Source organism: Gymnodinialimonas ceratoperidinii (assembly GCF_019297855.1).
Taxonomy (GTDB): Bacteria; Pseudomonadota; Alphaproteobacteria; order Rhodobacterales; family Rhodobacteraceae; genus Gymnodinialimonas; species Gymnodinialimonas ceratoperidinii.
Genome location: NZ_CP079194.1, coordinates 165246 through 276580, shown reverse-complemented (window position 1 = coordinate 276580; position 111335 = coordinate 165246). Strand labels below are relative to the sequence as shown.

The 111335-nt window shown below is 64.1% G+C and carries 108 protein-coding genes (2 of these 108 cut by a window edge); 45 read left to right on the top strand and 63 right to left on the bottom strand.

Going from position 1 to position 111335, the window contains the following annotated elements:
- The 6 genes from KYE46_RS01425 to hslO form a co-directional block, all read right to left on the bottom strand.
- Positions 1 to 519, bottom strand: the 5' end (the start) of a protein-coding gene (locus KYE46_RS01425) for a class I SAM-dependent RNA methyltransferase (RefSeq protein WP_219002968.1). It extends 708 nt beyond the left edge of the window; 519 of the gene's 1227 nt are visible here — the first part of the coding sequence; the start codon lies at positions 517 to 519; the stop codon falls past the left edge of the window.
- A gap of 81 nt (positions 520 to 600) precedes the next feature.
- The gene (locus tag KYE46_RS01420; protein WP_219002966.1) at positions 601 to 2466 is read right to left on the bottom strand and encodes an ABC transporter ATP-binding protein; all 1866 of its coding nucleotides are present in this window, start codon (positions 2464 to 2466) and stop codon (positions 601 to 603) included.
- Complete coding sequence (locus KYE46_RS01415) at positions 2463 to 4316, bottom strand: ABC transporter ATP-binding protein (RefSeq protein ID WP_219002964.1); 1854 nt, start codon at positions 4314 to 4316, stop codon at positions 2463 to 2465. Before KYE46_RS01415 ends, KYE46_RS01420 begins: the two co-directional genes overlap by 4 nt.
- A 102-nt stretch (positions 4317 to 4418) precedes the next feature.
- On the bottom strand, positions 4419 to 5558 hold the full coding sequence (locus KYE46_RS01410) for a CCA tRNA nucleotidyltransferase (RefSeq protein ID WP_219002963.1): 1140 nt from the start codon (positions 5556 to 5558) through the stop codon (positions 4419 to 4421).
- The gene (locus tag KYE46_RS01405) at positions 5555 to 6154 is read right to left on the bottom strand and encodes an NUDIX hydrolase (RefSeq protein ID WP_219002962.1); all 600 of its coding nucleotides are present in this window, start codon (positions 6152 to 6154) and stop codon (positions 5555 to 5557) included. The genes KYE46_RS01410 and KYE46_RS01405 overlap by 4 nt, the downstream gene beginning before the upstream one ends.
- Positions 6138 to 7139, bottom strand: coding sequence for an Hsp33 family molecular chaperone HslO (gene hslO, locus KYE46_RS01400; protein ID WP_219002961.1), 1002 nt, complete (start codon positions 7137 to 7139; stop codon positions 6138 to 6140). Before hslO ends, KYE46_RS01405 begins: the two co-directional genes overlap by 17 nt.
- Before the next feature lie 181 nt (positions 7140 to 7320).
- Between hslO and KYE46_RS01395 the strand changes: the two genes are divergently transcribed.
- The 5 genes from KYE46_RS01395 (at position 7321) to KYE46_RS01375 (ending at position 12583) form a co-directional block, all read left to right on the top strand.
- The gene (locus tag KYE46_RS01395; RefSeq protein ID WP_219002960.1) at positions 7321 to 8571 is read left to right on the top strand and encodes a glycosyltransferase family 4 protein; all 1251 of its coding nucleotides are present in this window, start codon (positions 7321 to 7323) and stop codon (positions 8569 to 8571) included.
- 158 nt (positions 8572 to 8729) lie between these two features.
- A complete protein-coding gene (gene galE, locus KYE46_RS01390; protein WP_219002959.1) occupies positions 8730 to 9755 on the top strand; it encodes a UDP-glucose 4-epimerase GalE in 1026 nt (341 codons plus the stop codon).
- Entirely contained in the window at positions 9752 to 10750 is a 999-nt protein-coding gene (locus KYE46_RS01385; protein ID WP_219002958.1) for an SDR family NAD(P)-dependent oxidoreductase, read from the top strand. Before galE ends, KYE46_RS01385 begins: the two co-directional genes overlap by 4 nt.
- Before the next feature lie 12 nt (positions 10751 to 10762).
- Complete coding sequence (locus tag KYE46_RS01380) at positions 10763 to 12067, top strand: UDP-glucose dehydrogenase family protein (protein WP_219002956.1); 1305 nt, start codon at positions 10763 to 10765, stop codon at positions 12065 to 12067.
- A gap of 195 nt (positions 12068 to 12262) precedes the next feature.
- Positions 12263 to 12583 carry a hypothetical protein gene (locus KYE46_RS01375; protein ID WP_219002954.1) on the top strand — a complete coding sequence of 107 codons (321 nt, stop codon included), beginning with the start codon at positions 12263 to 12265 and terminating at the stop codon, positions 12581 to 12583.
- Between the two features lie 64 nt (positions 12584 to 12647).
- Here the strand turns inward: KYE46_RS01375 and KYE46_RS01370 are convergent, their stop codons facing one another.
- Positions 12648 to 13613, bottom strand: a complete 966-nt coding sequence (locus KYE46_RS01370; protein WP_219002952.1) for a KpsF/GutQ family sugar-phosphate isomerase — start codon at positions 13611 to 13613, stop codon at positions 12648 to 12650.
- Between the two features lie 81 nt (positions 13614 to 13694).
- On the opposite strand from KYE46_RS01370, the gene KYE46_RS01365 reads away from it, so the two are divergent.
- Complete coding sequence (locus KYE46_RS01365) at positions 13695 to 14138, top strand: NUDIX hydrolase (protein WP_219002950.1); 444 nt, start codon at positions 13695 to 13697, stop codon at positions 14136 to 14138.
- On the opposite strand, the gene KYE46_RS01360 is transcribed toward KYE46_RS01365, so the two are convergent.
- Positions 14135 to 15409 carry a PP2C family protein-serine/threonine phosphatase gene (locus KYE46_RS01360; RefSeq protein ID WP_247716882.1) on the bottom strand — a complete coding sequence of 425 codons (1275 nt, stop codon included), beginning with the start codon at positions 15407 to 15409 and terminating at the stop codon, positions 14135 to 14137. The two genes, KYE46_RS01365 and KYE46_RS01360, sit on opposite strands and share 4 nt — an antisense overlap.
- 172 nt (positions 15410 to 15581) lie before the next feature.
- Here KYE46_RS01360 and KYE46_RS01355 point away from each other — a divergent pair, with 172 nt between their 5' ends.
- Positions 15582 to 15908, top strand: coding sequence for an Hpt domain-containing protein (locus tag KYE46_RS01355; RefSeq protein WP_219002948.1), 327 nt, complete (start codon positions 15582 to 15584; stop codon positions 15906 to 15908).
- Between the two features lie 6 nt (positions 15909 to 15914).
- On the opposite strand, the gene ilvA is transcribed toward KYE46_RS01355, so the two are convergent.
- Positions 15915 to 17162, bottom strand: a complete 1248-nt coding sequence (gene ilvA, locus KYE46_RS01350; protein ID WP_219002946.1) for a threonine ammonia-lyase IlvA — start codon at positions 17160 to 17162, stop codon at positions 15915 to 15917.
- 52 nt (positions 17163 to 17214) lie between these two features.
- Entirely contained in the window at positions 17215 to 18030 is an 816-nt protein-coding gene (locus KYE46_RS01345) for a hypothetical protein (protein WP_219002944.1), read from the bottom strand.
- 81 nt (positions 18031 to 18111) lie between these two features.
- Between KYE46_RS01345 and KYE46_RS01340 the strand changes: the two genes are divergently transcribed.
- Positions 18112 to 19329 (top strand): argininosuccinate synthase, encoded by a 1218-nt coding sequence (locus KYE46_RS01340; protein ID WP_219002942.1) that lies wholly within the window; start codon positions 18112 to 18114, stop codon positions 19327 to 19329.
- Between the two features lie 144 nt (positions 19330 to 19473).
- Here the strand turns inward: KYE46_RS01340 and KYE46_RS01335 are convergent, their stop codons facing one another.
- The 6 genes from KYE46_RS01335 to KYE46_RS01310 form a co-directional block, all read right to left on the bottom strand.
- On the bottom strand, positions 19474 to 19887 hold the full coding sequence (locus KYE46_RS01335; protein WP_219002940.1) for a DUF7282 domain-containing protein: 414 nt from the start codon (positions 19885 to 19887) through the stop codon (positions 19474 to 19476).
- A gap of 125 nt (positions 19888 to 20012) precedes the next feature.
- A complete protein-coding gene (locus tag KYE46_RS01330; protein WP_219002938.1) occupies positions 20013 to 20384 on the bottom strand; it encodes a hypothetical protein in 372 nt (123 codons plus the stop codon).
- Positions 20385 to 20411: 27 nt separating this feature from the next.
- Positions 20412 to 21185 (bottom strand): DUF6478 family protein, encoded by a 774-nt coding sequence (locus KYE46_RS01325; protein ID WP_219002936.1) that lies wholly within the window; start codon positions 21183 to 21185, stop codon positions 20412 to 20414.
- A gap of 69 nt (positions 21186 to 21254) precedes the next feature.
- Positions 21255 to 21977 (bottom strand): hypothetical protein, encoded by a 723-nt coding sequence (locus KYE46_RS01320; RefSeq protein WP_219002934.1) that lies wholly within the window; start codon positions 21975 to 21977, stop codon positions 21255 to 21257.
- The gene (ilvD, locus tag KYE46_RS01315) at positions 21964 to 23727 is read right to left on the bottom strand and encodes a dihydroxy-acid dehydratase (protein ID WP_219002932.1); all 1764 of its coding nucleotides are present in this window, start codon (positions 23725 to 23727) and stop codon (positions 21964 to 21966) included. The genes KYE46_RS01320 and ilvD overlap by 14 nt, the downstream gene beginning before the upstream one ends.
- 123 nt (positions 23728 to 23850) lie before the next feature.
- Positions 23851 to 24150 carry a hypothetical protein gene (locus tag KYE46_RS01310; protein ID WP_219002930.1) on the bottom strand — a complete coding sequence of 100 codons (300 nt, stop codon included), beginning with the start codon at positions 24148 to 24150 and terminating at the stop codon, positions 23851 to 23853.
- A 160-nt stretch (positions 24151 to 24310) separates the two neighbouring features.
- Between KYE46_RS01310 and KYE46_RS01305 the strand changes: the two genes are divergently transcribed.
- The 5 genes from KYE46_RS01305 to KYE46_RS01285 all read left to right on the top strand — a co-directional run bounded on the left by KYE46_RS01305 (position 24311) and on the right by KYE46_RS01285 (position 28782).
- A complete protein-coding gene (locus KYE46_RS01305) occupies positions 24311 to 25192 on the top strand; it encodes a CPBP family intramembrane glutamic endopeptidase (protein WP_219002928.1) in 882 nt (293 codons plus the stop codon).
- 73 nt (positions 25193 to 25265) lie between these two features.
- A complete protein-coding gene (gene accD, locus KYE46_RS01300) occupies positions 25266 to 26228 on the top strand; it encodes an acetyl-CoA carboxylase, carboxyltransferase subunit beta (RefSeq protein ID WP_219002926.1) in 963 nt (320 codons plus the stop codon).
- Positions 26229 to 26317: 89 nt separating this feature from the next.
- Positions 26318 to 27583 carry a bifunctional folylpolyglutamate synthase/dihydrofolate synthase gene (locus KYE46_RS01295; protein ID WP_219002924.1) on the top strand — a complete coding sequence of 422 codons (1266 nt, stop codon included), beginning with the start codon at positions 26318 to 26320 and terminating at the stop codon, positions 27581 to 27583.
- Positions 27584 to 27639: 56 nt separating this feature from the next.
- Positions 27640 to 28146 carry a hypothetical protein gene (locus KYE46_RS01290; protein ID WP_219002922.1) on the top strand — a complete coding sequence of 169 codons (507 nt, stop codon included), beginning with the start codon at positions 27640 to 27642 and terminating at the stop codon, positions 28144 to 28146.
- Between the two features lie 9 nt (positions 28147 to 28155).
- Positions 28156 to 28782, top strand: a complete 627-nt coding sequence (locus KYE46_RS01285) for a chloramphenicol acetyltransferase (protein WP_219002920.1) — start codon at positions 28156 to 28158, stop codon at positions 28780 to 28782.
- A gap of 20 nt (positions 28783 to 28802) precedes the next feature.
- On the opposite strand, the gene zapE is transcribed toward KYE46_RS01285, so the two are convergent.
- Positions 28803 to 29888: a cell division protein ZapE gene (zapE, locus tag KYE46_RS01280; protein ID WP_219002918.1), complete on the bottom strand. Its 1086-nt coding sequence runs from the start codon at positions 29886 to 29888 to the stop codon at positions 28803 to 28805.
- 146 nt (positions 29889 to 30034) lie between these two features.
- Between zapE and KYE46_RS01275 the strand changes: the two genes are divergently transcribed.
- Positions 30035 to 31282, top strand: coding sequence for an MFS transporter (locus KYE46_RS01275; protein WP_219002915.1), 1248 nt, complete (start codon positions 30035 to 30037; stop codon positions 31280 to 31282).
- A gap of 142 nt (positions 31283 to 31424) precedes the next feature.
- Here KYE46_RS01275 and KYE46_RS01270 read toward each other — a convergent pair whose 3' ends face one another.
- The 4 genes from KYE46_RS01270 to KYE46_RS01255 all read right to left on the bottom strand — a co-directional run bounded on the left by KYE46_RS01270 (position 31425) and on the right by KYE46_RS01255 (position 34825).
- Entirely contained in the window at positions 31425 to 32333 is a 909-nt protein-coding gene (locus KYE46_RS01270; RefSeq protein ID WP_219002913.1) for an ornithine cyclodeaminase family protein, read from the bottom strand.
- On the bottom strand, positions 32330 to 32959 hold the full coding sequence (locus tag KYE46_RS01265; protein ID WP_219002911.1) for an HAD family hydrolase: 630 nt from the start codon (positions 32957 to 32959) through the stop codon (positions 32330 to 32332). The genes KYE46_RS01270 and KYE46_RS01265 overlap by 4 nt, the downstream gene beginning before the upstream one ends.
- Positions 32959 to 33792: an S-formylglutathione hydrolase gene (fghA, locus tag KYE46_RS01260; RefSeq protein WP_219002909.1), complete on the bottom strand. Its 834-nt coding sequence runs from the start codon at positions 33790 to 33792 to the stop codon at positions 32959 to 32961. Before fghA ends, KYE46_RS01265 begins: the two co-directional genes overlap by 1 nt.
- A 94-nt stretch (positions 33793 to 33886) precedes the next feature.
- Positions 33887 to 34825 (bottom strand): AEC family transporter, encoded by a 939-nt coding sequence (locus KYE46_RS01255; RefSeq protein ID WP_219002907.1) that lies wholly within the window; start codon positions 34823 to 34825, stop codon positions 33887 to 33889.
- 140 nt (positions 34826 to 34965) lie between these two features.
- On the opposite strand from KYE46_RS01255, the gene KYE46_RS01250 reads away from it, so the two are divergent.
- Positions 34966 to 35583, top strand: coding sequence for a TetR/AcrR family transcriptional regulator (locus KYE46_RS01250; RefSeq protein WP_219002905.1), 618 nt, complete (start codon positions 34966 to 34968; stop codon positions 35581 to 35583).
- Between the two features lie 18 nt (positions 35584 to 35601).
- On the opposite strand, the gene KYE46_RS01245 is transcribed toward KYE46_RS01250, so the two are convergent.
- The 3 genes from KYE46_RS01245 to KYE46_RS01235 form a co-directional block, all read right to left on the bottom strand.
- Positions 35602 to 36324, bottom strand: coding sequence for an NYN domain-containing protein (locus tag KYE46_RS01245; protein WP_219002903.1), 723 nt, complete (start codon positions 36322 to 36324; stop codon positions 35602 to 35604).
- 63 nt (positions 36325 to 36387) lie between these two features.
- A complete protein-coding gene (locus tag KYE46_RS01240) occupies positions 36388 to 37143 on the bottom strand; it encodes a SecDF P1 head subdomain-containing protein (protein ID WP_219002901.1) in 756 nt (251 codons plus the stop codon).
- Between the two features lie 69 nt (positions 37144 to 37212).
- Entirely contained in the window at positions 37213 to 37641 is a 429-nt protein-coding gene (locus KYE46_RS01235; protein WP_219002899.1) for a hypothetical protein, read from the bottom strand.
- Positions 37642 to 37852: 211 nt separating this feature from the next.
- Between KYE46_RS01235 and KYE46_RS01230 the strand changes: the two genes are divergently transcribed.
- Positions 37853 to 38125 carry an I78 family peptidase inhibitor gene (locus KYE46_RS01230; protein WP_219002898.1) on the top strand — a complete coding sequence of 91 codons (273 nt, stop codon included), beginning with the start codon at positions 37853 to 37855 and terminating at the stop codon, positions 38123 to 38125.
- 310 nt (positions 38126 to 38435) lie between these two features.
- Here KYE46_RS01230 and KYE46_RS01225 read toward each other — a convergent pair whose 3' ends face one another.
- A complete protein-coding gene (locus KYE46_RS01225) occupies positions 38436 to 39557 on the bottom strand; it encodes a THUMP domain-containing class I SAM-dependent RNA methyltransferase (RefSeq protein WP_219002897.1) in 1122 nt (373 codons plus the stop codon).
- A gap of 173 nt (positions 39558 to 39730) precedes the next feature.
- On the opposite strand from KYE46_RS01225, the gene KYE46_RS01220 reads away from it, so the two are divergent.
- From KYE46_RS01220 to KYE46_RS01210, 3 genes are all read left to right on the top strand, one after another.
- Positions 39731 to 40456 carry a flavodoxin family protein gene (locus KYE46_RS01220; protein WP_219002896.1) on the top strand — a complete coding sequence of 242 codons (726 nt, stop codon included), beginning with the start codon at positions 39731 to 39733 and terminating at the stop codon, positions 40454 to 40456.
- A gap of 62 nt (positions 40457 to 40518) precedes the next feature.
- Positions 40519 to 41811: a nicotinate phosphoribosyltransferase gene (pncB, locus tag KYE46_RS01215; protein ID WP_219002895.1), complete on the top strand. Its 1293-nt coding sequence runs from the start codon at positions 40519 to 40521 to the stop codon at positions 41809 to 41811.
- Between the two features lie 157 nt (positions 41812 to 41968).
- Positions 41969 to 42922 (top strand): Abi family protein, encoded by a 954-nt coding sequence (locus KYE46_RS01210; RefSeq protein WP_219002894.1) that lies wholly within the window; start codon positions 41969 to 41971, stop codon positions 42920 to 42922.
- A gap of 234 nt (positions 42923 to 43156) precedes the next feature.
- Here KYE46_RS01210 and arfB read toward each other — a convergent pair whose 3' ends face one another.
- From arfB to dapA, 7 genes are all read right to left on the bottom strand, one after another.
- Entirely contained in the window at positions 43157 to 43573 is a 417-nt protein-coding gene (gene arfB / locus KYE46_RS01205; protein ID WP_219002893.1) for an alternative ribosome rescue aminoacyl-tRNA hydrolase ArfB, read from the bottom strand.
- A 298-nt stretch (positions 43574 to 43871) separates the two neighbouring features.
- Positions 43872 to 44489, bottom strand: a complete 618-nt coding sequence (locus KYE46_RS01200; protein WP_219002892.1) for a queuosine precursor transporter — start codon at positions 44487 to 44489, stop codon at positions 43872 to 43874.
- 84 nt (positions 44490 to 44573) lie between these two features.
- Positions 44574 to 45758 carry an amino acid aminotransferase gene (locus tag KYE46_RS01195; RefSeq protein WP_219002890.1) on the bottom strand — a complete coding sequence of 395 codons (1185 nt, stop codon included), beginning with the start codon at positions 45756 to 45758 and terminating at the stop codon, positions 44574 to 44576.
- Entirely contained in the window at positions 45758 to 46315 is a 558-nt protein-coding gene (locus KYE46_RS01190; protein ID WP_219002888.1) for a GNAT family N-acetyltransferase, read from the bottom strand. The genes KYE46_RS01195 and KYE46_RS01190 overlap by 1 nt, the downstream gene beginning before the upstream one ends.
- The gene (sseA, locus tag KYE46_RS01185) at positions 46312 to 47175 is read right to left on the bottom strand and encodes a 3-mercaptopyruvate sulfurtransferase (protein ID WP_219002886.1); all 864 of its coding nucleotides are present in this window, start codon (positions 47173 to 47175) and stop codon (positions 46312 to 46314) included. Before sseA ends, KYE46_RS01190 begins: the two co-directional genes overlap by 4 nt.
- A 130-nt stretch (positions 47176 to 47305) precedes the next feature.
- Positions 47306 to 47782: an SsrA-binding protein SmpB gene (gene smpB / locus KYE46_RS01180; RefSeq protein WP_219002884.1), complete on the bottom strand. Its 477-nt coding sequence runs from the start codon at positions 47780 to 47782 to the stop codon at positions 47306 to 47308.
- A 48-nt stretch (positions 47783 to 47830) separates the two neighbouring features.
- Positions 47831 to 48703, bottom strand: coding sequence for a 4-hydroxy-tetrahydrodipicolinate synthase (gene dapA / locus KYE46_RS01175; RefSeq protein ID WP_219002882.1), 873 nt, complete (start codon positions 48701 to 48703; stop codon positions 47831 to 47833).
- Between the two features lie 147 nt (positions 48704 to 48850).
- Here dapA and KYE46_RS01170 point away from each other — a divergent pair, with 147 nt between their 5' ends.
- Complete coding sequence (locus tag KYE46_RS01170) at positions 48851 to 50800, top strand: lytic transglycosylase domain-containing protein (protein ID WP_219002880.1); 1950 nt, start codon at positions 48851 to 48853, stop codon at positions 50798 to 50800.
- Between the two features lie 373 nt (positions 50801 to 51173).
- Complete coding sequence (locus KYE46_RS01165) at positions 51174 to 51506, top strand: hypothetical protein (protein WP_219002878.1); 333 nt, start codon at positions 51174 to 51176, stop codon at positions 51504 to 51506.
- 132 nt (positions 51507 to 51638) lie between these two features.
- On the opposite strand, the gene infB is transcribed toward KYE46_RS01165, so the two are convergent.
- The 5 genes from infB to KYE46_RS01140 all read right to left on the bottom strand — a co-directional run bounded on the left by infB (position 51639) and on the right by KYE46_RS01140 (position 57472).
- On the bottom strand, positions 51639 to 54125 hold the full coding sequence (infB, locus tag KYE46_RS01160) for a translation initiation factor IF-2 (RefSeq protein ID WP_219002877.1): 2487 nt from the start codon (positions 54123 to 54125) through the stop codon (positions 51639 to 51641).
- Complete coding sequence (locus KYE46_RS01155; RefSeq protein ID WP_219002876.1) at positions 54122 to 54754, bottom strand: RNA-binding protein; 633 nt, start codon at positions 54752 to 54754, stop codon at positions 54122 to 54124. Before KYE46_RS01155 ends, infB begins: the two co-directional genes overlap by 4 nt.
- A 22-nt stretch (positions 54755 to 54776) precedes the next feature.
- On the bottom strand, positions 54777 to 56549 hold the full coding sequence (gene nusA, locus KYE46_RS01150; RefSeq protein WP_219002875.1) for a transcription termination factor NusA: 1773 nt from the start codon (positions 56547 to 56549) through the stop codon (positions 54777 to 54779).
- Positions 56550 to 56552: 3 nt separating this feature from the next.
- Entirely contained in the window at positions 56553 to 57152 is a 600-nt protein-coding gene (gene rimP / locus KYE46_RS01145) for a ribosome maturation factor RimP (protein ID WP_219002874.1), read from the bottom strand.
- 146 nt (positions 57153 to 57298) lie between these two features.
- Positions 57299 to 57472 (bottom strand): I78 family peptidase inhibitor, encoded by a 174-nt coding sequence (locus KYE46_RS01140; protein WP_219002873.1) that lies wholly within the window; start codon positions 57470 to 57472, stop codon positions 57299 to 57301.
- Positions 57473 to 57528: 56 nt separating this feature from the next.
- Here KYE46_RS01140 and KYE46_RS01135 point away from each other — a divergent pair, with 56 nt between their 5' ends.
- Positions 57529 to 58152, top strand: a complete 624-nt coding sequence (locus tag KYE46_RS01135) for a LysE family translocator (protein WP_346345217.1) — start codon at positions 57529 to 57531, stop codon at positions 58150 to 58152.
- A 28-nt stretch (positions 58153 to 58180) separates the two neighbouring features.
- Here the strand turns inward: KYE46_RS01135 and KYE46_RS01130 are convergent, their stop codons facing one another.
- On the bottom strand, positions 58181 to 58702 hold the full coding sequence (locus KYE46_RS01130) for a DUF421 domain-containing protein (protein WP_219002872.1): 522 nt from the start codon (positions 58700 to 58702) through the stop codon (positions 58181 to 58183).
- 131 nt (positions 58703 to 58833) lie between these two features.
- On the opposite strand from KYE46_RS01130, the gene KYE46_RS01125 reads away from it, so the two are divergent.
- On the top strand, positions 58834 to 59799 hold the full coding sequence (locus KYE46_RS01125; RefSeq protein ID WP_219002871.1) for a mechanosensitive ion channel family protein: 966 nt from the start codon (positions 58834 to 58836) through the stop codon (positions 59797 to 59799).
- A gap of 6 nt (positions 59800 to 59805) precedes the next feature.
- Here KYE46_RS01125 and KYE46_RS01120 read toward each other — a convergent pair whose 3' ends face one another.
- Positions 59806 to 60915, bottom strand: coding sequence for a serine/threonine protein kinase (locus KYE46_RS01120; protein ID WP_219002869.1), 1110 nt, complete (start codon positions 60913 to 60915; stop codon positions 59806 to 59808).
- 133 nt (positions 60916 to 61048) lie between these two features.
- Here KYE46_RS01120 and KYE46_RS01115 point away from each other — a divergent pair, with 133 nt between their 5' ends.
- Positions 61049 to 61915 (top strand): mechanosensitive ion channel family protein, encoded by an 867-nt coding sequence (locus tag KYE46_RS01115; protein WP_247716881.1) that lies wholly within the window; start codon positions 61049 to 61051, stop codon positions 61913 to 61915.
- A gap of 57 nt (positions 61916 to 61972) precedes the next feature.
- On the opposite strand, the gene pncA is transcribed toward KYE46_RS01115, so the two are convergent.
- Complete coding sequence (pncA, locus tag KYE46_RS01110) at positions 61973 to 62575, bottom strand: bifunctional nicotinamidase/pyrazinamidase (protein ID WP_219002865.1); 603 nt, start codon at positions 62573 to 62575, stop codon at positions 61973 to 61975.
- A gap of 79 nt (positions 62576 to 62654) precedes the next feature.
- Between pncA and trhO the strand changes: the two genes are divergently transcribed.
- Both trhO and KYE46_RS01100 read left to right on the top strand, forming a co-directional pair.
- Complete coding sequence (trhO, locus tag KYE46_RS01105) at positions 62655 to 63554, top strand: oxygen-dependent tRNA uridine(34) hydroxylase TrhO (RefSeq protein WP_219002863.1); 900 nt, start codon at positions 62655 to 62657, stop codon at positions 63552 to 63554.
- Positions 63555 to 63725: 171 nt separating this feature from the next.
- Positions 63726 to 64022: a PRC-barrel domain-containing protein gene (locus KYE46_RS01100; protein ID WP_219002862.1), complete on the top strand. Its 297-nt coding sequence runs from the start codon at positions 63726 to 63728 to the stop codon at positions 64020 to 64022.
- Positions 64023 to 64284: 262 nt separating this feature from the next.
- Here the strand turns inward: KYE46_RS01100 and KYE46_RS01095 are convergent, their stop codons facing one another.
- From KYE46_RS01095 to KYE46_RS01085, 3 genes are all read right to left on the bottom strand, one after another.
- Positions 64285 to 64650 (bottom strand): hypothetical protein, encoded by a 366-nt coding sequence (locus tag KYE46_RS01095; RefSeq protein WP_219002860.1) that lies wholly within the window; start codon positions 64648 to 64650, stop codon positions 64285 to 64287.
- A gap of 81 nt (positions 64651 to 64731) precedes the next feature.
- Entirely contained in the window at positions 64732 to 65142 is a 411-nt protein-coding gene (gene csgH / locus KYE46_RS01090; RefSeq protein ID WP_219002858.1) for a curli-like amyloid fiber formation chaperone CsgH, read from the bottom strand.
- A gap of 134 nt (positions 65143 to 65276) precedes the next feature.
- Complete coding sequence (locus tag KYE46_RS01085; RefSeq protein WP_219002856.1) at positions 65277 to 65711, bottom strand: hypothetical protein; 435 nt, start codon at positions 65709 to 65711, stop codon at positions 65277 to 65279.
- Positions 65712 to 66443: 732 nt separating this feature from the next.
- On the opposite strand from KYE46_RS01085, the gene KYE46_RS01080 reads away from it, so the two are divergent.
- Positions 66444 to 67529 carry an NAD(P)/FAD-dependent oxidoreductase gene (locus KYE46_RS01080; RefSeq protein ID WP_219002855.1) on the top strand — a complete coding sequence of 362 codons (1086 nt, stop codon included), beginning with the start codon at positions 66444 to 66446 and terminating at the stop codon, positions 67527 to 67529.
- Between the two features lie 81 nt (positions 67530 to 67610).
- Here KYE46_RS01080 and gyrB read toward each other — a convergent pair whose 3' ends face one another.
- The 8 genes from gyrB to KYE46_RS01040 form a co-directional block, all read right to left on the bottom strand.
- Positions 67611 to 70028 carry a DNA topoisomerase (ATP-hydrolyzing) subunit B gene (gene gyrB / locus KYE46_RS01075; protein WP_219002853.1) on the bottom strand — a complete coding sequence of 806 codons (2418 nt, stop codon included), beginning with the start codon at positions 70026 to 70028 and terminating at the stop codon, positions 67611 to 67613.
- Between the two features lie 73 nt (positions 70029 to 70101).
- A complete protein-coding gene (gene recF / locus KYE46_RS01070) occupies positions 70102 to 71199 on the bottom strand; it encodes a DNA replication/repair protein RecF (RefSeq protein WP_219002851.1) in 1098 nt (365 codons plus the stop codon).
- Positions 71200 to 71256: 57 nt separating this feature from the next.
- Complete coding sequence (gene dnaN / locus KYE46_RS01065) at positions 71257 to 72375, bottom strand: DNA polymerase III subunit beta (protein WP_219002849.1); 1119 nt, start codon at positions 72373 to 72375, stop codon at positions 71257 to 71259.
- Positions 72376 to 72502: 127 nt separating this feature from the next.
- On the bottom strand, positions 72503 to 73969 hold the full coding sequence (gene dnaA / locus KYE46_RS01060; RefSeq protein WP_219002848.1) for a chromosomal replication initiator protein DnaA: 1467 nt from the start codon (positions 73967 to 73969) through the stop codon (positions 72503 to 72505).
- 544 nt (positions 73970 to 74513) lie between these two features.
- A complete protein-coding gene (gene rpsT / locus KYE46_RS01055) occupies positions 74514 to 74780 on the bottom strand; it encodes a 30S ribosomal protein S20 (RefSeq protein WP_219002845.1) in 267 nt (88 codons plus the stop codon).
- Between the two features lie 186 nt (positions 74781 to 74966).
- Positions 74967 to 75743 carry an enoyl-CoA hydratase gene (locus KYE46_RS01050; protein ID WP_219002843.1) on the bottom strand — a complete coding sequence of 259 codons (777 nt, stop codon included), beginning with the start codon at positions 75741 to 75743 and terminating at the stop codon, positions 74967 to 74969.
- A gap of 64 nt (positions 75744 to 75807) precedes the next feature.
- A complete protein-coding gene (mutM, locus tag KYE46_RS01045; RefSeq protein WP_219002841.1) occupies positions 75808 to 76659 on the bottom strand; it encodes a bifunctional DNA-formamidopyrimidine glycosylase/DNA-(apurinic or apyrimidinic site) lyase in 852 nt (283 codons plus the stop codon).
- Positions 76637 to 77287, bottom strand: a complete 651-nt coding sequence (locus KYE46_RS01040) for a hypothetical protein (protein WP_219002839.1) — start codon at positions 77285 to 77287, stop codon at positions 76637 to 76639. The genes mutM and KYE46_RS01040 overlap by 23 nt, the downstream gene beginning before the upstream one ends.
- 144 nt (positions 77288 to 77431) lie before the next feature.
- On the opposite strand from KYE46_RS01040, the gene ubiE reads away from it, so the two are divergent.
- A complete protein-coding gene (ubiE, locus tag KYE46_RS01035) occupies positions 77432 to 78181 on the top strand; it encodes a bifunctional demethylmenaquinone methyltransferase/2-methoxy-6-polyprenyl-1,4-benzoquinol methylase UbiE (RefSeq protein ID WP_219002837.1) in 750 nt (249 codons plus the stop codon).
- Positions 78182 to 79711 carry a 2-polyprenylphenol 6-hydroxylase gene (gene ubiB, locus KYE46_RS01030; RefSeq protein WP_219002835.1) on the top strand — a complete coding sequence of 510 codons (1530 nt, stop codon included), beginning with the start codon at positions 78182 to 78184 and terminating at the stop codon, positions 79709 to 79711.
- 4 nt (positions 79712 to 79715) lie between these two features.
- Here the strand turns inward: ubiB and KYE46_RS01025 are convergent, their stop codons facing one another.
- Together KYE46_RS01025 and KYE46_RS01020 are read right to left on the bottom strand one after the other, a co-directional pair.
- A complete protein-coding gene (locus KYE46_RS01025; protein WP_219002833.1) occupies positions 79716 to 80381 on the bottom strand; it encodes a flagellar hook capping FlgD N-terminal domain-containing protein in 666 nt (221 codons plus the stop codon).
- 10 nt (positions 80382 to 80391) lie between these two features.
- A complete protein-coding gene (locus KYE46_RS01020) occupies positions 80392 to 81129 on the bottom strand; it encodes a flagellar hook-length control protein FliK (protein WP_219002831.1) in 738 nt (245 codons plus the stop codon).
- A gap of 1464 nt (positions 81130 to 82593) precedes the next feature.
- On the opposite strand from KYE46_RS01020, the gene KYE46_RS01015 reads away from it, so the two are divergent.
- Together KYE46_RS01015 and KYE46_RS01010 are read left to right on the top strand one after the other, a co-directional pair.
- On the top strand, positions 82594 to 82809 hold the full coding sequence (locus tag KYE46_RS01015) for a rod-binding protein (protein WP_219002829.1): 216 nt from the start codon (positions 82594 to 82596) through the stop codon (positions 82807 to 82809).
- Positions 82806 to 83150, top strand: a complete 345-nt coding sequence (locus KYE46_RS01010; RefSeq protein ID WP_219002827.1) for a recombinase family protein — start codon at positions 82806 to 82808, stop codon at positions 83148 to 83150. The genes KYE46_RS01015 and KYE46_RS01010 overlap by 4 nt, the downstream gene beginning before the upstream one ends.
- 365 nt (positions 83151 to 83515) lie before the next feature.
- Here the strand turns inward: KYE46_RS01010 and KYE46_RS01000 are convergent, their stop codons facing one another.
- From KYE46_RS01000 to KYE46_RS00975, 6 genes are all read right to left on the bottom strand, one after another.
- Complete coding sequence (locus KYE46_RS01000) at positions 83516 to 84448, bottom strand: Crp/Fnr family transcriptional regulator (protein WP_219002825.1); 933 nt, start codon at positions 84446 to 84448, stop codon at positions 83516 to 83518.
- A 78-nt stretch (positions 84449 to 84526) separates the two neighbouring features.
- Positions 84527 to 86767 (bottom strand): xanthine dehydrogenase family protein molybdopterin-binding subunit, encoded by a 2241-nt coding sequence (locus tag KYE46_RS00995; RefSeq protein WP_219002824.1) that lies wholly within the window; start codon positions 86765 to 86767, stop codon positions 84527 to 84529.
- Positions 86768 to 86770: 3 nt separating this feature from the next.
- Entirely contained in the window at positions 86771 to 87229 is a 459-nt protein-coding gene (locus KYE46_RS00990) for a (2Fe-2S)-binding protein (RefSeq protein ID WP_219002822.1), read from the bottom strand.
- A gap of 73 nt (positions 87230 to 87302) precedes the next feature.
- Complete coding sequence (locus KYE46_RS00985) at positions 87303 to 87869, bottom strand: TetR/AcrR family transcriptional regulator (RefSeq protein ID WP_219002821.1); 567 nt, start codon at positions 87867 to 87869, stop codon at positions 87303 to 87305.
- A 69-nt stretch (positions 87870 to 87938) separates the two neighbouring features.
- Positions 87939 to 88286, bottom strand: coding sequence for a Lin0512 family protein (locus KYE46_RS00980; RefSeq protein ID WP_219002819.1), 348 nt, complete (start codon positions 88284 to 88286; stop codon positions 87939 to 87941).
- The gene (locus KYE46_RS00975; RefSeq protein WP_219002818.1) at positions 88283 to 88633 is read right to left on the bottom strand and encodes a Lin0512 family protein; all 351 of its coding nucleotides are present in this window, start codon (positions 88631 to 88633) and stop codon (positions 88283 to 88285) included. The genes KYE46_RS00980 and KYE46_RS00975 overlap by 4 nt, the downstream gene beginning before the upstream one ends.
- 132 nt (positions 88634 to 88765) lie before the next feature.
- Between KYE46_RS00975 and KYE46_RS00970 the strand changes: the two genes are divergently transcribed.
- The 3 genes from KYE46_RS00970 to KYE46_RS00960 all read left to right on the top strand — a co-directional run bounded on the left by KYE46_RS00970 (position 88766) and on the right by KYE46_RS00960 (position 91403).
- A complete protein-coding gene (locus KYE46_RS00970; RefSeq protein ID WP_219002817.1) occupies positions 88766 to 89413 on the top strand; it encodes a cupin domain-containing protein in 648 nt (215 codons plus the stop codon).
- Positions 89414 to 89724: 311 nt separating this feature from the next.
- Positions 89725 to 90390, top strand: a complete 666-nt coding sequence (locus KYE46_RS00965) for a substrate-binding periplasmic protein (RefSeq protein WP_219002816.1) — start codon at positions 89725 to 89727, stop codon at positions 90388 to 90390.
- A complete protein-coding gene (locus KYE46_RS00960; protein WP_219002815.1) occupies positions 90387 to 91403 on the top strand; it encodes a cation efflux transmembrane domain-containing protein in 1017 nt (338 codons plus the stop codon). Before KYE46_RS00965 ends, KYE46_RS00960 begins: the two co-directional genes overlap by 4 nt.
- A gap of 72 nt (positions 91404 to 91475) precedes the next feature.
- Here KYE46_RS00960 and KYE46_RS00955 read toward each other — a convergent pair whose 3' ends face one another.
- On the bottom strand, positions 91476 to 93143 hold the full coding sequence (locus tag KYE46_RS00955) for a hydantoinase B/oxoprolinase family protein (protein WP_247716987.1): 1668 nt from the start codon (positions 93141 to 93143) through the stop codon (positions 91476 to 91478).
- A gap of 28 nt (positions 93144 to 93171) precedes the next feature.
- Positions 93172 to 95211, bottom strand: coding sequence for a hydantoinase/oxoprolinase family protein (locus tag KYE46_RS00950; protein WP_219002813.1), 2040 nt, complete (start codon positions 95209 to 95211; stop codon positions 93172 to 93174).
- Positions 95212 to 95563: 352 nt separating this feature from the next.
- Here KYE46_RS00950 and KYE46_RS00945 point away from each other — a divergent pair, with 352 nt between their 5' ends.
- The 8 genes from KYE46_RS00945 to drt2 all read left to right on the top strand — a co-directional run bounded on the left by KYE46_RS00945 (position 95564) and on the right by drt2 (position 105384).
- On the top strand, positions 95564 to 97150 hold the full coding sequence (locus KYE46_RS00945) for an ABC transporter substrate-binding protein (RefSeq protein ID WP_219002812.1): 1587 nt from the start codon (positions 95564 to 95566) through the stop codon (positions 97148 to 97150).
- A gap of 58 nt (positions 97151 to 97208) precedes the next feature.
- Positions 97209 to 98144: a nickel ABC transporter permease gene (gene nikB / locus KYE46_RS00940; protein WP_219002810.1), complete on the top strand. Its 936-nt coding sequence runs from the start codon at positions 97209 to 97211 to the stop codon at positions 98142 to 98144.
- A gap of 19 nt (positions 98145 to 98163) precedes the next feature.
- On the top strand, positions 98164 to 99009 hold the full coding sequence (locus KYE46_RS00935; protein ID WP_219002808.1) for an ABC transporter permease: 846 nt from the start codon (positions 98164 to 98166) through the stop codon (positions 99007 to 99009).
- Complete coding sequence (locus tag KYE46_RS00930; protein ID WP_219002806.1) at positions 99009 to 99983, top strand: ABC transporter ATP-binding protein; 975 nt, start codon at positions 99009 to 99011, stop codon at positions 99981 to 99983. Before KYE46_RS00935 ends, KYE46_RS00930 begins: the two co-directional genes overlap by 1 nt.
- Entirely contained in the window at positions 99980 to 100945 is a 966-nt protein-coding gene (locus KYE46_RS00925; RefSeq protein WP_219002804.1) for an ABC transporter ATP-binding protein, read from the top strand. Before KYE46_RS00930 ends, KYE46_RS00925 begins: the two co-directional genes overlap by 4 nt.
- Before the next feature lie 391 nt (positions 100946 to 101336).
- Positions 101337 to 102509 carry a lytic murein transglycosylase gene (locus tag KYE46_RS00920; protein ID WP_219002801.1) on the top strand — a complete coding sequence of 391 codons (1173 nt, stop codon included), beginning with the start codon at positions 101337 to 101339 and terminating at the stop codon, positions 102507 to 102509.
- Between the two features lie 87 nt (positions 102510 to 102596).
- Positions 102597 to 103442 (top strand): ParB/RepB/Spo0J family partition protein, encoded by an 846-nt coding sequence (locus tag KYE46_RS00915; protein ID WP_219002799.1) that lies wholly within the window; start codon positions 102597 to 102599, stop codon positions 103440 to 103442.
- Between the two features lie 574 nt (positions 103443 to 104016).
- The gene (gene drt2 / locus KYE46_RS00910) at positions 104017 to 105384 is read left to right on the top strand and encodes an antiviral reverse transcriptase Drt2 (protein WP_219002797.1); all 1368 of its coding nucleotides are present in this window, start codon (positions 104017 to 104019) and stop codon (positions 105382 to 105384) included.
- A 143-nt stretch (positions 105385 to 105527) separates the two neighbouring features.
- On the opposite strand, the gene KYE46_RS00905 is transcribed toward drt2, so the two are convergent.
- Complete coding sequence (locus tag KYE46_RS00905; RefSeq protein WP_219002795.1) at positions 105528 to 108983, bottom strand: chromosome segregation SMC family protein; 3456 nt, start codon at positions 108981 to 108983, stop codon at positions 105528 to 105530.
- A 318-nt stretch (positions 108984 to 109301) separates the two neighbouring features.
- Here KYE46_RS00905 and rsfS point away from each other — a divergent pair, with 318 nt between their 5' ends.
- Together rsfS and rlmH are read left to right on the top strand one after the other, a co-directional pair.
- Entirely contained in the window at positions 109302 to 109760 is a 459-nt protein-coding gene (gene rsfS / locus KYE46_RS00900) for a ribosome silencing factor (RefSeq protein WP_219002792.1), read from the top strand.
- Positions 109757 to 110224, top strand: a complete 468-nt coding sequence (rlmH, locus tag KYE46_RS00895) for a 23S rRNA (pseudouridine(1915)-N(3))-methyltransferase RlmH (protein WP_219004965.1) — start codon at positions 109757 to 109759, stop codon at positions 110222 to 110224. Before rsfS ends, rlmH begins: the two co-directional genes overlap by 4 nt.
- A gap of 21 nt (positions 110225 to 110245) precedes the next feature.
- On the opposite strand, the gene KYE46_RS00890 is transcribed toward rlmH, so the two are convergent.
- Positions 110246 to 111094 carry an ABC transporter permease gene (locus tag KYE46_RS00890; RefSeq protein WP_219002790.1) on the bottom strand — a complete coding sequence of 283 codons (849 nt, stop codon included), beginning with the start codon at positions 111092 to 111094 and terminating at the stop codon, positions 110246 to 110248.
- A gap of 99 nt (positions 111095 to 111193) precedes the next feature.
- Between KYE46_RS00890 and KYE46_RS00885 the strand changes: the two genes are divergently transcribed.
- Positions 111194 to 111335, top strand: partial view of a KpsE/RkpR family capsule polysaccharide export protein gene (locus KYE46_RS00885; RefSeq protein ID WP_247716880.1) — the start only. It continues 1058 nt past the right edge of the window; the window shows 142 of its 1200 coding nt (coding positions 1-142); it begins with the start codon at positions 111194 to 111196; its stop codon lies off the right edge, out of view.

Genomic DNA, 111335 nt, shown 5'->3' with positions numbered 1-111335 from the left:
GAGCGTCGCCGAGCGGGAGGCGCCGACCTTCACGATCTCTTCCAGCGCCGGCAGCACCTCCAGCAGGGCCGGCTCCAGCAGCAAACAGTCTCTGATCGGCACGATGGTGCCTGATTTCCGAGCGTGGAAGCCGACCAATGCGCCCTTCTTGGTGCGCGTTCCGGCCAGCGTCGCGCGGCGGCGTGACCGCGGCGGCGAGGTCACGATCGGACGCAGGGGCGCGGGCAGGTCGTGGGCCTGCAGGGCCTTGGCGATCACCTCTTCCTTCCAGCCCGCGACAAAGCCATCAGCGGCGTGCATCAAGCTGCAGCCGCCGCAGGCCTTATAGTGGGGGCAGGGGGCCTTCACCCGCTCGGTCGAGGGGGTGAGGATTGCCGGGGCGGCAAGGCGGTCGCCCTCGATTTCGCCGGACACGCGCTCTCCTGGCAGGGTGAGCGGCACGAAGACCGGCGCGCCCGAGGCGTCCTCGGCGATGCCGTCGCCGTGGTGGCCGAGGCGTTTGATCGTGACTTCAACCATGGGGCACCGGGTCAAAAGGAAGGGTGGCGTTCATGGGAGACCTTTGCGGCAAAGCGCGCGGCGGGACAAGACCCGCGCCGCCTACTGGGCGGCGGCGGTTTCGTCCTCCAGCCCGATGAAGCCGCCCGATTGCCGGTTCCAGTAGCGGGCATAGAGACCGTTCTGTGCCAGAAGCTCCTCATGAGTGCCATCCTCGGCGATCCGGCCATCGTCGAGCACGATGATCCGGTCCATCGCCGAGAGGGTCGAGAGCCGGTGCGCGATGGCGATGACGGTCTTGCCCTCCATGACGCTGTGGAGCGTATCCTGAATAGCGGCCTCGACCTCGGAATCGAGCGCGCTTGTCGCCTCGTCCAGCACCAGCACCGGCGCGTCCTTGAGGAAGGCCCGCGCGAGCGCCACGCGCTGCCGCTGCCCGCCCGAAAGCTTCACGCCGCGTTCACCAAGGAAGGCGTCATAGCCGGTGTTGCCGCGGTGGTCGCGCAGGCCGAGGATGAAGTCATGGGCCTCGGCGCGCTTTGCGGCCTCGATCACCTCGGCCTCGCTCGCATCGGGGCGGCCGTAGAGGATGTTGTCGCGCGCGGTGCGATTGAACATGGCGGTGTCTTGCGTGACCATGGCGATCTGCTGGCGCAGGCTGTCCTGGGTCACGTCGCGCACGTCGGTGCCATCGACAAGGATTCGACCCTGTTCCGCATCATAGAGCCGCATCAACAGCGCTACGAGAGTGGATTTCCCGGCACCGGAAGCGCCCACCACGCCCAGTTTCTCACCCGGTTCAATGGAGAGGTCGATCCGGTCGATCCCGCCCGAGCGTTGCCCGTAGGCGAAGGAGACCCCCTCGAACCGGATCGCGCCGCTGAGCCGGGGCAGGGGCCCTGCGTCGGGCGCGTCGGTCAGCCCGTGGGAGGGGGTGAGCGTGCGCATGCCGTCCTCCAGCTCCCCGATATTGGCGTAGATCCCCATCAGCGTGAAGGAGACCCACCCGGTCATCTGCGAAATCCGCATCGAGATGGCCCCGATGGCGGCGATGTCGCCGGGGGTGGCCTGCCCGTTCTGCCACATCCAGACGCCGCCGAGCACTAGGGCCACCGGCAGCATCCCGGCGGTCGTCATCAGCGCGAAACGGAAGCCAGTGGACAGCGTGCCGAAGCGCAGCGCGGCGGTGCGGTAGCCGTCCATCGCACCGATGGCGGCGGAATCCTCGTGATCGGTATGGCCGAACAGCTTCACCGTCTTGATGTTGGTGATCGTGTCGACGACCTGCCCCGTGACGTTGGCGCGGGTCGCGGCACGGGCCTTGGCGCGGACCCGGATGCGCGGCAGATACCAGCGGATCATCAAGAAATAGAGCCCGCACCAGAGCACAAGCGCAGCGGCGATGCGCCAGTCGATCGCCACCAGCAGGACGACGGTGCCCATCAGCGTGATGATCGCATAGGCGGCGGCGTTGATGACCTCGGTCACGATGTTGACCAGCGCGGTGGCGGCCTGCATCTGCTTCTGCGCCACGCGCCCGGCGAAGTCGTTGTCGAAGAATGTGATGTCGTGGCCGAGCGTCCAGCGGTGCAGGCGCGACTGCACCAGCGGCGCGATGTTGGGCGGCAGGACGATGCCGGTGAACGCGGCGGAGGTGCCGAAGAAGAGCGGCCGCACGAGCAGGTAGAACAGGATGTAGCCCGCGATCAGCAGCCCGTTGCTGGCGAGGTAATCGGCGGTCCCGCCAGAGGTCGTGTCGATGAGCGCGCCGAGATACCACGCGGCGGCGACCTCCATCAGGCCGGCGAGCCCGGAGAAAAGCGCGGCGACGATCATGATCGGCCAGGCGCCGGCAAGGCACCACTTGATGAATGGCCAGAGGCTTTGGGGCGGCGGGCCCTCGGCCTCGGCGAAGGGGCGGACGAGGCCGGAAAGCCAGTCTACCACGCGGATTAGAGCCTGTTTCATGCTGGTTCCGATGCCTCTTCGTCGATCCCGATAAAGCCGCCCGACTGGCGCGCCCAGAAGCTGGCATATAGGCCGCCCAACGCCAAAAGCGCGCTATGGGTGCCCTCCTCCACGATCTTTCCGTCATCCATGACGACGATCCGGTCCATCTGCGCGATGGTCGACAGGCGGTGAGCAATGGCGACGACGGTCTTGCCCTCCATCACGCCGTAGAGGGTCTCCTGAATCTGCGCCTCCACCTCGGAGTCGAGCGCGCTGGTGGCCTCGTCCAGCACGAGGATCGGCGCGTTCTTGAGGATCACGCGGGCGAGCGTCACACGCTGGCGCTGCCCGCCCGAAAGCTTGACGCCACGCTCGCCGACATGGGCATCGTAGCCCTGCCTGCCTTGGGGGTCTTCGAGGTCGAGGATGAATTCGTGCGCCTCGGCACGCTTGGCGGCGGCGATCATCTCCTCCTCCGAGGCGCCGGGCGCGCCGTAGAGGATGTTGTCGCGCACCGAACGGTGGAGAAGCGAGCTGTCCTGCTGCACCATACCGATGACGGAGCGGAGGCTGTCCTGCTGGACCTTCGCAATGTCTTGCCCGTCGATCAGAATCCGACCCTGTTCAGCGTCGTAGAACCGCAACAGCAGCTTCACGAGCGAAGATTTGCCCGCGCCGGACCGTCCGACGAGGCCAATTTTCTCGCCGGGGCGGATGGTGAGGGTGATGTCGTCGATCCCGCCCGTGGCGCGGCCGTAGTGGTGGCTGAGGTTCTCCAGCCGGATCTCGCCCCGCCGCAGGTCGAGCGGCACGGCATTCGGCGCGTCGACGAGGTCGATGGGCTCGGTGATCGTCTCCATCCCCTCGGCCACGACGCCGAGCGCGCGGAAGAAGGTGGAGACGGCCCACATGATCCAGCCGGTCATCGCCGAGAGCCGGAGCGCCAACGCCGTAGCCGCCGCCACCACACCGACCGAGGCCGCGCCCTGTGCCCAAAGCGCGATGCCCCACCCGACGACCGCGACGATGAGGAAGCCGTTGAGGGTGACGAGCAGCACGTCCATCAGCGTGAAAATCCGCATCTCGCGCGCGAAGGTCTGGCGGGTGTCCTCGATCGCCTCTTTCGCGTAGGCGAGTTCGGCGTCGTGGTGGGCGAAGAGCTTCACCGAATGGATGTTGGTATAGCTGTCCACGACCCGCCCGGTGGTGTTGGAGCGCGCGTCGGCGGAGGCTTTCGATGCCGGGCCGACGCGGCGCATGGTCCAGCGCAAGAGCACCACGTAGAGGCCGAACCACAGCACCAGCGGCAGGGCGAGGCGGGGGTCGGAGCTGGTCAGCAGGAAAGCCGCGCCGACGAGGTAAGCGAGCGAGAAGGTGATCGCGTCGAAGACCTGAAAGATCGCGTCTCCGGCGCTGCCGGGCGTCTGCATGATGCGGTTGGCGATCCGGCCCGCGAAGTCGTTCTCGAAAAAGCCGACCGACTGGCGCAACACCTGTTTGTGCGCCCGCCAGCGGACCAGCGCGCCGAATTGCGGCAGGATCGCGTTGTTCAAGAGCGCCACGTCGAGGCCTTGCAGCACGGGGCGGAGTGTCAGGATGAAGACGGCGGCGAGGATCAGCTCCAACCCATATGCCGACAGCACCTCGGCCGGTTCGCCGCCCGACAAGATGTCGACCACGCGGCCCATGTACCAGATCAACCCGATCTCGATCGCCGCGACGACGACCGACATGAAGGCAGTCACCGCAAAGAGGCCTTTGAACGGCTGAGAATACTCCCAAAGGAACGGCCAGAGCCGGCGCGGGGGGCGATCCTGATCATCATGGGCGACGTAGGGATCGACGAGATTTTCAAATTTTCTGAACATGACATTTCCCGTGTCAGGCCAGAGATATAGCGCCCCTGCGACGGAAAGGCCATGCGGTGCGGGACGGGGCGTGGCGTGTCCCGACATCCCCTGCCAAGGACGTCAGTTCAGCAGATCGGATTTCGTCAGGGTGAAGTCGCTGTCGATCCAGCGGGTCTCCAGCTTCTTGAGGTGCTGGCCAAGGGCGGGCCCCTGCAAATCGGGCAGATCGGCGGCCTTCACCGGGAACCGGGCCTGCGCGCCTTGTTCGGCAGCGTCCAGCGCTTCGCCAGTTGGCGGCCGTTCGCTGAGCAAGCCCCGCAGGACAAGGATATCGCGCGCGGGCTCGGCACCGTGACGATAGCCCAACGCGCCCGGAACGGAGGGGGATGTCATCTCGGCCCGGTAGAGCGCCAGCCGTTTGGCTTCGGCCTTCGAGAGGCGGAGGCGGTCGGGCGCGTCCTCTCCACCCATCGCGGCGAGGCGGCGGATCGCGTCGGGCGGCATTTCGCCCTCCAATCCGGTCAGGAGCGTCAGCATGGGGGACGAGGCGCCGGGCAGGACCGCGGCAAGCACGCCGGACTGATCCATGGCCGCGACAGAGGGCGCCGGATCAGGCGCGCGCAGGAGTGTCTTCATCTCCGCCCCGATCCGCTCGCGGGAGAGCCGCGCGATCCCGTCGATACCGGCGGCACAGGCGGCGAGGCCCTCCGCGTCGATGCCGCCAGCGGGGTCGGCGTACCAGGCATGAAAGCGGAAGAAACGCAGGATGCGCAGATGATCCTCGGCAATCCGTTCCGCCGCATCGCCAATGAAGCGCAGCCGCCGGTCGCGAAGGTCGGAGAGCCCCCTCCCGTTCGGGTCGAGCACCTCGCCGCCGCGGGTCGCATAGAGCGCGTTCATGGTGAAATCCCGCCGCGCGGCATCCTCGGCCAGCTCCCGGGTAAAGGCGACGGAGGCATGGCGTCCATCCGTCTCTATATCGCGGCGTAGGGTCGTAATCTCATAGGGTGTGCCGTCGGCCACGAGGGTGACGGTGCCATGGTCAATGCCCGTCGGAATGGCCTTCAGGCCCGCGGCCTTGGCGAGGTCCATGACCTCCTGGGGAAGCAACTCGGTGCAGATGTCGATATCGGCAACGGGAAGGCCGAGAAGGCCGTTGCGCACACAGCCCCCGACAAACCACGCGCCATGGCCGCCCAGCGCATCGAAGACAGCCTTGGAGCCGGGCGCATGGAGCCAATCGGCCTGCAGGCGGGTCATGCGACGCGGTCCGCGAGGTTCTTGAGCATCCGCGCCGTGGCGCCCCAGATATAATAGGGCCCGTAGGGCACGACGTAGTACTTGCGCCGAATGCCGCGCCAGCGGCGGCCTTCGATGGCGTAATTGTCCGGGTTCATCAGGAACGCGAGCGGGACGCGGAACACCTCGGCCACTTCACCGGGCTCGGCCCGCGGCTCGAACTCTTCCTTGATGCGGGCGACCACCGGGGTGACGGTATAGCTGGTGACCGTCTCGTGGGGCGGCATTTCCGCAAGGATAGAGACGTTTTCCTCGGCCAGACCGATCTCTTCCCGGGCCTCTCGCAGCGCGGCTTGTGCGATGGTCTCGCCGGGGTCGACCTTGCCGCCGGGAAAGGCGATCTGGCCGGGATGATGCTTTAAAGTAGAGGCGCGTTTGGTGAGGACGACATCATCGCCGACAACGCCGATCAGCACCGCCGCGGGGCGCAGGACCCGGCCCTCGGGCAAGGTGATGCCGGGGTTGAGGTCGTAATCCGACGACCTCTTGGGGTGAGGCCGCGCCGAGGGATCCTCGAGCGCGGCCGTGAGGGTGTTCAGATCAAGCGGGCGACCCATCGGGTGCCTTCTCGGCCTCGAACCCCAAGGTGAGGGGGTCGAAGTCGTAATGCGCGCCGCAGAACTGGCAATCTGCCGTGACGCGGCCTTCGTCCGTTGTCATATGCGCGATGTCCTTGGCCGAATAGATCGACAGGGACTGGCGCACGCGATCCTCGGAACAGGTGCAGCCGAAAGCGACGGGCAGGGAATCGAACACGCGCGGCTCTTCCTCGTGGAACAGGCGCACGAGGAGGTCGGTCGGCGAGACATGGGGGCCAATCAGCTCCATCTCGTCAGCGGTCTGCATCAGGATATTGGCGCGGGACCAATCCTCGGCCTTGTCCTTGGAGACGAGATCTTCGGCGTTCAGGGTGCCGTCTTCGCTGGTCGGCTCGTTTGCCGCTTCCAGCGAGGCTTCCGGCATCATCTGAAGCATCAGACCACCGGCGCGCCAGCCTTCGTCCTGACCCGGCTCCTGCGCGCGGCCATAGGACAGCTTGAACGCGGTGGGGAGCTGCTCGGACTGGGCGAAATAGGTCTCTGCACAGGCGGATAGAGACTCACCGCCGATCGGCGTGATGCCTTGGTAGGGGGTCGTGCCCTTGCCCTGATCGATCAGGATCGCGAAATACCCCGACCCGATCTGCGGGAAGGCCGGCGCGGTCTCATCCAGACGCTCGGCGTCATAGGAAGCATAGGCCCGGATGCGCGCGGGCTCTCCCTCGGCCTCGGGGGCGAGGAAGTCAGTGGCGATCAGGCGGATCGGTCCGTCGGAGCGCACTTGCAGCGACAGCTTCCAGCGCAGCTTGATCGTCTGGCCGATCAGCGCGGTCAGCAGCGCCATCTCGGCGACCATGGCCTCCACGGGGGCAGGGTAATCGTGCTGAGACAGGATCTGGTCCAGCGTGGTATCCAGCCGGGAGACCCGGCCCCGGATGTCGGAGCGGTCCAGCTGGAACGGCAATACGGTGTCGTCCCACGCGAGTTTTGTGGTCATGGTCATGGGGGGCACCCCCTTTATATCGAAAAACAAGGTCTGGTCCCATATAGGGGGCGCGTGGGCAACACCAAACCCCCCTCTTGCCGCAGTTCTGCCTTGCGTCCGCCGCATGGGGTTGGGAGATCACGGACAGCATTGGCAAAAACTAAATATTAACGCTCCAGATTTCAGGCATGGCGTGACGATGAAAATCCTATTTGTGCATCAGAACTTCCCCGGTCAGTACCGCGAGCTTTTCACGTGGTTGCGGGATCAGGGCGAGCACGAGCTGGTGTTCCTGACCCAACGCAAGGACGTTCCCGACATGGAGGGCGCGCGGGTGGTGAGCTACAACAGCCACCATAAACCGGCGAAAAACGCCTACGCGCTGACGCAGTATTGGGAGGAATGCACCGGCAACGGCTTTGGCTGTGCCCAGGCCGCCTCGCGGCTCCGCGGCGAGGGGTTCACGCCTGATGTGATCCTGGGCCACGTCGGGTGGGGCGAGTTGACGTTCCTGAAGGAGATCTGGCCGGACACGCCGATCATCGGCTATTTCGAGTATTACTTCCTCGCCAAGGGGGGATCCGTCGGCTTCGATCCGGAGTTCCCGGCAAGCCCCCACGCGCCGTTCACCATGCATGCCCGCAATGCGGTGAACTTCGCCAACATCCAGACCGTCGACAAGGGTCATTCCCCCACCGCCTGGCAACGCGACACGTTTCCCGAGAGCTTCCGCGAGAAGATCTACGTCAAGCACGATGGCATCCGTACCGACCGGCTCAAGCCCGATCCCGAGGCAGAGGTCGCGCTCGGGCGGCTGGATCGTCCTGTCACGCGGGACGACGAGATCTTCACCTACATGGCGCGCAACATGGAGCCGACGCGGGGCTTTCACAGCTTCATGCGCGCCCTGCCGCATATCCTCGATGCTCGCCCCAATGCACGGGCGCTGATCATCGGCGGTTCGGATGTTTCCTACGGCAAGAAATCAGGCTCTAACGGCGGGTATAGAGCCGAAATGGAGAAGGAAGTCGGCGAGGCGGTGGATTGGTCTCGGGTCCATTTCCTCGGCCGGGTGCCATACGAAGACTACCAGAAGATCATCCAGGTCGGGCGCTGCCACATCTACCTTTCGGTGCCCTTCGTCCTGTCGTGGTCCTGCCTTGAGGCGATGTCGATGGGCGCCACCATCGTGGCCTCCGACGTGGCGCCTGTGCGCGAGGCGATCGAGCATGGCAAGACCGGCCTACTGGCGGATTTCTTCGATCCCAAGGACATCGCCCGCAAGGTCATCGACGTGTTGGAGCGCCCGGGCAGCTACGCGCATCTTGGCCCGGCAGCGCGGCGGCATGTCGTGAAGCACTATGATTTCAACAAGGTCTGCCTGCCCGAGCATCTGCGCCAGATCAACGCCTTGGTGCCGAAGGCCAAACGGATGGAGATACCGGGGTAGACCCTCCTGCGGGAGCCTATCAAACCGACCGGATCGGTCGAAATCCCGGCAAACGCCGCGGTCTCTTCGGAAATACCGCCTTGGCCTTTGACGACCGGACCCGTTCCGTGGCAATCGGTGGCGTGTAACGACGGCTGGTCAATCAGGATAACGCTGGAATGAAAGAGCATATTCTTTTGACCGGGGGCGCGGGCTACATCGGGTCTCATACCTACGTGGCGCTCATTGACGCCGGCTATGACGTTACCATTCTCGACAATTTCCAGAACGCGAGCCGTTCGGTCGTGGATCGGCTGGAGAAGCTGACCGGCAAACCCGTGACGGTGGCCGATGCCGACGTGCGTGACGCAACCACATTGGCGGGGTTGTTCTCGGAACATCAGTTTGACGCGGTGGTGCATTTCGCCGCGCTGAAGGCGGTGAGCGAGAGCGTCGAGCGGCCCCTCGACTACTTCGACGTGAATATCAGCGGGCTGATCAATCTTCTGCGGGTGATGGACGCGGCTGGGTGCCGGAAAATCGTCTTCTCCTCCTCCGCCACGGTCTACGGCGTGCCGGACGAGACCCCGACGCCCGAGACCGCCGAGTTCCGGGCGATGAACCCTTATGGCCAGACCAAGATCAGCGGCGAGCAGATCCTGAACCAACTGGTCGCCGCCGACGACCGCTGGCACGTCGGCATATTGCGCTATTTCAACCCGGCCGGTGCCCATGAGAGCCACCTGATCGGGGAAGACCCGCGCGACATTCCCAACAACCTGATGCCCTATATCGCCAAGGTCGCCGCTGGCGAGTTGGCGGAGTTGCAGATTTTCGGCGACGATTATGATACGCCAGACGGCACCGGGGTGCGCGATTACATCCACGTCGAAGACCTCGCGCGCGGCCATGTGCTGTCGCTGGCGACGCTTCTGGGCGAGGATCAGAGCCACCTCGTGAACCTCGGCACCGGCGTTGGCCATTCGGTGCAGGAGGTCGTCGCCGCCTACAAGCGCGCCTCGAACCGGGATATTCCGGCCCGCGTGGTGGAACGCCGCGCCGGTGATGTGCCGATCTATGTTGCCAAGGCCGACAAGGCGGAAGAGATACTCGGGTTCCGCACGCAAAAGACCCTCGACGACATGTGCGCGTCGAGTTGGGGCTGGATCGTTGGACCGCATTCATCGGAGGAGCCGGACGGATGAGAACCGCACTCGTGACCGGCTCGGCCGGCTTTATCGGCTATCACACCTGCGCCCGCCTGCTGGCTGACGGCTGGAAAGTCATCGGCGTCGACGCGATGACGGATTATTACGAGGTCGCCCTGAAGGACTCGCGCCTCGCCCTGCTACTGGAGCAGGAGCATTTCGTGCCTGTCGAAGGGCGGATCGAGACGCCGGGCCTGCTGCACGATCTGTTCGAAGAGCATCGTCCCGAGACGGTCATCCACCTCGCCGCGCAAGCAGGCGTGCGCTATTCGATCGAGAACCCCGAAAGCTACATGCAGGCCAACCTCATCGGCACCTTCCGCCTGCTGGAGGCGATGCGCGCCTTCCCTCCGGCGCATTCGCTGCTGGCCAGCACCTCCTCGGCCTACGGGGCGAATACCGAGATGCCCTATGTCGAGACGATGAAGACCGATCATCAGGTCAGCTTCTACGCCGCGACGAAGAAGGCCAACGAGTCGATGGCCCACAGCTACGCGCATCTCTACGACCTGCCGACGACAATGTTCCGTTTCTTCACCGTCTATGGCCCTTGGGGCCGCCCCGACATGGCGCCGCACAAGTTCACCAAGGCGATCTTCGAGGGCCGGCCGATCGACGTTTACAACCACGGCCAGATGGCGCGGGACTTCACCTATGTGACCGATCTCGTCGACGGCATCGTGCGCCTGATCGAAGCGGTGCCGGGCGATGACCCGGTGGAGGGTGACAGCCTCAGCCCCGTGGCTCCTTACCGGGTGGTGAACATCGGCAACTCGGAGTCCGTGCCGCTGATGGAGTTCATCGGCGCGATCGAGACGGCCACCGGCATCACCGCCGAGAAGAACATGATGGAGATGCAGCCCGGCGACGTCACCGCCACCTGGGCCGACGCGAGCCTGCTGCAGCATCTGACTCAATACAAGCCGAAGACCCCCGTCACCGAGGGCGTCGCCCGCTTCGTCGCGTGGTATCGCGACTATTACAACGTCTGAAGGACCACCCAAATGCGCATTACGATGATTGGCACCGGCTATGTTGGCCTTGTCTCGGGCGTCTGTTTCTCGGATTTCGGGCATGACGTGATCTGCGTCGACAAGGATCCCCGCAAGATCGAGATGCTCAATGACGGGAAGGTGCCGATCTACGAGCCGGGGCTCGATGCGCTGATGGCGAAGAACGTCGAGAGCGGGCGGCTGTCCTTCACCACGGATCTGGCCAGCGCGGTCGATGGGGCCGATGCGGTCTTCATCGCGGTGGGCACGCCGACGCGGCGGGGCGATGGCCATGCGGATCTGACCTACGTGATGGCCGCCGCCGAGGAGGTCGCCCACGCGATGACCGGCTACGGCGTCATCGTCACGAAGTCCACCGTGCCCGTGGGCACCAACCGCAAGGTCAAGCAGGTGGTCCAGAAGGCCCGTCCGGATCTGGAGTTCGACGTGGCCTCGAACCCCGAGTTCCTGCGCGAGGGCGCGGCGATCGACGACTTCATGCGCCCCGACCGGGTCGTGGTCGGCGTCCAGAGCCCGCGCGCAGCCGAGGTGATGGACGAGATCTACCGCCCGCTCTTCCTGCGCGACTTCCCGGTGGTCACCACCGATCTGGAATCCGCCGAGATGATCAAATACGCCGCCAACGCTTTCCTCGCCACGAAGATCACCTTCATCAACGAGATCGCGGCGCTCTGCGAGAAGGTCGGCGCGGACGTGAAAGAGGTCTCCAAGGGCATCGGCATGGACGGGCGGATCGGCAACAAGTTCCTGCACGCAGGGCCGGGCTATGGCGGCTCCTGCTTCCCCAAGGACACCAGCGCGCTGGCGCGGATCGGTCAGGACCACGCGGTGCCGCAAAGCATCGTCGAGGCGGTGATCCGGGTGAACGACGGCGTGAAGCACCGGATGATCGAGAAGCTGCGCGATCTCTGCGACGGCTCGTTCAACGGCAAGGTGGTGACGGTGCTCGGCGTGACGTTCAAGCCCAACACCGATGACATGCGCGACGCGCCCTCGCTGACCATCGTGCCGGCTCTGGTGGGCGGCGGCGCAAAGGTGCGCGTGGTCGACCCGCAAGGCCACCGCGAGGGCGAGGCGCTGCTGCCGGGCGTGAACTGGATGGAAGACCCCTACAAGGCGGCGCAGAACGCCGACTTGGTGGTGATCCTGACCGAATGGAACGAGTTCCGCGCGCTGGACCTCGCGAAGGTCGCCAAGAAGATGGCGACGCCGCGGATGGCCGACCTGCGCAACATCTACAACCGCCGCGACGCCAAACGCGCGGGCTTCGAGGCCTACGAGGGCGTCGGACGGTAGGGGCGGGGGCGCCTGCTGCGATCACATAGGCGTTATCACTGCGAAAATGTGTACCGGTATGGCGCGCGAGTTTTCCAATGAAACAAGGGGTTGGAGCGGGTCATCCCGGCGGGTCCCCTCAAAAATCGACTCTTTCGCTGCAACCAATTTCGCCGACGTCGTGTTGTTCAACCAATGCAACCGAAAGGAACTACGATGACCCGCTTTAAGATTATTGCCGCCGCCACTGCCACTGCTTTGATGGTCGCCCCGACGTTCGCTCAGACGACCAACGAAACCGCAGAAGAGATCCTGAACGCAGACGCCGACACCCCGTCGGAAGTGCGTGAAGGCGAAGTGCTTGACGGCGATGTCGAGTGCATGAACCCGACCGTTGAGAACGAGAACGAGTCCGAGGACATGACCCTCGAAGAGATCGACTGCGTGACCGAAGCCGACACCATGCCCGAAGAAGGTGAAGAGATCTTCGAAGAGCTGGAAGAGAACGAAGAAGAAGGCGTTGACGGCGACGGCTAATACGCCCCCGACGTTCACTTGAAGAAACCCCTCGCAGCCCCCGCTGTGGGGGGTTTTTTCGTTGTCAGGCGAGGCCCGCGCGCAGCAGGTCGTGCAGGTGGATGATCCCTAGGGGCCGCATGTCCGGGTCCACCACGAAAAGCGCGGTGATCTTGTTGGTGGCCATCATGCCCATCGCTTCGGCAGCCAGCAGATCCGGCGCGATGGTGCGTGGTCGTGTCGTCGCGACCTCGCCGGCCGTATGCTCGGTAAGGTGGGCGATGTTGCGCCGCAGGTCGCCGTCCGAGATGACGCCGATCAGGCGCTCACCCTCGACCACGCCGGCGATCCCGAAGCTCTTCTCGCTCATCACCACCAATGTTTCCGCCATCGGCGTTGCGGCATCGACCAGCGGCAGCGCCTCGGGTCCGTGCATCAGTTGCGCGGCAGTAGAGAGCTGTGCGCCCAACTTGCCACCGGGGTGGAAGGTCCGGAAATGCTCGGGCAGGAACCCGCGCCGCTCCATCACCGCGACGGCCAGCGCATCACCAAGCGCCAATGCCAGCGTGGTGGAGGTCGTGGGCGCCATGCCGAGGGAGCAGGCCTCTTGCGCGGGCGGCAGGGTCAGGCGGTAATCGGCGGCGCGCATCAGGGTGCTGTCGGGCTTTTTCGAAATGCCGATCAGCGGGATCGAGAAGCGTGCGACATGGCCGATGATGTCATTCAGCTCCGTCGTTTCGCCGGAATTGGAGATCAGGATCACCAGATCGCCGGGCATCACCATGCCCAGATCGCCGTGGCTGGCCTCGGCGGCATGGACAAAAGCGGAGGGCGTGCCGGTGGAGGCAAAGGTCGCGCTGATCTTGCGGCTGATGTGGCCGGATTTGCCGATACCGCAGAGGATCACGCGGCCCGTGGTGGCGAGGATCGCCTCGGCGGCGGCGGCGAAATCTTCCGGCAGGGCCTCGGCCAGCGCCGCGACGGCCTGCGCCTCGGTCCGCAATACGCGCGCGCCGGTGTCGCGCAGGGATTGAGCTTGGTTCTGGGTCATATCCGCCCTTTATCCGAGCACAACGCGCTTGGCGAGAGGATTGGCTTTGCGCACATGCGTCCCCGTGGCACAAGTCAGCCCATGAACAAGCGTTTCGGACATTGGCCCGAGGTCGGGCGCACCTACCGCCCCCGCCCCGGCATCTATGCGATCATCGATGCCGGTGACTGCATTCTGGCCAGCTTTCAAGAGATCACCACGCCGGAATTGCAGCTGCCCGGCGGCGGCATCGATCCCGGAGAGCAACCGCTGGCGGCGCTGCACCGGGAAGTCATGGAAGAGACCGGCTACCGCATCCATTCCCCGCGTCGGTTGGGGATGTTTCACCGCTACACCTACATGCCGGATTACGATCAATACGCGCATAAACAGTGTCACATCTATGCCGCGCGGCTTGGGCGTCGCTGGTCGGCCCCGACAGAGCCGGGCCACACCGCGGTATTCCTGCCGTGGGAGGTGGCGCGCGAGAAGCTTGCCGTGGCGGGCGACAGGCATTTCGTGGCGCAGTATCTCGCGGGCCTCTAGCCGCGTCCGCGATAGCTGAAGAGCAGGGCAGAGAGGTCATCGGGGAAATCTTCATGGCCTGCGAAGCCCACAAGGCCGTTGCGCAGCGCATCCAGAAATTCGGTTCCGGCAAGGTCGCGATGGGTGCGCATTAGGGTGATCAGGCCAGCGTCGTCCAGCATGGTGCCGGAGGGGTCGGGGCATTCCGTCAGACCGTCGGAATAGAGCAGCAAGCGATCGCCGGGCGAAAGCTGCGCCTCGAAGGAGGTGAAGGGCATGTCGGGCAGCAGGCCGACCGGAGGCCCGCCATCGCCGATCACATCCACCTGCCCGCCTGCACGCAGGATCATCGGGTGGGGGTGCCCGGCCTGAACCATCCGGACCGCCCCGCTGCGCAGGTTCGCGAAGGCGATGCAGATGGTGAAGTAGCGGTCGGTCTGAACCTCCTTCAGCATCAGCGCGTTCATCCGCGCTGCCGCAAGTTCGGGCGAGAGAGCGTGAAACGCGCCGTCGGACCCGCGTTGCATGGCGATGTTCTGATCCGGCGACGCCTCGGACAGCATGCCGGCGATCCGCGCGGCCAGCATGGCGGAGGCAACGCCGTGGCCGGACACATCGATGCTGTAGAGCCCCACGACATAGTCGCAGACCTTGAAATGGCCCACCATGTCACCCCCGACATGGCCGCTTGCTTCCAGCAGAAGGGACACGTCGCCCCCGTCGCGCGCGCAGTGCCTGTCCTGAAGCGAGGCCATCTGCAGGCGCCGCGCCTCATCCAGATCGCGGTCGATGGCGCTGTAGACCTGCTGCAACTCGTCAAGCGTGGTTTCGAGCAGGCCGTTCTTGGCGCGCAGCTCCCGTTGCATCGCCACGATGCGGGCGCCGGCGTTCATGCGGGCCTGAAGTTCGGGCGGCCGCACGGGTTTGCTGAGGAAATCATCGGCACCCGCGGCCAAGCCTTCGGGCACGGCGCTGCGTTCATTCTTGGAGGTGAGAAGCAGCACGTAGGGATAGGTCTCCGTCACCTCGGCGCGCAGGCATCGGCAGAACTCCGGCCCGGTCATCTCGGGCATCATCCAGTCGCAGAGGATCAGCGAGATTTCGGGATCGCGCGCCCTTGCCAGCGCCTCCACCGGATCGCCGGTAGAGATCGCGCGGTGCCCCCATTTTCGCAGGAAGGCGCAGACCATGTTGCGCTGCGCCGGGCTGTCATCCAGCACCAGCACGGTCAGCGCCGGGGACAGGCCATTGGTGCGCGGGTGCTCCTCTCCGATCATCAGAGAGGGGATCACCGGTTCTGGTCTTGCAGCCCCCATGGAATCCTCGCGTTGCGTTTCGCGAGACTGTGGACGCTTTCCCTTAACGGGCGATGAATGCAAAAATTCTAAGGGTCTTGCCCGTCATCCCGGCCATTTTGTTAACGGCTTGTCGGATAGACCCGGCCCCAAGAGATAGGAGGCGATGATGACCCACGTGGACTGGGATCGGCTGAATGATTTGCGCGCGGACATCGGGGAAGAGGATTTCGCCGACGTGGCGCTGCTTTTCGTGGCGGAGCTGCAGGAGACGCTGCACAGGCTGACGCCGCAGGCCGCCACGGCCGCGGATTTCCATTTCCTGCGCGGCTCGGCGGCGAACCTGGGATTTGTCGCGCTCGTCGCGGCCTGCACGCGGGCGGAAGATGCCTGCAACGAGGGCGCTACGCCGGACATTCGCGCCGTGGCCGATGCCTTTGCCTCTGCCCTGGCCGAGGTGACGCCGCAGGTGCCGGAACTTGCCAGCGCCGCGTGAGGCGGCTCAGATCAGGAAATCCGCGAGGATCTGATCATCGGTAATGTCGCGGAAGCCGAACCCGCGGGAGGCGACGCGTTCCTCCAGCTCGGGGAAGCTGCTGGCGCGGGCCGATTCGATGCCGATCAGGACCGAGCCGAAGTTGCGTGAATTTTTCTTGAGGTACTCGAAGCGGGTGATGTTGTCGTCATCGCCAAGGAGATCAAGGAAATCACGCAGGGCGCCGGGGCGCTGCGGCAGGCGCAGGATGAAGTATTTCTTGAGCCCCTGCCATTTCTGCGCCCGCTCCTTCACCTCGGGCAGACGCTCGAAATCGAAGTTGCCGCCCGATGTCACGCAGACGACCGTCTTGCCCGCGACCTGGTCGCGGATGTCATCAAGCACGTTGATCGAGAGCGCCCCGGCAGGCTCCAGCACCACGCCTTCAAGGTTCAGCATTTCCTGAATGGTGACGCAGATCCGGTTCTCGGGCGCGATCAGCACGTCGCGTTTGGGCACGTTGCGCAAAACCTCGAAGTTGCGGTCGCCGATGCGCGCCACGGCGGCGCCGTCCACGAAGGTATCGGTGATCTCGATCGTCTGCGGCGCGCCGATCTTAAGCGCGGCGGTGAGGCTCGGGCCGCCCGCAGGCTCCACCAGCGTCGTGTGGGTCTCGGCCCCGACCTCGCGCAGGTAGGAGAGCATGCCGGAGGAGAGGCCGCCGCCGCCCACGGGCAGCACCAGATGATCGGGCGCGCGGCCCAGTTGATCGAGCATTTCGACGGCGACCGAGGCCTGCCCCTCAATCACGTCGGGATCGTCGAAGGGCGAGAGGAAATGCGCGCCGACCTCGGCGCAATAGGCTTTCGCGGCGGCCTGGGTCTCGTCGAAGAAATCCCCCTCCAGCACGATCTCCACCGCGTCTCCGCCAAAGGTTCGGGTCTTCAGCACCTTCTGCTCGGGCGTGGTCACCGGCATGTAGATGCGCCCGCGCACGCCGAAATGGGCGCAGACGAAGGCCATGCCCTGCGCGTGGTTGCCGGCGCTGGCGCAGACGAAATCGGTGATCTCGGGCGTCGCCGCGCGCACCTTGCGCATCGCGTTGAACGCCCCGCGCAGCTTGTAGGATCGGACCGGCGACAGATCCTCGCGCTTGAGCCAGATATCCGCACCGAAACGCTCGCTCAGGTAGGCGTTCTTCAGAAGCGGCGTGGCGGGGAACAGGTCCCGCAGGGCGACGGTCGTGGCTTGGGCGGCGGAGGCAAAATCTTTCATGGGTCTCGCTTGGCCCGAACCGCGGCGCGAGTCCAGTGTGAGTTGGCCGAAATCAATTCAACTGACGCCCTTCGATAAGGTTGCCGTAAAGCGTCGTCATCAGCGCGAGGTTCACCAGCATCTGCGCCCAACCGACGGCGACGCTCAACACCACGCCAATGGCCGAGAGCGTCACCTGCTGCTGCTGGCCGATGGGTGTCATCACGTCGACGGAGGTGCCGAAGACGGCAACGATGCCTTGGTTGAGGATCGTGGTTACGAGCGCGATCACGATGATCGGCAGGATGATCTGACCCGACACCGGCGCGGTGGCGGCCCAACTTTCGCGCAGGGTCAGCCGCTCGCCAATCGCGGCGGCAGGCAGGACGAGGCCCACCCGCGTGGCCATCCACGACACGCCGATGATCAGGCCGATGCCGAGCGCCACGATGATGGCCGGGCTTTGCAGCACGGCCACGAAGATCCCCACGACGATCCCGCCCAACAAGGCGACGGCAATCATGACCAGCAGGATCAGCAGCGCATTGCCGAAGTAATTCGCGATGTTCGACCCGCGCCAGCGCGGTAGAAGTCCATTGGGATATTCCTCGAGCAGCACGTAGCGGTGCCACGCGACAGCCGCCCACAGCCAGCTGATCAACCCGACGATAACGGTCAGAAGCGCACCAAGGGGTTGGAGGGACGAGAAATCCGTCGTCCCGGTGTCGGGATTGAAATGGAAGGCGGTGCCGTCCAGCAAGCCGGGGTTGGTCACGAAAACGACCACCATCGGCGCGGCCAGCAGGACCAGCGTAATCCGGGCGGCCTGGGGCAAATTGCCGAAGACCTGCGCGAAAACGTGGCGCAGGAGCTGATAGCCATAGTCCATGGGACGCTCCACTTGCTTGCTCCGCCCCTGAAAACCCGGTATCGCCGCCTGCGTCAACTGTGCATCACGGAGTACCTCTCAATGTCAGCGCCCAAGAAGGTCGTGCTCGCCTATTCCGGCGGCCTCGATACCTCGATCATCCTGAAATGGTTGCAAACGGAGTATGGCTGCGAGGTCGTGACCTTCACTGCCGATCTGGGCCAGGGCGAAGAGCTGGAGCCCGCGCGCAAGAAGGCCGAGATGATGGGCGCCTCGGACATCTACATCGAGGACCTGCGCGAGGAATTCGTGCGCGATTTCGTCTTCCCGATGTTCCGCGCCAATGCGCTCTACGAGGGGCTTTACCTGCTTGGCACCTCCATCGCCCGTCCGCTGATTTCCAAGCGTCTGGTCGAGATCGCCGAGGAAACCGGTGCCGATGCCGTGTCCCACGGGGCCACCGGCAAGGGCAACGACCAGGTCCGCTTCGAGCTGTGCGCCTATTCCCTGAACCCCGAGATCCAGGTCATCGCGCCCTGGCGTGAGTGGGACCTCGGCTCGCGCACCAAGCTGATCGAGTTTGCCGAGAAGCACCAGATTCCGATCGCCAAGGACAAACGCGGCGAGGCGCCGTTCAGCGTCGACGCGAACCTCCTGCACACCTCCTCTGAGGGCAAGATGCTGGAAGATCCGGCCGAGGAAGCGCCCGATCATATCCTTCAGCGCATCACCCGCCCCGAGGATGCCCCCGATGAGCCTGAAACCGTGGAAATCGGTTTCGAGAAGGGTGACGCGGTTTCGATCAACGGCGAGGCGATGAGCCCGGCCTCGATCCTGACCGAGCTGAACCGTCTCGGCGGCAAGCACGGCATCGGTATCCTCGACCTGGTGGAGAACCGTTTCGTCGGGATGAAATCCCGCGGCATCTACGAGACGCCGGGCGGCACCATCCTGCTGGAAGCTCATCGCGGCATCGAACAGATCACGCTGGACAGCGGCGCGGGCCATCTGAAGGACAGCATCATGCCGCGTTACGCGGAGCTGATCTACAACGGCTTCTGGTTCTCGCCCGAGCGCGAAATGCTGCAGGCCCTGATCGACAAGAGCCAGGAGCATGTGACGGGCACCGTCCGCCTGAAGCTCTACAAGGGCGGCGTGCGCACCATCGCGCGCTGGTCGGACCATTCGCTCTACTCCGAGGCCCACGTGACTTTCGAAGAGGACATGGGTGCCTACGATCAGACCGACGCACAGGGCTTCATCCAGCTCAACGCGCTGCGTCTGAAGCTGTTGGCCGCGCGGAACCGAAAGTTCAAGTGATCGTTGCGGCGCGCCCTTTTACGGGGGCGTGCTGAACACACTTAGCGCCATGGGTGGCACAAAATAAGCGGGCGGCGCACAGGGTGCACCGCCCGTTTCACGCAGCAACCACACGCTGCGCTAACTTATCTGTATTCCGAAGAATTACTGCGCGGTCACAACGGTCATGACCAGGTCGCCGTCCATACGGACGGGGCCGTCTTCTGACGCGCCGAGCGTGTATTCGAAGATACCCGTCATCGTGCCGCCGTCTTCGCCGTGAACCATCAGCATCAGCATGTCACCGGCGGCAACATCTTCGGTGAGGATCGCGGCAACGTCGGTATTCGGACCTTCGCGAAGGGGGGCGTGGCCGACAACCGGGCCCGGTGCCATGTCGGCATCGGTGCGGTGAACGACGAGCCAGCCATTGGCAGGGGCCATGACCGTGTCGGCGCTGACGACGCCGTTGGCGACGGATTGATCCGTTGCTTCGACCATCGGGCCAGCGTGGGCGTCAGCGAAAGCGGCGCCTGCGGAAAGGATCATGGCGGCGGAGGTGGCTGCAAAAAGTTTCATATCAATATCTCCCATTGGTGTGGGGCCATCTGTTCGGCCCTGACACTGCAGTCACGTAACAGGGGATATGAAAGTTTCAGCCAATCGGAAAAATCTGAAAAAAGTTTTGGGAGCGGGGTGGAGGCTCAGTCCTGCCCGGTCTCCGCGCAATGGCGGCGGAAGGCGCGTTTGAGCATCTCGAGCTCTTCGCGCAGCAGGCTCACCTCGCCGCGAATGTCCTCATCGAGCGCCGATCCGGCCATCAGGGTGACCCGGTCGAGCACTTCGCCAGAGGCGGTGGAACGCAAGCCGACCACCTGCACCCCGTCGCTCAGCACATCCGGCGGCAGGTTCAACGCGACATGCATCGCGCCGGCCTCGGTCGGGTGCGCCGTGACCTGCGCCACGCCCACGATGCGGCCCTTGTGCAACGCCTCGATCTCGGTCTGACCCGCGCCGGTCAGAACGCCCTCATAGCGTCCCGCCTGCAAGCTCGTGCGCACCAATGCTTCTGCCATGATCTTCAGTTCCTTGCGATGGGTGTCCTAGAAGTCGGCGCGGGGGGCGCGCAGCAGCACCATGTCCCACAGCGCGATCCGGACCATCTTCGGCCCTTCGACGATCAGGTCCAACCAGGCCTTTTCCAGCCGCTTCTCGTTGATTTTCGTATAGGCCAGATCGAATTCCGCCTGCCCTGTGGTGCCGTCGAAATCGACCTGCCGCACCAGTTGCTCCACGTTCGGGCCGTGCTGGATGTTGAGCCTTGCATACATCTCCACCGGCTCTTCCCGGTCGGCGACGAGGTTCACCGCGATGAAGTGGTTGCGGGTCAGCCCGACGAGAGCCTCGGGCGGCAGGTCCTGCACGAAAGACACGAAGGACCCATCCGAGCGATAGACCTCCAGCACCAGTCCGAACTGCGCACCCGGCGCCCAATGCGGTGCGCGTTCCTGGCGCAGGGTCATCTCGGCGTGGTGGGCGTCATGGAACACGGTTGCGCCACCGGCCAGCGGTTGCGGAGAGTTCAGCCCGACGATCCCGCGCGGGCGCATTTCCTCACGCCAGGGGGCGGGGCGGCTGATCCAGTCGCATTGATCGGGACGGGCCACGCCTTCGACTTCGCCGGAGCGCGACAGGATGGCAGAGCGGGACTTGGCGGCCATCGTATCGAGCCGGTCTCGCATTCCCTGAATCTCGCGGTTCATGCGCTTGAGTTCGACCGAGGACAGCATCGCGGGATTGCGCAGCGCGCGCTGCCAGCGTTTGAGCGTCTGACCGAGGCCAAACCCTCCAAATTTCCCAGGAAATTCCTGACCCATCACTGCTGTCCCTCGTACGCACACCCCGTTGCCATGGCATCCTTATAGCAGATGTCTCTTGGCAACCGGTTACTGGAATATCCGCTGAAAAAGCCCTCTGCGGAAGGGGGTTGTCAATTCTTCGCCGGCACCCTGTGGCTCCTCTGCCGCGTCGGGCGTCGGGTTGGCGGCCTGAACGGCGGCCGCGAAGCGGGTGAGGGTCGCCAGCGCCTGCATGTCGCTGACCTCGGCATCCTCCAGAGCCAGAACCGACAGGCTGGCCAGCCGCGCCCCGATTTCCATGTAGGCGCGCCAGTAGTCCGAGGCCACGCCGACCACGTCGCCGGCGCTGCTGTCGCGCGCGTGGATCAGGAACATGTCCTGCTCGATCCGCGTGTCGAGGATCTGCACCGAGGCGGCATCGCCCGAGCGGCTCAGCAACGCGCGGCCATCCTCCGTCAGGAAGAAAACCTCCAGCGCCTCTAGGTTGGCGGTCAGGCTGGCCCCCGAGGAGGGCGCCGAGATTGCCGCCGTCAGCACCGCCGGGACATCGGGCTGCCGCGCCCGCGCCGAGCCCGAGATCGCGGCGCAATTGCCCAGAAGCACGAAGCTGGTGTCATTGCTGTTGCGCGTGGCCGTGGGATCGACGCAGAAGCCCCGCGGCCCCGTGATCGTCACGGCATCCGAGGTGACCTGCACCTCGCGCGGCGCATCGTTGAGAGCGCCGCCGAGGCTCAACCCGTCGACGCAGCCTGCCAGCGCCATGACCAGTGCCATGACGCCGGACAGGCAGAGCCGTTCAGAGATCGGCATAGACGTGCTTTTCCGCTTTCCCGCCCGGGTGGGTCACGGCGCCGTAGCGGGCCTCGCCCACCAGCTGCGCGTATTTCCACAGCGCGCCCGAGGCGTAGATCGTCTCGCGCGGGCCTTTCCAGTTGCTGCGGCGGGTCTCCAGCTCTTCGTCGGTCAGATCGACGGACAATTCACCGGTCAGCGCGTTGATGGTGATCATGTCGCCGTTCTCCAGCAGGCCGATGGGCCCGCCCACGGCAGCCTCGGGGCCCACGTGACCGACGCAGAAGCCCCGCGTCGCGCCCGAGAAGCGGCCGTCGGTGATCAGCGCCACCTTCTTGCCCATGCCCTGACCGGACAGCGCGGCCGTGGTCGCCAGCATCTCGCGCATGCCGGGGCCGCCCTTGGGGCCCTCGTTGCGGATGACGATCACCTCGCCCTCCTCGTAGCCGCGCGCCTTGACGGCGGCGAAGGCATCTTCCTCGCATTCGAAGACCCGCGCCGGACCGGAGAAGACCTGCTGTTCCTCGTCCATGCCCGCGACCTTCACGATCGCGCCTTCCACGGCGAGGTTGCCCTTCAGGCCGACAACGCCGCCGGTCTTGGTCAGCGGGTTCTGCACCGTGTGGATCACCCGGCCATCGGGCTGGCCCTGGATCTTGTCGAGCGCCTCTTCCATCGTCTCGCCGGTTGCGGTCAGTGCATCACCGTGGAGCAGGCCTTCCTTGAGCAGCTCCTTCATCACCACCGGCACGCCGCCCACCTCGTAGAGGTCCTTGGCGACGTATTGGCCACCGGGCTTCATATCGACGAAGTAGGGCGTGTCCTTGAAGATATCGCAGACGTCGAAGAGATCGAAGTCGATCCCCGCCTCGTGGGCAATCGCGGGCAGGTGCAGGCCCGCGTTGGTGGAGCCGCCGGTGCAGGCCACGACGCGCGCTGCGTTCTCCAGCGCCTTCCGCGTCACCACGTCACGGGCGCGGATGTTCTTGTCGAGCAGGTTCATCACCGCGCGTCCCGAGGCATCGCCGAATTCCTTGCGGCCCTCGTATGGCGCGGGCATGCCGGAGGAGTTCAGCAGCGCCAGACCAATTGCCTCGGACACGCAGGCCATCGTATTGGCGGTGAACTGGCCACCGCAAGCGCCGGCGGAGGGGCAGGCGACGCGCTCGAGAACCGCCAAGGCGGCCTCGCTCAACTCGCCGGACTGGTACTTGCCCACGGCCTCGAACATGTCCTGCACGGTCAGGTCGCGGTTGGCGAATTCGGCCGGAACTTCCGCGTCCGCGGGCGCCTTGCCGGGAAGGATCGTGCCGCCATAGATGAAGACCGACGGCACGTTCAGGCGCACCATGGCCATCATCATGCCGGGCAGGGACTTGTCGCAGCCTGCAAGGCCGACCAGCGCGTCATAGCAGTGGCCGCGCATCGTCAGCTCGACCGTATCAGTGATCGCGTCGCGCGAGGCAAGCGACGACCGCATCCCCTCATGCCCCATGGCGATGCCGTCGGTGACGGTGATCGTGGTGAACTCGCGCGGCGTGCCGTTCGCGGCCAGAACGCCGTGCTTCACGGACTGGGCCTGCCAGTTCAGCGCGATGTTACAGGGCGCGGCCTCGTTCCAGCAGGTGGCGACGCCGACGAAGGGCTGGTCGATCTGTTCCTGCGTCAGGTCCATCGCGTAGAAATACGACCGGTGCGGGGCGCGCTCGGGGCCCTCCGTCACATGGCGGCTTGGCAATCTGGATTTGTCTGGCCGGTTGGCGGTCATGGCGCGTCTCCCTGAAACTTGACGTTGGTTCGAGCCAGAAACTTGGCTTTCGACCGGGATAGTGCGCCGCGCGAAAAGGGGCAAGGGAGGGAGCGGCCTGATATGCCGCGCCCCCTGCCGGTTCTACGCCAGAGGCGAGCCGTCGGAACCCAGAAGGCTGACGCCCATGACCTGCCCCGAGGGGGTGACCATGCAGGACCAGATGCCGGTGCCCCCGACCTCCAAGGTGTAATCATGAAGCCCGCCGCGCGGGTCTGAGCCGAGGATCACCACGTCGTGGTTGTTGGTCTCGATCTCGACCGCCCGGATGCAGGCCGCCGACATGGCCTGCGTGTCCATGACCGGCGCCGGTGCCGATGTCATGACGCAGCCGGTTGCCGCCAAGGCCAGAGCCGCGCAGACCAGTTTTCCCGAAATTCCCATAAAATCACTCCTTTTCATCGACAATCGCGCCATGCTGCAAACAGCCTGCCGTTAGGTCAACGATTCCTGCGCGGCGCTCGGCAAGCCCGTCGCCGATGATTGCGGCGCGACATCGGGCGCGGTAGGCTTTTGGCAACCGCCGAAGCAACAAGGCACCTCGATGCAGTATCCCGCCCACTCCGCCTTCCTGGCCCCGGCCCGCCGCTATCCGCAACTCTGGCGTCTCCTTCTGGGCCTGCTGCTGTGCGCGGCCATCTACGGCCTCGGCATCGCCGTGGTCTTCGCCGCCATCGTCGTCTTCTCGGGGCCGCAGGGGATCGAGCACTGGGCCACCCAGATGGTCGAGGCGACAGGCCCCACCGGCACGCTGCTGGTGCTGGCGACCTTCGTGGGCATGGCCATCGGGCCGATGCTGGCCGCCGTGATCCTGCACCGGCGCGGCGTCTGGAGCCTCTTTGGCCCCCTGCCACGGACCCTGCGCCACTTCGGGCTGGCGCTGCTGGTCTGTGCGCTGGTCTACGGCGCGTCCTTCCTGCTTCCCACCGACATCCGGATCGAGCCGGCGATGGAGCGCGCGCTCTGGCTGTCGTTCCTGCCGATGGCGTTTCTCGGAGTCCTGCTGCAAACCGGTGCGGAAGAGCTCCTGTTTCGCGGCTACCTGCAGCAACAACTCGCGGCTCGGTTCCGCTCGCCGCTTTGGTGGATGGTGCTGCCGTCACTGCTCTTCGCCTCGCTGCACTATCAACCCGAGGTCATGGGCGACAACGCCCTCTACATCGTCGCAGCCGCCGGGCTGTTCGGCCTGCTGGCGGCGGATCTGACGGCGAAAACAGGCTCCATCGGGGCGGCGTGGGGCTTCCACTTCGCCAACAATGTCGTGGCGATCCTGATCGTGGCGCTCGACGGCCCGCTGTCCGGCCTTGCGCTCTATACCGCCCCCGTCTCCGCCGCGGCGGCCGAAATCAGGCCGCTGATCCTGCTGGACATGGCGACCACAGTGGTAACCTGGCTCATCATCCGCACGGCGGTTAGCCGCGCGTGAGCGATCGGCATTTGCAATTTGCCCGATTGCACAATATCTCCGCAACAAGCCAAATGACCGGAATTTTGCGACCATGAACTGGATTTCCAACTACGTCCGCCCGCGGATCAACTCCATCTTCTCCCGTCGCGAGACGCCCGAGAACCTGTGGTCCAAGTGCAGCGAATGCGGCACGATGCTGTTCCACCGCGAGCTTTCGGACAACCTCAACGTCTGCACCAACTGCGACCATCACATGGCGCTGAAGCCGCGCGACCGCTTCGCGTCGCTCTTCGACAACGGCATCTTCACCGAGATCTCGGTGCCCGAGCCGCTCACCGATCCGCTGAAATTCCGCGACCAGAAGAAATATCCAGACCGCCTGAAGGCCGCCCGCGCCAGCACCTCCGAGACCGAGGCGATGCTGGTGGCCGAGGGCGAGATGGGCCGCACCCCGATCGTCGCCGCCGCGCAGGATTTCTCCTTCATGGGTGGTTCCATGGGCATGTATGTCGGCAACGCGATCATTGCCGCCGCCGAACGCGCCGTGGCCCTCAAACGCCCGCTGATCCTCTTCTCCGCCGCCGGTGGCGCGCGGATGCAGGAAGGCATCCTCTCGCTGATGCAGATGCCCCGCACCACCGTGGCCGTGCAGATGCTGAAAGAGGCAAACCTCCCCTACATCGTCGTGCTCACCCACCCCACGACCGGCGGCGTCACCGCCTCCTACGCGATGCTCGGCGACGTCCATATCGCCGAACCCAACGCGCTGATCTGCTTCGCCGGCCCCCGCGTCATCGAACAGACGATCCGCGAGAAACTGCCCGAGGGCTTCCAGCGCGCCGAATACCTGCTCGACCACGGCATGCTCGACCGCGTCACCCACCGCGCGCAGCTGCGCGAGGAGCTGATCACCATCACCCGGATGCTCATGGGCCAATCCCCCGCCGTCGCGGGCGATCTTCCCGCCCCCGGCACCGAAGCGCCCGAGGCCCCCACGGAGCCGCCCGAGCCCAACGCAGATCCCGCCAAGGTCGCGCCCCCCAAGGCCGACTGAAGCGCGCCGCTCCCCTTCATCTTGGCCCCTACAACTCCCGCCGGAGGCTCCCGCAACCAGCCCCCGGCGCCCCGCCTTGAGGTTACGCCATGACGGTCAAGTCTGATCACCTGCTCGACCGGATGATGGCGCTGCATCCGAAGATCATCGACCTGACGCTCGACCGGATGGAGCGCCTGCTGGCGGCCTTGGGCCACCCCGAACGCCGCCTGCCCCCGGTGATCCATGTCGCGGGCACCAACGGCAAGGGCTCGACCCAGGCGATGATCCGCGCCGGGCTGGAGGGGGCGGGGCTAACCGCCCACGCCTATACCTCGCCGCATCTCGCCCGCTTCCACGAGCGCATCCGCCTTGCGGGGGAGCTGATCGACGAGGATCACCTGTCGCGCACCCTCGATACCTGCCTCGCGGCCAACGGGCCCGATGCGATCACCTATTTCGAGATCACCACCGCCGCCGCTTTCCTCGCCTTCTCGCAGACGCCTGCCGATTTCACCCTGCTCGAGGTCGGCCTCGGCGGGCGGCTGGACGCGACCAATGTCGTCGACCGCCCCGCGCTCAGCGTCATCACGCCGGTGGCGCTCGACCATCAGCAGTACCTCGGCGAGACGCTGGAAGAGATCGCCGGAGAGAAGGCGGGCATCATCAAGCGCGGCGTGCCCGTCGTCGTCGGCCCGCAGCAGGAGGCCGCGCTCGAGGTGATCGAGGCGAAGGCCGCCCGCCTCGGCGCGCCGGTGATCGCCCATGGCCAACACTGGCACGTCACGACCGAGCGGGAGCGGCTGATCTTCCAGGACGAAACCGGCCTGCTCGACCTGCCGCTCCCCGCCCTCGCCGGTCCGCACCAGGTGCAGAACGCGGGCACCGCGCTGGCTGCCCTGCGGACCCTTGGCGTCGGCAATCCCGACGCGGCGATGCAAAACGCCCATTGGCCCGCCCGGATGCAGAAGCTCCGCCACGGCCCGCTGGTCGAGGCCGCGCCCGGGGTCGAGCTCTGGCTCGACGGAGGCCACAACCCCCATGCCGCCCATGCCATCGTCGCGACGCTGGAGACCTTGCCGCAGCGTCCGACCTACCTGATCTGCGGCATGCTCAATACCAAGGACGTGACAGGCTACATGGCTCCGCTGGCGCCCTGCGTCGAAAGCCTCACCGCCGTGTCGATTCCCGGTCAGGGGGCGACGCTGAGCGCGGATGAAACCGCTGCGGCCGCCCGGTCGGCCGGTCTTGAGGCGCAGGTCGCGCCGGACGTCGATGCGGCGCTGGCCCGGATCAGCGCGGCGGATCCCACGGCCCGCGTGCTGATCTGCGGATCGCTCTACCTCGCGGGCGAAATCCTGAAGACCAATGGGTGACAGCCGCAGCCCTGCCGATGGTTGACGCTCTCACCCGCAGACGCCACGCTCGCGGAATGAAATATGCTTTCGCCGCCCTCCTCCTCGCCGCCGCCCCGGTTCAGGCCGCCCAGTTCCAGTTCTGTTGGGTTGGTGCCAATGGCTACACGATGGAAGGCCAGATCGGCTTCCCGGACGCTCTGCAGAACACCGGGCTGATCACCGAGGCGGATGTCACCAGCTTCCAGATCATCGGCCTGATCGACGGCGTCGCCATCGGCTCGTGGAACCTCACCGACCTGACGCCCCAAACCTCATGGCGGCTGCGCTTCGATACCGATCGGCTGCAGTTCCCCACAGGGGGGATCGAATCGCAGAATTCCTATCAGGAGTGGAACGCGAACGGTCAGGTGAACAACTGCGGCGCGGTCGATGGCTTTGGCTGGAACGGTGGCAATTACGCGCAGGATGTCTGCATCAACAACGTCTGGATCGAGGAAAGCTCCATCGATCCGGACACGCCGCTTTTCGCGCAGCCGATGGATGTGGCACTAAGCTGCGAGACAACGATCCCGACCAGCTAGGAGCGCCCGATGGAACATCCCGTAGACCTGTCGTCCTGGCCCCGCGCCGGTCAGTTCCACTTCTTCCGAGGCTTTCAGCGCCCTCATTTTGCCGTCACTTCGCGCATCGACGTGACCCACCTGATGACGCGCCTGAAACCGGCCGGCGTCTCTCCCTACCGGGCGAGCCTCTATGGCATCGGCACCGGCATCCACGCGGTGCCGGAGTTGCTCATGCGGTTCCGGGGAGACAGCGTGATCCGCCACGACGCCGTCGACATGTCGATGACCGTCCCGACCGCTCGGGGAAGTTTTTCTTATGCCTACGTGCCCTATGACCCGGACTTCAGCCGCTTCGGCACGACTGCCAAGACGCTGATCGACGCGGCCGCCCGGACCGGTGATCTTGCCGCAAACACCGGCGAGCGCGACGACCTGTGCTACATGTCCTGCATGCCGTGGCTCGATTATTCCTCGATCAACAACGCCATGCCCGGTCCGGACGACTGCATTCCCCGCGTCAGTTGGGGCAAGATCGTGGAGCTTGACGGAAAGTGGTCCATGGCGATGACGTTGGAGGTCCACCACGCGCTGGCCGACGGCGCCCATGTCGGCGCCTTTTTCACCGCCGTGCAGGAGGCGATGGACAGCCTGTAAGCAGCCGCTTCAGTCAAGTTCTACTTGTCTGACCCCGAGCCCCAATCAGCCCCCTGCATTTCGCGCAGGCGGCTTGCGGTGCGTTCGAACTCGAAGACGCCGGTACCGCTGACGTAGAGCTCTTCCGGCTCGGCCTCGGCGCTCGCAATCAGCCGAACACCGGCCTCGTAGAGCGTATCGATCAGCGTCACGAAGCGCTTCGCCTCGTTGGCCTTCGCCGGGCCCATCACCGGGATATCCTCCAGCACCAGCACGTTCGCCTCGTCGACCAGCGCGAGGTAATCCGCCGGTCCAAGGGCCTTGCCGCAGAGCGTATCGAACGGCGCCCGCGCCTGACCCGCCCAGAACCGCGGGATCACCACACGGCGTCCCTTCACTTCCAACGTCAGCGGCTCATCCCGGCCGCCGGTCAGATCACGCCAGATCAGATCGATGGCGCGCTTCGCATTGACATCCGCCGGGGTGAACCAGACCTTCTCACCCGACAGGCGATCCTGCCGGTAATCGGTCCTTGCATCGAGCTGGTCGACCTCCATCTTTTCTTCCAGCAGTTCGATGAACGGCACGAAGAGCTGCCGGTTCAATCCGTCCATGTAGAGGTCCTTCGGCGGTCGGTTCGAGGTCGTGACAACCACGACCCCGGCATCGAAAAGCCGCTCGAACAGCCGCCCGACGATCATCGCGTCGGCGATGTCGGTGATCTGCATCTCATCGAAGCACAAAAGCTTCAGACCGCGCGCGATGTCCTCGGCCACCGGCTTGATCGCATCATCGACACCGGTTTTGCGCGCCTCGTGCAGCGCTGCCTGAACCTCCTGCATGAAGGCGTGAAAATGCACCCGGCGCTTCTGCGATATGCCCGCGTGCTGGTAGAACAGGTCCATCAGCATGGACTTGCCCCGCCCGACGCCACCCCAGAGATAGAGCCCCTGCTTGCCGGTCGGCTCTGCCTTGCGAAACCGGGCGAGGAATCCCTTCGGTCGCGGCGCGTCGAGCATCTCGCGAACCTCCTCCAGCCGTTCCATGACAGCACGTTGAGCAGGATCGGGGCGCAGCAGCCCCTCGGCGACGCGGGTATCGTAGAGCAAGGTAAGTGGTTGCGACATGGGGGCGGTTCTAACGGATCGCCGGGGGGGTTGCCCATGGAAAACAACCGCTTCACCGAAATTGAAGCACCGCGTCACGATGTCTGATTTGACGCCGCCGATCCGCCACGACAAAGTCGCTCGGTATCGCGCGAAGGACCGCCCCCATGGATCGTCAGAACAGCCTCTTCACCCCGGTTCTCATCGGCGGCTGCGCCATCATCCTGATCAGCTTCGCGATCCGCGCCAGCTTCGGCGTCTTCCAGATCCCCATCGCCGATGAATTCGGCTGGCTCCGGGCCGAGTTCAGCATGGCCATCGCGATACAGAACCTCGCCTGGGGCGTCGGACAACCGCTCTTCGGGGCGATTGCCGAGAAGTTCGGCGACCGCAAGGCGATCCTTCTGGGGGTCGGCATGTACGTGGTGGGCCTCGTGGTCTCGGCCTACGCGATCACGCCGGGCCAGCATCAGCTGCTGGAGATCCTCGTAGGCTTCGGCATCGCGGGGACGGGCTTTGGCGTGATCCTCGCCATGGTCGCGCGCGCCTCGACGGACGAAAACCGCTCGATGACCCTGGGCGTTGCGACCGCCATGGGCTCCGCCGGCCAGATCGTCGGCCCGCCCTTGGCCGAGGCGCTTCTGGGGGTCTTCCCATGGCAGAGCGTCTTCCTGATCTTTGCAGGCCTCGTCTTCGCCTCGCTTCTCTTCCTGCCGCTCCTGCGCGCGCCCGAGCGTGCGGCGGCGCCGGGCCTGGACGAAACCATGGCCGCGATCCTCGGCAAGGCGATCCGCGATCCCTCCTTCACGCTGATCTTCATCGGCTTCTTTTCCTGCGGCTATCAACTGGGTTTCATCACCGCGCACTTCCCCGCCTTCATTACCGAATTCTGCGGCCCCATCGTGCCGGGCAGTTTCCTGCATTCCCTTGGCGTCACCACGACCTCAGGCCTCGGCGCCATGGCCATCGCGGTGATCGGCGCGGCGAATATCGGCGGGACGCTCGCGGCCGCTTACCTCGGCAAGACCTACTCCAAGAAACTGCTTCTGGCCGCCATCTACACCGGCCGCACAATCGCCGCGGCCGCCTTCATCATGCTGCCGATGACACCCCTCTCGGTCATCGTCTTCTCGGCGGTCATGGGCTCCCTCTGGCTCGCGACGGTGCCCCTGACCAGCGGTCTCGTGGGCTACATCTACGGCTTGCGCTACATGGGAACGCTCTACGGCATCGTCTTCTTCAGCCACCAACTGGGCAGCTTCATGGGCGTCTGGCTCGGTGGAGAGCTCTTCGACGCCACCGGCAATTACACGGCAGTCTGGTGGGTCGGCGTGGGCGTCGGCGCCCTCAGCGCCATCATCCACCTGCCGATCAAGGAAATCCCCCTCGGCAAGCGCGCGCCCCTCGCCGCCTGAGCCTCCTTCATCTTGGCTTTACAACTCCGGGGGGCCCGGGGGGCAGAGCCCCCCATTTATACGATTTGGGGCAGAGCCCCCCTAATCGATAAATTGGTGCAGAGCCCCTCTAATTAGATAGAATGGGGCAGAGCCCCCTCGGCTACCGGGCCCGCACCGCGTCGAGGATGTAGCGGGCCACCATCAGGTCCAGATGCGCGCCGCCGCCGTTCTTGCAGAGCGTGATCTCCCGCTCGTCGCCGCGGGTCAGGCTCTCCATCTCGTAGAAATCGCCGACGACATCGGACTCGAAGAAGACCCCGGCCTCCAAAGGGATTTTCAACTCGCCGATATGACCCAAGGTCGTAGCGCGGCTGTCCACGAAGACCCGCGCGCGGCGCAGGGTGTCATCATCGACCTCGCGCATGTCGGGCCGGTAGGCGCCAATCAGGTCGAGGTGCGTGCCTTCGCTCAGCCACTTGCCGGCCAGCACCGGATCGGTCGCCATCGTGGCGGTGCCGATGATGTCCGCGGCACCTGCGGCTTCCTCCAGATCGCGGGCGACCTCCATGCCGGGGTAGCGCGCGGCAAAGGTGGCCGCCTTGGCGGGGCTGCGGTTCCAGATCGTGAACTCGGCCTCGGGGAAAGCGGCGGAATAAGCCTCGACAAGTGAGGCCGCGACGTTGCCCGCGCCGACCAGCAGGATGCGTTTCGCATCGGGCCGCGCGAGCTTGCGCGCTGCGAGAAGGCTGTCTCCCGCTGTCTTCCACTTGGTCAGCAGGTGGAAATCCACGATCGCCTCGAGCGTGCCATCCTCGTCCGAGAACAGGCACACGCCGCCGTTGATCGCGGGCTTGCCGACCTCCTTGTTGCCGGGAAAGATCGTGGCCGTCTTCACCAGCTGCCCCAACCCGTCGATCCAGGCGGCCCGGCTCAGCAAGGTGTCATCGCCGCGATAGAGGAAGGTGTCGTCAATCTCGGCGCGGGGCATCTTGTGACCCGCCTCGATCGCATCGCTCAGGGCAATCCAGTCAAGATGCGCCTCGGCTTCCGGTCCGATTATCAAGGTCATGGCCCCGCTTCCTCCTCGTTCAACAATCCTTCACGGACAAGCCTTGCAGCCCATCCGGCGGCGCCGTCAAACAGATGGGTCTGCCATCCCCGCGCTGCCGCAGCTTCGATATTATCGATCCGGTCGTCGGCGAAAAGCAGGCTCTCGGGCGGCAGGCCACAATCCGCTTCCACCTGCGCGTAGATCGCCGGGTCGGGCTTGGTGACGCCCATGTGCCCCGAGATGTAGGCGCGGTCGAACTCGTTCAGGAAAGGATACTCCAAGAGGGCGATCTCGAAGGTCTCGATACCGAAGTTCGACAGCGCAAAGACCGCCACGTCGCGACGGCGCAAGTTGCGCAGCAGCGTGACAGCGTGCGGGATGGCGGGTGAGGCCATAAGCAGCCAATCGTCATGCCAGCGGATGATGTCGTCCCTGAAGTCCGGGTTCTCCGCCGCACAGGCGTGGACCACGCGGTGGAAATTCTCCCCCTGATCCACGCGGTCGTTCATCGCGTGCAGGTCCACGGCGGCGAACATCTCTTTCCGACGGCGCTCGCCCACGACGCGGTCATAATGCCGCTCGGGTTGCCACTCGATCAGCACGTTGCCGATGTCGAAGATGACGGCCTGAACCGGAGCCGCCATCAGGCGCTGTAGAGCGCTTCGGCGTGGAAAGTGATGTGATCTTCCATGAAGCTCGACACGAAGAAGTAGGAATGGTCGTAGCCCGGCTGCATCCGCAGTTGAATCTCCTGCCGACGCAGGGCGGCGGCGTGGGCCAGCGCTTCCGTCTTCAGCAGGTCGCCGAATTGATCGTCGGTGCCGGTGTCGATCAGCATTGGGCCGTCAAAGCCCTTGTCGCGCATCAGCAGCGTCGCATCATGGGGGGCCCATTTGCTCTCGTCCGCGCCGAGGTAGGCGCCCAACTGCTTGCGGCCCCAGTCGCTGTCGGTCGGGTTGCAGATCGGCGCGAAGGCCGAGACCGAGGCGAAGCGGTCAGGATGCTGCATCGCGATGGTCAGCGCGCCGTGGCCGCCCATGGAATGGCCGGTGATCGCCTGCCGGTCACGTTCCAGCGCGAAGGTCTTGAAGACCAGGTCGGGCAGATCCTCGGTGATGTAATCCCACATCTTGAAATGCGGCGCCCAGGGGCTCTCGGTCGCGTTCACGTAGAAGCCCGCGCCCTGTCCGAGGTCATAGGCCTCGTCGTCGGCCACGCCTTCGCCGCGCGGCGAGGTGTCGGGAAAGATCACCGCGATGCCCTGTTCGGCGGCCCACCCCTGTGCGCCCGCCTTGCTCATCGCGTTCTCATGGGTGCAGGTCAGGCCGGAGAGGTACCACAGCACCGGCACCGGACCGTCCGCGGCCTCTCCGGGGAGGAACAGGCCGAAGGTCATGTCGCCACCGGTCGCGTCCGAGCGGTGTTTGTAGACGCCCTGCGTGCCGCCGAAGGCCTTGTTTTCGGAAATGGTTTCCATGGCGTGATGCTCCCCCAAAGGTGTTTCCCTTGGACTAACGCGCCCGCAGGCGCCGGTGCAATGATTACCTGTTGGCCGGCCGGCTCAGACGCGGTCAGGCGCCGGAGATCGGGGCCAGCCAGGCGATGACGGCCGAGACCGTGATGATCGACAGGGCGGTCGAGATCAGGATCGCCGCCGAGACCCGCTGCGGCGCGACCCCATAGTGCTGCGCGAGGATATAGACGTTGCCAGCCACCGGGAGCGACGCCGCCGCGATCATCACCGCCGCATCGTAATCCGGTACGTCGAACAAAAGCAGCGCGGCCACCGCGACGGCGGCCGGGTGCAGCACCAGTTTGCAGAAGGTGAGCCAACCCGCGACGGACATGCGCTCGGCGGATTTGCCTGCGAGCGAGGCGCCGATGGCGAACAACGCGCCGGGCGTCGCGGCGGCACCGAGGATCGCGGTGAACTCGTCCATCGGCACCGGCAGGGTCCAGCCGGTCGCTGACCATGCAAGACCCAGAACGATGGAGACGATCATCGGGTTCTTCAGCAACCCCAATCCCACGGTGCGCAGCACGCCGATGGACATGCGCCCGTCGCGGCTGCCGGTCACGATGATCACGATCAGGCTGGAGAAGACGATGAGGTCGACCGACAGCACAAGGATCACCGGCCCTGCGGCGGCTTCGCCCAACAGGACGACGAGCATCGGGATGCCGAGGAAACCCACGTTGCCGATGATGGCGCATTGGGCCTCGAAGGCGGCCTCGGTCACCGGGCGCTTGCGGAACATGGCGACGGCGGTGGCGATGACGTAGACGACGATGCAGGCCGTCAGATAGGCGCCCACAAACTGCCAGTCGAAGATCTCGGCCAGCGACAGGTTGGCGGCGAAGCGGAACAGCATCGCCGAGAGCGCGAAGTAGAAGACGAATTTCGTCAGGTAGGCGGCTGCTTCGGAGGTGAAGAACCCCGTTCGGCAGGCTTGAAAGCCCAAGGCGATCAAGGCGAAAAATGGCAGCGTCTTCAGGAAGATCTCAAGCATGGACAAGGGCTATGCCAAGCGGTTGGGACTGTCCAGCCACGCCGGTCCACGGCGCGCGCCCGCGAATGTGCAGCTTGCCGGAACTGAACGAAACAGTTTACAATCGGAGAAGGGAGACACATCGAACCAATGCACAAATCATGAATGCGGAACTGCAGCCCAAGAAGGGTCGCAAGTACGATCAGGTGATCGAAGGCGCCCGCGCCGTTTTCATGCGTGAAGGCTTCGAGGGCGCCTCTGTGGACGAGATCGCCCGCGACGCCGGGGTCTCCAAGGCGACGCTCTACAGTTACTTTCCCGACAAGCAGCGCCTGTTTCTGGAGGTTCTCAAACAGGGCTGCACCGCGCAATCCGAGGTCGAGGTGCTGTTCGAGCAGCCGGGCCTGAGCGTCGAGGAAAAGCTCGTGGTGATCTGCAAGACGCTGCTGACCTTCTTCGTCAGCGATTTCGGGCAGAACATGTTCCGCGTTTGCGTGGCCGAGGCCAAGCGCTTCCCCGAGTTGGGAGAGACCTTCTATGACAGCGGCCCCAAGCATTGGGGCGAGAAGATCGCCGGGTTCCTGCGCAGCGAACAGGCGTTGGCCGTGCTCGATATCGACGATCCCCTGCTGGCTGCCGACCAGCTGGCGCAGCTCTGCCGGACAGACCTGATGCTCAAGGTCATGTTCGGGATCGAGAGCGACCCCTCCGAAGAGGAGCTCGACCGGATCGTGAACGAGGCCGTGCGGACCTTCCTCGCGCGCTACAAGCGGGTCTGAGCGCGGGGCGCCTCCGGTTCAATCGAGCCGGCGCACCAGCAATTGGTTGCCCTGGCCGCGCGTCACTTCCAGCATCTTCAGGCTCTCCACCAGATCGCTCAGCTTGCGCGCGCCATAAGTGCGGGTGTCGAAATCGGGGTTGGCGGCGGTCATGTATTGGCCGAGCTGCCCGAGGGAATACCAGTCGTCGTCCTGCTCGATCGCCTCCATCGCGCGGAAAATAAGGTCACGGGCTTCGTTGATCGGGCGCGCCTTCGGCTTGGTCTCCGCCTTCGTCTCGGTGGTGGTACCCTTGGGCTGATCCGGCAAGATGTTCTCGATGAAGATGAACCGCTTGCAGGCCTTGCGGAAGGCCTCGGGCGTCTTGCGCTGGCCGATGCCGTAAACGTCGAGGCCCTGTTCCCGGATGCGGCTGGCGAGGCGGGTGAAGTCGCTGTCCGAGGAGACCAGCACGAAGCCGTCGAAGCGCCCCGAATGCAGGATATCCATCGCATCGATCACCAGCGCGATGTCGCTGGCGTTCTTGCCGACCGTGTTGGCGGGCTGGTGATGCGGGACGATGCCGTATTCCGACTGAACGCCGGACCAACCCTTCATATGGGTGGAGCTGAAATCCCCGTAGATGCGCCGAACCGAGGCCTCGCCGAAGCGCGCGATCTCTTCGAAAATTGCCTGAGCGTGTTTGTGGGACGTGTTGTCTGCGTCGATCAGGACGGCAAGCAGCGGAGTATCATTGGCCATGGCGGGTCTCCTTTTGGACTTGTGTGGCACATAGGGAGACGGAGGGGAATGTCTACTCGGGTTTCAGTTGTCCGGGGATGGCGGAGGCGCGCAGGGAATCTCTCCCAGGATGCGCGCGGCCATGGTTTCCGCCTCGGTCTTGGTAAATCCGCCATGGATCTGGATGTTGCCCCCGGCAATCGGCACTTGCACCGTCGGCGCGGTGATGACCTCTCCGCATACCGATATTTCGATCGTCTCGCCGATATGCTCGCCGGTTTCCACTTCGATCCACGCGGCGAGGTCGGGGCCGAAGGCGAGGTTGATGATCACCGCGCCGGTATGGGGCGAGGTGCCCGGGCTGATCGACAACACCTCATCCGGGCGCACCGCGTAGCTGTCTGACGGGCTGGACAGGGTCAGCCCAAGGGGCGCGGGCGCGGCAGCGCCGTGATGGGCGGTGAAGCTGTCACAATCGGCAAGCCCCGCAAGCACATCCGCCGCCAGCCGGGCGGTTTCCCGATCGCCAAGCGGAATATCCATCCGGCCCGCGCCCATCTGGTCGCCCGGTTGGAACGGGGGAAAGGGATGGCCGCAGATGGAGACGCTGATCCCCGCCGCAGGCGCGGCATGGGCATAGTCACGCACCACCGGCAGGAACCCCGCGTGGGCAAACAGGACCAATCGGTCGTCCTCTGCATTGACGATGGTGAACGCAGAGCGCGCGGCGAGCACCATGTCACCCGGTATCCCGAGTTCCAGCGGCGTCTCGGTCTGTGCAGGGGCGAGCGACGGCAGCCCTGCGACGAGGGCTGCAAAGGCGGCGGAGACAAGGCGCATCGGGCCAACTCCCGGTTGGATACGCCGTCCCAAGTCGGGGCGACGTATCGATGTCAGGAAAGTGGGCGCTTACTTGGTGCCGCCGGGGACAGGCACGGGCTGCGGTGTCGCGCCGCCGGGGACACCGTTTCCGGCCACCACCTCGTCCCAGATATCGCCGAGGCGATCGGCAATCGTCTCGCGGGCGTCGCTGTCGTCGTCGACGTTGTAGACTACGAGGAAGGGTGACACGAGGCCCGCTTCATCGGCGCAGATGAACAGGCCGTCCACCACTTCGCCGCGCAGGTCATAGCCGCCGATGGTCCAGTTCGACCGTCCGGTGAAACCGTCACCGCCAAACCGCGCGCGGTAGGTGGAGAAGGTCGTCTCCGCATAACTCATGCAGGTGTCGCGATCCGAGATCGAGGAGAAATCCGTTACCGTCCAGCCCTCTGCCTGAGCGGCGCCAGCGGCCAGAAGCGTAGCGGCAGCGGCTGCCAATATGCGTTTGAGTTTCATGGGAGGGTCCTTTCCAAGGTCTTCTTGAGTAATCTCTGTTGAGGGACGGCAAATGGGAGGAGACCGGCGCGGATGATCCGACCGCGAGGATGCGTAAAGGCTGCGTCGCCGCCTTTGGGATCGGCACAGGTGCGCATGTATTCTTCGTTCTCCCGGTCTTGCTATGGATCAAGATTGTTCCAATCTAACTTACAAAGCAACGGAGGATACCATGACCCGCATTCCCCTTGTCCTGACCTTGATCGCCCTCCCTGCAATGGCCATGGCGCAGACGACGGACGACCCCGATCTGACGGATGCCTGCGGCGCGTCGGGCTTTGCCGGGCTTGTCGGACAGAGCGGTGAGATCGCCGATATGCTGGAGCTGGAGCAAACCACGCGGGTGATCAGGCCCGGTACGATCGTGACGCGGGACTACCGGCTGGACCGGATCAACTTCGATATCGACGACGACGGCACGATCACGCGCGTCTATTGCGGCTAGAAAAACCTACGGGATACCCACAGTGAGCGCGACGGCGGGCTCTGGTAGGAAAGGGCATTGATCCACGCTCTTTCCCCTTCGGAGTATTTCCAGATGTCCCTTCTCACCAAGGCAATTTTCGCCGCCATCGCCCTGTCCACTTCCATGTCTGCCGCCTCTGCGCAGTATGTCGTCACTCAGCCCCTCCCCGGATACGAGAACTCCGTGTGGCCCGAGCTTGGCGGCAGCATGCAGCGCCCTCCGGCCATCGGGGGCTGGCCCGGCATTCCGGCACCGGTCCAACCCGCCCCCGCGCCCGTTCAGTTCAGCGCTAGAGCTGCGCCTGCCACATGCTGATTTTCGTGCCCGAATGATCCACCGGTCCGAAGGCCGTCAGCTCCAACCCCGTGGCCTTGGCCAACCCGCCGTCGCTGGTGATGATCCCGATCTGCCAGCCCCGGAAGGCCTCGGCAAGCGTCGCCCCCATCGCTCCATAAAGGCCGAAGAGCAGCTTGCGCTCGCCGATCCGCCCGCCATAGGGCGGGTTCACGATCACGATCCCCGGCGCCACACCGTCGGGCGGCGTCAGATCACTGATCGCCTGCCGCTCGAACCGCACCAGTTCCGCAACCCCGGCCCGCTCGGCATTCTTCACGGCCCCCCGGATCGCCCCGTCATTACGGTCAAAGCCGAAAAACATCGGACGCAGGGGCGCGTCTTCCCCCGCTTCCCCGTTCTTCAAATATCCCCGCCGGAGGCTCCTGTCCCCGCCCAGCGCGCTGCCGCCGGCCATCTGTTCGAAAGCAAACCCCCGCGACCGCCCCGGCATCAGGCCCAGCGCCATCTCGGCGGCTTCGATCACGAAGGTGCCCGAGCCGCACATCGGGTCGACCACCGCCTGGCTCCCGTCGAACCCCTTCTCGGCGAGGAAACCCGCCGCCATGGTCTCGCGCATCGGTGCCTTGCCGACGAATTCCTTGTGCCCGCGCCGATGCAGCGCCTCGCCGGTGGTATCGACCGATATCGTGCAGAGATCGTCGTCGATCCGCGCCTTCACGGTGATCGCGGCCTCTTTCGCCACCGGGATCCCCGCCGCCTCCAGCCCGCCCGCGATCCGCTGCACCGCTGCCTTGTTGACGTAGATTTTGGACCGGCGGCACACGGCCTCGACCCGTACCGGGACGCCCGCCTGCAACACCTCGGTCCAGGCCACCTTCTTGGCGCGCTTGTCCAACTGCGCCAGATGCATCACTCGGAATTCCGCCACCCGCAGCAGCACCCGCACCGCGCAGCGCAGCACGACATTGGCCCGCGCCGCCTCCGCCAGATCGCCGGAACAGACCACCCCGCCCGGCACCTGTTTGACGCCCGCGAACCCCAAAGCCGCAGCTTCCGCCGCAAGCGGCCCCTCAAGCCCCGGCACCGCGACCAGGAAGATTTCTTCATTCACCATGCCGCAGCTCTATCCCGTATCCCGCGCCAATACGAGGGCCGCGATCCCTGCCCTCCCCACCTTCACCTTGGCCCTACAACTCTCCCACCTCCGCCGCCCGCACCGCACGAATTTGGACTTTCGCCCCGGCCCCGCTACCTTCGACAGAGCCCTCGCTCCAAAGGAATACCCCCATGTCCGATACTGGCTTCGCCGATCTCCGCGCGCTTTTCATCAACACGTCGCTCAAACGCGAACCGACCGAGAGCCACACCAAGCTGCTCCTCAACGCCTCTGCCGACATCATGGCGGGCCAAGGCGTCACCACCGAGCACCTGCACATGCTCAGCCATCAGGTCCCCCCCGGCGTCTACCCCGACATGACCGAACACGGCTGGGACCGCGACGACTGGCCCGCGATCTGGCAGAAGGTGCAGGCCGCCGACATCCTCGTCATCGGCTCCCCGCTCTGGCTGGGCGAGGAATCCTCCGTTTGCCGGGTCCTGATCGAACGCCTCTACGGCATGTCCGGAGAGCTGAACGACAAGGGCCAGTCCGTCTTCTACAACAAGGTCGCGGGCAGCGTGATCACCGGCAACGAGGACGGCATCAAGCACGCCGCCATGACCATCGGCTACGCGATGAACCACCTCGGCTACACCACCCCGCCCCAGGCCGATTGCGGCTGGATCGGCGAGGCCGGCCCCGGCCCCTCCTACGGCGACGAGAAGGACGACGGCACCCGCGTGGGCTTCGACAACGAATTCACCCAGCGCAACACCACCATCATGACGTGGAACCTCATGCACCTCGCGCGGATCCTCAAATCCGCCGGCGGCTACCCGAACCAGGGCAACGACCGCAACGCCTGGGACGCGGGCGCGCGCTTCGGCTTCGAGAACCCTGAATACCGCAGCTAATCCAAACCTTGCGCCCCGCGCCCTCCCTTGCTCTAACCGCCTGAGCACAGGGAGGGCCCACCATGGTCGACATCGCCACCCGAGTCTGGAACCACAAGTGGAAGATCGACCCGATCGTCCGGTCCCTGATCGATACGGATTTCTACAAGCTGCTGATGTGCCAGTCGGTGTTTCGCAACAAGCCCGACACCCGCGTCACCTTCAGCCTGATCAACCGCACCACCCGCATCCCGCTCGCAAAGCTCATCGACGAGGGCGAGCTGCGCGAACAGCTCGATCACATCCGCACCCTGCGCCTGAAGCGCGGCGAAAGCACGTGGATGCGCGGCAATACCTTCTACGGCAAACGCGCCATGTTCTCCCCCGATTTCATGGAGTGGTTCGAGAACCTGCAACTGCCGCCCTACCACCTCGAACGGGTCGGCGACCAATACGAGCTCACCTTCGAAGGCGCCTGGCCCGAGGTCATGCTCTGGGAAATCCCCGCCCTCTCCGTCCTGATGGAGCTGCGCGGCCGCGCCGTGCTCGACCAGATGGGCCGGTTCGAGATCCAGGTCCTCTACGCCCGCGCCATGACCAAGCTCTGGGAAAAGATCGAGCGTCTGCAAGGCAATCCCTCGCTCCGCATCGCCGATTTCGGCACCCGGCGGCGGCACTCCTTCCTCTGGCAGGACTGGGCCGTTCAGGCCATGCGCGAGGGCCTGGGCGAGAGCTTCGCCGGCACCTCCAACTGCCTCATCGCCAAGAACCGCGACCTCGAGGCGATCGGCACCAACGCCCATGAACTGCCCATGGTCTACGCCGCCCTCGCCGAGGATGACACCGCGCTGGCCAATGCCCCCTACGACGTGCTCTCGGACTGGCACGACGAGCATTCCGGCAACCTGCGCATCATCCTGCCCGACACCTACGGCACGCAAGGCTTCCTCGACAACGCTCCCGACTGGCTGGCTGGTTGGACCGGCATCCGCATCGACAGCGGCGACCCCGCGACGGGCGCCGAAAACGCCATCGCTTGGTGGAAATCCCGCGGCGAGGACCCCCGCGAGAAGCTCATCATCTTCTCCGACGGCCTCGACGTCGACAAGATCGAGACCCTGCACAAACAATTCGCCGGCCGCGTCCGCGTGTCCTTCGGCTGGGGCACGCTGCTCACCAACGATTTCCGAGGCCTCGTGGAAGACGACGCCCTGGCCCCCTTCTCACTGGTCTGCAAGGCGGTGAGCGCCAACGGACGCCCCACCGTCAAGCTGAGCGACAACCCGAAAAAGGCGATGGGTCCGGCGGATGAGATCGCGCGGTATAAGAGGGTGTTTGGAGTGGGGGATCAGGAAGCGGTGGAGGTTGTGGTTTAGCCTACCACGAATCACTATATCTTGTGAGTCAAATTTGTCGCATCGAGTCAAGTAGCGCTTGCAATGACGCGTTCTGTGCACTACATATAGGCCATCAACGGCTTCCTCCAGAGCGATTTCGCTCGTAAGCGGGGAAGCCTTTTTGTATGATTTCATAATGTTGAGCTCTTACAATCGCCCTCCGGTATCCATTTCGGAACAAGTTAGGCATCTGAAGTCCAAGGGACTTGAGATTTCTGACACGTCCGCTGCAGAAAAACAGTTGGACGAAAAAGGGTACTACCGCCTGAAGGCGTACCTCCTTCCGTTCAGAGAGAATGGAGGTTTTATTAAAGGCACGTCGCTGGACCAAGCTGTTCAGCTCTACGAATTTGATGAAAAACTCCGCCTGCTAGTTTTTAAGCACATCCAGCGTATCGAAATTGCTGTCCGGACTCGTTTTAATGAAGCGATCTGCTCGAAAACAGAGAACTCCTTCTGGTACCTCGACTCCAGCCTCTTTGGTCGAAACACAGCTTCCTATGCAAACACGGTAAATAAGCTTCGAAGTGCGTTTCTTGAGTCTCAAGAAACATTCGCAAGACACTTCCGTGATCGATACTACAACGATTACTGTAGCTTTTACAGCCTTATGCCTCCGAGCTGGATGGCGATAGAGCTAATGACCTTCGGCAATATGTTGACGCTGCTCAATAGCGTTTCCGAGGATACTATTTCTAAATTTAAGCTTGACCGTTGGACGAGAAGAGAAATTGGGCCAGACAAATTTAAGAAGCTAACTAACTGGATCCATTGCATCCGAGATGTTCGAAACCACTGCGCTCATCACAATCGCTTGTTTAATAGGAACTTTCCGGCACCTGACGGCGTCAAAGCGTATCTAGACTCAGATATTCACTTAGTCGAAATAGATGGCGGTGTAGCGGGACAAAATCAATTCAATCGTCTCTATACTACCTTGGCTGTAATGCAAGTTATCTCTAAACGAATTGGCTTGCCTCCAATAGGTCCAAGTCTAAAAGGTTTATTTGATGAACACGAAGAAGCTACTAACCACCTGCGCTCAATGGGATTTCCAGACGACTGGAAATCTGAGAAGCTTTTCTTCTAAATTACCGCTACCCAGCTAAGGGACCGTAATTAAACCCGCCAAAAGTGGTTACCATAGCTTTTCGTCGACACTGCCCCCAGCTCATCATTCCTTAATAATCAGCGGTATTTGAGCCTCCAGCGGAAGTGAACCTAACCACCTTTCTCCGAGATATCCTTCGCCAAACACGCGTAGTATCGATTAAAATGAATAAATTCAATAATTTTACTACCCCAAGCAAGCTCGCACACTCCCTCACTCCTCAACCCCACCCCTCAACGCCTTCACCTCTCCGCGCCGCTTCTTCGCCTCCACCCGCTTCCGCTTCTGGTTCTGGCTCACCCGTGTCTTGACCCGCTTTTTCGGCGCCACCGTGGCGCGGCGGATCAGCTCGGCCAGCCGCTCGCGGGCGACATCTCGGTTCCGGGCCTGGCTGCGCTCTTCCGAGACCTGCAGCACCAGCGCCCCCTCCTTGGTCCAGCGCCGCCCCGCCAGCCGTCTCAGCCGCGTCTTCACCGGCCCCGGCAGGTTCGGAGACCGCTCCGCCTCGAACCGCAGCTCGACCGCCGTGTTCACCTTGTTCACGTTCTGCCCGCCCGGCCCGCCCGCGCGCACGAAACTCTCGGTGATCTCCCAATCCTCGATCGAAATGTCGTCGGTTATGCGCAGCATCGGCCTCGCCTTCGGTATGCACGGGCTGTGTACGCCCGGTGTACAGGGTGTGACCCCTGTTTTCAGCACTAAAAAGGGCTGCCCAAGGTGAGCAGCCCTTTCGAGAAATCAGGAGGTGGGCGCGGTCAGAACCAGCGGCTCACCTGGGTTGGGCGTGAGCCCTAGGATTGCCTAGCGGCGCGCCCCCCAAGTTGTCCCGACACCATTCTCCAATACCTCTCTAGACACTGGATCACCTCCTTCCGATTTGTTTCAACTGACCTCAGGTTGCCACACATCTGGTAGAAGTCAAAAGAAATCACGCAGCATGTGCGATAATTTTTCGGGTGATGAGGCGGAAGGGAATCAGGGCCACCAGGGCGAGCGCCAGCTTGACGCCCCAATCGGCCACCGCGAGGGACACCCACAAAGGCGCCACCGGACCCGCGCCCAGAAGCGGCAAGGCCTCGTTCGCCCAAGCCACATCGCCCGGCAGAACCCCCGTGAGAGCCCCCGAAAACGCGATGAAAAAGAACAGCGCCGTATCCACGCTGGACCCGATCACGCTGGAGAAAACAGGCGCCTTCCACCACCCCCCATCCCGCAGCCGATCAAAGATCGCAACATCCAGCAACTGTGCGGAAAGAAACGCAATTCCGGAGCCAAGCGCGATGCGGAACGTCACCAGCGGGCCGAACTCGCCCATGATCTGGGTCCCGATCAGCGAGCAGATGACGCCCACGATGAAGCCCGAGAAGACGACCTTCCGCGCCATGGCAGCGCCGTAGACGCGGTTCATCACGTCGGTCACGAGAAAGGCGAGGGGATAGGTGAAAGCGCCCCAGGTCAGCCACTGGCCGAAGAGGAACTGCACGAGGATATTCGAGGCCACCACGATGGCCGCCATGGCGAGAACGCCGGGCAAAAGCTTTGTCATAGATTTCATTCCGTTTTGACAAGGTAGTCGGAGACTTGGCCCCTTGTGGGCAGGCGCGCTGGCTACGCGCTCAACGCGTCTGCGTCAACCCAACACCCGTGCCACAGCACGGGCCACGCCCGGAATGGTATCCTTGGTCAGACCGGCCACGTTGAGCCGTCCGTCGCCCACGACATAAATGCCGTGATCCTCTCGCAACGTCTCCACCTGCGCGGGCGTCGCACCGATCAACGAGAACATGCCCCGCTGCCCCGCGAGAAAGCCAAACCGGTCCGAGCCGGTCTCGGCCCGCAGCGCCTCGGCGAAAGCGGCGCGGTTGGTGTTCATCGTCTCGCGCATCAGGCTCAGCTCATCCTCCCACATCCCGCGCAACTCGCGATCGTCGAGGATCACCTGAACCACGCGAGCGCCATGATCCGGCGGAAACGCGTAGGACTGCCGATTGAGATGCGCCATCAAGCCCGCAGCCGCCGCGCGCGGACCGGGACCCGAGGTGATCGCCATGCACAGGCCGACACGCTCGCGGTAGAGGCCGAAATTCTTGGAACAACTGGCCGCGATCAAGACTTCAGACAGACGCTCGGCCAAATGACGGGTGCCGAAAGCGTCGGCCTCCAGCCCGTCGGCAAAGCCGAGATACGCGATGTCGATGAAAGGAATCGCGCCGGTTTGCTCCAGCACATCACCCACGGCGCGCCAATCGTCGGGCTGAAGATCGGCCCCGGTGGGATTGTGGCAGCAGCCGTGAAGCAGGACGATATCGCCGGCACGCGCCTGCGCCAGATCGGCAAGCATGCCCTCGCGATCCAGCGTGCCATCCGCGGCGTCATAATAGCGGTAGGCGCGAGACTTCTGACCCAGATGATCGATGATCGCATGGTGATTGACCCAGGTGGGCGTCGGAACCCAGATGGTCGCGTCCGGCGTGATGCGTTGCACCATCTCGAGCGCTTGGCGCACCGCGCCGGTCCCGCCGGGCGTGGCACAGGTCGCAACGCGCTCGGCCGGAACGGCATCGCCCAGGATCAACCGGCGCAGCGCATCGGCGAAGGCCGGATCGCCCGCGAGGCCGACGTAAGACTTAGTGCGTTGGCGCGCGGCGATGATCGTCTCGGCGCGGCGCACAGCCTCCATTACCGGAGTCTGCCCCTGCGGATCACGGTAGACGCCAACGCCGAGGTCAACTTTTCCGGGCCGGGGATCGGCCGCAAACATGGCCATCAGGCGCAGGATCTTGTCGGCCTCCGGGGCCTTCAGGTCCTCGAACATCATTCGACCCGGTCGTATGTGAGAACGCGCGTCCGCTCTTCGCGGCGAACCGGGTGGAATCCCATCTTCTGATACAGCCGCAGCGCCGCCGGATGATCCAGAGAGCAGGTATTCACCGTCATCTTCTCGGTGCCTTCCCGCGCCCATCCGGTCGCGATGGCCGTCTGCAGGAGCGCGGGGCCGATCCCGCTGCCGACGGCCTGTGGCACCAAGCCAAAATAGGCGAGGTCGCATGCGCCGGGCGCGCGCCAGTCCAGCACGAAGAACCCATGCGGAAAGCCGTTCCGGATCGCCGTCCAGATCACCACGTCGGGGCTGCGCACGAAGGCCTGCAAAGCCTCGGGGTCCTCTTCTGCCTGCTCGAAGCGGTCTTGCCATTCGTACTCACGCCCCACCGCGTCATAGAGCGACAGAAAGTACCAGACCGGCGGATCGATCGCCCGCTCAAGGCGCACATCGCCGGGCAGCTGCGCCGGCTTGAACGAGGGCCGCTCGGGCATCTCGAGATAGGTAATGGTGAAAGGAACCTGCGTACCCGCCGGGATCACGGTGCTCATCCGGTTTCGACGCTCAACTGCTCGAACTGGCCCCATTCGGCCCAGGACCCGTCGTAGAGCGAGACATTCTCGTGACCCAGACGCGCGAGCCCCAACATCAGGATCGCCGCTGTGACGCCGGAGCCACAGGTCGTGATGATCCGCTTGTCGAGGTCGACACCCCCGGCCTCGAAAGCCGCGCGCAGGGCGTCGCCTTCCTTCATCGTGCCGTCTGCATTGAACAGAGTGGCGTAATGGACGTTCTTGGAATTCGGGATATGGCCGGCGCGCAGGCCGGGGCGCGCTTCAGGCTCCTCTCCGCGGAACCGTGCCGGCGCGCGCGCGTCGACGATCTGCCAGTCACCAAGCTTGCTGGCCGAGGCCACCTGCGTGACATCCTTCACCAGATGCGCCTGACGCTGCACCGTCATGTGACGGTCGCGCACGATCGGCGGCATGTCTTCCACTTCGCGGCCCTCGGCCACCCACTTGGGCAGTCCGCCGTCCAGCACCGCGATGTCGGTCTTGCCCATCAGGCGGAAGTTCCACCAGACCCGCGCCGCCGAGAACAGGCCCAGGCCGTCATAGACCACCACCTGGTGCCCGTCGCCGATCCCCATGGCGCGCATCCGCGACATGAATTTCTCGACCGGGGCGACCATGTGCGGAATGACCGAGCGACCGTCGGCGATCTCTTCGATATCGAAGAACCGGGCGCCGGGGATGTGGCCCGCCTCGTATTCGGCGCGCGCATCGCGGCCCATGTCGGGAAGATAATAGGATGCATCGATGATCCGCAGATCGGGGTCATTCATATGCGCCGCCAGCCACTCGGTCGACACCAGGGTCTTTGGATCGTCACCCGTCTTCACCGCGGCCATTTTCGCTCTCCTATCCGTCATCCCTGCGAGTCCTACGCCGCCCCCAAAAGCCACGCAAGCCTTGGGCACGCACCGCTCCCTTCATCTTGGTAAATACAACTCGATCCGACACCCGCCCCAGGCGCTGCCGTCAGCCGTTCTGCTTCAGCAGCCGCGCCTTCTGGCGGTTCCAGTCACGCTTGGCCGAGGTCTCGCGCTTGTCCTGCGCCTTCTTGCCCTTGGCGATGCCGATCTTCAGCTTCACCAGACCCTTGTGGTTGAAATACATCACGATCGGCACCAGCGTCATGCCTTCGCGCTGCGTCGCGTTCCACAGCTTCGACAGCTCCTTCTTGGAGGCAAGCAGCTTGCGACGCCGCTTCTCCTCATGCCCGAAGGTCTTGGCCTGGATGTACGGCGCGATGTAGGAGTTCACGAGCCACAGCTCCCCCTCCTTCACCTCGGCATAGCTCTCGGCGATGTTGCTGCCGCCCTGCCGCAGGCTCTTCACTTCCGAGCCTTCGAGGATGATCCCGACCTCCAGATCGCTATCGATCGCATAATCGTAGCGGGCACGCCGGTTCTCGGCGATCACCTTGTAATTCGGGTTGTCGGGTTTCTTGGCCATGGGGGCGGGATATAGGCCTTCCCGCGCCCCGTTGCTAGGGGAGCCGCCTCAGTTTGTCAGGCCCGCGTGGCGCAGGGCGGCCTTGATGGCGGTCTTGGTCTCTTCTTCGACGCCAAGCAGCGGCAACCGCACCTCGTCCGAGCAGAGGTCCAGCACCGACATGGCGTATTTCACACCGCAAACGCCCGGCTCCGCGAAGATCGCCTCGTGCAGCGGCATCAGACGGTCCTGATACTGGAGCGCCTTGCCGAAATCGCCCTCGCGCATCGCGGCCTGGAACTCGGCGCAGAGCTTCGGCGCGACGTTGGCGGTCACGCTGATGCAGCCCACACCGCCATGGGCATTGAACCCGAGCGCGCTGGCGTCTTCGGCGGAGAGCTGGATGAAATCCTTCCCGCAGCTCGCCCGTTGCTTGGAGACCCGCGCGAGATCTGCGGTGGCGTCTTTCACACCCACGATCATTGGCAGCTTGGCCAAAGTCCCCATGGTCTCGGGGGTCATGTCGATCACCGAGCGGGGCGGGATGTTGTAGATGAAGATCGGGATGCCGACCTCGGCCAGTGCGGCGTAATGGGCGATCAACCCGCGCTGCGTCGGCTTGTTGTAATAGGGTGTGACGACCAGCGTCGCATCGGCACCGACGGCCTTTGCGTGTTCCACGTGACGCATCGCCTCGGCGGTGTTGTTGGAACCTGCGCCCGCGATCACAGGCACCCGTCCGTCGGCGGCCTTCACGACGGTCTCGATCACCTGCTCATGCTCTTCATGGCTCAGCGTCGGGCTCTCGCCAGTGGTGCCTACGGGCACGAGGCCATTGGAGCCCTCGGCGATGTGCCACTCGACCAAACGTTTCAACGCGTCAAAGTCCACAGCACCATTTGTCATCGGAGTGACCAGAGCGGGCATCGAGCCATAGAACATCATTCGCGTCCTTACATGAGGGTTGGAGTGGCAATTTCCCGCTCCAATACAAGCCGCGCGCGGGATTGCCAAGTTCGTGAGTTGCGTCTGTGTCCAGCCGCCTTATCTAAAGCCTCGTAAAACCCAATTAATTTACGGAGACGCGGATTGACCCTGCGACGCCTGATACCTGTTCTTTTCCTTTGCACGTTTGCCAGCGCGGCACCGTCCAGCGCGCAATCCGATGCCGAGGCGCTGGCGGCTGCGCTGGCCGCCTACAACGCGGGCGATCTGGCGGGCGGGTCGGAGGCTGCACAAGGCCTCGAGGATCCGGTCGCGCTCGATCTGCTGGCCTGGACCCGTCTGCGCCGGGGGCAAGGCAGCTTCGAGGAGTTTGTCTCCTTCCTCGACCGCAACCCCGATTGGCCCGGCCTGCCCTACCTGCGGCGGCAGGGAGAGCCTTCGATCCCCGTCGATGGCGATGCGGCGACCGTGCTTGATTATTTCGAGGATGACCTGCCGCAGACCGGTGCCGGCGCCCTCGCGCTGGCGACGGCCCTGGCCAACACCGGCAACGAGGTCGTGGCCCGCGCAATCGTGGTCTACGCCTGGACTACGCTGGTGATGTCCGGCACCGACGCGCAGGCGCTCAACCGTGAGTTTGGGGATTTCCTGACCGAAGAGCACCACATCGCGCGGCTCGACAACCTGCTGTGGGAGAACTCTGAAACCCGCGCCCGCGCGATGTTCGGCCTTGTCCCCGAGGAGTACATCCCGCTGGCCGAAGCGCGCTTGGCACTGCGGGCGCGGACGCCGGGGGTGAACGCTCTGATCGATGCGATCCCGGCCAGCCTGCAGGACGATCCGGGCCTCGCGTACGAGCGCTTCATCTGGCGCATTCGCGAAGGCTACTGGGACACGGCGGGCGAGCTTTTGGCCGAACGCTCGACCTCTGCGGAAAGCCTCGGACGCCCCGAGGAATGGGGACGCCGCCGCGCAGACCTCGCCCGCGACGTGATGCGCGAAGGCGACCATGAGCTCTGCTATACCTACGCCGCCAACCACCACATCGACCCCGATGACGATTACATCCGCTTCGCCGATCTGGAATGGATCGCGGGCTATTGCGCGTTGCAGGTGGACCGCGCCGAGATCGCGGCTGAGCATTTCCAGCGCTTCCGCGAAGTTGTCTTCTCGCCGATCTCGGTTGGACGGGCGGGCTACTGGCTCGGACGCGCCCATGAGGCGGCAGGCAATGCAGAAGCCGCGGCGGAGGGCTATGCTCTGGGCGCGCAGTATCAATCCAGCTTCTACGGTCAACTGGCGCAGGAGCGCGGCGGCCTGCCCGTGGACCCGGAGTTTCTGGGCGACCGCAATTACGGGGATTGGCGCACGTCGAGCTTTGCCGACAGCGATGTCTTCCACGCCGCGCGGCTTCTCTACGAGGCCGGGCAGATCAACCTTGCCGAGCGGTTCTTCACCCATATCACCGAAAGCCTGAACGAGACCGAGGCCGGCATGATGGGCAACCTGATGCTGGAAATGGGCGAGCCGCACTTCGCGCTTCTGGTCGCGAAACGCGCGGCCCAGTCGGGGCACGAGATCTTCCCCGCCTACTACCCTCTTGCCGATCTGGAGGACGTGGACCTTCCGGTGCCGCGCGCCTTCGCCCTGTCGATCGCCCGACGCGAGAGCGAGTTTGACCCGGTCGTGGTCTCGGGCGCAGGGGCCATGGGCTTGATGCAGGTGATGCCGGGCACCGGTCGCGATGCGGCGGGGGCTCTGGGGATCGCCTATTCCGAGAGCCGTCTTGGCAGCGATCCCGCCTACAACGTGCTTCTGGGGTCCAGCTACCTCGCCGGACTGCTGCGGTCCTATGACGACAACCCGGTGCTGACCACCATCGGCTACAACGCCGGCCCCGGTCGGGCGCGGCAATGGGTGGAGCGTTTCGGCGACCCGCGCGAGGCGGATGACATCCTCGACTGGATCGAGGACCTCCCCTTCACGGAAACCCGCAACTACGTCATGCGCGTGACCGAGAGCCTGCCGATCTACGAGGCGCAGCTCAGCGGCGAGCTGCCGACCCTCGGCCTCAGCGAGCGCCTGCGTCAGTAGAGCCGCGCCTCCGAGACTGACGTTTCGATGAAGAGCCCTCGCAGAAATTGCGGGGGCTTTTTCGTTGCGCCTGCTTTCCTCGTGAGTCGTTGCTATCTGCCGGCTGGCTGAAATGTTGCAGAAAACCGCCCCGTCTTCACGGCGCGAAGACGGGTTCTCACAGCCGCGTGGCCTTCGTGCGACGCGGGATCATATCTGTGCATTTGCGAACCTAATTCGCGCAATTATCCCGAGTACGTGTATAGAAACACGAGATGCGAGGGTCCATATTGAGTGCATCGGACCGGGGCAGATTGGCTTGGTCCCCTAACACAAACCAACTCAAGGGCCGCGATGACCGCCGCCCGTCAAGAACACACAAAGGACTAACATTATGAAACGCTTTGCATTTATCGCCGCCCTCGCCGCTGTCGCCGCCGCTCCTGCTGTCGCTCAGTCAACCTCCACCGCCTTCGCCATCGCGCATTTCAACGAGTCCGCGGATAACGCGTCGGACATCGTGATCTTCAATGGCAACGAGAACACCACGCGGGTCTCCACCGCGGGCAACTCCGCGCTGGCCGAGACCTTCAACATCCTCAACCGCTCCGCCGATACGCCGAGCGAGTTGAACGGCACCAACGGCGCGGTGGTTGTCTCAGGCGAGGCGACCTACGGCTCGGACATCTTCGACCGTCTGGCCGCCGAGTCCCGCGAAGACAACTAAGCGCGCTAGACCCAAGTCTCCCTGACTTTCCGCCCCTCACCGTCACGGTGGGGGGCTTTTTCGTGCCGAGCGACCGCACAACGAAAAAGGGCGCCCCGAAGGACGCCCTTTTCGTAAATCTGGTGATGCGGATCAGGTGAGCGAACGCTCGACCTCCTCCCGCTCGAAGATCTCGATGACATCGCCGGGGCGGATGTCTTCGTAGTTCTCGAACGCCATACCGCATTCCTGGCCGGACTGGACTTCCTTGACCTCGTCCTTGAAGCGCTTGAGCGTCTTCAGCGTGCCTTCGTGGATCACCACGTCGTCGCGCAGCAGGCGCACACCGGCAGAGCGTCGGGCGACGCCTTCGGTCACGAGACAACCGGCGACATTGCCCACGCCAGAGACCTTGAAGACCTCCTTGATGTTGGCATAGCCGATGAAGTTCTCGCGGATCTCGGCGCCAAGCAGGCCGGAAGCGGCGGCTTTCACGTCGTCCACGAGGTCGTAGATCACCGAGTAGTAACGGATCTCCACGCCCTTCTGGTTGGCGGCGTTCCGCGCCGGGGCGTTGGCCCGGACGTTGAAGCCGATAACCGGCGTACCGGAGGCTTCGGCAAGGCCGATATCGCTCTCGGTGATCGCGCCGACACCGTAGTGCAGGACGCGGACGCGGACTTCGTCGTTGCCGATCTTTTCCAGCGCCTGAACGATGGCCTCGGCAGAACCCTGCACGTCGGCCTTCATCACCACCTGCAACTCGCGCACGCTCTCGTCGGCCTTGGCGTTTGCCAGAAGCTGGTCGAGGGTCGTGGCGGCACCGGCGGCAGCGCGTTTGTCCTTGGCGGCCTGCTCGCGGTATTCGGCGATCTCACGGGCCTGCGCCTCGGTCTCGACGACGTTGAGCACGTCACCGGCCTCGGGCGTACCGTTGAGGCCGAGAACCTCGACCGGAACCGAGGGACCGGCTTCCTTGACCCGCTCGCCCTGATCATTGACCAGCGCGCGGACCTTACCCCACTGCTCGCCGACGACGAAGATATCGCCTTGGCGCAGCGTGCCTTTTTCCACCAGAACGGTGGCGACAGGACCGCGACCCACGTCAAGCTGCGCCTCGATCACGGCACCCTGGGCGGCGCGATCGGGGTTGGCTTTCAGTTCCAGAACCTCGGCCTGAAGCGCGATGGCTTCCAGCAGCTCTGGCAGGCCTTCGCCGGTCATGGCCGAAACCTCGACGTCCTGCACGTCGCCGGACATCGCCTCGACGATGACCTCGTGCTGCAGCAGGTCCGTGCGGACTTTCTGCGGATCGGCGGCGGGACGGTCGATCTTGTTGATCGCCACGATCATCGGCACGTCGGCCGCTTTCGCGTGGGCGATGGCTTCGATCGTCTGGGGCATCACGGCATCGTCTGCCGCAACCACCAGAACCACGATATCCGTAACCTGTGCACCGCGCGCCCGCATCGACGTGAACGCCGCGTGGCCGGGGGTGTCGAGGAAGGACAGAACCGCGCCGGATTCCGTCGTCACCTGGTAGGCACCGATGTGCTGCGTGATGCCGCCGGCCTCGCCAGAGACCACGTTGGCCTGCCGGATACGGTCCAGCAGCGAGGTCTTGCCGTGGTCGACGTGACCCATGATCGTGATGACCGGGGGACGCGGCTGCATCTTGGTCTCGTCGTCTTCGACCGTGTCGATGACCTGCTCCACGTCGGAGTCGGACACACGCTGAACGCGGTGGCCGAATTCCTCGACGATGAGTTCCGCCGTATCCGCGTCGATCGGCTGGTTCTGCGTGATCATCATGCCGTTGTTCATCAGCGCCTTCACGACGTCTGCAACACGCTCGGACATCCGGTTGGCCAGCTCCGAGACGATGATCGTCTCGGGGATCTGCACGTCGCGGATGACCTTTTCACGGTCGACAGAGCCGCCCATCGCCTTCTGGCGCTGGCGTTCCTGCTTCCGCTTCATCGCGGCCATGGAGCGTTGACGGCCGCCTTCGCCACCGGACATCGCCTGGTTGACGGTCAGCTTGCCGGAGCGGCGTCCGCCGCCATCGTTGCCACGGTTGCCACGGTCATTGCGCTTGTTGTCACGCTCGGGCTCACGCCGCGAGGGGGCGGCCTTGCCACCACCACGGGGACCCGAGGGTGCCGCGGCAGGATCGGCCGCGGCCGCAGGCGCTTCCGGTTCGGCCGGCGCGTTGCGGCGGGCTTCCTCTTCGGCCTTGCGGCGGGCGTCTTCTTCTTCCTTGGCCTTCAGCGCTTCGATGCGCTCGCGCTCTTCGCGCTCTTTGGCCTCGGCGTCGGCACGGCGACGGTTGCGCTCTTCTTCACGCTCCCGCTCGGCTTTGACGCGGGCTTCGGCCTCTTCGCTTTCGCGTGCCTTGGCGGCTTGCAGCGCCTTCAGGCGCCGCTCCATCTCGGCGTCGGGGACCGACTTGTTGCGCTTGCCACCTTCGGCATTCTGCATCGCTGCAGAGGGCGCACCAGGTTTGGGCACCATAACGCGTTTACGTTTGGTTTCGACCACCACAGATTTGGTGCGACCCCGTGAGAAGCTCTGGTTTACGCGGCCTGACCGCGCCCCACCCGAGAGCCCAAGGGGTTTTTTTCCGTCTTCGTCGCTCATGCGTTCCGTCTGTCCTTCTCGGTGGTCGGGCCACCGTCTGCTAAGCGCAGTCCCTGGAGTTTCGCGGCCCCCTCTACAACACGGGGGGCGAGTCCACCAGCGGCAAGCGCGCCATGTATCACACTTTGGCGTCCGAATGCCAAACCCAATTCCTGGGCGGTAAGGATGCCGAAGTATCGGGCTCCTTCCGGGGTCCACAATTTCGATTTGCCACGTTCCGACCCGTCAGAGGCCTGCAGCAATACGCCGACGTCTTCGTTCGCCAGCCAATCCTTTACCTTCTCGAAACCTGCGACCGCTTTGCCGCCCTTGCGGGACAGCGCGATCAGGTCCGTCACGCGGCGCACCAGCTGGACTTCCACCCGGTCCACCAGATCCTCCGGCACGCGCACCTGTTGCTTGGCGGCGCGCGAAAAGAGGTTCTTCTTTACCGCCAGTTCCAAAGCGGCACGGTCGGCACTGACCCACATGCCACGGCCGGGAAGCCGTTCCAGAATATCTGGAAAGACTTCGCCATCCGGGGACACCACGAACCGGATGAAACCACGCTTGGGCGCGATCTCTCCGGTTGCGATGCATTTCCGCTCGGGACCGTCGCTCCGGTCCTTATGTTGGCCACCACGAGACATTCGCGGATCCGGGCCGAGGGCCTTAGCCCTCCGCCCCCTCCTCTGCGTTCGCCTCGGCTTCGGCGGCGGCGTCGGCTTCCAATTCCTCGATCGTCACCCAACCCAGTTGCAGGCGTGCGGTCATCACCATGTTCTGCGCTTCCTCAAGAGAAACCTCGAAGGGCTCCAGCACACCATCATCCTTGATCCGCTCACCGCCATCGGTCGTCCAGCCACCGGCCAGTTCCCAGTCGGCGCAGGTGGCGAAGTCTTCCAGCGTTTTCACGCCATCTTCGCCAAGTGCCACCAACATTTGGGGTGTCAGACCATCGAATGCAATAAGGCTCTCGTCGACGCCAAGCTCTTTCGCCTGCTCGAGCGCCTTCTTGTTCTGCTCTTCCAGGTAATCGCGGGCACGGGCCTGCAATTCCTCGGCGGTGCCTTCATCGACACCGTCGATGACCAGAAGCTCCTCGGCCTCCACGTAGGCGACCTCTTCCAGGGCGGTGAAGCCCTCGGAGACCAGCAGCTGTGCGAAGAATTCGTCGAGGTCGAGGCTGTCCATGAACAGCTTGGTGCGCTCTTCGAACTCGGCCTGACGGCGCTTGCTCTCTTCTTCCTCGGTGAGGATGTCGATGTCGAGGTTGGTCAACTGCGAGGCAAGACGCACGTTCTGACCGCGGCGACCGATGGCGAGCGAAAGCTGCTCGTCGGGGACCACGACCTCGATCTTGCCGGCATCCTCGTCGAGAACCACCTTCGAGACCTCGGCGGGCTGAAGCGCGTTCACAAGGAAGGTCGGCGCATCTTCATTCCACGGGATGATGTCGATCTTCTCGCCCTGCAGCTCGTTCACCACGGCCTGCACGCGCGAGCCGCGCATACCGACACAGGCGCCGACCGGGTCGATGCCGTTGTCGTAGGAGATGACGGCGATCTTGGCGCGAGAGCCGGGATCGCGGGCGACGGCCTTGATCTCGATGATGCCGTCATAGATTTCCGGCACTTCCATCTTGAACAGCTCGCGCATGAACTCGGGCGCGGTCCGCGACAGGAAGATCTGGTGACCGCGGTTCTCGCGGCGCACGTCCTTGATGTAGCAGCGGATGCGGTCGCCGTTGCGGTAGGCTTCGCGGCCGATCTTCTCGTTGCGGCGCAGCTGCGCCTCACCGGCACCCACATCGACGATGATGTTGCCGTATTCCTCGCGCTTGACGACGCCGTTGATGATCTCGCCGACGCGGTCCTTGAACTCGGCGTACTGGCGGTCACGCTCGGCTTCGCGCACCTTCTGCAGGATGACCTGCTTGGCCGATTGCGCGGCGATCCGGCCCATTTCCACGGGCGGCACTTCGTCGGCAATCAGGTCGCCGACGACGGGATCGGCGTTCTGGTCGACGCCTTCCATCTTGATGCGATCGTTTTCCGTGGGCTTGCGCAGCACGAAGCGGCGCACGTCGCGGGTGTCCACGATCTCGCCTTCTTCATCGTAGGTATGGGCCTTGGCGTTGAGGACCACGACATTGGGGCGCTCGGCCTTGACCGTTGCGATGCCTTCCTTGAGCGAAAGCTCGGCCTTCTCGTTCTCGATCATCTCGGGATCGGTCACGGTGCGCACGCGGGTAAAGGTGGCGCGGCCGGTCTTGCGGTCGATGGAGACACGAATGTCGACTTCCGAGCCGTAGCGCGACTTCGCCGCCCGGGCGAGGGATTCTTCCATCGCCTCGACCACCAGATTGGGGTCGATCATCTTCTCGCGCGCCACGGCTTCCGCGGTTTGCAGCAATTCGAGCTGGTTGGCTGATGTAATGGCCATGTCTTACTCCTTCGCGCCGGAGACGTCATCGTCGCCGGGCTCTTCTTCAATATCGTCAAAGTCGGACTCGTTGATGAGGCCCGCATCTTTGCGTTGTTTCAGCATTTCCTTGATCAGCTCGTCCGTCAGAACCAGCTTCGCGTCGCTCAGCCACTCGAACTGGAGGCCGACAGTCACCGTCTCGTGGCCCTGATCGATGTTGAGCAGGACTTCCCCGTCTTCCACGCCGGCCAGAACGCCCTTGAAGCGCCGCTGGCCGCCGATCATCTCGGTCGTCTCGACCTTGGCCTCGTAGCCCTCGAACGTCTCGAAATCCTTGAGGCGGGTCAGGGGGCGGTCGATACCGGGCGAGGACACTTCCAGCGCATAGGCATCCTCCAGCGGGTCTTCCACGTCCAGCAGGACGGAGATCGCGTTGGAAATCTGCGCGCATTCATCGACGTCGATGCCGCCGTCGGGGCGCTCGGCCATGATCTGCAGGGTGTTGGTCTTGCCGCCCATCACGCGGATGCGCACGACCTCGAACCCCAACGCCTCGATCGAAGGCGTGACGATTTCCGCCATCCGGCGGTCCATGGAGGTTTTGGCGATCAGATCAGACATGTGTCCCCAGAAACAAAAAAGCGGGCCGTGCGGCCCGCCTGAGTATGTCGGTGGTGCCGGAGTGTCGGCGCCGCTGTTGAGGGGGATATAGGGGGAATCGTAGGGCGACGCAAGGCCGCCCTCGTTCCGGCCAATCGCGGGCGGGATTATCCGCAGTAAACGCGGGTGATGATGGCGTCGGCGTTGCTCCAGATATTCAGGCGCTCGGGCCGGTAGTCCATCGTGCCATTGCCCGCGCCCGGAGAGAAATACCGCGCCTGAAGTCCCTGTGACCGGGCCAGCGAAACGGGCTGACCGACGAGGTATTCGAATTGCGACACGCGCAACTGCCTTTACGCAGGTTCCGGGTCGCGTGGGGCGCGGCGCGGCGGCAGACTTGAGGCTCACAGATATGGTGGCCCAGATGTTGAACCTGTCCCTTGCCCTCGTTGTCTTCCTGTTCCCGCTCGCCTTCAGTCCCGGCCCCGGTAACATGTTCTTTGCCGCCAATGGGGCGCGGTTCGGCCTGCGTGCGACGCTGCCTGCGAATGTCGGCTACCATGTTGCCACATGGATCGTGACCCTCTCGATCGGGTTCGGTTTTGCCGCGATCATGAGCCGCGCGCCGGTTCTTTTCGACGTGATCCGCTGGGTGGGTTCGGCCTATGTCCTGTTCCTCGCCTGGCGCTTTCTGCGTGCGGGGCAGGGCGCTGAGGGCGCGGTGGCGCAATCTGCCGGGGCCTGGGGTGGGGCGGTCTTGTTGCTGACCAACCCCAAGGCCTACCTGATCATGACCGTCATGTTCTCGCAGTTCCTCGGCCAGACGGAGGGGCAGCGCATTCTGGGGGTGGTGGTGATCTCGACCGTCTTCACGCTCAACAACATGGTGGCTTTCACGGCCTGGACCCTTGTGGGCGACCGGATCGCCGCGCGGTTCCGGCATGAGCGGGGGGCGCGGCTGATGAACCGGGTTTTCGCGGGGGTTCTGGCGGCGGTCGCGCTGTGGATGCTCTGGCCGTAAAGGGGGGGGGGCGTTGTTGCGGTGGCAGTCAGTCGTCGATGCGCTGGACGCCTTCGAGCAAGGAGGCCTCCAGCTTGTCGCCGTGCAGGACCGAGATGTCGCCCGTCGTCTCCAACACCACGGCGCGGACTTCGGAGAAATGCAGGACGTTGGCTTCCCGCAGCTTGGCGATGAGGTCGGAGCGCGCGACGCGGGTGACGCCAAGCGCGTCCTCGTTGATCACGCCGTCCTCCATCAGCAGGACGGGGTTGTTTTGCAGGATTTCCGCGACCGTGTCGGAGCTGCGGCGGATGTGCGCGAAGATGAATTGCGCCCCGAGGAGCGCGGCGATGGCGAGAACCGGCTGGAAGAACCCGGCCCAATCGGTGGCTTGGGTGGCGCCCGCCAAAAGCGAGCCTGTGGCAACCGTGGCGACGAAATCGAAGGCGGTCATCTTGGAGAAGGTGCGCAGGCCGATGACGCGGACCACCATGATGACCCAGATCAGGCCGATGAAAGAGAGGACGATGCCTCGGGTCAGAACCTCTGCCGTGATGGCGTCGAAAAACATCGCGGATATTCCCTGTCGTGATCGCTTGAAGATTTTAAACGCGGGGCCCGGCCCACAAGTTCCCGCGCGCGAGGAACCAATGGGCCCAAAGGGGCGTTGATCGCCCGCAAGTGACATTCGGAAGGCCCCCCATGGAAGAAGTAGACGCGAACCCCGGTCTGATTTTCGATCAGATCGATGGATGGCTGGACGGGTTGTTTCGTCTGCTGCCGAATATTGCCGTGGCGCTGGTGGTACTGGTCCTGTTCTGGTTTCTCGCCAAGTGGATCGGCGGCCTGATCCGGCGCATGGCCATGCGCCGCGACCGTGACAGCCTGGGCGAGGTCGGCGGTTCGCTGGTGCGCTGGGGTCTCGTCGTCGTGGGCTTCATGCTGGCGGTGACGATCGTGGCGCCGACGATCTCTCCCGGTGATCTGATTGCGGGTCTGGGCGTGTCGTCCGTGGCCATTGGCTTTGCCTTCAAGGACATTCTTCAGAACATGCTGGCGGGCGTCTTGATCCTGCTGCGGCAGCCTTTCGAGGTGGGGGATCAGATCGTCTCGGGCGGCCACGAGGGCACGGTGGAGAAGATCGAGACCCGTGCGACCTTCATCACGACCTATGACGGGCGGCGCGTGGTGATCCCCAATGCGGACATCTACACCGACAGCGTGGTGGTCAACACGGCCTTCGAGACGCGGCGGTCCGAGTATGACATCGGCATCGGTTGCAGCGACGATTGGGACAAGGCGCGGCGCCTGATGGAAGAGACCTGCGCGGGCGTGGACGGCGTCGAGAGCGATCCGGCGCCCGAGACGATCCCGATCGAGCTGGGCGATTCCGCCAATGTCGTGCGCCTGCGCTGGTGGACGAAGTCGGACCGGGCCTCGCAGATCCATGTCTTCGGAACGGTCTTGCAGGAGGTCTACAAGGCGCTCGACGCCGATGGTATCGACATGCCCTATCCGACGCAGGTGCACCTGTTCCACGACCAGACGGAAGAGACCGATGGCGACCGGACCAAGCAGCGGGAGGGCTGGCCCGCCTCGGGCGATGATCCGCGCCCGGCCCGCGAGGCGGACCGGAAAGCGCGGAAGTCTGGTGGGGATGCTGACTGACCGGGGCTACTGCTGCGGGAAGTAATCCTCGCACCCGCCCTCGCGGTAGACGTCCGCCGTGCAGCAATGCAGGCCGCCGCCGAAGGCGTAGGCGTCGCGCAGCTCGACCGGGACGACCTCCATCCCGAGCTTGTCCATCTGCTCCATCTGGTAGACCTCGGAGGCCTCGACGCAGACGGTCTTCGGGTCCAGCACCAGCACGTTCATGCTGAGCCAGGTCGAGGAATAGCAGAGCGGCGGCGGCGTGTTGTGGGCGGGCTGCGCGGCGTCCACGATCTCCCAATCGTTGTCATTGAAGAGCTTGCGCTGGTCGTCGGGCAGGCGGCGCTGCGGGTTGTTGAGGATCAGCCCCGGCCGCAGCGGCGTGAAGGTGGCGTCGATGTGGATCGGGTAGGGATCGCCGGGGAAGTTCACGGTGTGCACGCGATGATCGGGGAAGTGACGGCGCAGCCATTCGATGCCCTTGAGGTTCGTCGTGAAGCCGTGCTGCACCACCAGATCGCGGCCGAACCGCAGGACGTCGGCGGCGTCGAAGAGGGGCTCCTCCTCGGTGGTGACGAAGTGCTTCTCCTCGGCCCATTTCAGGCGCTGGGCCACGCCGATCTTCTCGGAGAGGTAATCGGGGTGGTAATCGGCATCGGTCAGGCGCGGCTTGGGGGCGGCCTCGTGGCGGAAGTTCGGGTCTTCCTCCCAATAGCGCTGCAGGAGGGGGCGGTAGTTGAGGTATTCGAACCAGCGGCAGCGGTAGGACATGGTGGCTTCGAGGATCTCAGCGCCGACGGTGAGCAGCACGTCGCGGGGCGGCATGCAGCCGAATTGGCTGTCGGTGTGGAAGTCGGGCGTCGTGACCGGCTTGGAGTGGTCGATGGACGTGGGCCGGTCGACGCGGATGCCGCGCTTGGTGAGCAGGCTGGCGAAATTGTCGAGCAGCTCGTTGGCGCGGTCGATGGTTTCCTGCGGGCGGCGGCCCCACTGGCCGCGCATGTCGCTGTCCTCGGGCACCTTGGCGTCCAGCGCGGGTTCCTCGGGGGGGATGTGGCAATCGTCGGCGCGGCCCACGATGACATGGCGCAGCGGATCCCATTCGTTCCAGCTGTTGACGATGGTCTTGGTCACTTGTGTTTCCTCCCGAACCTGTAGCTGAGCCCGTTTAGGGAGGCTTTGACCCTCGGGCAAGCGCGGTGTTGAACCAAATCCCCGCTCGCGCGTTGGAAGGTATCGAGACCTGAAGGACAGATATTTGGAACCGGTGAATATTCTCTACGGGCAGTTGCGTGACATTGCCCGCGAAGCCATTGCATTGTTGCCCCAGATCGCGGTGGCCGTTGTTGTTCTCCTGCTGGGTTGGGGCATCTACCGGCTGGCGCTTTGGGTGGTGGCGAAATCGCTGTCCCATTCCAGCATGCGGCAATCCCTGAAGGAGCTGATCAACCTCTTCACCGGGATCGTCGTCTGGACCCTCACGATCATGATCGCGGCGGTGATCGTCTTCCCCAACCTGACCCCCACGAGCATCCTCGCCGGGCTGGGCATCGGCTCGGTCGCCATCGGCTTCGCCTTCAAGGACGTGTTCGAGAACTTCCTCGCCGGGGTGATCATCCTGTTTCGCAAGAAGATGCGGATCGGGGATCACATCGAATGCGAGGGGATCGAGGGGAAAGTCACCCAGATTGCCGTGCGAGAGAGCCATATCCGCCAGACCGACGGGCAATTGGTGATCGTGCCCAATGCCATGCTGTTCAAGAACCCGCTGACGATCCGCACCGACCTTGATGAGCGGCGCGTCACGGTGATCTGTGGCGTCGCCTATGACGAGGACGTGGATGCAGCGCGCGAGGTGATCGAGAAGGCCGTGGCCGAATGCGATACCGTGCGGCAGGGTGAGCGGCCGATCCAGATCTTCGCGCGGGAGTTCAATTCGTCCTCCATCGATTTCGAGGTGACGTGGTGGACCGGCTCCACGCCACTCGACGTGCGCAAGTCCCGCGATCAGGTGGTGGCGAAGGTCAAACGCGCGCTGGACGATGCCGGGATCGAGATTCCGTTCCCCTACCGGACGCTCACCTTCAAGGAGCCGCTGCCGATTGCCGCCCGCCCCGATGGGGAGGAAGGCTGAGGCCCGCTCGTTTCATGGGGTTGTCTCAGGGACGCAGGGCGCTTTGCGCCGCAGCACTCAGACGAGGGTGACGCCTGCTGCTTCCATGCCGTCGCGCGCGGCAGCGAGGGAGCCGTCGAAATCGATGGCGCGGCAGAGATCCTCGCGCACCGTCACGCCGAAGCCCAGTTTCGCGGCATCGACCGCCGAGAAGTTCACGCAGAAATCCGTGGCGAGGCCCACCAGCGTCAGCTCGGAAATGCCGCGCGTGCGCAGGTAGCCCTCGAGCCCGGTGGGCGTCGTGTGGTCGTTCTCGAAAAAGGCGGAATAGCTGTCGATCGCGGGGTTGAACCCCTTGCGGATGATCAGGTCGGCGCGGTCCGTCGTGAGGTCGGCATGGAACTGCGCGCCGATGGAGCCCTGGATGCAGTGGTCGGGCCAGAGCACCTGCGGGCCGTAGGACATGTGGGTCAGGCTCATCGGCTCGGCGTCATGGGTGGAGGCGAAGGAGGAATGGCCCGCCGGGTGCCAATCCTGCGTCAGGATCACCGAGGGGTAATCCGCCATCAGCGCGTTGATGCCCGGCACGATGGTGTCACCGCCCGCGACGGCCAGCGCGCCACCGGGGCAGAAATCGTTCTGGACGTCGATGACAAGAAGGGCGTGGCTGGCTGGCTGCATCGGAAGGCTCCGCAGGGGGTGGGTTCAATCCCTACCCTACGGCTTGAGGCGACGCGCGCAACGGCGTATCTGAGCCCTCATGTTCACCGTTGCTGCCCTCTATCACTTTACCCGGTTCGATGATCCCGACGCCCTGCGCGCGCCGTTGCAGGCGGTGGCGGAGGCGGCTGGCGTGACCGGATCGCTGCTGCTGGCGCCCGAGGGGATCAACGGCACCATCGCCGGATCGCGCGAGGGCATCGACGCGGTGCTGGCCCATATCCGGGCGTTTCCGGGATGCGGCGGGCTGGAGTGGAAGGAGAGCTTCGCCTCCGAGCCGCCGTTCGGGCGGCTGAAGGTGCGGTTGAAGAAAGAGATCGTCTCGATGGGCGCGCCGGGGCTGGACCCCGCCTCGGTCGGCACCCACGTCGATCCGGCGGAGTGGAACGCGTTGATCCAGGCGCCGGACGTGGCGGTGATTGATACGCGCAACGCCTACGAGGTGGAGATCGGAACCTTCGAGGGCGCGGTGGACCCCGAGACCGAGACGTTCCGCGATTTCCCGGCGTGGTGGGAGGCCAACAAGGACCGCTTCGCCAACCAGCGCATTGCGATGTTCTGCACCGGCGGCATCCGTTGCGAGAAATCGACCGCCTACCTGAAGGCGCAGGGGGTGGAGGACGTCTTCCACCTGAAGGGCGGCATCCTGAAGTACCTGGAAGACGTGCCGGAAGAAGAGAGCCTGTGGCAGGGCGGCTGTTTCGTCTTCGACGAGCGCGTTGCCGTGGGGCATGGGCTGCAAGAGCTGCCCTATGAGCTCTGCCGCGCCTGTCGGCATCCGATCACGGCGGATGACAAGGCGGATGCGCGGTATGAGGAGGGCGTCTCCTGCCCCCGATGCATCGAAGTGCATTCCGACGCGGATCGCGCGCGGTTTCGGGAGCGACAGAAGCAGATCGCCTTGGCGAAAGCCCGTGGGGAGACGCATTTCCGCGCGTAGGGGGTGCTCCAGCGGTGGCGTTTGCGCGTGGGGCGGGCCGGGGGAGTCCGTATTTGGGAAAAGATGAAGGCGGGGGGTCGGCTGATCTGTGCCGAGGCGGCGTGCTGACCGGAACTTCGCTACTGGCGACACGTTGTCCTGACAGTCGAAACCACACAGGAGACGCGACCAATGGACCATTCAAATCATACCCCGCTGCGTACGGACGAGCTGACCTCGGCCAACCTCGAAGGCGTCAACGTCTATGGCCCCGATGACAATCACATCGGTGATGTCTCGCATTTTCACGGCACCGGCCCGGGTGCGAACGTGGTCGTCGATGTAGGCGGCTTTCTTGGCATTGGTGCCAAGCCGGTGAGCCTTTCGGTCAGCAGCCTGAACTTCATGCGCGACGAGAGTGGCAATGTGCACGCGACCACCTCGATGACGAAGGATCAGCTCAAGGAGCTGCCCGAACACAAGCACTGACGGCATAAGCTTGCTTGCAAGCCAGAAGCCGGGCGCCTGCGGGGGCCCGGCTTTTTCGTGGGTGATTGGTGGGGGCGGCAGGCGCGGGACGAAAAAGCCCCCGGCGGAGGGGCCGGGGGAGGGTGGGACACGCCTGAGTGATTTGATCGTGCCGGGGGAGAGAAAGTGCCGGACACTCGACCCTTCGGGGGAAACGGGGGCTAGGTGAAGGATCGAGTGTCCGGGATCTCGGCCAGGTTGCTGGCCGATCCGGGGGCCGGGGTTACCAGCCGAATACGAAGACGAGGTCGCCTTCCCCGCCGCCCTGGGCGAGGTGGGCGTCTGTGTTCTCGCCGAACTGGAAGACACCGCCGGCGTTGCCGCCGCCACCCTGGGCGAGGGAGCCGTTGTGGCCGTTGCCTTCCTGGTGGATCACGCCGACCGAACCGCCCTGGGAGGCCTGGGTCAGCACTTCGACCGGGTCACCGCCGTTGGCGATCTGGTAGAGGACGAGGGCACCGGCGATGGCGTCACGCTCCTGTTGGTTGCCGGCGGAAACGCCGAAGCTGATCTGTTGAGCGGCGACCGGCAGGGCGGTGGACGCGGTGGCGAGGACGAGGGCGGCGGCGGTAAAGGTTTTCTTAAACATGGGAGTGTTCCTTGGAAAAATGGGGTTTGGAAAAAGGGTCGGATAAAAGAATCTTGGTTCGGAAAAGGTCTTGAAAGGGTCTTAGGAAGCGGTCGGGCAGCTGTAGGTCCGCCCGTCGATGGTGAGGGTCATTTCGGTGTCGAGGTTGGCGGCGGAACCGCTGGTCATCATGCGGCCGAGCTCCAGGGTCTGACCGGCGCGGAGCGAGAAGGGTCCGCCTTGGTTCATCCGGGTGCCGGGGCCTTCGACGCGGAGCTGGTAGATACCGGAGACGGCCTCGCTGGCCTGGATGACGGGCTCGAGCTGGAGCAAACCGTTGGATGTGCCGATGGAGAGGGCGCAGGCGACGGGGACGGCGGTCTGAGCGTGAGGCTCGCGGGGGGCTGCGCCGGTCTCGGCGGAGATTGCGGTGCAGCCCAGGACGGCCGTGGTGATCGCTGCGATGGCGGCGGCAACCTTGGGGGCCGTGTGGGTTTTGAAAAACTGGGTCATTGGCCTGTCCTTGTAAAATGAGAGTCGGTGGGGTGATGAAAATCGGGTCTTTGGAAAAGTCTGTTCTGCGAGAATACTCCGGGAGCGGGGCGAAGGGGGAGAAGGGGAATCCCGCCCCCGGAGGGTGCCAGGCCTTAGTTGGCCTGGATGATCAGGGCCGTGTTGCCCGTGCCGGTCTGGTTCAGGGCGCCGGTGTTGCCCACGCCGGACTGGATCACGGCGCCGGTCTGGAAGTTGCCGTTCTGGACGACCTCTCCGTAGTTCCCGGCCCCGGCCTGCTGCACGGCACCAGCGTTGAACGAGCCGTTCTGGCCGACGACACCGGTGTTGAAGGCACCGTCCTGGCCGATGACGACGGTGTTGAAGTCACCGTTGGAGATGCCGGCGGCGGTGTTGTTCCAGCCAACCTGGCCGATCGCGGTGTTGTTGCAGTTGCCGAACTGCTGGACGCCGGCGGAGTTGTCCCAGCCGAACTGGGTGGCGGTGGCGAGGTTGCAAGCGGAGGCGGCGCCAACGGTTGCGATCAGAGCGATGGAAGCGGCGGCGGTTTTGATCAGTGCGAGTTTCATGGTGTGAATTCCTATAAATATAAAGTTTTGGTTTAGGTGTGTGTTTCAGGTTCGTGTTGTGCAGCTCGTTTTCGGGTAATGCCCTGTGAGCCGATGACCAACTTTTGGCCCATCCCGGCGCTGTCAGACAATTTCCGAGGAAAGAAAGGTCATAACAGGGGCGTGTTATCGGATGTCATTAGCGTAATTGATTGATTTTACTATGTATTATGGGTGACTGCGTGGAGGTGTCGCCGCATCGGAAAACTGTCCGATAGCCGGTTGTCAGCGGGCGATCCTCGGGCTGTTATCGGGTGTCAGGGCGTGAGGTAAGGTTTCCCCGCAGTTTTCTTGCGCGGCCGATTTGGGCGGAGAGGGCGAAAGAAATGCTTAAGGTAAGGAGGACCTTACCCCTGGCTGTGCGATTCGGATCGCGTGATCCGGCGGTGGGCGTGCGGCGTCTCTTTGGCTCGGCGAATCCGGGAGGCGTTGCTGGGGGACCAGTCCCCCGAGCGTCTTTGACGGGCAAAGACGCTCTCCCTCTGGAGTTGTAATGGCCAAGATGAAGGAGTGGGGCGTCCGGGGGCTTGGGCGCATGGGTTGAAGGAGAGGCGGGGTGGACTAGGTGCCTGCGAGACCGATGCGCTCGTGTCGACCTATGCCCGTTGTCCTTGGTGCGGCGGTTGGCGCGGGCTTGATTGTTTTATCGGGCGCGGCGCGGATACCCGTGGCGCCCCTTGAAAGGAAATGTCCATGAGCACGCGTATCGCCATTGTCGGCGGCGGCTATGTCGGGATCGATCTTGCCACGGCCTTTGACGACAGCGCCGATGTGACGCTGATCGAGCCGCGCAGCCATTTTGTCCATACACCGGCGATGATCCGGGCGGTGGTGGACCCGTCCCTGACCGAGCGGGCCCTGATCCCCTATGACAAGTTGTTGACCCATGGGCGCGTGGTGCAGGCCCGCGCCGTGGGCCTCGATGCGGGAGGGGTCACGCTGGAGGATGGCACGCGGATCGAGGCGGATCTGATCGTAGTCGGAACCGGATCCTCCAATGCCTCGCCTTTCAAGCCCGACGGCGATGACATCGCCGGGCTGCGCGAGGCCAATCGGCGCGCCTATGAGAGGCTGAAGGCTGCGAAGACGGTGGGGATCATCGGTGCCGGCGCCGTGGGGACGGAACTGGCCGGTGAGATCGCCCATGCGATGCCGGACAAGGAGATCACGCTGATCTCGGACGAAGAGGCCCTGTTCCCGAAGAAGCCTGACGGCTTGGGGAAAGCCTTGGCGCGCAAGCTGCGCAAGGCGGGGGTGCGTTTGATCCTCGGCCAGAAGGCGGAGAACCTCGAGAGCACGCGCGCGCCGTTTTCGGGCGAGTTGAAGCTGTCGGACGGGTCGGAGCATCGCTTCGACCTGATCTTTCCGGTGCTGGGGGCGAAGCCGATCTCGGGCCTGCTTGAGGCTCTGCCCGATACGAAAACGGCGCGATCGGGTCGGGTCGAGGTGGATCCCTGGCTGCGGCCCTCCCCCGCGTTGCCGAATGTCTTCGCGCTGGGTGACGTGGCCGAGACCGGCGATGGCATGACCGTGGTCGGGGCCACGCGGCAGCTGGTCTGGCTGAAGGCCACGTTGAAGCAGGTCATGGCGGGTCGGGCGGTAGAGGATCTTCTGCAATATGCGCCGTGGGGGTCCAAGGCGCCGATCCTGATCCCGCTCGGGCCGAAGCGGGGCAATTCCTTCCTCGGGCTGTTCACGGTGGGCAATTTCATTACCCGGATGTTGAAAGGCGAGGATCTGTTCATCAAGAAATACCAGAAGATGATGAACCGGATCTGAGCGCAGGGCGCACGCTTGCCCGAATGAAAACGGCGCGGGGGATGCCCGCGCCGTGATCCTGTTTGACGGTGGCAGTCGCTCTCAGAAATCGAGGTTCTCGACGCTGAGGGCGTTGTTCTGGATGAACTCGCGCCGGGGTTCGACGACATCGCCCATCAGCTTGGTGAAGATATCGTCGGCGTCGGCGAGGTCGGCGACCTTGACCTGCAGCAGGGTCCGCGCGTCGGGATCGAGCGTGGTTTCCCAGAGCTGGTCGGGGTTCATCTCGCCCAGTCCCTTGTAGCGCTGCATCTGCTGGCCGCGCGCGCCCTCTTCGAGGATCGCGCTGAGCAATTCGGTCGGTCCGTGGATCAACTGTTCCCGGTCCCGGCGCGAGAGCGTGGCGGGATCCTGATAGATCGTGCGGCTGTCGCGAGAGACCTCGGCGAGCTTGCGCGCCTCGCCCGAGCGCAGCACGGCGCCGTCGAGGGTGCGGATCTCTTCCACGCCGCGCAGAACGCGGGACAGGCGGATGCCGTGATCCTGGGTGATGCGGCCGTTCCAGCCGCGCTCGTATTCGACAGCCACGAGGTCGAGGCGCTTGGCGACGTCATCGGCGACGCCCTGCAGGTCCGCATCGGCCTTGCCGCTGTCGAACGCACCGGCAATGGCGGCCTGCTCCACGATGTGGCGGGGGTAATGGGTCGGGAAGGCATCGAGGATGCGCTTGAAATTGCGCGCCCCGGCAACCACGCGGGCGAGGTCCTGCCCGACGATTTCCTCGCCGGAAGGCAGGCGCAGGCTGGCGCCCTCGATGCCCTGGGCGATCAGGTAATCCTCGAAGGCGGCCTCGTCCTTGAGGTAGACCTCGGACTTGCCGCGGCTCACCTTGTAGAGCGGCGGCTGCGCAATATAGAGATAGCCGCCCTCGATCAGCTCCGGCATCTGGCGGAAGAAGAAGGTCAGCAGCAGGGTGCGGATGTGGGCGCCGTCCACGTCGGCATCGGTCATGATGACGATCTTGTGGTAGCGCAGCTTGTCGATGTTGAACTCGTCGCGGCCGATGCCGGTGCCGAGCGCCGTGATCAGCGTGCCGATCTCCTGACTGCCGAGCATCCGGTCGAAGCGCGCGCGCTCGACGTTGAGGATCTTGCCTTTCAACGGCAGGATCGCCTGGTTGTGCCGCGAGCGGCCCTGCTTGGCGGAGCCGCCGGCGGAGTCACCCTCCACCAGGAACAGCTCGGACTTGGCGGGATCCTTCTCCTGACAATCGGCCAGCTTGCCGGGCAGTGAGGCGATGTCCATCGCTGTCTTGCGCCGGGTCAGCTCGCGCGCCTTGCGTGCGGCTTCACGGGCCAGCGCGGCCTCGATGATCTTGCCGACGATCTGCTTGGCCTCGTTCGGGTGCTCCTCGAACCATTCCGCCAGCTTCTCGTTCACGAGGCCTTCCACGGCGGGACGCACCTCGGAGGAGACGAGCTTGTCCTTCGTCTGCGAGGAGAACTTCGGGTCCGGCACCTTGACCGAGAGCACGCAGGTCAGCCCCTCGCGGGCGTCATCGCCGGTGAAGTTCACCTTCTCGCGCTTGGCGATGCCGCTGGACTGGGCGTAGAGGTTGATGGTCCGCGTCAGCGCGCCCCGGAAGCCCGCAAGGTGGGTGCCGCCGTCGCGCTGGGGGATGTTGTTGGTGAACGGCAGGACGTTCTCGTGGTAGCTGTCGTTCCACCACATGGCGACTTCGACGCCGATGTCGTCCTTCTCGCCGGTGATGAAGATCGGCTCCTCCATCGAGGAGGTCTTGGAGCGGTCGAGGTAGCGGACGAATTCGCGCACGCCGCCCTCGTAGAACAGCTCTGACTCCAGTGCTTCCGCCGGGCGCTCGTCGCGCAGGATGATCCGCACGCCGGAGTTCAGGAAGGCCAGCTCGCGCAGGCGGTTCTCCAGCGTGGTGAAGACGTAATCTAGGTTCGAGAACGTATCGGTCGAGGCCATGAAGCGCACTTCGGTGCCAGTCCGGCCGTTCGCGTCACCCACCACTTCGAGGTGCCTTGCGGTATCGCCGCGCTCGAAGCGCGCGATATGTTCCTTGCCGTCGCGCCAGATCCGCAGCTCCAGCCAGTCGGAGAGCGCGTTCACAACCGAGACGCCCACGCCGTGCAGGCCGCCCGAAACCTTGTAGGAGTTGCTGTCGAACTTACCGCCCGCGTGCAGCTGGGTCATGATGACCTCCGCCGCCGAGACGCCCTCTTCCTCGTGGATGCCCACCGGAATGCCGCGCCCGTTGTCGCTCACGGAAACGCTGGAATCCGCGTGAATCGTCACGGTAACGGCATCGGCATGGCCGGCCAGCGCCTCGTCGATGCCGTTGTCCACGACCTCGTAGACCATGTGGTGCAGGCCCGAGCCGTCATCGGTATCCCCGATGTACATGCCGGGGCGCTTGCGAACAGCCTCCAAGCCTTTGAGAACCTTGATGGAATCGGCGCCGTAGTCTTCGGCGTTTGCGGGTGTGTCGCTCATGTCTTTTTTATCCCGTTCTGTCGCCCAAGATATACGCATTTGGGCGGGGAATGTCACGGGAGGAACACAAGATTTAGGGGGCCGCGACGTGGCTCTCTCCGGCCTGCTCCGTGACCTCGAAATGCTGCGCCCGCGGGCCCAGTTCGGCGAAGAGCTCGGGCCCGGTCCCGGTCATCCAGGCCTGCGCCTCCAGCGCGCAGATTTCGTCGAAGAGCGCGGCGCGGCGCCGGGCATCCAGATGCGCGGCGACCTCGTCGAGCAGCACCAGCGGCGCGGTGCCCGTCTCGGCCTTCAGCGCGCGGGCGTTCGACAGGATCAGTGAGATCAGCAGCGCCTTCTGCTCGCCCGTCGAGCATTGCTTCGCGGGCACCCCCTTGTCGCGGTAGGTGGCGGACATGTCGGCGCGGTGGGGGCCCACCAGCGTGCGCCCGGCGGCGAGATCGCGCGGACGGCTCTCGGCAAGGGCCAGCGCCAGCGCCTCGGCGGTCTCCACCACTACCTCCGCCTCGATGCCCAGATCCGCCGCCGGAAAGGCCGTCGCCGCCCCTTCCTGCGCGGCGCTGATCCGTGCGAGCGCCTCCCCACGGCCTGCGATGATCCGCGCGCCCGCCTCGGCCATCTGCGCCTCAAGCGCGCGGTACCACGCCGGGTCGCGCACGTCGTCGCGCAGCAACCGGTTGCGCTCGCGCATGGCCTTCTCGTAGCTCAGCACCGCTTCGGCATGGTCGGGCAGGAAGCTCAGCGTGATCCGGTCGAGAAACCGCCGCCGCCCCTCCGCGCCCTCGGTCCAGAGCCGATCCTGCGAAGGCACGAGCCAGACGATCCGCACGAGCTTCGCCAAGGCCACCTGCGGCGCGCTCTTGCCGTCGATCTGGGTCACCCGCGGCTGACCCGGCTCGGCGGTCAACGCGATCTCGTGGCCCACCCCCGGTCCCGCCACCTCCGCCGCCACCTTCCAGCCGAGCGCTTCGGGCCGGCGGATGATCTCCTCGGCCGCCGCGCGGCGCAACCCGCGCCCGGGCGACAGCAGCGAGACCGCCTCCATGAGGTTGGTCTTGCCCGCGCCATTGGGCCCGAACAGCGCCACCGGGCGGCCGTCCAACTCCAGCCGCGCGCGTCGGTGCGACCGGAAGTGCGACAGGGCGAGGGAGGAGACAAACACGCGGCTCATCTCGCTCCTCCCTTCATCTTGGAAAATACAACTCCCGCCGGAGGCATCCGGCAGGGGTTACACGCGCATCGGCATGACGACGTAGATCGCGCTGTCATCATTGCCTTCGCGCATCAGCGTCGGCTCGGCAGGGCTGGAGAACATGAACACCGCGTTCTCCCGGTCCACCTGGCTGGCGATTTCCAGCAGGTACTTGGCGTTGAAGCCGATCTCGAGCTTCTCGTCGGCATAGGCCACGACCAGTTCCGCCTCGGCGTTCCCGGAGTCGGGCGCGTTGACGGACAGCACCAGCCGGTCCTCGTCCAGCGCCATCTTCACCGCGCGCGAGCGTTCCGAGGAAACCGTCGCCACGAGGTCGACGGCCTTGGCGAAATCGCCGGCGTCCACCTCCATGCGGCGGGTGTTTCCGGCGGGGATCACCCGGGTGTAGTCGGGGAAGGTGCCGTCGATGACCTTGGAAGTCAGGGTGATCTCGGGCGTCGCGAAGCGGATCTTTGTCTCCGACACGCTCACCGCGATCTGGGCCTCGTCATCGTCGAGCAGCTTGCGCAGCTCTCCCACCGTCTTTCGGGGCACGATCACGCCGGGCATTTCCTGCGCGCTATCGGGCAGGGGGGCGTCGATGCGGGCCAGTCGGTGGCCGTCGGTGGCCACGGCGCGCAGGGCTTGGCCGTTGTCGCCTTCCGCCACGTGGAAATAGACGCCGTTGAGGTAATAGCGCGTCTCTTCGGTCGAGATCGCGAATTTTGACTTGTCGAAAAGACGGCGCAGGACCGGGGCCTTGGCGCTGAAATTAGCGGCGTAATCCGTCGTCGCCATCACCGGGAAATCTTCCCGCGGGAGGGTGGCGAGCTGGAACGACGACCGCCCGGCCTCGATCGTCAGACGTGCGGCGGCGGTATCCTCGGTCAGCGACACGAGCGAGCCGTCGGGCAGCTTGCGCACGATCTCGTGCAGCGTGACGGCCGAAACCGTGGTCGCCCCGGCGCGCTCCACCTGGGCGGGGGCCTTGTCAACCACCTCGATATCGAGGTCGGTGGCACGGAAGCTGACGGTCTCTCCCTCGGCCTCGATCAGCACGTTGGCGAGGATCGGAATGGTGTTCCGCCGCTCCACCACGGATTGCGCCTGGGCCACGGCGCGCAGAAGGGTGGCGCGTTCGATGGAGAGTTTCATAGCTTCGCTCCGACAGAGTTGGGGGCCGCGAGACGTCTCGGACCCCAGATATTCACAAAGTTGAATAGGATACTGCCCGCGTGCTTGCCAGCGTCAAGTGGCAAGCACGGATTGGGGCACGGAAAGCTCAGGCTTCCAGCGTTCTGCGCAACAGTTCCGCATCCTCGGCGATCTGGCTGTCCGCCTGCATCAGCTCTTCGATCTTGCGCACGCCGTAAAGGATCGTGGTGTGATCGCGGCCACCGAACTTCTTGCCGATCTCGGGCAGGGAGCGGGTGGTCAGACGCTTGCAGAGGTACATGGCCATCTGCCGCGGCCGCGCGATGACGCGCTGGCGGTTCTGGCTGATCATGTCGACCTGGCGGATCTTGTAGTATTCGCAGGTCTTCTTGAGGATCTCGTCCATGGTCACCTTCTTGTCCGTCGCGCGCAGCACGTCGGTCAGGCATTCCTTGGCGAGGTCCACGGTCACTTCGCGGCGCACGAGGTCGGCGAAGGCATAGAGCCGGGTCAGCGCGCCTTCCAGCACGCGGACGTTCGAAGAGATCTTCTGCGCGAGGTATTCCAGCACGCCGTCGGCGAAGGTGATGTGCTGATACTTCGCGCCCATCATCTCGGCCTTGTGCTGCAGCACGCTCAGGCGCAGCTCGTAATCGGTCGGGTGGATATCGACGACAAGGCCGCACTGCAGCCGCGAGGCGATGCGGTTGTCGAGCTCTTCCATGTCGACGGGCGCGCGGTCACCGGAGATGACGATCTGCTTGCCCATCTCCACCAGCGCGTTGAACGTGTGGAAGAACTCCTGCTGGGTCGAGGTCTTGCCGGCGATGAACTGCACGTCATCGACCATCAGGATATCGACCGAGCGGAAGGTCTCCTTGAAGTTGAAGGTATCCTGCTCGCGCAGGGCGCGCACGAAGCGGTGCATGAACTGCTCGGCGGAGAGGTAGAGGATCTTGGCGTCCGGGAATCGGCCCTGAAGGTCCCAGGCGATGGCATGCATCAGGTGCGTCTTGCCGAGGCCGACGCCGCCGTAAAGGAACAGCGGGTTGAAGGTGACGTCCAGCGTCTCGGCCACGCGACGGGCGGCGGCATGGGCCAGCTCGTTCGGTTTGCCGACGACAAAATTGGCGAAGGTGAAATTCGGGTTCAGCTTGGCGCCGGGCAGCTCGTGGGAGGGCGCCGAGGCGGCCGGGGCGGAGGCGGCTGCGGGGGCCGGAGCCGGGGTCGCTGCCGGGGCAGGCGCGAAGGACGCGGGCGCGGGCTCGGCCGCCATGACCGGCTCGGAGGCTATGGGCGCAGGGGCCGCGGGGCTTGCAACAGGCGTGTTGGCGGGCGTCGCATCGGCATCGCGGGGCGCCACGGTGAACTTCACGCGGTCGGCACCCGCGCCATGGGCCGAGAGGTGGCGCAGAATCAGGTCACCGAAGTTGTTGGTAACCCAGGAGCCGATGAAATTGGTGGGCACGTGGAAATGCGCCGTGCGGTCGTCGAGCCGATCAAAGGCAATGGGTTCAATCCATGCAGAGAAGTTGTTCTTGCCGACAACCTTCAACAGCTCTTGTCGCACATCATTCCATGTGTCGTTCGTCATGCCTTCGTCCCGTCCTTCATATGCCCGGCGCCTATCTGTTGGCCGGTTCCTCACCAGTATCTGCCGCTTGGTCACAGCAACCTTCCCCGGAGGATGATCAGATCGACGGCGCCCTTTTCGGCCCACCGGTTTGCCAGCGGTGCCCGGGCACAATTCAAAAAATCTGATCATGAGGCGGATCAAGAACACCAAAAGAAGAGGGGCGTCGCATATCGTGCGATATGCGGTTTGTCCCTTTCGACCTCGATTTGATATGCGTCGACAATAGCGTCGATGTTGACCGAAGTGTGTCCAAGCACCCCGGCCCTGCCGCATGTCAAATTGAGGCTGGTGCCCCTCATCCACCCCCAAGGCGTATGACTCGCAAGATCAAGTTATCGGGAGTCGCCTTAACCTCGCAACATGTCTTCGCGCTTGACTCCCAACCTTCCGAATATCGAATCTCTCGGGTCCTAAACGGCCCTTAAGATTCGGTATTGTTTGGAAAAGAAAAAAGGCGCCCCGGTGACGGAGCGCCTTATCAATGCAGAATATTTCGAGAAGTTTAGGCGCCGAGCGCTTTCACACGGGAAGCCAGACGCGACATTTTCCGCGACGCGGTGTTCTTGTGCATCACGCCCTTGGTGACGCCGCGCATCAGCTCGGGCTGTGCGGCCTTCAGGGCTGCTGCCGCGGCTTCCTGATCACCGGAGGCGATGGCCTCTTCGACGGAACGCAGGTGCGTACGGATGCGCGAGCGGCGGGCTTTGTTGATGGCGAAGCGACGCTCGTTCTGGCGGGCGCGTTTCTTGGCTTGGGGCGAATTTGCCATGGTGTCTGATCCTTTCGGGGCCCTTTATCGGGCGAATGCAATATCCAACGCGCGGGGGGTCCCGTCTCCGGGTTCTGTACCGGACGAATCTGGCCAAAGCGGGCCTCTCACGCATGTCTGACGCGTCGTTTAGGGAAAGTGAGGAAGAAAGGGAAGACTCTTTCTCCGCAAATGCGCAGGCCCGGCTTACTTGTCCCGGAACTGCGGCTCGCGCTTCTCGATGAAGGCGGACATGCCCTCGGACTGGTCGTTGGTCGCAAAGAGCGAGTGGAACAACCGCCGCTCGAACAAAAGGCCTTCGCTGAGCGAGACTTCCTCGGCCCGGTTCACCGCCTCTTTCGCCGCCATGGTGGCCAGCGCGGATTTCTCGGCGATCTTGGCGGCGGCGGCCATGGCTTCCTCGACCAGCTTCTTGGTCGGCACGACGCGGGAGGCGAGGCCAGAGCGCTCGGCTTCCTCGGCGGTCATGAAGCGACCGGTCAGATGCATGTCCATCGCCTTCGACTTGCCCACCAGCTTGGTCAGGCGCTGGGTGCCGCCCATGCCAGCGATGACGCCGAGGTTGATCTCGGGCTGGCCGAACTTGGCGTTCTCGGCGGCGATGATGAAATCGCACGACATCGCCAGTTCGCAGCCGCCGCCAAGCGCATAGCCCGCAACCGCGGCGATGATCGGCTTGCGGACGGAGCGGATGGCCCGGTCGTCCTTGGCGAACATGTCCTCGGAGAGGACATCGGGAAAGCTCTTGCTGGCCATCTCGGTCACGTCGGCGCCGGCGGCAAAGGCCTTGTCCGATCCGGTGATCACGATGCAGCGCACCTTGTCGTTGCTGTCGGCGGCCTTGAGCGCCTTGCCCAATTCCTCCAGCAGCTGGCTGTTGAGCGCGTTCAGCGCGTCAGGGCGGTTCAGTTTTATGAGGCAGATGTGATCTTCAACGTCGACGATCAGGGTCTCATAGGCCATGGAATATGCTCATCCGCAGTTTCGATAGAGCACGAGGGTTAGCATCGCCGTGGGAGGGTTCAAGTTATCTCTGGCAGGCGGGGCAGTAGAAGCTGGAGCGGCCCGATTGCACCTTGCGGTGGATTTTTCCTGTGCAGTCTGGGGTTTGGCAGGGGCTTCCCTCGCGGTCATAGGCCCTAAAGGTGTGTTGAAAATATCCCAGTTCGCCACTTGCTTGCCGATGATCGCGCAGGCTGGAGCCGCCCGCTTCAATCGCCTCGCTCAGAACATCGCGGATGATCGGCACCAGTTTGGCGACTCGGGCCGCGCTGATCCGGCCCGCTTGACGTAGCGGAGAGATCCCCGCGCGCCACAGCGCCTCGCAGACGTAGATGTTGCCAAGGCCCGAGACGATGCGTTGATCCAGCAGCGCGGTCTTCACCGGAGAGCGCTTGCCCTTGAAAGCGGCAATCAGATGCGCCTCGTTGAAGGCATTGCCGAGGGGTTCGGGGCCGAGGTCACGGATCAGCCAGTGCTGATCCTGCGCGGCGGTCTCCATCAGGTCCATCGCGCCAAAGCGGCGGGCATCGTTGAAGGTGATCCGCGCGCCGCCCTCGGTATCGAGGACCACGTGATCGTGCTTCTGGGCGGCGGGATGATCGTGGTGGAAACTGCCGATGACATCGCCGGAAATCTGCATGCGCCCGGACATGCCGAGGTGGATCAGCAGGGTTTCCCCGGTGTCGAGATCGGCGAGCAGGTACTTTGACCGCCGCCGCAGTGCCGTGACCGTCGCGCCCTCCAGCCGGGCGGCCATGTTCTCGGGGAAGGGCCAGCGCAGGTCCGGGCGGTTGACCTCGGCCCGTACGATTCGCGCGCCTTCGAGAACGGGCAGAAGCCCGCGGCGCACAGTCTCAACTTCGGGCAGTTCGGGCATTCTCGATCACCATCCTTCTTGCGAGGGCGATCAGGTCATGCACCCCGGCGTAGGAAGAGGAGATAGTGATCTTGCGGCCTTGCGTGAAGGTCAGTTCGAAATGCTTTTGCGCCGCGATCCATTCCACCGCGCTTAGGTCGCGCCATTCCAAACGTCGCGGCGCGCGGCAGAATCGAGGCACCATCACCATGGTGTCGTCGTAAAGGATCCGTGCCGACCAGATGATATAGGCGGCGACGAAGAACCCGGCCGCGCAGAGGGTCGAGATCAGGCGCAACACGAGGTCGCCGGGGTCGGTCAGGAAATAGGCGCCGGCGCAGAACAGCGCCACAAGCGCGGCGCAAAGACCGACATGCAAGCGGCGCGCGCCGGCGCGGTGCCGCAGGATGATCCGCCCGGCGGCATCCACCTCGCCGCGATCGGTGCCAAGGGTGCCCACGGCATGGAACAATCCCAGAAGCGGCGGCACGATGAGGAGGGTCGCGACAAGTTCAAACATTCCCTGGGCCAAGTATCCATCCGGCTGCAGGCCAAGCGACAGGAACCACGGCTCCAACCGGTCCAACGACGTGCCGAGCACGATCACGAGCGCCAGCCCGGCCATGCAGAGGCCAAGCAGGATCCGCACCCTGCGCGCCGCAGTCCTAGAAGGGCGCGCGGGGCGCTTTTCCGATGGCATCGCGATGGTCACATCAACTCCTGCGGCAATTCATAATTTGTCCTTTGAGGGACAAAGGACTACCTCAGCATGATGACAAGTTTGAGGCACCCAATGGTTAAAGACAGCGAGACCACGCATTTCGGCTTTCAGGACGTAGCCGAAGACCAGAAGGCCGGGATGGTCCATGGCGTCTTCACCAACGTCGCCTCGAAATACGACGTGATGAACGACGTGATGAGCGTGGGCATCCACCGGGTCTGGAAAGACGCGATGATGGACTGGCTCGCGCCCCGCGACGATCAGAAATTGCTCGATGTGGCGGGCGGCACCGGCGACATCTCTTTCCGCTTCCTCAAGCGCGCGCCGGGGGCCCATGCGACCGTCTTCGACATGACGCAATCGATGCTGGAAGAGGGCGAGAAGCGGGCCGAGGCCGAGGCGCTGGCGAGCCGCCTTTCGTGGGTCTGCGGCGATGCCATGGCGCTGCCGTTCCCGGATAACAGCTTCGACGTCTACACGATCAGCTTCGGCATCCGGAACGTGACCCGGATCAACGAGGCGCTTTCCGAGGCCTACCGGGTGCTGAAACCCGGCGGGCGGCTGATGGTTCTGGAGTTCTCGCAACTGCCCAATGACGGGATGCAGAAGCTCTATGACCTCTATTCCTTCAACGTGATCCCGCAGATGGGGCAGCTTATCGCCGGGGATCGCGATTCCTACCAGTATCTGGTCGAATCAATCCGCAAGTTTCCCGATCAGGAGACCTTCGCCGCGATGATCCGTGATGCGGGCTTCGAGCAGGTGAAATACCGCAACCTTTCCATGGGCATCGCTGCCCTGCATTCGGGGTGGAAGATCTAAGTGCGCGGACCTCACAACATCTGGCGGCTGGTTCGGACCGGCGCCACGTTCGAGCGGACCGGGGCCATGGGCGCGGTCCTCGAAGCCCTCGACGCGCCGCGCCCGATCCGGGTCGCCGCGCGCATCCTGGGCTGGCCGTTCAAGTGGCTGGGCCTGAAGGGTGACCCGATGATGCCGCCGGTGCCGCGCGCGCTGACGGCGCTGGGGCCCGCCTACATCAAGTTCGGGCAGATCCTCTCCACTCGGCCTGACGTGGTCGGGCCCGACATGGCGCTGGAATTGCAGGTCCTGCAGGACAAGCTGCCGCCGTTCCCGCTGGCCGAAGCCCGCGCGGTGGTGGAGGCCGAGTTGCACGGCCCGGTCGAGGCCACCTTCAGCCATTTCTCGGAACCGGTCGCCGCGGCCTCCATCGCTCAGGTGCATCGTGCGACGCTGGCGGACTCGGGCCGCGAAGTGGCGGTGAAGATCCTGCGCCCCGGCATCGAGCGCGCCTTCAAGCGCGACGTTGATGCCTTCCACCTAATCGCCGATCTGGTCGAGACCCTCTCACCCTCGTCACGGCGGCTGCGGCCGCGCGACGTGGTGGACCATTTCGAAGGCGTGGTGACGCAAGAGCTGGACCTGCGGATCGAAGCCTCGGCCGCCGGGGAGTTCTACGCCAATACCGCCGAGGACGAGGGCTTCGTGGTGCCGAAGGTCGAGTGGAACATGTCCACCCGGCGGATGATGGTGCTGGAATGGGCCGAGGGGCTTCCGCTCTCGGATCTCGCGGCAATCGATGCCGCACGGCACGACCGCAAGAAGCTGGGCGCGACAGTGTTGCAGATGTTCCTGCGCCATGCGCTGCGCGACGGCTATTTTCACGCCGACATGCATCAGGGGAACTTGAAGGTGGCGCCGAACGGAGACGTTGTGGCGCTGGATTTCGGGATCATGGGGCGGATCGACGAATATACCCGCCGGGTCTATGCCGAGATCCTTATGGGCTTCATCCGCAAGGATTATCGCCGCGTGGCGGAAGTGCATTTCGAGGCGGGCTACGTGCCTGCCGACCGCGACGTGGGCGAATTCGCCCAAGCGCTGCGCAGTGTCGGCGAGCCGATCTTCGGCATGGAGGCCTCTCGCATCTCCATGGGGCATCTGCTGGCCTACCTGTTCGAGGTGACCGAACGCTTCGGCATGGAAACCCGGACCGAACTGATCCTGCTGCAACGCACCATGGTGGTTGTGGAAGGCGTGGGCCGATCCCTCGATCCGGATCTCAACATCTGGGCCGTGGCGCGGCCGGAGGTAGAGAAATACATCGCCCAGTCGATCGGCCCGCAGGCAATGGCGCGAGACCTCATGCGCACGGCCATGGTGCTGTCCCGTTTCGGACCTCGCTTGCCGCAACTGGCCGAGGCGGCGCTGATCGCCCACGCCCACCCGGTGCGGCCGATCCCGCCGAGCCGCTGGCCGGAACGGCTGGTTGTCGGCGCAGTCGGCATCACGCTCGGCCTTGGCCTCGCGCTGGCGATGTCGGTTTTCTAGGCCATCACGGCGCGCGGCGCAGGCCTTGCACGTTTTCGGCGGGCAGGCTGACGCCATTCTCCATCGTGACCCAGACTTCGCCGGAAAGGGTCTGTGCTTCGGTAATCTCGCCGTAGACGAAGGCCGCGCGTTCTTCGAGGACGTCCTCACCACTCCAGCTTTGGACCGAGAGGGAATAGGTATCGTGAGGCAGCGGCGTGCCGTCATTGCCGCGCCCGTCCCAGGCGAAGGGCTCATCCGTCAGGACAGCGGGCACGCTGGCCACGACGTCACCTGCGCCGTTGCGGACGATCAGCTCCATCCGATCTGCCAGGGCATGGGGCGCCACCTGCACCATGGTCGTCTGTCCGGTGAAGTTCACCGGCACCTCGGCGCGGGCCTCCATCCCGATCCAGCCGGAGAGCTGCCCCATATTCATCGAGGCAAAACTGGCCTGCAGATCGCGCAGGAGATTATTGGTCTCCACCTGCTGCTCGACGCCGGAGAATGTGGCGAGTTGGGCCGTGTATTCCGTGGAATCTGCGGGGTCCAACGGGTCCTGATTCTGCATCTGCGTGGTCAGCAAGCGCAGGAACATGTCGAAGTCCGAGGTGATCGATGCCAGCGCGGAATTCTCCTGCACCGGCGCCGGCGTGGCATTGTTGCTTTGAAGGGCGGAAAGAATTTCCATGGCGAGGGTCCTATAGTCTGAGGTCGAGCCCGCCATCGGCGGTGCTTTCGCGTGGGTGGCTGCGTGCGTCATCGGCGGCGGCGGCCTCGGTGGTGACGGGGGCGGCGAAAGGATCGTCCTGATCTCTGCCATCAGGGGTGTCAGCGCCGTCCTGCGAGATGTGAACGGAGGGCGAATCGAGCCCCGCTTCCGCAAATTCCTGAGCCAGAAGGTCCAGATGGCGGCGCATCAGGTCGGCGGTTTCCGGTCGCTCGGCGTGGATCGTCAGGGTCATCACGCCGGCGACTTCGGACATCATCATCCGGACGCGTCCCAACTCCGGAGGATCGAGCGCGAGTTCCAGCGGGCTGTCGGCATCGATGGACCCTGCGGAGAGGGCGGCCGCCAGTTGCTGAGCCACGACCTGTGCCGTGGCAGTGGAGGCTTGCGCGAGCACCGTACCCGGCGCGGTGAGCGCTGTAGATGAGGCGGTGCCGAGCAGCGTCTGGAGGTTGGCGTCGAGGTCAGGAAGAGCGTCGCCTGCAACGTCGGTCAGGTTCTGGAGCGCCAGCGGCGGGGCGGATACACTTGCAGGAGTCGGGAGCATGGGCGCGATCGCATAGGGGGAGGGCGCTGTGGCCGCGGGAACGGTCCAGCCGCCCACCCGCGTGACGGGGGCATCGCGCGGCGGCGCGTCGTCTTGGATCGCGGTCAGGGCCTGCGGCCGGGACGGGGGGGCGGCGACCGTGGTGAAGCCAGTGCTGGCCAAAGCGCTCGCCGTGGCGGGAAGGCTCGGACCTGTGCGTGGCAGGGCTGCAGGCTCCGCAGGGAGCGCCCCGTTGGCAGGCGCGTTCGCGGTGATTTGGGGGGGCCTGCGAGGTGTTGGCTCACTGCGGGATGGCTCAGTTCCGGACGGTTCGGCAGATATGGCGCTTCCATTCTGCACGTGTCGCGGCAGGTTTTGTGACGGACCTTCTACGGTGGCCCGAGTCTGTGATGGCCGCGCATTCTCAACGTCCTGAGCATGGGCTGGGCCTTTGGCGACGGCCGGTTCCGGGGAGATGCTTGCAGGCCGCGGCGTATCGGGAGCCGGCGTCGCCGAGGCTTCTGTGGCACGCCAGTGATGCCCGAGAGCGAACCCGCGCGGCGTCACCGTCGCGCCATTTCGCTCGTTGACAAGGCCAGGCGGCAGCGTTGCAGGTACCTGTGCTGGTGGTGGAATCTGTGCGCCTCGGGATTGAGCGACGGAGATACCCGGCGGTGTGCGAGGCGTTGGGTCGCTAACCGGAGGAGCTACGGGAAGCCGCGTCTCCGCTGTAGTCGGCTTCGGCAATTCGGTCGCAACATTTGATGCGAGAGTCGGTCGTGTGCCCGCCGCGGACGGAGAGGCGGGGGCGCGATATGTGTGGAGAGGGTGCACTGCAGCAGACCTATCGGAATGCTGATGGGGGATCCTTCCCACCGTTTCCTCGCCGGCAATGCTCGCGCGAAGTGGCGCCGTGCTTGGTGCGTTGGCCTCTGGCGATGCGGTGGGTGCCGCAGGCCGCGAAGCCACGAGCGGCGATGGCTCTGGCTGAGTCGCGGGCATCATTGGTGGGGCTATGCTTTGTGGGTAAGTAGCCGTGCTGCGATTCGGAGCAACCGGAGAAGATGTCTCTACAACTACAGGCTGAGGCGCTGGGGCGCCCTTAAACTGGGTATCAACACGAAGCAGCGGGCTCTCCATGCCTGCCTCGCCGCCATTGAGTTGAGGCCAGACGACGTCGGCGCGTGGTGCAGCGGCGCCGGTAGCTGGAAGATCGAGATCGATCGACGCCTCATCCGGAACCGGTGTCTCGGCGGAGACGACAATCGGCCCATGTGTCGGGTTGCGCAGATCGGGGATGCGCGCGGACCCATCGAGGAGAAGGGCGTCAAAAGTAGCGCCGAAGGCGGCACCTTCTTCGGCGGTCGCTTCGGGATCAAGGCGCGCATGCGCAATTGTGCCTTTCCCCGTCGCAACGAGGCTTTGGAGCAGATCATCCATTCTGGCTGTCCGTGCTAGTTGTGTCTCCCTCCTGTCTAGCGCCAATCCCCTTACGATTTATTTACGCGCCTCTGCCAAAGTCTGCGTAATCCCTCGAATGCGAGATAAATCATGACGCTTCAGATGACCCCACCGCCAGTATCCCCGAACTTGCCGTTGCAAAGCCCTCCCCAGGCAGACCCCCATGCCGAATTGCGAGCTGTCGCCATGGAGCTGGAGGCCGCGTTCCTGTCGGAGATGTTGAAACATGCGGGATTCGGTGAAGCGCGCGGCGAGGAGAGTTTCGGCGGCGGCATCGGGGAGGCCCAGTTCAGCTCGATGTTGCTGAACGAACATGCCAATGCCCTCTCGGCGCGCGGGGGGCTGGGGCTGGCGGAATCGATCTTTGATTCGCTCGTCCGCCGGGCGGAGGCGGCCCAATGATCGGGCGGCGCAAACCTGCCGTCGAGAGCCTGTCCGAGCTGCTGCAGCAACAGCATGACGCCTTGCTGGCCGGAGATCTGAAGACGCTCGGGCGGATGGCCCCGGTGCTGGAACGCGCGTTCGAGCGGCTGCGACGTGACGGCGGCGACGTGGAAGATGTGAAGCGAATTCAGTCCACCGCGGCCCGCAATGCCCGTCTCTTGCTCGCGGCGAAATCCGGGATCGCGGCGGCGCGCGGTCACCTGCAGTCGGCGCGGTCATCGGAGCTGACGACCTATAACGCCGATGGGCGGCCCCAGAAGGGTCTGCCGAAGTCCTCCACCACCTCTCTGCGCCGCTAGATCAAAGACCGTTCAAATCCTCCGCATTGGGGCGGAGACGGTTAGGACGTTGTTTAGGCTTTGCCCCCAGAAAGAACCCGCACCCGATGAGGTGGCGTGGTTCGCGACAACATCAGACCACACCCGTCAGAATGACGCTTCGATCGGCGGCCGCTAACCGGACGCCGGACCGTGAACAGCGTGGAAAAAACACGCTAACGAACCAAGGAAAGGGACGTCATAGCAACTTTCCACGCGCCGCCGTGGTGGCCGCCGCCCGCGATCACCTTCTTCTTCTTGATGATTATCGGGCGAAGTTCGTTGTCCGCCATGGCGCAGCTCCTGATGGGTCGAAGAAGCTTTACGGCATCGGCGTGAACAGAGGCTTAATCGTCGGAAATTTCCGGCAAGCTCAGCGGCGCGAGCACCATGGAAAGCTCGCGCGGCCCCGGCGAGGGGGCTTCGCCACGCTGTCGGTTGAAGCCGTGGGCGGTGAGGAGGTGCTCGTGCTCGGGCGGGCAGGTCATATAGAGCGCCTCGGCGCCGGAAGCCTGCGCGAAGGTGCGGATCGCGGTGAAAAACTGGCCATAGATCTGCTCGGTTCGGTAGGCTTCGAAAACAGCGACAGCGCTGATCACCGCGAGCTTGTCGAGGTCCGCCTCCGCGCCGCCAACTCCTTGTAATGCGTTGTAATTCTCGCCAACATCGGAGCCAAAATTCAGCCGCATCGTGCCGACAGCCTGCACGCCGGTGAAGGCAATGAAGGACGTGCCCGAGGCGTCGAGATCGTCGGTGATTACGCCTTCCTCATCGTCCGCGTCGGGCGATCCCTGCCCGCTCTCCAGGCACAACACATCATAGCGCACGCGCTGCGCGGTCCGCCTTTGATCGAGGGTGGAGCATCGCACGACGTCGATACGGTCATCGGCATCCATGACGGGGATCGCAGCCTCATTTTCCGCCGTGCGCGCGCGCAACAGCCTCGCGAGATGACGCAGCACGTCGGAGGCCACCGCGGGCGCGTCCTTCCGCAACCGTTGCAAGGCCCGCGCGTCGAGCGAGAGCGCCGTGACCGGGCCAATCGCGCGCAGGGTCGCGGTGGCGCCCTGGCCGGTGAGGAAGCCGATCTCTCCCACGATCGCGCCGGGGCCGACAGTCAAGGGAGGGGCGTCACTTTCCGAGAGGATGCAGCTCACCTCACCCGTCTCGATGAACAGCAAATCCGGCGCAAAGGCCCCGCGTTCGCGCAGGGTCTCTCCGCTATCGAAGGTCACGGCATGGCCGACCGACTGCAGCGCCGCGTGGATCTCTGGCGTCATCTTGGGCCCCGCTGAATGTCCTTCGACAGCCTTGCAGACAAGTCGATTCGCGCAAAGCCAAAGCCTGTCGCGGCGGGGTCAGACGAAGTTCACGTGGTTCCAGAATGGCATCTCGCGGATGCGCTGCCCGGTCGCGGCGAAGATCGCATTGGCCAAGGCGGGGGCGGCGGGGGAAACAGGGGGCTCTCCGATGCCGCGCACCGCGCCGTTTTCCAGACCGCGCACGAAGATTTCGGGCGTCTGATACATCCGCATCCCCTCGTGGGAGTGGAAATTCGTCTGGTCCGCCACGCCGTCCGTATAGGTGATCTCGCAATTGATCGCGTGGCCGAGACCCCAGATGACGCCGCCTTTGACGTTGTTCTCGAAATTTACCGGATCAATGATCTTTCCGACATTGGCCGCAACCCAGACACGGTCGAGCCGGATGCCGTCATCGGTGTTCGTCACCTCGACAACCTCGGCGCAGGGCACGCCAAAGGCATGGACCAGCGCGACACCGCGCCCGGTGCCGGCAGGCAGCGCCTCGCCCCAGTTGGCCATATCGCCAACCGCCTCGAGCACCTGACGGCTGACCGGGTCGAGCGTGCAGAGCCGAAGGCGTTCCTCCAACGGGTCGGCGCCCGCCGCATGGATCAACTCGTCCAGAAAACCCTCGGACAGGAAGCCGTTTGCCGAGGCACCGACGGAGCGCCAGGAGGAAACGGGAGACAGACCCTCGACCGCATAGGTGCGCACGCGGGTGTTCTCGAACCCGTAAGGCTGCTGCCAGACGCCGGCTGCGATCTGGCTGTCGGGGCCGGGCACGGTTTGGCCGATCCGACCCATCTGGGACCGCGCGACCGAGGGCGAGGCGACCTGCGCGTCGAAGCTGATCACGCGTCCGTCCTGCACGGCACCGCGCAGCCGGCCCATGGTGATCTGCCTTGGAAAATCTTGCGAAAAATCGGTCTCTCGGCTGTAAATAACCTTAACTGGCGTGCCACGAAGCTGCAGCGCGACCTGGGCGGTCTGTCTGACGTATTCGAACTCCAAGCGATGCCCGAACGAGCCGCCCGCGTATTGGTTGTGCAGCACGACCTGATCGGGATCGTGGCCGGTGATGTCGGCGACCTGTTTTTGCAGGTAGCGCGGCAGTTGATGCGCGGTCCAGACCTGCACCCGATCGTCTTCCACCAGAACGATGGCGTTGAGCGGCTCCAGCGGCTGATGGGCGACGTAGGGGGCGCGGTATTCGGCCTCCAACTGCTCGGTCCCGGGCGCGGTAGCATCAACGTCGCCCAGGTTCAGCCACTCCTTGTCCAGATGGTCCTCGGTAAAGCTGCGCTCCAGCGCGGCCCAATGGTCGGCCTGCTCGCTGGCATAGGGCGCCCGGCCCCACTCGTAGGAAATCGCATCCAATGCCTGCATCGCGTACCACGTGTTCGAAGCCACCACGGCCACGCCGCCCGGGATCTCGACGATACGCTCCACGCCCGGCATGTTTTCGGCGTTTGAGGCGTCAAAGCCGTTCAAGACGCCCCCTTTGCGCGGGTTCATCCGGACGCTGGCGCGCACCATACCGGGCACTTCGAGGTCGATGCCGTAAAGCGGCTGACCCGTCGACTTCGCGACAATGTCGAGGCGCGGCATCTCGTGGCCGACCAGCCGCCATTCAGACGGGTCGCGCAGAGGCGTGTCCCGCACAGGCTCGATCTGCGCGGCATCTGAAGCGAGGTCGGTGTAGGGGATCACGGTGCCGTCGGGCAGATGCACGGCGCCCGCCTCGGTCCGCATCTCGGCCACGGCGATCCCGGTGCGCGCGGCGGCGGCCTGCTTCAGCGTCTCGCGCGCCATGGCGCCTGCCTCACGCAATTTCACGTAGCTGTCGGGGGTCGAGGACGAGCCGCCGGTCAGTTGCACCCCCAAGACCTTGATCACCCCGTCGACGGAAGCCCGCATCGCCCGCGCGCCGATGCTGTTGTCCCACGGCAGAACGGGGGCGCCGTCGGCTGCCATGGCGGTGTTCCAATAGGCCGGCGACGGGCGGCCGAAGTCGATCTCGAACCCGCCCCATTCAAGGTCCATCTCCTCGGCGATCAGGGCGGCTTGCATGGAGCTTGCGCCCTGTCCCACGTCGGCATGGGGCGTGATCAATGTCACGCCGGAGGCATCGATCCGCACCCAGGGATTGAACGAGGCTTCGCCCTCGGCCAAGTCCTGCAGGTTCGGGTTCTCGGGGTCGCGGGCCACCAGATAGGCGCCGAAGGCCACGCCACCTGCGACGGCGGCGGAGCCGACGAGAAACGCGCGTCGGCCGAAGGTTCTCAACTTGCTCATGGCTCAGCCCTCCAAGGCGCGCGCGGCGGCGTGGATCGCCGCGCGGATGCGCGGGTAGGTGCCACAGCGGCAGAGGTTTCCCGACATGGCGAAGTCGATGTCCTCGTCTGTCGGATTGGGTGTCGTCGACAGAAGGTCCGCCGCCTGCATGATCTGCCCGCTCTGGCAGTACCCGCATTGCGCGACCTGATGGGTGATCCATGCCTGCTGAAGGGCGTGGAGGGTGCCCGCCTCCCCAAGCCCTTCGACCGTCGTGATCTCTGCGCCCTCAAGGTCGCCGACGGGCATCTGGCATGATCGCATTGCCTGACCGTCGATGTGAACCGTGCAGGCGCCGCATTGCGCGACCCCGCAACCGTACCGCGTGCCGGGGAGGTTCAATTCCTCGCGGAGCACCCAAAGCAGGGGCATATCGGGGGCGACGTCGACTTCACGGGTCTCGCCATTCACATTCAATCGCATGTCGGATCTTTCGCTGTTCCGATCCGAATATTGGCCCGATTGGACAAATAGTCAACACATGTCCAAGTGAGGCTCAGGCGACTGCCGAAAGCACCATCGTCCGAAGTGAGCCGAGGCGCTTGAGCAGCACGTCCCGATCCTCGATTCGGTGCTTCAAGGCCATGACCACAGCATTGACCAGTGCGGCGAAGTCCGGGAGGTGATGGCCGTTGCGTTCCAGGGCCTCGGTGTAGGGCGCGAACAGCTCTGTCAGCATCTCTTCCATCGCGGCGTCGGCCTCTGCCATGGCGCGTTTCGCGGCGACGTGGGTCCCGGACTCGAGATCGCCCGCGTCAGGGGTGGCGCGAACGGTGTCCCAGGACGCGAGAATGTAGTGTTTGAACAACAGGTCGAGCTTCCGGCCGAGGTCTTGCTCGCCGTCCCACGCCTCTTTCGTCTGCTGGCGCAGCATCTCCGTATAGAACAGAAGCGTGCCGTGGATGACTTCGTCCTTGTTGGCAAAGACATTGTACAGGGTCTGGCGCACGACCCCGGCCTCTTCCGCGATGTCGTTCATCGTGGTCCGCTTGAGCCCGTAGCGCGCAAACACACGCAGGGCGGCGGCCGCAATCTGGCGCTCTTTTTCGGAGAGGGAGGTCATGGGCGACATATCCACGGGGTTTGTCGCCCTGTCAACTTTGCCGCCGATAACCCGAGGCACGTCCCGGCGCTAGTCGGATTGCTTGGGCAGAAACGCCTCGACCGCGGCGGAGGCGATCACGAGGATCTTGCCGGTGTCCGGGTTCTCCACGTCCAACCCGCCCTCGACCGCGCGCACCGTCGCGCGCCCGCGCGGCAGCTTCGCCGCCAATGCCGCGCAATCTACACGGTCCGGCTGCTGCACGCCGACGGTCACCTGCACCCGCATGTCCTCGTGAGACAGGCCCGTGGCATCGAACATCGGGATCGCGGAGTGGCGGATCGCATCCTCGATCGCGCGCGCGGCGGCCTTGGTATAATCCTGACCGTATTGGTCATTGCCCATACCCATCTCGATGATGAAACGTTGCTCGCTCATGCGCTCTCTCCCAGGTCCAGCGCGACCGAGATCGCCACGTTGGCAATCACCGTGGGGTTGCCGCCGTCATCGCGTGGCACGTCCAGCCCGCCCTTGCGCGGCACCACTGTCACCTGCCCGTAGGGGAAGATCGCCGCGATCCGGTCCGTCTCCAGCGCATCGGGCTGCTGGACGCCGACCTCGACCGTGATCTGCATCTCTTCCTTCTGCTTGCCGAACAGCTCCGCGAGATTGATCGAATTGTGCCACAGCGCATCCTTCACGGCGCGCTCGGCGGCTTGCGTGTAATCCTGCCGACGCAGGGAGCTGCCCATGCCAAATTCGGTCAGCAAACGTTTCACGGCCATGCGGTCGGTCCCTCAAGCAATTGCCCCGCCTGTTTGCGGCAAACACAGCGGCCACGCAACGGGCGTTCGGGCGCTTGTGGGAGCGGTAAACTCAACGGTAGGATCGCGGTCCAATCTGGAAGGGTTCAGCCAATGGATATCAACGCTGACTTCACCAAGCGTGTCGTCGTGCATTCCGATCAACTGGAGTGGATCGCCTCGCCGATGCCGGGGGTGGAGCGTCGCATGCTGGATCGCATCGGCGGCGAGGTCGCCCGCGCGACCTCCATCGTGCGTTACGCGCCGGGCTCGAAGTTTTCGGCTCATACGCACACGGGCGGCGAAGAGTTCATCGTTCTCGAGGGCGTCTTTCAGGACGAGCACGGCGATTATCCGGCCGGCACATATGTCCGAAACCCGCCCACCACCTCCCATACGCCGGGGGCCGAGGAGGGCTGCATCATCTTCGTGAAGCTCTGGCAGTTCGACATGTCCGACCGGACGCAGTTTCGGAAAGACATGCGCGCCGGGGGGCCGCAAACGATCCTGCATGAGGATGCCTTCGAGACGGTGACCTTTCACGACCTCGCGGCAGGCGCGTCGTTGTCGGACCCGGCGGAGGGCGGCGCCGAGGTGCTGGTGCTGGACGGCAGCCTCTCCGAGGGCAGCGACGTGCTGCGCAAGAGAAGCTGGCTGCGGCTGCCGGAAACAGCGTCACTCGACGCCACGGCCGGCCCCAACGGCGCGCGCGTCTGGATGAAGACGGGGCATCTGCCCTACGCCAAGCCGCCGCAGGTGTAGGCGCGCGCATTCAGGATCGGCGTTATCCCGGCCCGCGAAACCTCCTCGGGTTGAGGCTTCGCTTCCCGCCAAGCGCCGCAGATCATTGAGGAACAATCCCGCGGACTCCCGGTTGGTCTACTACAGCCTTGATAGCGGAGCATAGCATGACGACCTCTTGCATACGCCCGGGTGCCAAGTCTCCCCGGATCTCACTCACCCTGCTCCGGAATGTGAATTTCAACCGATCCCGCTCGTCCGGTCCTCGCTATGGCAGGGCTACGCAAGGCTCGGTTTTCGCGCGGCTTCTGGCTCTGATCGGATTGTGCAGCATGTTGGCGGCCTGCAACGGCTTCCAGTTCCCGCGCGATGCGGAGAACACGCTCGATACCGTTCTGTCGGAAGGCGAGATGACCGTCGCCGTCTCGGAAAACCCCCCTTGGGTCGCGGTAGAAAGCGAAGAGGAACCCGCAGGCGTGGAGGCCGACCTCGTGCGCGCTTTCGCCGAGGAATTGGGCGTGAGCATCGAGTGGGTGCACCTCGATGCGGCGTCAGCGCTCAGGGGGCTGGAGGAAGGAGACATCAACCTCGCCATCGGCGGCTTCGACCGCAGCACCGTCACGCCAATCGTGGGGGCCGCGCCCAGCTATGCCTATTTCGAAGAAGCCATCGTCATCGGGGCGCGGCTGAACATCGACGGACCCTACGATCTCGAGAACCAGACGGTTTTCGTCCCGCGCGATCTGCCGATGACCGAGGCCGTCCGACGCGAAGGCGCCAACCCGGTGACCCAATGGACCGACGATGTGGATTTCGCCGTCGCGCCCCATTGGTTGCTCCTCGCCAACGGCCTCCGCCCGACCGAGACAGAGCTTCGCCGCGCGGCCCATGTCATGGCCGTGAGGCAGGGCGAGAACGCTTGGCTCATGCGGCTTGAGCGGTTCCTCCGGCGCGAGGCCGACAGCATCGGAGCGCAACTGCGTGAGGCGCTGTCATGAGCCAGTCCATCCAAACCATGCCCGAAGAGCAGAAGGACGCCCTGCACCGCGCCCGCTGGCTGGAAGTCCTGTGGATCATCGCGCTCGCGTCCATCGTGACGGCGATCTATTTCGCGGTCGGCAGCAGCCAGGCGATGAAGACCGCGTGGATCGAAGACCTGCTAAGCTTCGTGCCGCCGCTCGCCTTTCTGATCGGATCGTGGATCGAAGGGTGGAAACCGAACCAGCGGTTCCCCCTCGGCTACATCCGCGTCACGTCGATCGCCTACCTGATCAGCGCCGTGTCCCTCGCGGGCGTCGGCCTCTTCCTCATCGTCGACTCGTCCATTGCCCTGTTCAAGCAGGAGCACCCGACGATCGGCAGTGTCGAGATGTTCGGGGTCACCTTCTGGTTCGGTTGGGTGATGATCGCCGCGCTTGCCTACAGCGTCGTGCTGCCGGTGATATTCGGCCGCCTGAAAATGAAGCCCGCCAAGACGCTGCACGACAAGACCCTCTACGCGGATGCCTTGATGAACAAGGCCGACTGGATGACAGGCGTCGCCGGCATCGTCGGGATACTCGGCATCGGCATGGGATGGTGGTGGGCCGACGCGACCGCTGCGATCATCATCGCGCTCGATGTGCTCCACGACGGCTACAAGCACACCGGCGCCGCAATCCGCGACCTGAGCGACGAGATGCCCCGCACGATCGACGACAAGGACTTCGACCCCCTGATCGACGAGGTGCAGGAGACGTTCGATGCCTTCCCTTGGGTCCGCGACAGCCGCCTGCGCCTGCGCGAAGAGGGGCGTTTCCTGACCGGCACCATCTACGCCGAGCTAAACGAGACCGCCGATCTACCCGAGAAGCTGGAAGAGGCCGAAGCACAGCTCCTCGATCTTCACTGGCGCATCCACGACATCTCCATCATGCCGCGGGTCCAAATCGACGACACATATGCCATCAATGAAGATGACAGCGGTCCCATGCCCCTACGCAGCGGCGCAATGCGCCGTGGAACGGGTTGATGCGTGAGGGGGTGAGGGGGGTGCGTTTGGGCCTGGCTTGGTCGGCTCGAACTAGCCAGAGCCTTACCGCCGCTAGGAGGAGAGGCAGGCCGCGACACGCTCGGCCCCGTAGTCCCTTTCTGCCGCTGCGCGCGATACCTTCCCGTCGATTATATCAGCCGCAATTTCGGAGGCCTCGCGCTCTGACACGGGCCCAAAGCCGCCGCCGCCCAAGGTTTCGATCCGCAAGCGTTCACCTGCGGCCAAAGTGCGGCTGCATTTTGAGGGTAACTCCATGGTATCGGTTGCCGTCGTATGCGTAATGCGCGTCGTGCTGCCTACAAGGCCACCCAATACGCCCGGTGCGCCAAAGAGGTGGCCGTCAGAGCGCACTGTTAACGCCGTACCATCCACCAGCGCTTGAAGTTCTCGGGCGATTCCCAAGCCACCGCGCCGTCTCCCGGCGCCACCGGAATCGGGCACCAAGGCGTATTCGGTGCACAGGATTGGATACTCGGTCTCCAATACTTCGACCGGCAGGTTGGCCGAATTCACGGTGTGGACGTGAACAGCATCGGCACCGTCCATTTCCGCGAAAGCGCCAGCGCCTCCGCCTGTGGATTCAGGATAGACATAACTTGTCCCACGCGCAGGGTCGTGACCTGCCAGTACGATCAATGAAGTGGAATCGTTGCTGGCAGACATGCGGTCGGCCTCCGGCAACGCTTGACCCAAGGCATCGAAAATCGCTCCTGCAAGTCGATTGCTTGTCACCGCCCGGGCCGCAACGGCGGCAGGCGGGCTTGCGTTGACCACGCTCTCGGCGGGGACGTTGATCCGGACGGCGTCGATCAAGCCGCTGTTTGACGGGATTGTCGGACCCAAAAGCGCTTTAACAGCGTAGCCCACGGTTGCCTCCAGCGAGGATGGAGACAGGTTGATTGCCCCTTTCGCAGTGGGGCCTGAACCGGCGAAATCCAAGGTCAATTGGGAGCCCGCAATCCGGACGCAACAGGCAAGCGGCACCGGGTCGGAGCCGGCGCCATCGTCATCAAGATAGCGCGTCGCGTGCCATTCGCCGTCGGGCAGGGCTGCCACGGCAGCACGGACCAAGGCGCCTGCATGGGCGATAATCCGTTCGACGGCGTCTTGAACGTCCGAGGCACCATGATCCGCGATCAGTGCCTGCAACAGCGCCACACCGCGTTGGTTCGCGCCGATCTGGTTTCGCAAATCCAGGATCCGCTCCATCGGTTCGCGTGTGTTGTGACCAATCATGCCGATCACGTCCTCATCCGGCACGCCAGCGCGCGCGATCCGGATCGGGGGGATGCGGATACCCTCCCAGAAGATATTGGGCGACGCGCCAGAGACAGATCCGGGTTCCGGCCCGCCAACATCGGCATGATGCGCGATGTTGCCGACGAAGTAGGACAGTGCGCCATCCACGAAAACCGGGGTGATTACCGAAATATCCGGCAGGTGCGTCCCGCCTGCCAGATACGGATCGTTCATGACAAACGCGTCCCCCTCGCTCATGTCATCGAGAGTGTAACGATCCAGCAGAGCCCGCACGCCCCACAGAAGCGATCCGATATGAATCGGCATGTGGTCGGCCTGAGCGACCAACCGGCCGGTGGCGTCGAAGATTGCCGTCGAACAGTCGCGCCGTTCCTTGATGTTGGACGAAAACGCGCCGCGCACCAACAGGTGCCCGATATCTTCAGCGACGGCTTTCAGGCGCTCATGAATGATTGACATCGCGATCAAGCGGCGCCCGTCTGGTCTCTCAGTCATTCTTGGGCCTCCATGTCATGATAAGGGTCCCGTCCGGCATGACCTCTGCGGTCCAGCCGGGCGGTATCAGCGTTGTCGCGGTCATTTCCTCAAGGATCGCGGGGCCTTCGATCCGAGAGCCGGGCACGAGCGCATCGCGTTGCGAGATCGCGGCGGTCTGAAGTGTGCCGTCGATATGGATGAGACGGCTTCTCGCCTTGGCGGCTGTGCTCGAGGCGTTCTGCGCAACCTTATGTTCCCGGGCCGGTGTCGTGCTGGCCTTCAGGCGCAGGGTGACAACATCAACGTCGCGGTCTGGCAGATCATACCCCTGTTCCAAACGGTGTGCGGTCTCGAAGCGGTCGCGCAGCGTCTCAGGGGTATCCGTGGCATCTGCGGGAACTGTGATCTCGAAACTTTGGCCACGGTAGCGCACTTCAATCTGCCGCTCAAAACGGTGATCTTGAGGGGAGGTACCAAGACTGTTGAGCCATTGCGCGCCCTCACTCTCCATGCTGACGAACGCGCTTTCGATCTCGGGCGCGGTATCTGCTGAAAGTGGCATGATCCGCGTAAGCGAGAAGTCTCGGGCCACATCGCTAACCAGAAGTCCGCGCGCACAAAGCGTTCCGGGTTGCAGGGGGACAACCACGCGCGACATGCCGAGCCCCTCGGCCACGCGCGCGCCCATCAACGGGCCTGCGCCTCCGAAGGCCACAAGGGTCATGTCGCTGGGTTCAAAGCCGCGCGCCAGGGCCACGGAACGGATGACGCGCGCCATGTTCGCAGTGGCGATCGCAACAACGCCTTCAGCCGCTTCGCCTGTGCTGAGCGCCAGCGGTTTGGCGATTTGTTCATTGATGGCGGCTGTGGCGGCTGCCGTGTCGACGGCCAGTTTTCCGCCCAGCCTGACGTCCGGGTCCAGCCACCCCATGGAAAGGGCCGCGTCGGTTACTGTGGGGCAGGTGCCGCCGCGCTGATAGGCGACAGGTCCAGGATCAGCGCCGGCGCTTTCAGGTCCAACGACCAAGGCACCAGCATCATCCAGTCGTGCAAGACTGCCACCCCCGGCGCCGATAACCTCGATATCCACCATGGGTGCCAGCACGGGATGGCCCGCCACGCTTCGGACCCGGGCAAGACGTGGCTTGTCACCTGAAATGACAGCCACATCCGTACTGGTGCCGCCCACATCGAACGTGACCAAATCGCCCAGGTCCAAGCCGGAGAGCATCCGTCCAATGCCTGCAACACCGGCCGCCGGTCCGGAAAGTGCAGTGCGGACGGGCAGCGCCTGAACTGCGGGCAGATCAATCAGGCCAGCGTTAGAAGTGACTGTGTAGAGCGGGCTGTCGAGGCCCATGGCAACCAAGCCGTCCGCCAGGCGCCCGAAGTAGCGTTTTGCCCGTGGCCCGACGTAGCCATTCATCGCGGTGGTCGAGGCACGTTCAAACTCGCGATACTCGGGCGCGACCGCGTGGGACGTGGTCAGAAACACATCGGGAAGCAGGTCCTGCAGATGCTCAAGCGCTGCCTTCTCGTGCCGGGGATCGGCATAGGCGTGCAGGAAGCAGATCGCGACTGCTTCAATGTTTCGGGACCGGATGGTTGCGGCTATTTCCTCCAACTCTTTCGTGTCGAGGGGCGTCAGGACTTCGCTGGCCGCGCTTATCCGTTCGCTCACTTCAAACCGGTCACGACGCAACGCCAATGGGGCAGGGCGGGTAATGCGGTAATCATAAACATGGGGCCGGGATTGGCGTCCGAGTTCCAGAACGTCCCGAAACCCTTTCGTTGTGACCAGAGCGAGCCGGTCGCCTTTGCGCTCCACGATCATATTGGTCACGACTGTCGTGCCATGACCAAAGAATACGACGTCTGATCCTGTGGCACCGGCCTCGACCAACAGCTCTGCCGCGCCGTCGAGAATAGCGCGCGAAGGGTCATCGGGCGTCGAGGCAATTTTCCGCGCCCAAGCGGTGCCGGTGTCCAGATCAGTCGCCACGATATCGGTAAATGTGCCGCCTACGTCGAGGCCCAGCCGCAATCTCATTCCAGGTGTCCTCTCGTCGTTCTCTTGAGCCGCATGGTCCGGCGTTGTGTATGTGGGGCCACCGGTTCGCAGCCCTGATCCCCTCGACAGAAGGCCCACATCGGGACGCGCGCCAACCCCGAGGTTAACGAATCGCCCCGCCGAAGACGCCGCGCGGCTTTTTCTGTTCGGAAATTAAGCAAACACGCGTCTTGAAGGTCCATTTTCAGTCGATCTCGTAAGAAAGTTGACGGTCGACAATGAGCATGCCTACACTCGATTGTGAAGTAACGTAACGTATTTTTACGGCTTTGCCGGGCGCCGAATTCAAAGCGCGGCCATTAAGAGGGGATTTCTGATGACTAAATTAAGCTTGGCGGCCCTGAAGGCTGGCGTGGCGTCTGTCGCGTTGATGGCGTCGGTGGGAAGCGCGATGGCGGCAGGTGATCTGATTATCGCGATGCCTGCGAACAACGAGCCCGCATCCTTGGACGGGCATATCGATCCGTATCAGTCCACTTGGCTTATTAACTCGTTGATCACTGATCCGCTGGTGATCCTCGCCCCCGACGGAACCTATATCCCCGGTCTCGCGACAGAATGGTCTGTGAGTGAAGACGGAATGACATGGTCGTTCACCCTGCGTGAGGGCATCACCTTCCATGATGGAGAGCCGTTCAACGCAGAAGCGGTCCGCGCCAATCTGGAACGCGTGCTGGCGCCGGAGACCGCCTCGGCACAGCTGGCGAGTGACATCGGCCAGATTGCCTCGATCGAAACCGACGGCGAAACGGGGCTGACTATTACCTACGACTCCCCATGGGTCACGCTTTTGGATGCCCTGCGGCGCGCTCCGATGTGGTCTCCCGCGGCGTTGGAAGCCGCGGCGCCCGGCGATATGGCGGCAATTCTGGTTGGTACAGGACCCTTCCAATTTGTGGATTGGACCCAGAACGACAACATCACCCTGGAGCGTTGGGATGATTATGCGGGCGCGACTGCGATTTCCGAAGAGCCCGGCCCGGTCGGGCTGGATTCGGTCACCATTCGTTTCGTCGGTGAAAGCGCTGTGCTTGGCCAAGTTCTCGCGACGGGCGAGGCGAACATGGTCTACACGCTGCCGCCGCTGTTCTCGGATCAATACGTCGACAACCCCGACTACACGTTGATGAGCCGTGGGCAGGCGGGAACCGGCCTTCAAATGGTGATGAATGTCAGCAGCCCTCCGCTGGATGACATTCGCGTCCGGCAGGCATTGCTTCTGGCAAAGGATTCCGCCGCGGCAAATGACATCCTTTACGACGGGCTCTATCAGGCATCTGACGGCCCACTGAACAACATCCACCCCTGCTATTGGGATGGGGCCGCCGAGATGTACCCTTACGATCCCGATCGCGCAGCGGCCTTGCTGGATGACGCGGGTTGGATTCTGGGTGACGACGGCATGCGTGTCGCCCAAGGGGTCGCCGGAGTGGAGGACGGCACGCCTTTGACCGTCCGCTACTCTACCCTTCACCATCAGGAAATCGGCGAGGTGTTTCAGGCGCAGATGCGATCAGTTGGCATTGACCTGCAAATCGAGGTGGTACCCGGACCCGTACAACTCGACATGGTTCAACGTCGCGATTTCGAACTGATGTATGAACGCCAGCGGTCGCCGAGCCCCCTTATCCTCGATCAGGTCTGGAACTCGGCCTATGACGAGCCGGGCGGTTGGGCCTGGACCGGTTACGCGGATCCGGAACTCGACGAGATCCTGAACCAGCTTCGCGGCGTCTTCGATGACGCTGAGCGCTGTGATCTGGCCGTGGAGGCGCAGCAGATCATCATGGAAAATGCGCTGATGCTGCCCACACTCAGCCAGCCGATCATCGTCGGTCTGGATGCCTCGGTCGAAGGCTTCACGATGGGCGCGGAAGGCAACTGGTTCTTCCTGCACAACACATCGATCAGCGAGTGATGCAGAGGCCGCCCGTCATTCGGGCGGCCATTCTTTTTCCGTTTCAGAAGGATAGCTGATGGGCCGATACTTGCTAAGCCGCCTGCTGCAGCTCGTCCCCGTGTTGATACTCGTTTCACTCATCGTCTTCGCGGTGATGCGATTGCTCCCGGGCGATCCGGCGCTTTTGATGCTTTCCGGCGCCGAGGGAGGTGCCATCACACCTGAGCGCCTCAACGAGTTACGGGAGCAGATGGGAATGAATGAGCCGGTTCTCACTCAGTACTTCAACTTCATCTGGGGGGCGGTTCAGGGTGATCTTGGAAGCTCCATCCGCTTTCAGGTCCCGGTGGTGGAGCTTATCCTCGGCCGCTTTGGCAGCACGCTGGAACTGGCGGTCGCGGGGTTGCTTGTCGCCATCGCCATCGGAATGCCACTGGGCATGCTCGCGGCCGCACGGCAAGGCGGTTGGGTCGACACATTATGCATGACGCTGTCCTATGTCGGGTCGTCGATGCCGGTCTATTGGCTGGGCTTGCTACTGGTCCTGCTCTTCTCTTTCACCCTGCGGTGGTTGCCCTCTGCCGGGGGCGGATCACTCGAGGCGTTGATCCTTCCGGCATTCACGCTGGGACTTCTGTCCGCCGGGGTTTTGGCCCGCCTCATCCGGTCGTCCATGCTGGAAGTCGGAACGGAAGATTACATGCGCACCGCGCGCGCAAAGGGCCTGTACCCTCGGATGGTCATCATTCGTCACGGGCTCAAGAACGCGATGATCCCAGTGCTGACCATGATGGGCCTTCAGTTCGGCGCGTTGTTGGCTGGAACCGTCGTTACGGAAACCGTTTTTAGCCGGCCCGGTTTGGGGCGCCTGATTGTCGATGCGATCTTGTCGAAAGACTATCCGCTCGTGCAGGGCGCAATCCTGTTTCTGGCAGTTGTTTATCTGCTGGTGAACCTTGCCGTCGATATCGCCTACGCTTGGCTGGACCCGAGGATCAGATATGGAAGCTGAGGCCTTAGATCAAATGGAGATGTCCGAGCGGTCGTGGCGGTTGCCTGTCGCGCGATACCTGAGCCATCCCGGCGCCGTGATTGGCTTGTTCATTCTGGTCGGCTGGATCTTGGTGACGATCTTGGCACCAGTCCTTGCCCCCTACGACCCAGCGGATCTGGTGGGGCGGGCGCGTCAGGCCCCGTCGGCAGAGCATTGGTTGGGCACGGATATGCTGGGGCGAGATGTGCTGAGCCGGGTTATATATGGCTCAAGGATCTCGATCTCGATCGGATTGATCGCGGTCCTTCTCGGAGGCATCCCCGGTGTCATCCTCGGCCTGCTTGCGGGTTACTTCGGCGGTTGGGTGGATACGGTGATTTCCCGCTTCGTCGATGCCTTGCTGGCGTTCCCTTCGATCCTGCTGGCATTGGTGGTCATCGCGGCCCTGGGCGCGTCGATCCAGAACATGATGATCGCAGTCGGGATCGCGACCTTGCCGGATTATGCGCGCCTGGTGCGCGGCACGGTGCTTTCGATCAAATCGCAACCCTACGTGGAGGCGGCCCGATTGGTCGGCAACAGCCACTTCAGGATCATGGCACGCCACATCCTGATCAACGCCAATGCGCCGATCGTGGTTCTGGCAACCTTGCAGATCGGCTCCGCGATTCTGATCGGGGCGGGGCTTTCATTCCTTGGTCTTGGTGCTCAACCTCCGACGCCTGAATGGGGGCTAATGTCTGCGGAAGGGCGCCAGATGCTGCAACGTGCATGGTGGATCAGCACGTTCCCCGGCATCGCGATCCTAAGCGTTGTCATCGCCTGTAACCTCGTTGGCGACGGGCTTCGCACGGCGCTTGATCCAAAGATGCGGATGGGTTGATGGCACTGTTGGATGTGAAAAACCTCGCGGTCACCTTCGCGACCGACCGTGGTGAAGCGAAGGCCCTCAACGGGATCGATCTGACGATCTCTGCGGGCGAGACATTGGCCGTGGTCGGTGAAAGCGGGTCGGGTAAATCCGTGACGGCGCTGGCGATCCTCGGGCTGCTTCCAAAGCGAACGGCCAAGGTCAGCGCGGACGCCTTGCGTTTCGACGGCCGCGACCTGTCGGCGCTTTCAGAAGACCAGCTTCGCGAAATGCGGGGCAATGATATCGGGATGGTCTTTCAAGACCCGATGACGTCGCTCAACCCGGTGCTGACCGTCGGACGACAACTGTCTGAGTTGGGCGAGGTGCATTTGGGCATGAGCCGCACCGAGGCCGAGAAACTGGCCGCGCAAATGCTGGATCAGGTCGGGATCCCGCAAGCCAAGGCACGGCTCCGCGATTATCCGCATCAATTCTCCGGCGGCATGCGCCAGCGCGTCGGGATCGCAATGGCAATCGCATGCAAACCAAGGTTGTTGATCGCGGACGAGCCGACCACTGCGCTGGACGTTACGGTGCAAGCGCAGATCCTCGAATTGCTGGCGGAGATTCAGGCCGAGATGGGGATGGCGATCATGCTCGTGACCCATGACCTCGGCGTGGTGGCGCGGATCGCGGACCGGGTGCAGGTCATGTACGCCGGCCGTGTTGTCGAAACTGGGCCGGCTGATGGTGTCTTCGCGGAGACCAGTATGCCCTACACCCGCGCACTCCTTCGGTCAGTTCCACGGGTGGACGTGAGCGATGAAGGGCCCTTGCGCCCGATCCAGGGTAGCCCGCCGGACGTGATGCGCTTGCCTCAAGGATGCAGTTTTGCGCCCCGGTGCGATCTGGCCGTTGCTCAATGCCGTGTTGAGGAGCCCCCCTTGATCAATTGCGGGGCCAATCACCGCGCAGCCTGCATCTTCGCGGGGAGTTCTACATGACCGCTTTGATCCAAATCCGCGACCTCAAGGTTCATTTCCCGATATCAACCGGTCTCTTCTCGGGTTCCAAGGGCGCCATCAGGGCCGTGGACGGCGTCTCATTGGACATTCCCAAAGGCCAAACTCTCGGGTTGGTGGGGGAAAGCGGCTGCGGCAAGTCCACGCTTGGGCGCGCGGTCGTGGGCCTGACGCGCCCGACGGGAGGTGAAATTTTGATCGATGGCGAGCCATTGGTGCGTGATCGCCGCGTGCAAATGATCTTTCAGGATCCCTCGGCTAGCCTGAACCCGCGCATGACGATCGGGGCGAGCATCGCGGAGCCTGTTCGTCTCAACAAGCTGCGCCGTGGCCGTGCCGCGATCGAAGCGCGTAAATATGAACTTCTTGACCTTGTCGGCTTGCCGCGATCGGCAGCACATCGGTTCCCGCACGAGTTTTCCGGTGGTCAAAGGCAGCGTGTCGGAATTGCCCGTGCCTTGGCTTGCGAGCCTGAAATCATCGTCTGCGACGAGGCGGTCTCGGCGCTCGATGTGTCAATTCAAGCGCAGATCGTTGCGCTGTTGGAGGATCTGCAAGCGCGTCTCGGGCTGACTTACCTGTTCATCGCGCACGATCTGGGCGCACTGAAACACATCTCGCACCAGGTTGCAGTCATGTACCTCGGGCGGGTCGTTGAGATTGCAGCGAAGAAAGACATATTCACCAATCCGCGTCACGCCTATTCCCGTGCCCTGCTCAGCGCCATTCCGGTGCCTGACCCGGCGGTGGAAAAGCAGCGACAGCGCATTCTGTTGAAAGGCGACATTCCCAGTCCCGCCAATCCGCCGTCAGGGTGCCGTTTCCATACACGCTGTCCTGTGGCCATTGATCGATGCCGGTCCGAGGATCCTGCTTGGACCAAAATCGCGCGAAATCACGAGTCCGCGTGCTGGCGAGCGTCGGAATTGTCAGATTTGATGTAAGACACTGCTGCTTCGACCCCGCGCCTTTGAAGGACCCGGACAGCGTGCTGGAGAAGTCCGGACCGAACACACGCAGATGCGGGCAAAGTTCTCAGAAGAACACCGCCGCCCCCGACCTATCGGAAGAACTCCTCGCCACGCTGGATCATGACCCGCCGCTGGCCGAAGCATTCCACGCCCTGACCCCAGTGCGGTAAAGTAGCTACGTGATCACCTTCTCCAGCGCCAAGAAGCCCGAGACCCGTCACAACCGCATCGCCAAGATCCGCGCGAAGATCTTCGCCGGGAAGGGCGTCAGCGAATACTGCGCACCCTTTTCCCCAACACCCCTTGCCGCGCATCGCGGGCGATGTATCTTCTTCGTAACTCCATAACCAACAGGCCATTTCCCATGCGCATCCTTGCTCCTCTCTTCTTGTCCCTGACCCTCGGCACCGCCGCTCAAGCGCAGCAATGTGGCGGTGATTTCGGCCAGTTCGTGCAGGGTCTGCGCGCCGAAGCGGCCGAGCGCGGTCACAGCCAGGAGGCGATCGACGGCTTCTTCCGCCACGCCAGCTACTACCAGCGCGCGCTGGATGCCGACCGCCGCCAAGGCATCTTCACCGTGCCCTTCACCGATTTCGCCCGCCGCCTGATCAGCCAGAACCGCATGGACGCCGGCCGCCGCAACGCCGAACGTCAGGCCGCCACCTTCAACGCTATCGAGCAGCGCTTCGGCGTCTCGCGCGGGATCCTGCTGGCCTTCTGGGCGTTCGAGACCGACTACGGCGCCTTTCAAGGCGACTACAACACCCTCGACAGCATCGTGACGCTGGCCCACGACTGCCGTCGCCCCGAGCTGTTCCGCCCCGAGGTCTTCGGCGCGCTGGAACTCTACGAGCAGGGCAACTTCGACCCGGTCAACACTCAGGGCGCCTGGGCCGGAGAGATCGGCATGGTCCAGATGCTCCCCGAGGATATCGTCGCCCACGGCATCGACGGCGACGGCGACGGCCGCGTCTCGCTGCAAACCTCCGCCCCCGATGCGCTGATGTCCGGCGCCAATATCCTCTCGTCCCTTGGCTGGCGCCCGAACGAGCCCTGGCTGGTCGAGATCACCGTGCCCCAGGACCTCGACTGGTATCAGACCGGCATCCACACCACCCGCACCGTCGCAGAGTGGGAGGCCGACGGCGTCGCCGGCCGCTCCGGCGCGCTGCCGATGCGCAACGCCCAGACCTCCGTCGTCCTGCCCCAGGGCCGCAACGGGCCCGCCTTCCTCGCCTACCCGAACTTCAGCGTCCTGTTCGAGTGGAACCAGAGCTTCACCTACGTGCTCACCGCCGCCTATTTCGCCACCCGCCTCGAGGGCGCGCCCGTCTTTGACGCCGGCAACCCCGAGCCCGGCCTGAACGGCGACCAGATGCGGCGCTTGCAGCAGGCCCTCGCCGCCCGTGGCCATGACGTGGGCGAGATCGACGGCATCCTCGGCTCCGGCACCCGCGCCGCCGTCCGAGAGGAGCAACGCCGCCTCGGCATGCCCGCCGACGCCTGGCCGACCACCGCGCTTCTTAACGCTTTGTAAAGGACCACCGCGCGCACCACGGCCCCCGCGCGCAACACCCCCACACCCCGGCGTATCCTGCCCTCTTTCAACCGGCAGGATACGCCCATGACCCCCACCATCCATACCCTCCCCCTCTCCGATATCGACGCCGATGCCCTCCCCCGGGACCGCATCTCCCTCGCGCCCTCTGCCCTGGCCGAGCTGCAAGCCTCCATCGCGTCCCTCGGCCTCACCCACCCGATCGAGGTCTGGCGCAAGCGCACCGCCTCTGACGCGCCCTATGGCCTGATCTCCGGCCTGCGCCGCCTCACCGCCACCCGGGCGCTCGGCCACACCACCATTCCCGCCTTCATCCGTGACCCCTCCGACATCGCCGAGGCCATGACCCGCATGGTGTCCGAGAATGAGATCCGCGCCGCCATTTCCCCGTGGGAGAAGGGCCGCCTTGTCACCGAGTCCGTGGCCGAGGGCCTCTTCCCCACGCTCGATGCCGCCACCGACAGCCTCTACCGCACGCTGGACCGCCACCGCCGCGCCCGCATCCGCGCCATGGCCGAGGTCGTGTCCGAGATCGGCGACCACCTGCTGACCGCGCCCGAGACCCTCAGCCAGAACCAGATCACCCGCATCGCCTTCGCCCTGCGCGCCGACCTCGGCCCGTTGATCACGACAGCCCTTCGCACCTCCAAACAGAAATCCCCCGACGCCCAATGGAAGACGATCCTGCCGATCCTGTTGGAGGCCGAAGAGACAGCCCGCACCCCACGCAAGTCCCTCTACCGCGAAGGCCGCCCCCGCCGCATGGCGCAGGTGCGGTCGAAACTGCACATAAGACGAGAGAGGACGCCCGACGGCTGGTCGCTCCGGTTCACCGGGCCAGAGGCGACGGGGCCGTTGATGGAGGATATTATGGACGCGGTGGAGGATCAGTTCGGCAGCAGGCAGCGCTAATCGCCCCGTAGGATGCGAGAAACCCTCCACCCGTAAACCGGGCCTCGGCCCAGACACGAAACGCCGCAATCAACACACCCGGGCAGAATCAAGCGCGCCAGCGCGCTGCCCATCGCCGGGCCGCCCCCCGGCACGGCGATTTGGTTAGTCTTGGTGCGTCATTCGTTCTGTGGAATGTGCTTGGCTACTATAAAGCGCCTTGAAACAACCGTTGGCTCGCCGCACCGCGGCCCGTCGATGGGCTGTTTTCGCGCCGCCAAATAGACGAGGAATTGAGAAACAGCAGTGCAGACGAATTTATTTCAATTCCAGACTTGAAGCTATTCATTGCAGCCCCCACCTACAACTTGCCCCGGGATACCATGGGCCCGGATGACCAGTGTTAAGGACCGCAAGCGCTATCTTCTGCGCGCGCGGCAGGCGGGTCGGCGTGATCCAATTCATGTCGCATCCTTCCATGCACAATGTGGTTATACTATACCACGCTAGGTAAACTCGTACCGGAGAATGCATTTGCATTTGTTGATGGGAGCTAGGTCAAATAGCCCGGGCATTTGAAGAACGGAATTCATTTATGCCCGGGTTTTACCTACCATCTGAAAACGAGTTTGATCCTTCAACCGACGACTTTGTACTGCGATCCGTTTCTAAAGAGCGGCGCTACAAGCACTTCGACCTGCCGTTGCGTGATAGCGATGTTGAGCGGGAGTTCGACTTCTCGCAGGAGAAGGATGTGCACCGATTTTGGCCTTTGCTTGGCTACACTGATCTCGCGCGACGGTACGTGCGCGTCAAAGATGATGATGGCAACTGGAAGCGAGACGTGACCGGCGACTTTGAGCGCACGGCCGTGCAAAAACCACGTCCCATCCGGTTTGCTGGACATGAGGACGCAGCTTACCTCCAAGCCTATGCAACCCACCTAAATGACTTCTATGAGCGTGCACTCGCTGAGGACGGCACGGCAGGCAATGTCCTCGCGTACCGCAAAGGTGGTGGCACGAATATTCATCACGCGAAGTCGTTATTCGACGAAATCGTTGACCATGGTAATTGCATTGTTGTTGCCATGGACATTTCAGGCTTCTTCGACAACCTAGATCACCTGCTTCTCCGTGATGAAGTCGCGGGGTTAATTGGAGCAACCAGACTAGAAGGGCATCACGGTACAGTTTGGAAAAACGTTACTCGCTATTCTTGGGTTGAGACAGTCGACCTTGATGCACGACTTGGACGAAATCGAAAAGGTAATGGTCGAGTTTGCACACCGCGCGATTACGTTACCCACGTTCAAGGACGAAAGAATGGATTGATCAGAACGCACGATCAGCGGTTTGGCATTCCGCAAGGGACACCCGTGTCCGGCCTGTATGCGAACATTTACCTTCGCACCTTCGATAAGATGATGGTCGCTTGGTGCAAAGAGCGAGGCGGATCATATCGTCGTTACTCAGACGACATAGCGGTTGTTCTTCCGTTAGGCAGCAGAGCAACTGACGTCGTTGCATCAGTGGAAGCTATGCTCGCAGAATTCAAACTGAAAGTATCGGTGAAAAAGACAGAGACGGCTGTATTCAAAGCTGGCGTACTTACATCCAGCAAGCCCATTCAATACCTTGGCTTCACATTCGATGGCACGAACACTTTGATACGCCCCTCTTCGCTGGCCGCGTACCTAGGCAAGATGCGGCGAGGTATCCACGCGAAGCTTGTGGCCGCTAAAGCTAAGGACGTCCCATCGTTTGAGGTCTACCAGCGCGAACTGCGCAGTCGGTATACCCACGCGGGTAAAAGGCGCAACTTTATCAGGTACGCGCACAAGGCTGCTGACATTATGGAAAGCCCAGAGATCAAACAGCAGGTCAAGAAGAATGCAACTTGGTTTGACCGCGCATGGGAAAGCGAAGTGTCGAAAGTATACGGGGGAATGGTAACGCAATAGTCGCACAGCCTATGTGGCTGCCGCTACTTCAAACCCTCAAACCCCAGTAACCCGCCGCAAATTCACCCGCTCAAACCTTAATAAGCCAAAAAAAACAACAAAAACAACCACTTACTCCCCTGCTCAAGCTTGAGCACCCAGGATCAAGCCACCAGAGTCTCCGCCGCCTTCAGGTCCACCGAGACCAGCTGAGACACCCCCTGCTCCCCCATCGTGACCCCGAAGAGCCGGTCCATCCGGGCCATCGTGACCGCGTGGTGGGTGATCGTCAGGAACCGCGTGTCGGTCATCCGGGTCATCTCGTCCAGCATGTCACAGAAGCGGGTCACGTTGGCGTCGTCCAGCGGCGCGTCGACCTCGTCCAGCACGCAGATCGGCGCCGGGTTGGCGAGGAAGACCCCGAAGATCAGCGCCAGCGCCGTGAGGGTCTGCTCGCCCCCCGAAAGCAGCGAGAGAGTCGAGAGTTTCTTGCCCGGCGGCTGGCAGAGGATCTCCAGGCCAGCCTCCAGCGGATCGTCTGATTCCACCAGCACCAGCCGCGCCTCACCGCCCCCGAAAAGGTGCGTGAAGAGCCGCGAGAAGTTGGCGTTCACCTCGTCGAAGGCCTTCAGAAGCCGCTCGCGCCCCTCCTTGTTGAGAGAGTTGATGCCGGTCCGAAGCTTGGCGATCGCCTCCTCCAGATCGACCTTTTCCGACGCCAGCGTTTCATGCTCCTCCCGCACCTCGCGGGCGTCCTCCTCGGCGCGCAGGTTCACCGCCCCAAGCGCGTCTCGCTGACGGCGCAGGCGCATCACGTCCTGCTCGATCCGGTCGGCCGAAGGCATCGGGTCCGGCAGGTCGCCGAGGCTTTCCCGCAGCGCTTCCGGCGTCAGTTCCTGCTCTTCCGAGATCCGGTCCGCGGCGGCCTGCACAGCTTCCATCGCGGCGTCACGGCGCGCTTCGGCAGCGGCGCGGGCCTCGCGGGCCTCGGACGCGGCGCGCTCGGTATCGCGCTCGGAACCGCTGGCCGCCCGCAGATTGGTCTCTCCTTCAGAAAGCGCTTGCGCGGAGGCGGCCTTGCGGCTCTCGGCCTCATCGATCTGGATCACCAGTTGCTCGCGCCGCATGGCGATCTCGCCGGGCTTCTGGCGCGCGTCGATCAGGGCCGTCTCGGCCTCACCCCGGCGTTTCTCGAGCTCTGCCAGACGCGAGGCGGCATTGGTCAGGCGGTTCTGCCAGTTGGTGATCTCAGTGCCGATCTTGGCGATGCGTGACACGCGATCTTCGCCGTCGCGCTTCACCTCGTCGAAGGCGGCGCGTTTGGCCAGCATCGTCATCCGCGCGGCCTCCACGGTCGTCTTCACATCGGCCAGGCGACCGCGCACGGCGTCGAGATCGTCGAGTTCGGCGCGGGCATCCTGCGCCCGCGTCAGCTCGGCACGGGCGGTGTCGGCCTCTTCCGCGTGACGCGACGCAGTGAGGCGCAGGGTCTCCAGCTTGCCGTCGAGCACGCTCTGATCCGCCTCGGCGCGGGCGGCGGCGCGACTGGCTTGGCTCAGCTGCGTCTCCGCATCCCGGCGCGCGGCGCGGGCAGCCTTGTCGGCCTCTGTCAGTTGCGCGAGCCGTTGCGCCAAGGTGTCATGGGCAGCCTTCGCCGCGTCGGCTTTTTCGCGGGCCCGCAGGCGCTCGTCTTCCAGCTCAGACAACCGGTTTGCCTGCTCCAGCCGCCGCGCGGCGGTAGAGACGGCGTCGGCGGCGGCCACGGCGAAACCGTCCCACCGCCAGAGGTCGCCCTCGCGGCTGACAAGACGTTGGCCGGGCTGAAGTTCGGGTTGCAGACGCGCGCCATCGGCGGCGTCGATGATGCCGACTTGCGACAGGCGACGCCCCAGAACGGCCGGGGCCTGCGCGACCTCGGCGGCAGGCTGCGCGCCCTCGGGGAGGGCGGCGCTGGTGTCGTAGCCCGGCAGGTCCGTCCAGCCGGTGGCGCCGGCCTCGGGCGCGCGGGCGGCCTTCAGATCGTCGGAGAGAGCGGCGCCGATGGCGGCTTCGAAACCGGGCGCGACCTTGATCTCGTCCAGCACCTGATCGCCGTCGCCCCTGTCGCGTTCCAACACGCGGGCGAGCGCAGTGACTTCGGCTTCCAAGGTGCCGGCGCGGCCCTCGGCTTCCGAGCGGGCGGAGCGCGCTTCGGTTTCTTTGACCTGGACCTCGGCGCGCGCCGCTTCAGTCTCAAGCAGCGTCTCTTCAGCGCGGGCGGCGAGGTCCGTGGCGCGCGCAAGGGCGGCCTCGGCATCCTCGGCTTCGCGCTTGAGGGTCTGCAACCGGTCCGCCGCATCACGGGCCGCCTTTTCAGCGGCCTGCGCGTCGGCGGTGTTGCGGGTGACGGCCTTTTCGGCCTCTCCCATCCGCCGCTCGATCGCCTGATACCGGGCCGCGAGCGCGGCGGATTGTTCCGTCAGGTCAGAGAGCTCCGCCTCCTGACCGGCGAGAACACTGCGGGCATCCGTCACCGCATCGCGGGCGTCGTTCAGGCGCGCGTCCTGACTCTTCTGGGTGCGCTGCAAATCGGCGCGCTCGTCTTGCAGCCGGGCAACGGTTTCGCCCGCGTCGGCGTTCAGGGCCTCTTCACGCTCCCGGTCCTTGTCGATCTGAGTGATGCGGTTGCTCAGGGTCTCGACCGCCGCGGCGGCGCGGTCGGCCTCGGCTTGCAGGCTGTCTCGTTCGACCATCAACCGCTGCAGGATTGCGGCCGCGACGGTGTCTTCCTCGCGCAGGGGCGGCAGCGCTTCTTCCGCGGCTTCACGGGCGCGCACGGCCTCCATCGCGGCGGCTTCGGCCTGGGCTGCCGAGGCGAGACCCGCGCGCAACGCCTCTTCCGCGCGCAACCGGGCGGCGTCGGCATCGCGCCAGCGGACGAAGAGCAACATCCCCTCGGCCAGACGCAGTTCCGATCCGATCTCGCGGTAGCGCGAAGCCTGTTTTGCCTGTCGCGCCAAGGTGGTGATCTGGCCGCTCAACTGCTCGAGAACGTCATCGGTGCGGGCCAGATTGGCCTCGGCGCCCTTCAGTTTCAGCTCTGCCTCGTGGCGCCGCTGGTAGAGGCCGGAGATGCCGGCGGCCTCTTCCAATACCCGGCGGCGGGCCTTGGGCCGCGCGTTGATCAGCTCGGAAATCTGGCCCTGACGCACCAATGCGGGGCTGTGCGCGCCGGTGGAGGCATCGGCGAACAGCATCGAGACGTCGCGGGCGCGGACGTCTTTTCCGTTGAGTTTATAGGCACTTCCGGCGTCACGCGTGATGCGGCGGATGATGTCGATCTGGTCTTCATCGTTGAAGCCGGCGGGCGCGAGGCGGTCGGTATTGTCGATCTGGAGCGAGACCTCGGCGAAGTTTCGCGCGTTGCGTGTGGCGGCACCGCCGAAGATCACATCCTCCATCCCCGAGCCGCGCATCGCGGTGGGGCGGTTTTCACCCATCACCCACCGTAAGGCTTCGAGAAGATTGGATTTTCCGCAGCCGTTCGGCCCGACCACGCCCGTAAGGCCATCGGCGATCACGAGATCCGTGGGATCGACGAAAGACTTGAATCCATTGAGTCTGAGCTTCGTGAAACGCACCTGTACTGCCTCTTTCCGATGGCGATTCTGCTTCCCCCCAGTCTACGCGAAGGGGCGCGGGGCGAGTCAACGTGGAGGGGCCGCATATCGTGGGTATGGGCGGGTTATCCCCAAGATATGTGATTTTACCCCAAATCTATGATGGGTTTTGCGCCGGGATACTGGACGGGTTCCCGCCCGTCCGATGCCGTCAAAGGCACCGCGCCTCGAACAGAATGCAACAGCCAAGGCGACGCTACGTAAGCCGTGGTTGAGAACGCGGTTGCGCGATGTTATTATAGAGTATGCCCGGCGTCGGGGTTCATCAGGCGCATTGCAATGGAGGATAGAGTCCTGACCGGACTTCACCAAGCAGGGGCCCAGACCTCTGCCGCCACAGCGCAGACCAGCACCACTGGCGCGCGGAAAAAAACCGCTTACAGCAGCGAAGAGCTGTTGGAGCGCATTTTGAAATCCCTTGATGACGACAAAGCCGAAGATGTCGTGCAGATCGATCTGCGCGGAAAATCTTCGATTGGCGATTACATGGTCGTGGCTTCTGGCCGCTCGACCCGTCAGGTCTCGGCCATGGCGGAAAAGTTGGTCGACAAGCTGAAGCAGGACTTTGGCCTGTATGCGAAGATCGAAGGCAAGGACACCGGCGACTGGGTCTTGATCGACACGGCCGACGTCGTCGTGCACATCTTCCGCCCGGAAGTGCGCGAGTTCTACCAACTCGAGAAGATGTGGCAGCCCGATGCGCCCGAAGCTGCGGCTTCGTCAGGGTCGGAAGGCTGAAGGTCCATCTGTGCGTCGTGGGCCGCCTCAAGGGCGGGCCCGAGAAGACTCTGATCGACGATTACCTGCGAAGATTCGACAAGACGGGCCGGGGCCTCGGGCTTTCGCTCGGGCAGGTGGTTGAGGTCGAGGATCGGAAGGGCGGCGGCATGGCGGCGGAGGCGGAGTTGATCCGCGCGCGGCTGCCCGGCGCGGCCTTCTGGGTGATGGATGAGAGGGGAGAGGTCATGACCTCTCCGGCCTTTGCCGATCGGTTGGGCGCGCAGCGCGACCGCGGGATCGGCGATCTGGCACTGGTGATCGGCGGCGCGGATGGGATCGACCCATTGTTGCGGGCGGAGGCCGGGTTGGCCATATCCTTTGGCAAGATGGTCTGGCCGCATATGCTGGCGCGGGTGATGCTGTGCGAGCAATTGTACCGCGCGGCTTCCATCCTTGCCGGAAGCCCGTATCACCGCGTTTGAAGCCGAGGCTCGCGGCCTGTTCTACTGCATCAGGATCCGTTGGCGGTGGCGGCGGAGTAGCAGCAGCCCGAACATCAGCGGCACGAGCGCCCATGCCATCAGGAGTGGCAGTGAGATGAAATCCGGCGCGTAGGTGGGATAGACCCCTTGCCGGAACATCGCGGTGACGTGGATCCACGGGGTCCAGTCCAGCACATTCTGCAGGTTCGCCGGCAAATCCTCGTAAAGAAAGAAGACGCCTGCCGCGATCAGGAGCGGTCGTGACGCGATGCTCCAGAATTGCACATAGACGGGAAACAGGCCGCAGAGTGCGCAGTTGAGCGTGCCGTGCCCGAGCCCGAGCAGGGCGGCCAGCGCGAGGGAGGACACCATGTGCCCCACCGCCAGAACGGCGGTCGTGTCCGTGAACTCCAGAATGCCGACAAGCACGATGCTGGTGATCGCCACGCTGGTCAGCGTGTTGAGGATGAACCGCGCGAGGATCGCGTCGATCCAGTTGACGGCCGGGTACAGCAGCAGCGGCCGCGAGAAATTCAGCGCATGCATCACCGAGGTCAGGGTCAGGCTGTAGAGCAGGAACGGCAGGTAGCCGGTGGTGTAGAACAGCAGGAATGAATTGCCCAAGGAGGGGCTGCGGATCAGCAGCGAGAACACGAAGGACATGACCAGCAGCGCGCCGACCGGTTCGACGAACGCCCAGACATAGCCCCCGGGAGACCGGCCATAGCGCGTCGACATCTCACGCAGCATGAGCGCCACGATGGCGCGGAGCGACGCGAGGCTGGTGGCGCGCGATCGTGCGCGGCCCACGGCTGATGGGGTGTGCGTATTGGGTGGCGAGAGCGTGTCGGAAACCACGAGGCTACTCATTCTTTCTTAAAACTTGCTGCGTATACCGGGTTTGCCACGTCCGGCAGGCGCCTCGGCAGGGGTCCTGCCGAGTTAGATCACAGCGAGGTTTCCAAACCATTGATACAGGCGGCCATCACCCTCGATCCCCCAAGACGCGCCGAGCGGCGGCTGCGGGTCAACACGGTGCCGGCCGGTCGCGCGCGGATGCGGCGGCGTCACTGGGGGCTTGTGCTCTCCTTCGCCCTGCTGGTGCTCGCGC

What these genes read in the sequence shown, in the direction of transcription:
- KYE46_RS01250 (WP_219002905.1), top strand. Translation starts at nt 34,966, where the DNA reads ATGAATGCGGAACTGCAGCCCAAGAAGGGTCGCAAGTACGATCAGGTG.
- KYE46_RS01295 (WP_219002924.1), top strand. Translation starts at nt 26,318, where the DNA reads ATGACGGTCAAGTCTGATCACCTGCTCGACCGGATGATGGCGCTGCAT.
- KYE46_RS01210 (WP_219002894.1), top strand. Translation starts at nt 41,969, where the DNA reads ATGTTGAGCTCTTACAATCGCCCTCCGGTATCCATTTCGGAACAAGTT.
- KYE46_RS01415 (WP_219002964.1), bottom strand. Translation starts at nt 4,316, where the DNA reads ATGTTCAGAAAATTTGAAAATCTCGTCGATCCCTACGTCGCCCATGAT.
- csgH (WP_219002858.1), bottom strand. Translation starts at nt 65,142, where the DNA reads ATGACCCAGTTTTTCAAAACCCACACGGCCCCCAAGGTTGCCGCCGCC.
- KYE46_RS01330 (WP_219002938.1), bottom strand. Translation starts at nt 20,384, where the DNA reads ATGGCAGAAGCATTGGTGCGCACGAGCTTGCAGGCGGGACGCTATGAG.
- KYE46_RS01410 (WP_219002963.1), bottom strand. Translation starts at nt 5,558, where the DNA reads ATGACCCGCCTGCAGGCCGATTGGCTCCATGCGCCCGGCTCCAAGGCT.
- KYE46_RS01255 (WP_219002907.1), bottom strand. Translation starts at nt 34,825, where the DNA reads ATGCTTGAGATCTTCCTGAAGACGCTGCCATTTTTCGCCTTGATCGCC.
- nikB (WP_219002810.1), top strand. Translation starts at nt 97,209, where the DNA reads ATGGGCCGATACTTGCTAAGCCGCCTGCTGCAGCTCGTCCCCGTGTTG.
- KYE46_RS01200 (WP_219002892.1), bottom strand. Translation starts at nt 44,489, where the DNA reads ATGACAAAGCTTTTGCCCGGCGTTCTCGCCATGGCGGCCATCGTGGTG.
- KYE46_RS01050 (WP_219002843.1), bottom strand. Translation starts at nt 75,743, where the DNA reads ATGGCCTATGAGACCCTGATCGTCGACGTTGAAGATCACATCTGCCTC.
- KYE46_RS01320 (WP_219002934.1), bottom strand. Translation starts at nt 21,977, where the DNA reads ATGCCGATCTCTGAACGGCTCTGCCTGTCCGGCGTCATGGCACTGGTC.
- KYE46_RS00890 (WP_219002790.1), bottom strand. Translation starts at nt 111,094, where the DNA reads ATGAGTAGCCTCGTGGTTTCCGACACGCTCTCGCCACCCAATACGCAC.
- KYE46_RS01240 (WP_219002901.1), bottom strand. Translation starts at nt 37,143, where the DNA reads ATGCGCCTTGTCTCCGCCGCCTTTGCAGCCCTCGTCGCAGGGCTGCCG.
- sseA (WP_219002886.1), bottom strand. Translation starts at nt 47,175, where the DNA reads ATGGCCGCGGTGAAGACGGGTGACGATCCAAAGACCCTGGTGTCGACC.
- KYE46_RS01340 (WP_219002942.1), top strand. Translation starts at nt 18,112, where the DNA reads ATGTCAGCGCCCAAGAAGGTCGTGCTCGCCTATTCCGGCGGCCTCGAT.
- KYE46_RS01275 (WP_219002915.1), top strand. Translation starts at nt 30,035, where the DNA reads ATGGATCGTCAGAACAGCCTCTTCACCCCGGTTCTCATCGGCGGCTGC.
- KYE46_RS01365 (WP_219002950.1), top strand. Translation starts at nt 13,695, where the DNA reads ATGAACAAGCGTTTCGGACATTGGCCCGAGGTCGGGCGCACCTACCGC.
- dapA (WP_219002882.1), bottom strand. Translation starts at nt 48,703, where the DNA reads ATGTTCTATGGCTCGATGCCCGCTCTGGTCACTCCGATGACAAATGGT.
- KYE46_RS00990 (WP_219002822.1), bottom strand. Translation starts at nt 87,229, where the DNA reads ATGCGATTGAATGTGAATGGCGAGACCCGTGAAGTCGACGTCGCCCCC.
- KYE46_RS00915 (WP_219002799.1), top strand. Translation starts at nt 102,597, where the DNA reads ATGACCCCCACCATCCATACCCTCCCCCTCTCCGATATCGACGCCGAT.
- KYE46_RS01220 (WP_219002896.1), top strand. Translation starts at nt 39,731, where the DNA reads ATGTCCGATACTGGCTTCGCCGATCTCCGCGCGCTTTTCATCAACACG.
- ilvA (WP_219002946.1), bottom strand. Translation starts at nt 17,162, where the DNA reads ATGAAAGATTTTGCCTCCGCCGCCCAAGCCACGACCGTCGCCCTGCGG.
- ubiE (WP_219002837.1), top strand. Translation starts at nt 77,432, where the DNA reads ATGGTTAAAGACAGCGAGACCACGCATTTCGGCTTTCAGGACGTAGCC.
- KYE46_RS01265 (WP_219002911.1), bottom strand. Translation starts at nt 32,959, where the DNA reads ATGGCGGCTCCGGTTCAGGCCGTCATCTTCGACATCGGCAACGTGCTG.
- infB (WP_219002877.1), bottom strand. Translation starts at nt 54,125, where the DNA reads ATGAGCGACGAAGACGGAAAAAAACCCCTTGGGCTCTCGGGTGGGGCG.
- KYE46_RS01095 (WP_219002860.1), bottom strand. Translation starts at nt 64,650, where the DNA reads ATGTTTAAGAAAACCTTTACCGCCGCCGCCCTCGTCCTCGCCACCGCG.
- KYE46_RS01270 (WP_219002913.1), bottom strand. Translation starts at nt 32,333, where the DNA reads ATGACCTTGATAATCGGACCGGAAGCCGAGGCGCATCTTGACTGGATT.
- KYE46_RS01230 (WP_219002898.1), top strand. Translation starts at nt 37,853, where the DNA reads ATGACCCGCATTCCCCTTGTCCTGACCTTGATCGCCCTCCCTGCAATG.
- hslO (WP_219002961.1), bottom strand. Translation starts at nt 7,139, where the DNA reads ATGACCATGACCACAAAACTCGCGTGGGACGACACCGTATTGCCGTTC.
- KYE46_RS01100 (WP_219002862.1), top strand. Translation starts at nt 63,726, where the DNA reads ATGGACCATTCAAATCATACCCCGCTGCGTACGGACGAGCTGACCTCG.
- dnaN (WP_219002849.1), bottom strand. Translation starts at nt 72,375, where the DNA reads ATGAAACTCTCCATCGAACGCGCCACCCTTCTGCGCGCCGTGGCCCAG.
- KYE46_RS01375 (WP_219002954.1), top strand. Translation starts at nt 12,263, where the DNA reads ATGACCCGCTTTAAGATTATTGCCGCCGCCACTGCCACTGCTTTGATG.
- smpB (WP_219002884.1), bottom strand. Translation starts at nt 47,782, where the DNA reads ATGGCCAAGAAACCCGACAACCCGAATTACAAGGTGATCGCCGAGAAC.
- nusA (WP_219002875.1), bottom strand. Translation starts at nt 56,549, where the DNA reads ATGGCCATTACATCAGCCAACCAGCTCGAATTGCTGCAAACCGCGGAA.
- KYE46_RS01370 (WP_219002952.1), bottom strand. Translation starts at nt 13,613, where the DNA reads ATGACCCAGAACCAAGCTCAATCCCTGCGCGACACCGGCGCGCGCGTA.
- KYE46_RS00920 (WP_219002801.1), top strand. Translation starts at nt 101,337, where the DNA reads ATGCGCATCCTTGCTCCTCTCTTCTTGTCCCTGACCCTCGGCACCGCC.
- drt2 (WP_219002797.1), top strand. Translation starts at nt 104,017, where the DNA reads ATGCCCGGGTTTTACCTACCATCTGAAAACGAGTTTGATCCTTCAACC.
- KYE46_RS00980 (WP_219002819.1), bottom strand. Translation starts at nt 88,286, where the DNA reads ATGAGCGAGCAACGTTTCATCATCGAGATGGGTATGGGCAATGACCAA.
- KYE46_RS00930 (WP_219002806.1), top strand. Translation starts at nt 99,009, where the DNA reads ATGGCACTGTTGGATGTGAAAAACCTCGCGGTCACCTTCGCGACCGAC.
- KYE46_RS01245 (WP_219002903.1), bottom strand. Translation starts at nt 36,324, where the DNA reads ATGGCCAATGATACTCCGCTGCTTGCCGTCCTGATCGACGCAGACAAC.
- KYE46_RS01155 (WP_219002876.1), bottom strand. Translation starts at nt 54,754, where the DNA reads ATGTCTCGTGGTGGCCAACATAAGGACCGGAGCGACGGTCCCGAGCGG.
- KYE46_RS01000 (WP_219002825.1), bottom strand. Translation starts at nt 84,448, where the DNA reads ATGACGCCAGAGATCCACGCGGCGCTGCAGTCGGTCGGCCATGCCGTG.
- KYE46_RS01395 (WP_219002960.1), top strand. Translation starts at nt 7,321, where the DNA reads ATGAAAATCCTATTTGTGCATCAGAACTTCCCCGGTCAGTACCGCGAG.
- galE (WP_219002959.1), top strand. Translation starts at nt 8,730, where the DNA reads ATGAAAGAGCATATTCTTTTGACCGGGGGCGCGGGCTACATCGGGTCT.
- KYE46_RS01125 (WP_219002871.1), top strand. Translation starts at nt 58,834, where the DNA reads ATGGAAGAAGTAGACGCGAACCCCGGTCTGATTTTCGATCAGATCGAT.
- rimP (WP_219002874.1), bottom strand. Translation starts at nt 57,152, where the DNA reads ATGTCTGATCTGATCGCCAAAACCTCCATGGACCGCCGGATGGCGGAA.
- KYE46_RS01325 (WP_219002936.1), bottom strand. Translation starts at nt 21,185, where the DNA reads ATGGGTCAGGAATTTCCTGGGAAATTTGGAGGGTTTGGCCTCGGTCAG.
- pncB (WP_219002895.1), top strand. Translation starts at nt 40,519, where the DNA reads ATGGTCGACATCGCCACCCGAGTCTGGAACCACAAGTGGAAGATCGAC.
- KYE46_RS01385 (WP_219002958.1), top strand. Translation starts at nt 9,752, where the DNA reads ATGAGAACCGCACTCGTGACCGGCTCGGCCGGCTTTATCGGCTATCAC.
- pncA (WP_219002865.1), bottom strand. Translation starts at nt 62,575, where the DNA reads ATGCAGCCAGCCAGCCACGCCCTTCTTGTCATCGACGTCCAGAACGAT.
- KYE46_RS00975 (WP_219002818.1), bottom strand. Translation starts at nt 88,633, where the DNA reads ATGGCCGTGAAACGTTTGCTGACCGAATTTGGCATGGGCAGCTCCCTG.
- KYE46_RS01335 (WP_219002940.1), bottom strand. Translation starts at nt 19,887, where the DNA reads ATGAAACTTTTTGCAGCCACCTCCGCCGCCATGATCCTTTCCGCAGGC.
- KYE46_RS01305 (WP_219002928.1), top strand. Translation starts at nt 24,311, where the DNA reads ATGCAGTATCCCGCCCACTCCGCCTTCCTGGCCCCGGCCCGCCGCTAT.
- rsfS (WP_219002792.1), top strand. Translation starts at nt 109,302, where the DNA reads ATGGAGGATAGAGTCCTGACCGGACTTCACCAAGCAGGGGCCCAGACC.
- accD (WP_219002926.1), top strand. Translation starts at nt 25,266, where the DNA reads ATGAACTGGATTTCCAACTACGTCCGCCCGCGGATCAACTCCATCTTC.
- mutM (WP_219002841.1), bottom strand. Translation starts at nt 76,659, where the DNA reads ATGCCCGAACTGCCCGAAGTTGAGACTGTGCGCCGCGGGCTTCTGCCC.
- KYE46_RS01345 (WP_219002944.1), bottom strand. Translation starts at nt 18,030, where the DNA reads ATGGACTATGGCTATCAGCTCCTGCGCCACGTTTTCGCGCAGGTCTTC.
- KYE46_RS00935 (WP_219002808.1), top strand. Translation starts at nt 98,164, where the DNA reads ATGTCCGAGCGGTCGTGGCGGTTGCCTGTCGCGCGATACCTGAGCCAT.
- zapE (WP_219002918.1), bottom strand. Translation starts at nt 29,888, where the DNA reads ATGTCGCAACCACTTACCTTGCTCTACGATACCCGCGTCGCCGAGGGG.
- KYE46_RS00995 (WP_219002824.1), bottom strand. Translation starts at nt 86,767, where the DNA reads ATGAGCAAGTTGAGAACCTTCGGCCGACGCGCGTTTCTCGTCGGCTCC.
- KYE46_RS00985 (WP_219002821.1), bottom strand. Translation starts at nt 87,869, where the DNA reads ATGACCTCCCTCTCCGAAAAAGAGCGCCAGATTGCGGCCGCCGCCCTG.
- KYE46_RS01355 (WP_219002948.1), top strand. Translation starts at nt 15,582, where the DNA reads ATGACCCACGTGGACTGGGATCGGCTGAATGATTTGCGCGCGGACATC.
- KYE46_RS01225 (WP_219002897.1), bottom strand. Translation starts at nt 39,557, where the DNA reads ATGGTGAATGAAGAAATCTTCCTGGTCGCGGTGCCGGGGCTTGAGGGG.
- fghA (WP_219002909.1), bottom strand. Translation starts at nt 33,792, where the DNA reads ATGGAAACCATTTCCGAAAACAAGGCCTTCGGCGGCACGCAGGGCGTC.
- ilvD (WP_219002932.1), bottom strand. Translation starts at nt 23,727, where the DNA reads ATGACCGCCAACCGGCCAGACAAATCCAGATTGCCAAGCCGCCATGTG.
- KYE46_RS00960 (WP_219002815.1), top strand. Translation starts at nt 90,387, where the DNA reads ATGAGCCAGTCCATCCAAACCATGCCCGAAGAGCAGAAGGACGCCCTG.
- rpsT (WP_219002845.1), bottom strand. Translation starts at nt 74,780, where the DNA reads ATGGCAAATTCGCCCCAAGCCAAGAAACGCGCCCGCCAGAACGAGCGT.
- arfB (WP_219002893.1), bottom strand. Translation starts at nt 43,573, where the DNA reads ATGCTGCGCATAACCGACGACATTTCGATCGAGGATTGGGAGATCACC.
- dnaA (WP_219002848.1), bottom strand. Translation starts at nt 73,969, where the DNA reads ATGACGAACGACACATGGAATGATGTGCGACAAGAGCTGTTGAAGGTT.
- KYE46_RS01380 (WP_219002956.1), top strand. Translation starts at nt 10,763, where the DNA reads ATGCGCATTACGATGATTGGCACCGGCTATGTTGGCCTTGTCTCGGGC.
- KYE46_RS01010 (WP_219002827.1), top strand. Translation starts at nt 82,806, where the DNA reads ATGATCGGGCGGCGCAAACCTGCCGTCGAGAGCCTGTCCGAGCTGCTG.
- KYE46_RS00970 (WP_219002817.1), top strand. Translation starts at nt 88,766, where the DNA reads ATGGATATCAACGCTGACTTCACCAAGCGTGTCGTCGTGCATTCCGAT.
- KYE46_RS01190 (WP_219002888.1), bottom strand. Translation starts at nt 46,315, where the DNA reads ATGAGCACCGTGATCCCGGCGGGTACGCAGGTTCCTTTCACCATTACC.
- KYE46_RS01235 (WP_219002899.1), bottom strand. Translation starts at nt 37,641, where the DNA reads ATGAAACTCAAACGCATATTGGCAGCCGCTGCCGCTACGCTTCTGGCC.
- KYE46_RS01310 (WP_219002930.1), bottom strand. Translation starts at nt 24,150, where the DNA reads ATGGGAATTTCGGGAAAACTGGTCTGCGCGGCTCTGGCCTTGGCGGCA.
- KYE46_RS01130 (WP_219002872.1), bottom strand. Translation starts at nt 58,702, where the DNA reads ATGTTTTTCGACGCCATCACGGCAGAGGTTCTGACCCGAGGCATCGTC.
- KYE46_RS00965 (WP_219002816.1), top strand. Translation starts at nt 89,725, where the DNA reads ATGTTGGCGGCCTGCAACGGCTTCCAGTTCCCGCGCGATGCGGAGAAC.
- KYE46_RS00955 (WP_247716987.1), bottom strand. Translation starts at nt 93,143, where the DNA reads ATGTCAATCATTCATGAGCGCCTGAAAGCCGTCGCTGAAGATATCGGG.
- KYE46_RS01405 (WP_219002962.1), bottom strand. Translation starts at nt 6,154, where the DNA reads ATGGGTCGCCCGCTTGATCTGAACACCCTCACGGCCGCGCTCGAGGAT.
- KYE46_RS01025 (WP_219002833.1), bottom strand. Translation starts at nt 80,381, where the DNA reads ATGGAAATTCTTTCCGCCCTTCAAAGCAACAATGCCACGCCGGCGCCG.
- gyrB (WP_219002853.1), bottom strand. Translation starts at nt 70,028, where the DNA reads ATGAGCGACACACCCGCAAACGCCGAAGACTACGGCGCCGATTCCATC.
- KYE46_RS01165 (WP_219002878.1), top strand. Translation starts at nt 51,174, where the DNA reads ATGAAACGCTTTGCATTTATCGCCGCCCTCGCCGCTGTCGCCGCCGCT.
- KYE46_RS01290 (WP_219002922.1), top strand. Translation starts at nt 27,640, where the DNA reads ATGAAATATGCTTTCGCCGCCCTCCTCCTCGCCGCCGCCCCGGTTCAG.
- trhO (WP_219002863.1), top strand. Translation starts at nt 62,655, where the DNA reads ATGTTCACCGTTGCTGCCCTCTATCACTTTACCCGGTTCGATGATCCC.
- KYE46_RS01015 (WP_219002829.1), top strand. Translation starts at nt 82,594, where the DNA reads ATGGAGCTGGAGGCCGCGTTCCTGTCGGAGATGTTGAAACATGCGGGA.
- KYE46_RS01195 (WP_219002890.1), bottom strand. Translation starts at nt 45,758, where the DNA reads ATGTTCGAGGACCTGAAGGCCCCGGAGGCCGACAAGATCCTGCGCCTG.
- KYE46_RS01285 (WP_219002920.1), top strand. Translation starts at nt 28,156, where the DNA reads ATGGAACATCCCGTAGACCTGTCGTCCTGGCCCCGCGCCGGTCAGTTC.
- KYE46_RS00925 (WP_219002804.1), top strand. Translation starts at nt 99,980, where the DNA reads ATGACCGCTTTGATCCAAATCCGCGACCTCAAGGTTCATTTCCCGATA.
- recF (WP_219002851.1), bottom strand. Translation starts at nt 71,199, where the DNA reads ATGAGCCGCGTGTTTGTCTCCTCCCTCGCCCTGTCGCACTTCCGGTCG.
- KYE46_RS00950 (WP_219002813.1), bottom strand. Translation starts at nt 95,211, where the DNA reads ATGAGATTGCGGCTGGGCCTCGACGTAGGCGGCACATTTACCGATATC.
- KYE46_RS01085 (WP_219002856.1), bottom strand. Translation starts at nt 65,711, where the DNA reads ATGAAACTCGCACTGATCAAAACCGCCGCCGCTTCCATCGCTCTGATC.
- KYE46_RS01420 (WP_219002966.1), bottom strand. Translation starts at nt 2,466, where the DNA reads ATGAAACAGGCTCTAATCCGCGTGGTAGACTGGCTTTCCGGCCTCGTC.
- KYE46_RS01080 (WP_219002855.1), top strand. Translation starts at nt 66,444, where the DNA reads ATGAGCACGCGTATCGCCATTGTCGGCGGCGGCTATGTCGGGATCGAT.